This is a genomic window from Kribbella sp. NPDC023972, assembly GCF_040639075.1.
Taxonomy (GTDB): Bacteria; Actinomycetota; Actinomycetes; order Propionibacteriales; family Kribbellaceae; genus Kribbella.
This window is the reverse complement of the sequence record NZ_JBEZZH010000003.1, coordinates 707,979-800,153: the sequence shown is the minus strand read 5'-3', so window position 1 is coordinate 800,153 and position 92,175 is coordinate 707,979. Positions and strand designations below refer to the sequence as shown.

Sequence of the window (92,175 nt, the reverse complement as noted above, 5' to 3'; positions counted from 1 at the left end):
CCGTCGTCCGCTTCGCCCACGAATCACTCGACCGATCCGACCGCACCCCGTACACCACATCGACATCCCCACCCCGCACCGCCTCCAGGAACGCCCCGATCACCTCCGGCGGATCCTGCAAATCAGCATCAATCGTCACCACAAACTCACCCCGCGCCCGCCGGAACCCCGCCGACTGCGCCGCCTGATGACCGCTGTTCCGCAACAGCCGCACCACCCGCAACTGCGGCCAAACCCTGGCCGCCTCCAACAACAACGCCGCCGTCCGATCCCGACTCCCATCGTCGACGACCAACAACTCGTAGCCGATCCCCAACCCATCCAGCAACGGATGCATCCGCTCGAAGAAGATCGGCAGCACCTCCTCCTCGTCGTACATCGGTACGACGACAGAGAGCTCGGGGTCCGTGTCCCGCATGACTGCAGACCTTCCAGTTCAGGTTGTCGAAAGCATTGACCCTACTAACGACGCAGTGGGCCGGTTGGCACGATCACAGTGGCGGCGAGATCGCGACCGCACCGGTACGCCGTGGGTCGCCGACCGCGAGCAGGCCGTCGGCCGGATCCCAGAACGCGGCCGCGACGCCGCCGAAGTACATGGAGTGCGGCGGCATCGGCCGGGTCGGCAACGCGGTCGAGCCGGACACCGGCAGCTCGTCCTCGTAGTCGACCACCACATCCTGCCGGACCCGGACGTGCAGCCGCGGGTGCTCGACCGCCTCGGCCAGGGGCAGCCCGCCATGCGTGTAGAGCGCGTAGACCTGCGCCAGCGCGGTCGGGATCCGGTCCGAACCGGGCGAGCTGATCGCGAGCACCGCGCCGTCACGTTCCCGGCGCGCGACACTCGGCGCCATGTTCGAGGTCAGCCGCGTCCCCGGCGCCAGGCTGTGTGGCCCGCCGTGCAGCAACTCCTGCTCGCCGAGCGCGTTGTTCAGCCAGATCCCCGTGCCCGGGGTCAGCACACCCGAGCCGTAGCCGGACGACACCGTGATCGCGCACGCGTCGCCCTCGTCGTCCACCACCGAGACCGTCGCCGTACTCGGTGAGGTCAACGCGCGCAGATCACCGGACGCCGCGAGATCGAGCAGCTTCTTGGCCTCCAGCTGCCGCACGTCCTCCTCGTCCAGCTCGGCCAGCCGCGCTCCGAGGACGGCGTGCTGCACGTCGATCAGGCGCTCGAGCTCGGACTGCGTCCAGCTGCCGTCCGCCGGTACGCCGTCCAGCAGTGCGAGCATCGCGGCCACCGCGACTCCCCCGACCGCGGGCGGCGGGTTGGTCGCCAGGCGCCAGCCGTTCTGCCGGACGATCAGCGCCGGGCGTACGACGGCCTCGTACGCGGCGAGGTCCGCCGCGGTGAGGATGCCGTCGTTCTCGGCCATGTCGCGGATGAGCAGCTGGGCGAGCTCACCGGTGTACATCGTCTCGGCGCCGTCGCGGGCGATCAACTCGAGCGCCTCGGCCAGCTCGGGGATGACGACCGTACTGCCGGCCTTGATCACCGCGCCGTCGTCCGCGTGCACGACCCGATGACTCGGCTGGTGCCAGCCGAAGATGATCTCGTGGGTGTAGCCGAGGTAGTAGCCCGAAGTCCGGCTCAGCGGGAAGCCCTGCCGGGCGATGTCGATCGCGGGCTGGACGACCTCGTGCCACGGTGCTTTCCCGGACCGGCGGTGCGCCAGGTCGAGCGCCTTCATCCCGCCGGGAGTAGCGACCGACCCGTGGCCGACCGTGGTCGTCGTACCGCCGCCGTAGTCGGTCGTGACGTCCCAGACCCCGCGGCCGAACCGGTCCGCCGACAGGCCCCGGCCGGGCATCTCCACCCAGCCGTCGATGGTGACTGCTTCGCCGCCGGCGACCTGCAGCGTGACGAAGCCGCCCGAGGCCGGCGACACCACGCCGATCTCGTTCACCATCGTCACCAGGGTGGCCGCGATCGCGGCGTCCACCGCATTCCCACCCTCGGCCGCCACCCGGACGCCCGCGTCCGCGGCCGCGGCGTTCGGCGCGGCCACCGCGACTCTCGAGTGTCCCATCAGACCCACCGGTGCAGGGCGCGCGGCGAGGTGGCTCGCCGGTCGTCGCGAGGCGTGTCGCCGCTCGGCAAGCGCACCCCCTTGCCGGTCATGGCGTCAGCCGACCCGTTGGACGGCGCCGAAGCGGTCGACGGCGACCTGGACCGCGGCCTGCCGTACGTCGGCCACCTCGTTCTCCTTCAAGGTGCGGTCGGGCGCCCGGAAGCGGAGCGCGAACGCGAGCGACTTCTTGCCTTCGCCGATCTGCTCGCCGGTGTAGAGGTCGAACAGCCGGATCGACTCCAGCAACTCGCCCGCCCCCTCGACCAGCGCCGCCTCGACCTCCGCCGCCGCCACGTCGGCCGGGACGATCAGGGCCACGTCCTCCTTGGCCACCGGGTACGACGAGAACGGCTGGGCCGCGATCGACGACGGACCGGCCGCGATCAACGCGTCCAGGTCGAGCTCGATCGCGCCGGAACGCGCGGGCAGCCCGAACGCCTGGCACACCTTCGGATGCAGCTCACCGGCGTGGCCGACCACCTTGCCGTCGACCGAGAACTCCGCACACCGGCCCGGGTGCCACGGCGCCAGCTCGACGTTGCGCAGTATCGGCTCGACGCCAACCGCGTTCGCCACCGTCCGGGCGATCTGGACAGCATCCGACCAGGAGGCCGGCTGACCCTTGCCCCACCAGCCGGTCGGCGTCCGCGCGCCGGTCAGCACCGCACCGAGGTGCAGCGGCTGGTCGGGCAGGGCGTCGTACAGCGACTGGATCTCGGCGTCGCTCGGGCGCTGTGCGACGGACGGCAGCGGCGCGGGCTTGGACTCCCGCTTCGGCAGGAAGACCAGGCCGGTCTGGAAGATGGCCAGGTCGGTGTTGCCGCGGCCGACGTTGCGCTCGGCGGTCCGCAGCAGCGTCGCGAGCAGGGTGGTCTGCATCGACGGCTCTTCATCGGACAGCGGGTTGACCAGTTTGACCGTCGTACGGCGTGGGTCGTCGGCGGGCAGGCCCATCGCGTCGAAGTCGGCGACACCGGTGAACGGGTACGAGACGACCTCAGTCAGGCCGGCCCCGACCAGCGCGGTCGCGATCCGGCGGCGACGAGTCTGCGACACGGTCAGGCCCTGACCACCCGGCGCGGGCGGCAGGATCGACGGCACGTTGTCGTAACCGAACAGCCGGATGACCTCTTCGGCGAAGTCGTTGGGGTCCCGCAGATCCGGCCGCCACGACGGCGGCGTCACGCTCAGCAGGTCGTCCCCGGCCAAAGCCGCGACGCCCTGCGCCGTGTGCTCGCCTCCGAGTGCCGCGCCGCCACCAACTCCAGCCGAGCCCGGCTGGGCGGGGCCGCCGGCGCCGGTCGCGCCCGGGCGGGCCTGGACGACGAGGGCCGGCGCGTGAACGCCCGCAGCCAGCGGAGCCGGGGTCGCGCCTGCGGCAGCCGGCTCGACCTTGCAGCCGACCGACTCGAGATGACGAACCGTCTCCTCGATCGAGATCGGCGCACCGGCGACACGCGCCGCGTGGTCGGCCCGGAACGTCACCGGCTCCGGCAGCTTGTGCACATCGACGTACGTCTCGGCCGGCTCGATCGTGCCGCCGGCCAGGTCGCGGAGCAGGTTCGCCACCCGCTGCGCGGCGTACCGCGGCAGACTCGGGTCGACGGTCCGCTCCCAGCGCTTCGAACCCTCGGTGGACAGCTTGTGCCGCCGCGAGGTCCGCGCGATCACGATCGGGTCGAAGTGCGCCGCCTCGATCACCACGTCGCGCGTGGTCGGCGACAGCTCGGTGGTCGCACCGCCCATCACACCGGCCAGGCCGATCGGACCGGACCCGTCGGTGATCAGCAGGTCCTCGGGGTCGAGCTCGCGGGTCTGGTCGTCGAGCGTGACCAGCTTCTCCCCCGGCTGCGCGCGCCGTACCACGATCTCGCCGGACAGCAGGTTCTTGTCGTAGCCGTGGATCGGGTTGCCCAGCTCGAGCATCACGTAGTTGGTGATGTCGACCGCGATCGAGATCGGCCGCATCCCCGAGGCGAGCAGGCGCTTCTGCATCCAGCGCGGCGACGTCGCGTCCGGGTTGATCCCGGTCACGGTCCGGGTGACGAAGACATCGCACCCGTGCTCGTCCTCGATCCGGACCGGGTAACCATCCTTCTGGTCCCCGTCCAGCTCCAGGTCGGCCGGGTCCTTGAGTGGTACGCCGTACGCCGTCGATGCCTCCCGCGCGACCCCACGGATGGACAGGCAGTAGCCACGATCCGGCGTGACCGCGATGTCGAGTACGTCGTCGTGCAGCGCGAGTAACTCGATCGCGTCGTCACCCGGCCGAGCCTCACCCGGCTCCAGTACGACGATGCCGTGCGAGCCGTCGTCGCCGAGACCAAGCTCCGAGCTGGAGCAGATCATCCCGTTGGAGACGTGCCCGTAGGTCTTCCGTGCGGAGATGGCGAACCCACCCGGCAGCACCGCGCCCGGCAGCACGACGACGACCAGGTCGCCGACCTCGAAGTTGTCGGCGCCGCAGACGACCCACTGCGGCTCGTCCTTGCCGATGTCGAGCGAGCACCAGCGGATGGTCTTGCCGTTCTTCTGCGGCTCGTTCTCGTAGGTGAGCACCTTGCCGACCACCAGCGGGCCGGTCAGGTCCGACTCCTCGACGGTCTCCACCTCGAGGCCGGCGCGGATCAGCTTCTCCGCGACGTCGCGACCGGTCACGCCGGCCGGGAGGTCGACGTACTCACGAAGCCATGACAGTGGGACCCGCATCAGATCTCCATCCCGAACTGGCGGCTGAACCGCACGTCACCCTCGACCATGTCCCGCATGTCCTCGACGCCGTTGCGGAACATCAGCGTCCGCTCCAGGCCCATGCCGAAGGCGAAGCCCGAGTACCGGTCGGTGTCGATACCGCAGGCCTGCAGGACGCGCGGGTTCACCACGCCGCAGCCGCCCCACTCGATCCAGCCCTCGCTGCCACAGGTGCGGCACGGACGGTCCGGGTTGCCGACGGACGCGCCGCGGCAGACGAAGCACTTGAGGTCCACCTCGGCCGACGGCTCGGTGAACGGGAAGAAGTTCGGCCGCAGCCGGGCCTCGAGTCCCTCGCCGAACATCGAGACGACGAAGTGGTCGAGGGTGCCCTTCAGGTGCGCGAGCGTGATGCCCTCGTCCACGACCAGGCCCTCGACCTGGTAGAAGACCGGCGTGTGAGTCGCGTCCAGCTCGTCGGTGCGGAACACCCGGCCGGGACAGATCACGTAGATCGGCGGCTTGCGGGTCAGCATCGAGCGAGCCTGCACCGGTGACGTGTGGGTCCGCAGCACGGTGCCGGAACCGGCCGGCTCGACGAAGAAGGTGTCCTGCATCTGCCGGGCCGGGTGGTCCGGCTGGAAGTTCAGGGCGTCGAAGTTCAGCCACTCGGCCTCGATCTCCGGGCCTTCGGCGACGTCCCAGCCGAGTGCGGTGAACACGTCCGCGATCTGCTCGGAGATCAGCGACAGCGGGTGCCGGGCGCCGAGCTCGGGTGTGTGCCACGGCAGCGTCACGTCGACCCGCTCGGTGGCGAGCATCCGCTCCTCGTGCTCGGCCTCGAGCACCGTGAGCCGGGCCGCGAACGCCTCGTTGATCGCCTTGCGGGCCGCGCCGATCCGCTGGCCGGCCTCCTTCCGGCCCTGCGGCGGCAGCGCGCCGATCTCGCGGTTGGCGAGCGCGATCGGCGACTTCTCGCCGAGATGCGCGACCTTGGCCTCCTGCAAGGCGGCCAGATCGGCCGCCTCGGCAAAGGCCTTCAGCGCCTCGTCCCTGGTCCGCTCCACCTCGTCGGCATGCAACGGCGTCACTTCGACCGGGTCGTAATCAGTGTTGGGACCGGACATGGCTCGCTCTCGGGTTTCGGAACTCCTGCGGAAGCAGTCTAGGAACCAGGAGCCCGAGAGCGTGAATCGGCTGTCCACAGCCCCCGCTCCCACCACCCGAACCCACCGGGTAAAGGTCCGAGCGGACAACCCCCGACGCGAGGGGTCAACCCCCGAGCTCGGGGGTTGCCCACTCGGATTCTCAGTGGGCAACCCCCACTCTCAGTGGGCAACCCTCGGCTCAGCGGGTCGCTTCGGGCCCTCGATGCGAGCGCTTCGTCGTCGGGGGTGGCTGGCGGTGGTCCGGTGCGGCGGCAGCCGAGCCGGGCGACCCCGGAGCGGCGGAGGCCGGTCCGGACGACCCGGGGGCGGCTACGCCGGCGACCACGAAGGTCTGGTAGAGCGCCGCCACGTCCCAGCCGGCGGGATCCGCGTCGACCGGCTTGCTCGGCAGTGGGTCAGCGCCCGGATCGGGACCACCCACTCGACGGTCCATCGGGAGCCTCGCGACGACCACGGGCTGCCGCGGCAGTACGGCGCTCTCCTCGTGATGGTGCTGATCGTCATGGCCGGCCAGGTGACCCACCGCGGGCATCGCGGCCGCCGCGATGTCGTCACCCGGGCACACGACGAATGCCGCGGCACGGATCGTGACTCCTGCAGCCTTCAGACCGAGAGCCGTCAGTCTCCTGCCCCGGCCACTCTTCAGTCTGTCGTTCACCCGCTGCTCGGCCCTCCCCAGCCAGCGGGCGACCACACCATGCTCGTGGTCGTGATCGTGATCGTGCCCATGACCATGCCCATGACCGTGCCCGTGGTCCGCCTGCTGCCGATGGTCAGGTCGCTGTCCGTCGATCTCGCTCATCTCCTGCTCCTCCGCGCCTCGAGGCACGCAGACTAACAGGAATGAAAACCGTTTCCATCAACGCCGGCGACTTCTTTCCGGAAGATCACTGCCAGCAGGTGCAAACAATCTTCCGGAAAGACGCGGCGGATCAGGAGTCAGCCGGGGCGTTCGCCGGAGCGCCGGACTCGGCGAGGTCGGCGGCGGGCGTCGTACTGTCCGTCCGGCGACGCGGCAGGGCGACGAGGGCCACCAGGGCACCGGCGACAGCGCCGACCAGGCCGGCCGTCATGGCGATGGACATGGCGTCGGTGAAGGCACTGCGGGCCGCGGCCACGAAGTCCGGACCGAGGGCGAGCGTCTCGGCGATGGAGTTACGAGCAGCCTCCGGCACCGAGTCAGGCAGCGACGAGGAGTACGCCGCCGCCAGCACACTTCCCAGTACGGCGACCGAGAGAGCCGCGCCGGTCTGCTGCACGGTGTCGTTCATCGCTGACCCGACACCGCGATGCTCGGCCGGCACTGACTGCATCAGCAGCGTGTACGCCGCCGGCCCGGCCAGACCACCGCCGACGCCCATCACGAGCAGTCCGACGATCAGCAGTCCGTAGCCGGACGTCGCACCGACCTGAGTAAGGATCCCGAAGCCCGCCGCGATCACCACCAGCCCGGTCGCGATCAGCGTGCGGTCGGCCAGCTTCTTGCCCAGCGTCGCACCGAGACCGTTGAACAGCATCGCCGACGCCGCGTACGGGATCAGCGCCAGCCCAGCCTTCAGCGGCGTGTACCCGAGCACGAACTGCAGGTACTGCGTCAGCGCCAGCAGCAACCCACCAGCGGTGAACGACAGCAGCACGATCGAGAAGCTGGTCCCACTGAAGTTGCGATCGCGGAACAACGCGAGCGGCACCATCGGATGCGCACTCCGCTTCTCCCAGAACGCGAACGCGGTCAGCGCGACCACACCGACGGCCAAGCCGCCAAGCACCTTCGCGGACCCGAACCCGTCAGCCGGAATGGAGATGATCGCCCACACCACCGCGGTCATCCCGACCATCGAGAGCACCGCGCCGCCGGGGTCGACCGCACGCGCAGGACCACGGGACTCCGGGATCATCGCCACCGCTCCGATGATCGCCAGCACCGCGATCGGCACATTCAGCAGGAAGATCGAGCCCCACCAGAAGTGCTCGAGCAGTACGCCGCCGACCGTCGGGCCGCCGACCACGCCGACCATCGCGACCATCGACCAGGCGGCCATCGCCTTGCGCTGCTCCTCCGGCGGGAACACCGTGAACAGCAGCGACAGCGTGCTCGGCATCAGCAGCGATCCGCCGACGCCCATCAGGAACCGGCAGCCGATCAGCTGCCACGGGGTGTCCGCCAGCATGGCCAGCAGCGACGCCAGCCCGAACAGCACCAGCCCGAGGATCAGCATCTTCCGCCGGCCGAACCGGTCGGACAGGCTGCCCGCCGTCAGCAGCAGGCCGGCGAACGCCAGGATGTAGGCGTCGATGATCCACTGCACGTCGGCAGGAGTGGCATCCAGGTCGCGCATCAGCGACGGGATGGCCAGGTTGAGCACGGTGTTGTCGACCACCAGCACCATCAGGCTCAAGCACAGGATCAACAGGATCCACCAGCGTCGCGGATGACCGGTCGCGGTGGACTCGAACGGTGTACTAGTCACTCGCACACTGTACGACAAACCCGTACGGTGTGCGAGTCCCGGCTACGATGGGCTCATGAAGGAATCGATCTGGACCCGGACGCGGGCCGCCGCACCTGCTCGAGAGACGCTGAGCCGGGAGCAGATCGTGCAGGCCGCGATGGAGACCCTGGACGCCGAGGGCGTGGCCGGGCTGAGCATGCGCAAGCTGGCCGCCAAACTCGGCTCCGGCGCGACCAGCCTCTACTGGCACGTCCAGACCAAGGACGACCTCATCGACCTGGTCATCGACGAGACGTACGGCGAGGTCGACGTACCCGAGCCAGAGCTGGCCGGCTGGCGGTCCGGCGCGATGCTGTTCGGGCACAGCCTGCGCGCGATGATCCTGCGGCACCCGTGGCTGCCCGAGGTCGTCTACACCCGGCCGAGCCTCGGCCCGAACGCCACGTCCCTCGGCTCCCGCGGGCTCGTCCTGTTCGGCGCCGCCGGTTTCGCCGAGCGCGACGTCGACTTCGCGATGAGCAGCGTGATGTCGTACGTCTTCGGCACGGCGAACGCGGAGGTCGCCATCCGCACCGCCATCCAGAACTCGGGCCAGACGACGGAGGAATGGGTCAGCGACGTGCTGGAGCAGGCCCGCGTCGCCATCGCCGACGACACCGAGATGCAGAAATCGCTCCGGCGCCGCTCCAACCGGGACCTGGCGACGATGCACAACGAGGCGTTCGTCTTCGGCCTCGACTGCCTCCTCGACGGCCTGGAAACGCGGGTGAAGAAATAAGTCAGCCGGTCCGGCGCTGGGCCCGGGCCGACGCGTAGAGGCAGATCGCGGCGGCGGTGGCCAGGTTGAGCGACTCGGCCCGGCCGTAGATGGGGACCTTCACCGACCTGTCGACGATCGCGTCGAATCCGTCGGGCAGGCCGTGGGCCTCGTTCCCGAAAAGCCAGACCGTGGGCTTCGTGAGCGTGCCGTCGTCGATGCAGGTGTCCAGGTCCGTGGAGCCGTAGCCGTCGGCGGCGAGGACCTGGAGACCTTGGTCGCGCCACGACTTGGCGGCCGCGGGGATGTCCACGTCGACGGTGATCGGCAGGTGGAAGACGCTCCCGACGCTGGCCCGGACCGCCTTCGGGTTGTGCGGGTCGACGGATTCGGACGACAGTACGACGGCATCCGCGCCGGCGGCGTCCGCCGTACGAATGAGGGTCCCGACGTTGCCGGGATCACGGACCTGGACGCCGACCGCGACCAGTTGGGCCGTGCGTCGTACCGACGCGTCCAGCGCGACGTCGACGAGGGAACAGACGGCGACGACGCCCTGGGAGGTGACGGTCTCGCTCAACGCCTCGATGGCGGCGCGGTTGACCTCGAACCACGGTACGCCGGCCGCGCGGGCCAGGTCGCGGAGATCGCGATGACGGGTGGCGACGTCGGGTTCGGCGTACACCTCGAGGACGAGCTCGCGGTGCTCGAGGGCTTCCCGGACGGCCTGCGGGCCCTCGACCAGGAAGCGGCCGGACTTGCGCCGGAACGCACGAGTGGCGAGCCGCCGGGCCTGCTTGATCCGCACGGACTGTGCGGTCAGCAGACCAGGGCTCGCCACTGCGGTGCTGTCTGGGGTGCTGCTCAGGCCGCGGACGCGTCGCTCTTGGGCGCGTTCACGTCGGCCGGCAGCGCCGCCTTGGCGACCTGGACCAGCGCGGAGAACGCCGCCGGGTCGTTGACAGCCAGGTCGGCGAGGATCTTGCGGTCGACCTCGACCTCGGCCAGCCGCAGACCCTGGATGAACCGGTTGTAGGTCAGGTCCTCGGCGCGGACCGCGGCGTTGATCCGCTGGATCCACAGCTTGCGGAAGTCGCCCTTGCGCGCCTTGCGGTCCCGGTAGGCGTAGACGAGCGAGTGGGTGACCTGCTCCTTGGCCTTGCGGTACAGCCGCGAGCGCTGGCCGCGGTAACCGCTGGCCTGCTCGAGTACGACCCGGCGCTTCTTGTGGGCGTTGACTGCCCGCTTCACGCGTGCCATGAGGTGTTACTCCTTGTATTTCTGCGCCGGAGAGATGGTGCCCAGTCGGCGGGGGGTGTTCGGGGAAAGGGGTGCTCAGATGCCGAGAAGCTTCTTGGCCTTCTTGACGTACGACGGCGCGACCTCGACGGTGCCGGACAGGCGCCGCTTGCGCTTGGTCGGCTTCGCCTCGGCGAGGTGGCGCTTACCGGTCTGCTCGCGGCGCAGCTTGCCCGAGCCCGTGACCCGGACGCGCTTCTTCATCCCCGAGTGGGTCTTCATCTTCGGCATGGCTATGTGCTCCTGATTGTCTTTCGTTGACTCGATCTTCGGTGTGACGGTGCTCCGGCGTCGGCATCGAGGCCGGAGCGATGCGTCACTCCGGGTCGAGGTTGTCTGCCGGACCCTTCGGCTTCTTCGTGACGCCGGCGGCGCGCTCGGCCTCGTGGGCCTGAACCTGCTCGGCGCGCTCGGCGCGCTCCGCCTGCTCCTCGGCCTCACGTTCGGCCTTCTTCTTCGCCTTCTCGGCCTCCACGTCCACGCGCGCCTCGGACTTCTTCTTGTGCGGCCCGAGCACCATGATCATGTTCCGGCCGTCCTGCCGCGGCGAGGACTCGACGAAGCCGAGCTCGCTCACGTCCTCGGCCAGCCGCTGCAGCAGCCGGAAGCCGAGCTCCGGCCGGGACTGCTCACGACCGCGGAACATGATGGTGATCTTGACCTTGTCCCCGGCACGCAGGAACCGGACGACGTGACCCTTCTTGGTCTCGTAGTCGTGCGGGTCGATCTTCGGCCGCAGCTTCATCTCTTTGATGACCGTGTTGGTCTGGTTCCGGCGGGACTCGCGCGCCTTCTGCGCGGTCTCGTACTTGTACTTGCCGAAATCCATCAGCTTGCAGACCGGAGGGCGGGCGGTTGCCGCGACCTCGACCAGGTCGAGATCGGCCTCCTGTGCCAGCCGAAGTGCGTCCTCGATCCGGACGATGCCTACCTGCTCACCGTTCGGTCCGACCAGTCGCACCTCGGGAACGCGGATGCGCTCGTTGACGCGCAGTTCAATGGTGATGGGTCCTCCTGGGTTGTACTCGCATGTCGTGCCACCTCGCGATCGCCGCGGACCCCCGGAAACGACGAAGGCCCTCGTGCGATCACACGAAGGCCCAATTTCCCAGATCGACGGCGCCCCCTTGCGGGAGGTACGCCGTACTATCGCCGGAATCACCGGATCGCTCCGGAATCCCGACGTGACCGGGACCCGCCGACTGTGCATCGACTGGGTGGGAGGTGGCCCTCCGCTTAGACCAGAACCACCGGGTTCCCTCGAGTATTCCACTCAGGGGTCACCGCTGGACCAGGTCGGTCGCCGTGCAAGAGTAACAGCATGACCGATCCAGGTGCCACTTCGCAGCCAGACCCCTATTCGATGGTGTCCCGCGACATCGCCGACGTACCCAGCGTCGAGATCATCTCGACGGCGGCGTTGCACCTGATGAGCGCGGCGGCGGTCAACCTCGGCCTGGCCGAGGACCTCCCCGACCACAAGGACCTCGACGAGGCCCGCTCCCTCATCGACGCCCTGGCCGGCCTCCTCGACGCCTCCGCCCCCGCCCTCGGCCACCACCATGCCGCCCCCTTGCGCGACGGCCTCCGCTCCCTCCAACTCGCCTTCAAAGAAGCCTCCACCATCCCCGACGAACCCGGCCAAGGCCCCGGCGAGAAGTACACCGGCGCAGTCCACCCCGCCGCCGCCCGCAGGTAATTCCCCCACGCGCACTCCCGCGGCCACTCCTACGTCGTGGCTTGCTCATACACGAGCCACTGCCGTGGATTGCAAGGCGAGCATGCGTGGGGGCCTGTTGTCAGGCCGAGCGGGTGTCCGGGGCGGGGAGGGAGTTGGCCTCGGCTTCGTCGTCGATCCATTCGAGGAGGTCGCCGGGTTGGCAGTCGAGGACTCGGCACATGGCTTCGAGGGTGCTGAAGCGGACTGCTTTGGCGCGGCCGTTCTTCAGAACCGCGACGTTGGCCGGGGTCAGGCCAACCTTCTCGGCGAACTCTCCGACGCCCATTTTGCGCTTCGCCAGCTCGACGTCGATGCGCACCACGATGGGCATCAGATCACCGCCTCCATATCGGACCGCAGCGTAGTCGCCTGCCGGAGCAGGGCGCGCATGACCACCATGAGCAGCACGAGTACGCCGCCGACCAGCACCATCCCGAACATCAGGATCGGCAGGCCGGGGTCGTTGGCCAGGAAGCCGAGGTAGACGAACACGCCGAGGAACAGCACCCAGCCGGACCCGAGCGCCCAGATGATCGCGTCGACCCAGGCGAAGGCTTCCGCACTGAAGATGCGGTCGCTGGTGACCAGGGTGAGCAGCTTCCAGGTGCAGACGATGACGACCTGGATGCAGAGCAGTTCGATGATCGACCAGATCGTCAGCGGCCAGCGCAGGTACGCCAGGTCGGGCTCTTCCTTGGCCATGTACGCGAACTGCCCCGGCATGCTCATCACCTGCGCCACCACCAGCCCCGCGAACAGCATCACCAGCAGGACCCTCAACGGCACGACCACCCGATGCACCAAGTTCATACATCGACAATCGACCGTCATCTATCGAAAGTCAATAGGCCAGCGATGGTGCCCTCACCCACCGCAGCGAGACCTCGAACAGGTCGCCGGGCCTTCGACCACCGCAGCGGGCCGTGGACAGGTTGCGGGGGCCTGAACACGCCAGGGGGACCTTGAACAGGAAATGCCACGTCCAAAGCCCCCGCGAACTGTCTCAGGCCCCGCCTTCAAGCTCCCGTGCGCACGGGAGGTGTGCCGGGCGCCGTAGTGGCCCGGCGGGCCGCTAACCCTTGACCGCGCCTTCCTCCACGCCCTTGAAGAAGAACCGTTGCAGGGTGGCGAACACGATCACGATCGGGATGAACGCGATCATCGTGCCCGCGGCGATCAGCCGGGGGTTGTTGCTGAAGGTGCCGGACAGGTACTGCAGGCCGACGGTCAGCGTGTACTTGTCCGGGTCGGTCAGCACGATCAACGGCCAGAGGAAGTCGTCCCACGCACCGATGAACGCGAAGATCGCCACCACACTGATCGTCCCCCGCACCGACGGCAGGCCGATGTGGACGAACCGCTGCCACGCGTTCGCCCCGTCCACGATCGCGGCCTGGTCGACCTCGATCGGCAGCGCACGGAACGCGTTGTACATCAGCAGCACGTTCAGCGCCCCGATCATGCCGGGCAGTGCGACGCCGAACAGGGTGTTCGCCAGCCCGAACTCCCGCACCGTCACGTACTGCGAGATGATCGTGACCTCACCCGGCAGCACCAGCGTGGCCAGGAACAGCCCGAGCACGATCCGCCGCCCCTTGAACTGCAGCCGGGACAGCGCGAACCCGGCCAGCGACGCACCGAGGACGTTGCCGCCGACAACCAGTACGGCGACCACCAGCGAGTTCCTGGCGTAGTCCCAGACAGGGATGGTGTCGGCCACCGCGCCGTAGTGCTCCAACGTCGGCTGGGCCGGCAGCAGTCGCGGGATCCGGGTGTAGATGTCCTCCCCGGATCCCTTCAGCGACGTGGACAACTGCCACAGGAACGGCCCGATCGTGATCAGCAGCACGAACACCAGCAGGACGTACCGGACCACCTTCTCGCGCGTCGAGATGGTGTTGAAGCCGAATGATCGGCGCTGCGGTACCGGAGCAGGTTCGGGCACAACGACTTCCGGGACGGCGTCCTTGATCGCGGTCATGGGGCCTCCCGGCCTGGACTGAGGAGCGCAGCGACTGGAGCGACGAGGGAAGGCCGGGAGCCAAGGCCCCATGACCACGCCGGCGCCGGAGGCCCGGCCAAAAGCACGGTCATGCCTCAGCCCCTCTCCGATTGAGCCGCGCCAGGATCAGCATCGGTACGACGGTGACGAAGAACAGCACGATCGACAGCGCCGACGCGTACCCGAGGTTGCCCTCGAAACCCTGGCTGTACTGCTGGATGAGCATCACGACCGAGTTGTCCCGGCCGCCCGGACCGCCCTTGCCGCCGGTCAGGATGAACAGCTCGGAGAAGACCCGCAGCGCCGACACCGAGATCAGGATCGAGATCAGGATCATCGTCCCGCGGACCCCGGGCACGGTGATGTGCACGAACCGCCGGAACGACCCGGCGCCGTCGACCGCGGCCGCCTCGTGCAACTCGCGCCCGACGTTCCCGAGGGCAGCCAGGTAGATGATCATGTAGTACCCGAGTCCCTTCCAGATCGTCAGACTGATTGCGCTCAGCAACAACAGCCACTGGTCGCTGAGGAACGGCAACGGCCCGGAGATGACACCGAGCTTCTCGGCCAGGCCGTTGACCAGACCTCGGTCGTCCAGGATCCACTGCCAGATCAGCGCCACCACCACGGCCGACGCGACCACCGGGGTGTAGAAGGCGGTCCGGAAGAAGGTGATTCCGGGCAACTTCTTCTCCACCAGTACGGCGAGCAGCAGCGGCAGGATGGTCAGGAACGGCAGGCAGACCACCATGTAGATGACGCTGTTCAGCAGCGCCCACCGCAACTGCTCGTCGTGCAGCAGGGTCTCGAAGTTCTTCAACCCGACGAACGTCCCGCCGCCGAGCGGTTTGGCGTTGGTGAACGACAGGATGACCGTGTTGACCGACGGCCAGAGGTTGAACACCAGCAACCAGGTCAGGGCCGGGATCACCAGCACCCACGGCGTGCACCAGCGTTGATGGCGCATTACTGGGTGAGGAGCTGGTTGGCCTTGGCCACCGCGGCGTCGAGGGCTTGCTGGGACGAGATCTTGCCCGCGATCGCCAGCGAGATCTGCTGGCCGATGAAGTCGTTGGTGGCCCCGCTGATCACCGGCGGCTGCAGCACCTTCGCCTTGGACAGCGACTCGAACGCGAGCACCTTCGCGTCACTTTCCGGCGTACCGTCGCTCTTGGAGAAGTACGGGTCGCTCGCGGACGCCTTGGTGGACGGGAAGATGTTCACGATCTTGGCGAACGCGGCCTGGTTCTCCGCGTTGGTGACGAACCGGGCCAGCGCGATCGCGGCCGCCTGGTTCTTCGTCTTCGCCGACACCGACAGGCCCTGCACGTACAGCGGCGGGGTGTCCAGCGCGGGTGACGGGACGACCTTGCCCTTCAGCGACGGGTTGTCCTTGACGAAGTCCTGGATCGCGTTACCACCGCCGGTGGTCCAGGCGACCTTGCCCTGGGTGAAGAGCTTGGAGTTGCCCAGGTACTCCTGGGTCAGGATGTCGCGCGGCAGGTAGCCGGCCTTGTAGGCGTCGCGGTACTTGTCCAGCAGTTCGGCGGCCTCGGGCGTGTTGAAGACGAACTTCGTGCCGTCGTCGGACAGGATCTTGACCCCTGCGTTGGTGAAGTCACCGATCCCCGGCAGCCGGCTCATCAGGAACTCCTTGCCGCCGGTCTTGTCGTGCATCACCTTGGCGGCCGCGAGCAGCTCGTCGAAGGTCTTCGGCGGGTTCTTCACGTCCAGTCCGGCCGCGGCGAACTTGTCCGCGTTCCAGTAGTCGATGTCGGTGTTCAGGTACCACGGGTAGCCGAACGTGCCGTTCATCCCCTGGTACTGGTACGCCTGCACGCCACCCTCGACGTACTCCTCGCTGATCTTCGGGTCGGCGGCGCCGACGTCGAGCAGCATGTTCTGCTTGGCCAGCGAGAGGGCGAAGTCCGGCGGCAGGTTCACCACGTCGGGCAGCGAGCCGGCCGAGGCCTGGCTCAGCACTTTCTTGTCGTAACCGTCTCCCGGCTGGTCCAGCCAGGTCACCTTGGTGCCCGGGTACTTCGCCTCGAACGCCTTGATCACGCCCTCGACGTACGCGGTGAACTTCGGCTTGAGCGCCCAGGTCTGGAAGCTGACCTCGCCGGTCACGGCTGCGTTCGCGTCGACCGTCGGCGTGGCGCCGCTGCCCGAATCCTCGGTTGACCCGAGGCCGCAACCGGCGAGGGTGAGAGCCGCGGCGGCAAGAGCTGCCACCGGTGCCAGACGACGTCTACGCATGGAATCTCCTGGATTTGATAAACCGGTATAGCTCCTGCACTATCCGGGATCGTAGAATCCGCTGTCAAGGGTGAGAGGGTGTCTGGGGACTCTGCGCCGTCGCGAGCAGGTGCTCGGCGGAGTGCAGCGCAAGGCGGAGGACGAGGCACGGAGTGGGTTTCTCCGTGCCTCGTCCTCCAACGCAGCGATGTGCCCGCCGAGCGCCGCGCAGTAGGCGCAGAGTCCCCAGACACCCTCACAAGGGAGGTACGACGTGGCCAGACCGACGATCGCCGACATCGCGAACCGCGCGGGGGTGTCCAAGGGCGCGGTGTCGTTCGCGCTGAACGGGCGGCCCGGCGTGAGTGACGCGACCCGGGAGCGGATTCTGCGGATCGCCGAGCAGATGAGCTGGCGGCCGCACAGCGCCGCCCGGGCCCTCGGCGCGTCCCGGGTCGACTCGGTCGGGATGGTGATCGCCCGGCCGGCCCGCACGCTCGGCGTGGAGCCGTTCTTCGCCCACCTGCTGTCCGGTGTGCAGTCCGGGCTGTCGGCGGAGTCGATCTCGCTGCAACTGCTGATCGTCGAGGACACCGCGGCCGAGATCGAGGTGTACCGGCGCTGGGCCTCGGAGCACCGCGTCGACGGCGTGATCCTGGTCGACCTGACCGTCAAGGACCCGCGGGTCGACGAGCTGACGGCGCTCGAGCTGCCCGCCGTGGTGATCGGCGGCCGCGGTGGCAAGGGCGCGCTGCCCTCGGTCTGGGCCGACGACCGCGAGGCGATGCTGTCGATCGTGGAGTACCTGGCCGCCCTGGGGCACCGCCGGATCGCGCACATCGCCGGTACGCCGAACTTCCAGCACACCCAGCGCCGGATCCGGGCCCTCCGGGACGCCGCTCCCCGGCTAGGCCTGCTCGATGCGCCGTCGCTGACCACCGACTTCAGCGACGCGGAGGGCGCCGCGATCACCCGCAAACTGCTGTCCCAGTCGCAGCGGCCGACCGCGATCGTCTACGACAGCGACGTGATGGCGGTGGCCGGGCTCGGCGTCGCGATGGAGATGGGCGTCGCGGTGCCGGGCGACCTGTCGATCGTGGCGTTCGACGACTCGATCCTGACCCAGCTGATGCACCCGGCCCTGACCGCGCTGTCCCGCGACACCTTCGACTTCGGCCGCCAGGCCGCCGAGGTGCTGCTCGAAACCATCGCCGACCCGGGTCACGTCATCAACCGCCGCACCCCCGACCCGGTCCTCACCGTCCGCGAGTCCACTGCTCCCCCGGCCTGAGTTGCCGCAAGTTCTAAACCGTTTTAGCATCGTCGGCATGCTCTCGGATCCCGTCACGCCGCGGTTCGGCGCGAACTACGTGCCTTCGGCCGGGTGGTTCTACAGCTGGCTCGACTACGACGGCGCCGCGGTACGACGGGACTTCGCCGACCTGGCCGGGCTGGGCCTGGACCACGTCCGGGTGTTCCCGGTCTGGCCGTGGATCCAGCCGAACCGGGCGATCATCCGCGAGCGCGCGATCGAGGACCTGCTGGACACCGTCGACGCCGCCGCCGAGCACGGGCTGACCGTCGCGGTCGACCTGATCCAGGGCCACCTGTCCAGCTTCGACTTCCTGCCGTCGTGGGTGCTCACCTGGCACAAGACCAGCCTGTTCGAGGACTCCACGGTCCGCGACGGCCTGACGAGGTACGTCGACACCGTCGCGCGGGCGGTCGCGGCCAAGCCGAACGTCTTCGCGATCACGCTCGGGAACGAGGTGAACAACCTCTGGCCGGACAGCGCGACCAGCTTCGAGAGCTCGACCGGTTGGGCGCGGGAGTTGCTGACCACGGTCAAGAAGGCGGCGCCCGGCGTACTGGCGCTGCACTCGGTGTTCGACGACGTCTGGTACAAGGCCGACCATCCGTTCCATCCGGCGGACGTGGTGGACCTGGGGGATCTGAGCACTGTCCACTCGTGGGTTTTCAACGGGGTCTCACAGGTGGACGGTCCGCTCGGTCCGGCGACGCTCAGCCACGCCGACTACCTGATCGAGTTGGCCGTGGCGACGTCGCTGGATCCGACGCGGCCCGTGTGGCTGCAGGAGATCGGCGTACCCGGGCCGGACATTCCGGTGGAGCTGCAGGGCGAGTTCACCCGGCGGACGGTCGGGCTGGTGCTCGCGAATCCGGCGTTGTGGGGGGTGACCTGGTGGTCGTCACATGACGTCGACCGGCGACTGCTGGACTTCCCGGACCGCGAGTACGACCTGGGCTTGTTCACCGTGGATCACCAGCGGAAGCCGGCCGCGCAAGCCCTGGCGGACCTGATCGCCGAGGTCCGGGCGCACGGCATACAGCACCCGCAGGCGACCAGCCTGACCGCGCCCGTCAACCTGCGCACCGAGCCGCACCGCCGGCCGGAAGTTGCCCCCGGCAGCGAATTCCACCTGCGGTGGGTCGCCGCCCGGGCCGACGGTCCGGTGCGGATCGCCTTACCCGACTAGCTTCTCGATGCCGTCGAGGATGCGGGTGAGGCCGAAGTCCAGGTCGTCGTCGATCTCGTCCTCGTACTCCTGGTTGGTGTAGAGCGCGGCCACCAGGTCAAATCCTGCGTGCTGCAGTCTCGGCACCAGGAACTCCCCGACGGCGGGAGCCTGCACCGGCACATCGGCATTGGCGGTCAACTCGCGCACCATGGCCGAGTAGCTGCGCGCGTACCCGGACAGCAGCACCGCGCATCCGAGCGCGTCGTGCTGACTGAGGGACGTCTCCGCCAGCACCCGGAGCAGCACCTCCAGCCAGTGCAGCTGATTCGGCGTCGCCGGCGCACCCCGGATGGGTACGTCGATCAGCCAGGGACGCTCGGCGTACCGGTCGACAGCCGCACGGACCCATGAGTCAGCGCCGGACCGCCAGCCATCGGCGGCAAGAATCGAGTCCGGCGCGCGGCCGAACGCCTTGTCCTGGGCGAGGACGATCAGCTCGTCCTTGGAGCGGACGTAGCGGTACATCGCGTTCGTGGTGACGCCGAGGTGGGCCGCGATCTTCTGCAGCGAGATCGCCTCGAACCCGTACCGATCACCGAACTCGATCCCGGTGTCGACGATCTGCGCCACCGACAGCCCCGGCTTGGGCCCACGCCGCTGCGCGGGCTGCACCCCCCAGGACAGCGCAAGCCCCGGCGGCAGCTCCCCGCGGTCCTCGGTCATGGCTCCCATCCTCGCGTACGGCGAGCCCGAGCGCTCAGCTCATCGACCGGGGTGAGCTTCCGGAGGCGCTCTGTGGCAGTTATGTTCCGGAAACCGGGGGTTCGATCCAGGCGTAGCTGCCGTCTTCCAGTCGGATCACCTGGAGGCCGGCGGCCAGGCGCCGTACGTCGTCGGTCTCGATGACACCGGCGGCGGGACCGGCCACGTCGAGGACGATCGCGGCCGCGCCTTCCTGGACCGCGGCGGTCGCGACGACCTGTGACTGCGCGGGCATCGGGCGGGCGTCCGGGCTCCAGCGGGCCAAGGTCTCGGTGCTGGTGAAGGCGAGCAGGGCGTGGCGGCCGTCCTGGCCCTGGAGCAGCGCGACCGCCATGTCCGAGGTCTTGTCGTGCGCCAGGCCGTTCTCGTCGTACTCGACCTCGCCGAGCATCGCCACCACCGGCACCAGCAGCCGGGCCTTGGTCAGCGCCGCCAGCAGCGCTCCGTGATCACCCTCCGCGAGCGCCTTCGCCAGCGCGGGGTCAGCCGACCCGTCGTCGTTGTCGAACCCGGTGAAGGCCAGCCGCCGCTCTGGTTGCATACGCATGATTCTGCCTCCGCCCCTCCGCCGCTCGGGAACCGCCCTCGGCCGAAGCGGACCGCCAGCACTCCACAATCGCGGCGGCCGGCCGTCCGTCACGCTCCGGCCGGGGCTCAGCCGCCAAATGTGATGGCCTGGCGGTCCGCATTGCCCGGAGCGGTCTTTCAGGGGTGCGTCAGGGCTGTTCCCGGCTTGGTTCCTCCGGCGACTGTGCGAGCCTGGGTATGTGCCTGACTTCAACGATCTGACGCTGCTGCCGTTCTGTGTGGGCCTCACGCTGCTCGGCCTGATCGGCTCGTGGGCCGCCTGGCGGCGCCGCGGGGCGGCGGCCGGCACCCGTGGCGTGGCCTGGTCCCTGTTGCCGGTCTCGCTGTACCTGACCGGCCTGCTCGAGCTGGTCTGGGATGTGGTGCGCTCGGCCGTCAGTTGGGTCACCCACCTGATCTTCTCCCCCACCGTGTGGGCCGGGGTCGCGCTGTTCGGCGTCTCGGTCGTGCTGTACGTCGTCTCGGGTGTGGCCCGGGGCCGCGGTGGGAACCGGGCACCGAAGAGCAAGGACCAGTCCACGCCCGCCTCGCCCGCGGGTGAGCTGACCGCGACGGGTCCCGCACCCGCGTCGGCCGCTCCCGCCAAAGCTGCCAAGCCCGCCAAGGGGTCGAAGGGTAAGCAGCAGGAATCGTCGGAGTTCGACGAGATCGAGGACATCCTGAAGCGCCATGGAATCAACTGAGACAGAACACCTTGCCCCGCTGACCATCGACTCCTTGCTGGACCACGTCCAGGCCGCCCCGCCCCGGCTCGGCAAGACCCGGCTGATCGGCATCGACGGACCGGCCGGGTCCGGCAAGTCCACCCTCGCGGCGAGCTTCGCGGCCCGCGCCGAGGCGCGCGAGCTCAATACCCGCGTCATCCACATGGACGACCTGTACGACGGCTGGACCGGCGCCGAACGGGGATTCGGCCTGTTGCGCGACCATGTCCTGCAACGGATCGCGGACGGCCGCGAAGGACGGTACCGGCGCTACGACTGGCACGTCGGCGCGTACGCCGAGCTGCACGTCGTACCCGTGACCGTGGAACTGCTGATCGTCGAAGGTGTCACCGCCTGCGACCGCGACGCGGACCACTGGCAGTCGCTGCGGCTCTGGATCGAGACCTCGAACGAGGTACGCCTCGATCGTGGCATCGCCCGCGACGGCGAGGCGCTGCGCGATCACTGGCTCGAGTGGATGCGCTGGGAACGCGACCACTTCGCTGACCAGGCGACCCGCTCCCGGGCTCACGTCATCGTCGACGGCAACCCTTCGGTCCCGCACGACCCCATCCTCGAACTCGTCACGAAGTCGGTGGCGCTGCCACCGCACGACTCAGCGGCTTCCTGACCACGATCAGCCGCGCTCGCGGATGGTGGGTCCACTCCCCCTCGGGTGCGAGTTTCAGGTACTTCTCCCTGAGTTGCGCGATGAAGGCGTCGCCGCGGGCAAGCGCCAGCGCGCGCATCGACCCGGCATGGTTGGCGGCGTCGAAGTACGTCGCGGCGTCGGGGTGGGTCATCGGGTAGGACACCAGTTCGTCGCGCTCGATCTCGGCATCGTCGAGTACGACGACCAACCGGTCCTCCCACGAGTGGTCGCTGCCTTCACCGATCACCTTCGCCACCAGGGCGAACGGGCCGTCATCCTCGGTGACCTCAGGCCAGTAGACGACGGACAGGATCCCGCCCGGCCGTAGGGCATCGAACCACGACCTGATGGCGGTTTCGGGATCGGGCAACTGCTGGAGGCCGAGGACCGACACGACCGCGGCGCAGGCTCCGGACCACCGCGGGTCGAGTGTGCTGGCATCGCCCTGCACCACCTCGACACCAGGACGTGCCGAGCGGGCGGCTCGCTCACGGGCCCGGCGTACCATCCCGGCCGACAGATCGATCCCGGTGATCTCCCGATCCGGGAACCGCTCGACCAGCAGGTCCAACTCGGGAAAGGTCCCGCAACACGGCACCAGCACCGGCCCTTCCGGTATCTCGCCGATCGCCTCCACAGCGGCACTCACCCAGGGCGCGAACCGGGGCACGAAGTACGCGTCATAGCCCTCGGCGGCTTCGTCCCACCCACGCGCGACCCTGGCCAACCGCTCGTCGCCGGTCATCTTGGCATCGGTCATGGCTGTGTCTCCTCGGCGCTGGGCTTGTCGATGAACTCGCTGCGCTCGTCCACTTCGGCAAGCCGGCGGCGCAGGTGGTTTCGTTCTGGTTCGGAGCCGGCCAGGGCCAGGGCTTCCTGGTACGCCGCTGTTGCCTCAGGCAACCGTCCGAGGCGCTGCAGGAGGTCGGCGCGGGCCAGCCGGTAGGGGTGGTAGTCGCGCAGTCGTGGCTCGGCGGACAGCTCGTCGAGCAGCGCCAGGCCCGGCTCGGGCCCGTCGCGCATCGCGATCGCGGCCGCCCGGTTGAGGGCAACCACCGGCGACGGGTCCATCGCGATCAGGACCTCGTACAAGGCAACGATCTGCGGCCAGTCGGTGCCGGCCACGTCGGCCGCCTCGTCGTGCAGCGCGGCGATCGCGGCCTGGACGCCGTACGGTCCGGCCGCGCCGCCGGTCAACGAGGCGACGACCAGGTCGCTGCCCTCGGCGATCATCTCGCGGTCCCAGCGGCTGCGGTCCTGGTCGTCGAGCAGGACCAGTTCGCCGTCCGGCCCGGTGCGGGCGTCGCGCCGGGCGTGGATCAGCAGCATCAGGGCGAGCAGGCCGGCCACCTCGCGTTCGTCCGGGAGCAGCCGGCGCAGGATGCGGGCCAGCCGGATCGCCTCCTCGGCGAGGTCGAGCCGCTGCAGGAACGGTCCCGAGCTGGCCGCGTACCCCTCGGTGAAGACCGAGTAGATCACCTGCAGCACGCCGGGCAGCCGCTCCGGCAACTCGTCCGCGCCCGGCACGCGGAACGGGATCCGGGCCTCCCTGATCTTCTTCTTCGCCCGGACGATCCGCTTCGCCATCGTCGCGACCGGGACGAGGAACGCCCGGGCGACCTCCGGTGTGGTCAGCCCGGCCAGGCACCGCAGCGTCAGCGCGCCGCGGTCCTCGGCCGCGAGGGCCGGATGAGCGCAGGTGAAGAACAGCTGCAACCGCTCATCCGGCAACTCGTCCCCCGAGGTGGGCGGCGCGGCCCGGTCGGCGTCGACCTGCAGGACGGCGAGTTTGGCGGCGTACACCTGGTCGCGCCGCAACCGGTCGACCGCCTTGCGCCGTGCCGTGGTCATCAGCCAGGCGCCCGGGTTGGGCGGTACGCCGTCGACCGGCCAGCGCACCAGCGCCGTCTCGATCGCCTCCGAGGTGACCTCCTCGGCCAGGTCGAGGTCACCGAACCGCCGGGCGAGCGCGGCCAGCAACCGCCCGCGCTCCTCCCGGAACACCGCCTCGACCTCGGCGTGCATGGTGGCTCAGGCCGCTGGGAACTCGGCGACGGGGCGCACGACGACGGATCCGCCGGCCCGCGAGCCCGGGCACTTGGCGGCCCAGTCCAGCGCGACGTCCAGATCCGGTACGTCGATCACGTAGAACCCGCCGAGCACCTCGCGGGTCTCCGCGAACGGCCCGTCGGTCACGGTCCGCTTCCCGTCGTTGGCGACCTGGACCCGGGTCGCGGTGACCAGGTCGGCCAGCGACTCGGACGCGACCACGACCCCGGAGTCCTGGATCTCCTTGTCGAACCGCATCCAGTCCTCCGGCTCACATCCGGCCGCTCCGCCGCTCAGGTCGACGTCACCGGCGTTGATCAGCAGCATGTACTTCATCTGGGAACCTCCTGTTGGCGTGTTTACAGCATCACTACGAACGGGTCAGGCCCCGATGGACAGCATCCTTCAGGAAATTTGTGAGGATGGTGGCATGAGCGAGCGGAGCGAGTTCACAATCAAGCACAGCGCGCCTCGTGTCTCATCCGCGCCCGGAGCGAAGCGAGGACGTGGATGAGCACAAAGGTTCTGCCTTCCGGGGAGCAGTGGGCACTGGCGGCCGACGGGTACGCCGGCACGGTGGTGAGCGTCGGCGGTGGACTGCGGGGGCTCACGTACGACGGGCGTGAGGTGCTGCTCGGGTACGGCGAGGACGAGCCGGCGCAGGCCGGGATCGGGCAGCACATGTTCCCGTGGCCGAACCGGATCACCGACGGGAAGTACACGTTCGAGGGTGTCGACGAGCAGCTGTACCTGACCGAGCCGGCCCGGCAGAACGCCATCCACGGTCTGACCCGCTGGGCGAACTGGGAACGCCTCGACGACGGCAATGACCCGGCTGTCGTCGAGGTCGGCCATCGGCTGCACGGTCAGCCGGGATACTCGCATCAGCTCGACCTGCGACTGGCCTACCAACTGAGCTCCGACGGGCTCACGGTGACCGCCACCGCGACCAACGTCGGTGCGAGTGATGCGCCGTACGGGTATGGAACGCACCCCTACCTGAGTGTCGGCCGGTCGATCGACGAGTGCGTGCTGGAGTTCCGCGCGGCCGAGTGGCTGGAGGTGTCACCGGAGCGGATGACGCCGATCGGGCTGTCACCGATCCATGACACGCCGTTCGACTTCAGCGGGGGCCGGTTGATCGGCGACCTCGAGATCGACAACGCGTTCACCGGGCTCGGCGGCGGCTCGTGGTCGGTCACGCTGACGGATCCGGACACCGGCAACAAGTCGGTGCTGACCAGTGACACGGCCTGGTTGCAGCTCTACACCGGTGGCGCGATCGGGCGTACAGCGCTCGCCGTCGAGCCGATGACCTGTCCGCCGAACGCCTTCATCACCGGGCAGAACCTGGTGGTCCTGAAACCCGGCGACTCCCACACGACTAGTTTCCGGGTGTCTGTCTAGGACCGGCTCCCCGTGACCGGGCGACCGCGGCCAGCTCCTTGGCGGCGCGGCTCGCCCGGGCACCCTCGGCGGCCTGGACCGCGAGGATGCCCAGCCGGTTGCCGTCGGCATCGAACAGCTGGAGCCACGCGTCACCCGGCTTGAACCGCAGCGCGGTCACGTCGGCCCAGTTCAGCGTGTAGGTCTTGAAGACGTTCCGCACGTGGAGGCGGTCCGGATACGCCGACACCCGCAGCGTGGTCATCCGGTAGAGGATCCACAGCACCGCGCCGAAGAAGGCCAGCAACGTCAGCCGCTGGAACCAGGTGAACGTGTCCCGGGAGTCCTCCGACAGCCGGAACCAGATCACCCCGAAGACCGCGATCAGCGACGACCCCATCCCACCGGCCATCAGCGCGATGATCCGCGGATGGAAGGTGAAGAGCCGGCCGTCGGCGACCATGTCGGATCCCCGGTCAGATCCGGCAGGCGTGGATGTCCGTGGTGAGGATGGCACGCGCGCCCACCTCCCAGAGCTGGTCCATGATCCGCTGCGCGTCGGCCCGCTGCACCATCACCCGGACCGCGACCCAGCCCTGCCGGTGCAGCGGCGACACCGTCGGCGACTCCAGGCCCGGGGCGACCGCGGTAGCCGCGTCGACCTGTTCGGCCCGGATGTCGTAGTCCATCATCACGTAGTTCCGCGCGATCAGGACGCCCTCGAGCCGGCGGACCAGCTGCTGTATTCCGTTCGGCGGGGTCTCCACGCCGTGCCGCTTGATCAGCACCGCCTCGGACTTGAGGATCGGGTCGCCGAACACCTCCAGTCCGGCCTGGCGCAACGTCGTACCGGTCTCGACGACGTCCGCGATCACGTCCGCGACGCCCAGCTGGACGGCCGTCTCGACAGCGCCGTCGAGGCGGACCACCGAGGCCTCGACGCCGTGCTCGGCCAGGTGGTCGCTCAGCACCCCGGCGTACGAGGTGGCGATCCGCTTGCCGGCCAGGTCCTTGATCGAGTTCGCGGCCCCGGGCGGACCGGCGAACCGGAAGGTGGACCCGCCGAAGCCGAGCTCCATGATCACCTCGGCGTCGGCGTGCGAGTCGAGCACCAGGTCACGGCCGGAGATCCCCACGTCGAGCGTGCCCTCGCCGACGTACACGGCGATGTCGCGGGGGCGCAGGTAGTAGAACTCGACCTCGTTCGCGGCGTCGGTGAGCGCGAGGTCCTTGGTGGTCCGGCGCTGTTTGTAGCCGGCCTCGGTGAGGATTTCGGTGGCGGCCTCGCTCAGCGAGCCCTTGTTGGGTACTGCGACGCGCAGCATGACACTGCCCTTTCCGAAGAAGTGAACGAACTGGTCCGCGGCTCGATCACAGATGTCGGTACACGTCGTCGAGGTCCAGGCCGAGCGCGTGCATCATCACCTGCGCGTGGTAGAGCAGCTGGGACAGCTCCTCCGCGGCCCGCTCCCTGCTCTCGTGCTCGGCGGCCATCCAGGACTCGGCGGCCTCCTCGACCAGCTTCTTGCCGATCGCGTGCACGCCGGCATCCAGCGCCGCCACGGTCCCGGATCCCTCCGGCCGCGTCAGCGCCTTCTCACCCAGCTCGGCAAACAGTTCCTCAAAGGTCTTCATCGCGCGCCCAGCCTAGATGCCCGGCGCGCATCCCCCGCCGCCAGGTCCGCTAACCGGACTCCGCCAGGGCCTCCGAGCGACGGCGCGGTGGCGAGTGAGCGTCGATGTACCAGGAGTGACGTTCGGCCAGCAGTCGCTTGACCAAGGCGTGGTCGATGGTGTCGCCGTGCGCGCGGAGATGGTACGGCGGCGGGTAGAAGCAGTCGCCGAGGAGGATGACACGTGAGTCCGGCACGGTGACGACGAGCGAGTCGGGCGCGTGGTTGCCGCCGACGTGATGCAGTACGACGCCAGGTGGGAGCGTGATCGTGTCGGTGAAGGTCTGCTCCGGCACCCTGATCCGGAAGCCGGTCCAGTCGGGTACGGCGAGGGCCCGGGCCCGGAAACTGGGTCCGAGCTTCGGAATCGCCTCGACCTGGTCGTGGAGGTAACGATGGCTCCACGGGCGCTCGGCCTCGGCCGCCAGGAGGGGTACGGCGGAAGCGTGCGCGACAACCGTGAGGTCATCCCAGGCACAAGCGCCCCACGTGTGATCCCAGTGGTGATGTGTGTACACGAGCCACTTCGGCGCCGGCAGCCCCGCCTCGGTGATTGCGTGTTGTACGGCGTACGCGTGCTCGGGCCCGTTGCCGGCGTCGACCAGCACGCTCCCCCGGTCGTCGGCGATCAGCGCGACCGACGGGCGGATGGCGTCCGGGTCCGGATCATGTGGATAGATCCACACCCGGCCGGCGATGTGCTGCAACTGGGCGCCCACCTGCCTGACGATAGCTTGCATGCAGATTCCACGGAGAGCCCGCGAACTCGGCGTCATCGTCGGCACCCTTCCGACCGGCCCGCTCAACGCGATCACCGACGTACCAGGGGTGCGCGTCGGGCAGGCCACGATCTCCTCGGGGGACCTGCACACCGGGGTGACGGCGATCGTGCCGGACGGGTTTGCCGATGGTCTTCCGGCCGCGGTTGCGGTGGGCAACGGGTACGGGAAGCTCGTCGGCTCCACCCAGGTGGACGAGCTGGGTGTGATCGAGACCCCGGTGCTGCTGACCGGCACGCTGAGCGTCTTCCGGGTCGCCGACGCGCTCCTCACCTGGCTGCTCGACCGTGACGCTCGGGCGACCAGCCTGAACCCGATCGTCGGCGAGACCAACGACGGTCACCTCTCGGACATCCGCCGCCGCCCGATCACGCCTGAGCACGTCCACGCCGCGCTCGGCTCGGCCTCCTCCGAGCTGCCCCTGGAAGGCTGCGCCGGCGCCGGAACCGGGACCACCGCCCTCGGTTTCAAGGCCGGCATCGGTACGGCGTCCCGCACGACCGGCTCGGGCCTGGTCGGCTCGGGCACGATCGACTCGGGCGGGGTCGACTCGGGCACGGGCGGCTCGGGGGTGGTCGGCGTACTGGTGCAAGCCAACTTCTCCGGCACGCTGACTGTGCTCGGCACTCCAATCCCGGCGCCACCGCTCGACGCCGACGGCAACTCCTGCATGATCGTCGTCGCCACCGACCTCCCCCTCGACGCCCGTCAACTCGGCCGGGTCGCCCGCCGGGCCGTGTTCGCGATGGGCCGCGTCGGCTCGGACTTCTCCCCCGGCAGCGGCGACTACGCCATCGCCTTCAGCACCAACCGAACCCCGGCCTTCACCGACCGAGACCTCAAGCCCGTCTTTCAAGCCACCACCGAGTCAGTGGAAGAAGCCCTGCTCAACTCGTTGACCACGGCAACAACCACCACGGGTTTCCAGGGCCGGACCGCGCACGCCGTCCCGCACGACCTGATCCGGCTGAGATAGTCGTCCGATGCATCACCGATCTCGCGCGTGGGTACAGCGGCGGCTGCGCTCACTCGCGCTGCTGGAACTGCTGAACATCCCGCTGCAGTTCCTGATCTGGTTCCGCCTGCTCGACTTCCCGGCGACGGCCGCGAACCTGGTCGGCTTCGGGCTGTTCGCGATCCTGCTCGTCGAGGGAGCGTCGTACTGGATCGCCAAGCTCCGGCAGCCGGCCGGCGCACCGCTTCCCGCCGCCGGCGTGTTCGCGGCGGCCCGGCGGGGCAACCTCGTGATGCTCACCGCCGGCCTGCTGTTCGTCCTGTGGGCCGTCCTGCGTGACCCAGGAGCCGGCAACCTGCTCGGGCTGGGGTTCGTCCTGATGGCGGTGCTGGAGCAGGTGAACTACTTCCACGTCCAGCTCATGTACGACACCCCCGAAGACCTGCGCCACCTACGCACCCACGGCCTCCGCCGCTCCCACCTCTCCCGCGACCTCGCCCGCCAATAGGGCCACGGAATCAGCCCCGTACGGGCGCTGGGCTGGTGCGGGTTCGGTAAGTGAGGGCGGTGGTCAGAGTGGCAAAGGCCAGGAGGGCGGCGGTCGTGCGGATCGTGTGGGCCAGTTGCCAGCGGTCGCGCACGGTTGACCAGTCCGCGGGTGGGTTCTGCGCCGACCAGTCGGCCTGGTCGGCGTTGATCGGCAGGTTGATCGCGAGCGAGATCGCGAACACCAGCACCAGCAATGCGGCCGCCACCAGCACGCGACGCCGGTCGTTACCCCGGGCCCGGATCGCGAGCACGACAGTCGCCAGGATCGCCGGGATCAAGGTGACCGACGCCAGCGTGTCCAGCGAATCCAGCTCGACCTGCCGCACCTGGGTGTAGACCGAGGCGCCGTAACCGCGCAGCGAGTTCTCCAGCACGAGTACGCCGACCAGGAACCCGGCGAACACCCCGGTGAACAGCAAGCTGGCCCACCGCACAAACCTGGTCATGTGGTCCCCTGAAGGATCAGGATCATGAGTTGGTCCTCTCAGTACGCGATGCCGGCGGGCTGGTGGATTGTCGCCGGATCGTCGATCGCGGCGAGCATCGAATGCGCGACATCGGCGCGGGAGATCGTGTAACCGCGAGACACGGTGCCGCCTACGGCCGTGCGGTACCGCCCGGTCAGCGAGCCGTTGGTGAGCTTCGGGGGACGGACGATCGTCCAGTCGGTGTCGCTGCCCTCGATGTCCGCCTCCATCACCCGGAGGTCGGCGTACACGTCGGCCGCGAAGGCGTTGATCAGCGGCAGCAGGATGCGCCGGTTGAGGAAGCTCTCATCCAGGGCGGCCGGCCCGAGGGGCGCCGCGCTCACCGCGACGAACCGCCGTACGCCGGTCTTCGTCATCGCGGCGAGGATCGAACGGGTGCTGCCGGAAGCAACGGGCCCGTCCTTGCGACCGCGCGGCCCGACACCGGAGATCACCGCGTCGACCCCATCCACTGCCTCGACCAGCGGCTCGGTCGCCGACAGCCCGGGCACGCGCAACACCTCGAGCGCGGGATGTGCCACCTCGTACGACGACGAGGTGCGAACGACCGCGGTCACCTTGTGCCCCGCAGCCAGGGCCTGCTGTACGACGTGACCGCCGATCCCTCCGGTGGCCCCGAAAACCGTGAGCTTCATCCGTACTCCTCCTGCGTTATCGTGCTCTCGTCATCTGTAACTCATATAGTACGGAACTCATAAGATATGGAACAGACACAACCGGGTGACCCGCGTCACCGGCGGCGACTCAGTAGCGAGATCAAGGCCGCGCTGCGCGACCTGCGGATCCAGCTCGCGCTGCTCAACCACCAGGTCGGCGGCCGGCTGGCGCTGAAGGACGTCGACCTCGACTGCCTGGACGTGCTGGCGCGGAGCGGTCCGTTGACCCCGAGCGCGCTGGCCCGGCAGGCGGGTCTGCACCCGGCCACGCTGACCGGGATCCTGGACCGGCTCGAGCGGGCCGGGTGGATCGTCCGGGACCGCGCTCGGGCCGACCGCCGCAGCGTGACCATCCGGCTGCTGCCTGATCGTGGCGTGGAGGTCTTCCGGCTCTACCAGCCGATGATCGGCGCGATGGACGACGTACTGGCCGAGTACACCCCGGAGGAACTCGACCTGATCGCCGGCTTCCTCCGCCGCAGTGCCGAGGCCGGCCGGACCGCCACCGAGAAGCTGACTCAGGACTCGTAGAGCTCGACCAGGGTGCGGCCGAGGTTCACGAGCTCCGCTCGGAGCTCAGCCGGTTCGAGGATCTCGAGCGCGTTGCCGAACCGGCACAGGGAGGCGGCCGCGTTGCCGATGGACTCGATGGGGATGGTGACGGTCACGGTCCCGTCCTCGGCCGGCTCGGCGGCTGCGACCGCCTTCACCAGGACCGGGAAGGACACGTCGTGCATGCGGGTCGCAAGTTCGGCGGACACGCGGACGACGGCCTGTCCGGTGAAGCGGGTCTGGTCGAAGTCGGCCAGACGTTCCTGCCAGAACCGTGGCAGGTCGAACCCGTCCGGTCGCTCGAACTCCTCGTCGGTCAGAGTGAGCTCGAGGATGCTGGACACGCGGTACGTACGGATGCCGCCGGGTGTCGCGGCGACGACGTACCAGGCACCGTTCTTGAGCACGAGGCCGTACGGTTCGAGTACGCGCTCGACCTCGCGGGGTGCCTCCCAGCGGCGGTACATCACCTTGATCCGGCGGTCGTGCAGCACCGCGTCGGCGACGGCGGACAGGTGCGGCGAGTCCTCGGCATCCTGGTACCACGCGGGCAGATCCAGGTGGAAGCGGTTCTTCAGCCGGCCGGCGCGATCGCGTTGGTCCGGGGCGAGCGCCGCCAGCAGCTTGAGCTCGGCCGCACTCGTCTCCGCGGTGAGCCCGAGTGCGGCCGCCGCTCCCGGCATGCCGACAAGGAAGAGCGCGGCCGCCTCCTGCTCGGTCAGTCCGGTCAGGCGAGTGCGGTACCCCTCGACCAGGCGGTATCCACCGGCTCGGCCTTGGTCGGCGTACACCGGGACACCGGCCGCCGCGAGTGCCTCGACGTCGCGGTAGATCGTCCGGAGCGAGACCTCGAGCTCGTCGGCGAGCTCCCGCGCCGTCAGCTGCCGGCGGGTCTGCAGCAACAGCAGGATCGACAGGAGCCGGCTCGAACGCATGGTTCGAGGTTAGCTGCGAACACTGCCACTTGGTGTCAGGTATAGAGCTGATGCTGGCGGTATGACGACATGGACCAAGGTGACCGGCGACTTCGACTTCCTCAACGGGTACTTCGACGTCCGGCACCGAACCCTGAAGGAAACCTTCGTGGGTTGTGACGAGTGGACGGAGTACGACGGGACGACGACAGCGCGGACGCATTTCGACGGGGCGATCAGCCTGGACGAGATGCGGTTCCCGACGAAGTCGTCGTACGGGATGTCGGTGCGGCTGTTCGACCCGGTGGAGAAGGAGTGGAGCATCTGGTGGATCGACAGCCGGACGATGAAGCTGTACCCGCCGGTGCGGGGCCGCTGGACGGAGGACGGTACGTCGTGCCGGATGGTCGGCGAGGACGAGCTGGACGGGCAGCCGATCCTGGTCAGCTACGAGTGGTCCGGCATCACCGAGCGAACGGCGCACTGGGAGCAGTGCTTCTCCAATGACGGCGGGGAAACCTGGGAGCTCAACTGGGTGATGGACTTCACCCGGCGGGACACGCCGCCGCCACCGCTCGACGTACCGAAGCTGACCGGCGACTTCGACTTCCTGGTCGGTCGCTGGCACATGCACAACAGCCGGCGCAAACCCGCGCTGGGGCCGGCGGCCGAGTGGTACGAGGTGGAGTCGGAGATGGAGGCCTTCACGTACTTCGACGGCGCGGTCAGCTTCGACGAGGGCTGGTTCCCGACCGAGGGCTTCCGCGGCGCGACCCTCCGCATCTACAACCCGGACGCGAAGACCTGGTCCATCCACTGGATCAACAGCCTGCGCGGCCAACTCGAAACCCCGGTCATCGGCTCCTTCACCGACGACGGCACCGGCGTCTTCGAAGGCCCCGATGTGTGGGAGGGCCGGCCGATCGACGTCCGCTTCAGCTGGACACCCGGCACCGACAAAGCCTCCTGGGAGCAGTCCTTCTCCACCGACGGCGGCCAGACCTGGATCCCGAACTGGCGGATGCAGCACACCAGGCTCGGTTAGGTGGGCACCTCGTCGTACTGGCGGGCCCTCGCGACGATCAGGTGGAGGCCCAGCGTCAGGGCGAGAACGGCGGCGGCGACGACGAGCAGCCCGGGCGGCGACGAGCCGGCGGCCAAGGTGATGCCGCCGAGGCCACCGCCCAGGGCAACGCCCAGCGAGATGGCGCTGCCGTTCAGCGCCATCACGATGGCGGCCGAATCCGGGGCGAGGGCGGCGAGGCGGGCCTGTTGGGGGACGGCCGCGCCGCCGTTGCCTATGCCGGCGGCGAAGAACCACAGCAGGCCGGTGGCCACCCCCAGGCCGCCGAGCGTGAACACGAGCGCCCCCAGCACCGCGTCCAGCAGCAGCCCGGCCAGTACGACCGTCAGCACTCGGAGCGCTGTGAATCGGTCAGTGAGCCGGCCGGTGACGGCGTTGCCGAGCATGCTGGCCAGGCCGTAGCCGAACATAGCCAGGATCATCATCCACTCGGCCGGGACGGCCGGCCGCAGGATCAGGGTGGCGTAGGTGAAGCAGGTGTAGCTGCTGCAGAGGATGCCGGTCGTGACGAGCAGACCGGCCAGCAGACGTGGCCGGCCGAGCGGGCGCAGCCGGTCGGCCAGTGTTCCGGACGGGAGATGCAGGCGTGGAAGCTTGATCAGGAGGCCGGTCAACGCGATGGTGCCCACCACCGCGACCAGGACCATCGGGAACCGCCAACTCGACTGTCCGATCACCATGCCTACTGGCACTCCGAGCGCGGTCGCGGCCATCCACCCACCGAGTACGAAAGACAACGCCTTGCCGTGGTCCTTGGCCGGCGTCAGTGCGAGCACGTACCCGGTGACGGCGGCGTTGAGCAGGCACGCGCCGAGCGCGGCCACCACCCGCCCGCCGAGTGCGATCGGGTAGTTGGTCGCCAGGCCGACGATCAGGTTCCCGAGCACGAAGACGCCCAGGGACAACGCGATCGTCCTGCGTCGTTCCCAGCGGCTGGTCACCGTACTGAGCAGCGGTGCCGCCAGCGCGGACGTCAACGCGAACGCCGATACCAACTGCCCGGCGGCCGCCTCGACGACGCGCAGGTCATCGGCGATGGCGGGAAGGAGACCTGCCAGCACATAGCCGTCGATCCCGGTCGAGAACGTCGCTACCGCAAGCCAGATCAGCGGTCGGTAGTTCACTGGTGTCTGACGAACGTGAACATGCTTCGTCCCAGCACGAGAGGATCCGGCCGGCCGGTGAAGCGGTGGACGCCGACGCCGAAGCCCGCGTCCGGATCGGACAACCACACCAGGTCGAACTGGCGCTCCTCGAACCAGCGGCAGATCGTCGGCACGAGGTCAGGTTCTTCGCGGTGCCGCGTCCAGATGACGGTGCCGCCGGTCTTGGTCAACCGGCGGCACATGCCGATGGTGCGCTCGATGTCCTCGTCGCTGATGTTGCCGAACACTCCGCACACGAGGACGATGTCGGCCGGCACCAATCCCTGGTAGCGATCAGTCAGAGCCGCATCGCCTTCGACCACTTCGACGTTGGTCAGTCCCGCGACCCGGATAGCCTCGGTGGCAACCGCCGTACTGCGCGGATCCAGCTCGACCAGCCGGGCCCGCACATCATCGCGGCGCGGATGCGTCGGAAGCACCTCCAGCAGGTCGCGGCCCTCGCCCGCGCACAGACTCACGACCGTCAGCGGGCCAGGCGGAGCGGCATCCAGCGCGAGCCGGAGCCGCGCCTGCACAACCTGCAGACGCCGTGCCAGCGACGAACCCGGTACGTCGTAGTCCCTGTGCCAGCTGTGCCAATCCATGCAGCTACAGACTGCGGATGGCCGCGAGGGTCGACAGGGCCGCCTGGGTGGCCTCGTAGCCCTTGTCCTCGCGGCTGTCCGGGAGACCGGCGCGATCCAGCGCCTGCGGGTCGTTGTCACACGTGAGTACGCCGAACCCGATCGGAACGCCCGTGGTCACGCCCACCTGCATCAACCCCTCGGTCGCGGCCTGGCAGACGTACTCGAAATGCGGGGTGTCACCGCGGATCACGACGCCGAGCGCGATCACGGCGTCGTACCCGCTCTTTGCCGCATGCAACGACGCGACCGGGAGCTCGAACGATCCCGGCACCCGGATCACCGTGTAGTCGGTGACACCGGAGTCGTCCAGCGCGCGGATGGCGCCGGCGACCAGCGCGTCGGTCACCTTCGGGTGCCACAGCGCACCGACGATCGCGACGCGCGCACCGTCCACCCGCGGGGTCTCGATGGTGGGGGCTCCACTACCCGACATCAGCCGGCTCCGTTCTCTTCAGCCAGTACGCCGCCAAGCGCCCCGCTCACGGCACCCCCGGGCAGGTGATGGCCCATCCGGTCGCGCTTGGTCCGCAGGTACCGCAGGTTGTGTTCGGTCGGGTCGATCGAGATGCTGCGCCGCTCCACCACGTCGATGCCGTAGCCCTGGACGCCGGCCAGCTTGTCCGGGTTGTTCGTCAGCAACCGCGCCTCCTTGACGCCCAGGTCCGCCAGGATCTGCGCGCCCGTACCGTAGTCGCGGGCGTCGGCCGGCAGCCCGAGGTCCAGGTTCGCGTCGACCGTGTCGCGGCCCGCGTCCTGCAGCTCGTACGCCTGCAGCTTGTGCAACAGCCCGATCCCGCGTCCCTCGTGTCCACGCAGGTACACGACGACACCGCCCTCGGTCGCCACCTGACGCAGCGCCTCGTCAAGCTGCGGACCACAGTCACACCGCAGCGACCCGAACACGTCACCGGTCAGGCACTCCGAGTGCAGCCGCACCAGCGTCGGCCCGTCACCGATCTCACCGCGGACCAGCGCAAGCTGCTCCGACCCGTCCACCGTGTTCCGGTAGCCGTGGGCAACGAAATCGCCGTACCGGGTCGGCAGCGTGGTCGTCGCGACCCGCTGGATCTGGGATTCGGTACGGCGCCGGTACCGGATCAGGTCGTCGATCGACACCAGTACCAGCCCGTGCTCGTCGGCGAACTCACGCAGCTCAGGTCCGCGCTTCATCGTGCCGTCGTCGTTCACCAGCTCCGAGATCACCGCGGCCGGCGTCAATCCGGCCAGCCGGGCCAGGTCGATCGACGCCTCGGTGTGCCCGGGCCGGACCAGTACGCCGCCCTCGCGGCCGCGCAGCGGGAACACGTGTCCCGGCTGGACCACGTCGTACGGCTCGGACGCGGAGTCGGTCAGCACCCGGATCGTCCGGGCCCGGTCCGCGGCCGAGATCCCGGTGCTGATGCCGTCGCGGGCATCGACCGAGATCGTGTACGCCGTCCGCATCCGCTCCCGGTTGTGCGGGGTCATCAGCGGGATGCCGAGCCGGTCGAGCTCGGCGCCCTCCATCGGGACGCAGACCACGCCGGAGCTGTGCCGGATCAGGAACGCCAGCAACTCGGGGGTCGCCTTGGACGCGGCGAAGATCAGGTCGCCCTCGTTCTCCCGGTCCTCGTCGTCGACCACGATCACCGGCCGGCCCGCCCGGATCTCGTCGATCGCGTGCTCGATCGTGTCCAGCTTCAGAATCTCGCCCATGTCAGCCCACCACCACTGGTTCCGGAGTCACGGTCCGCTCGCGGTTCTGGATCCGCCACCAGGAGGCGAAACCGAGCACGCAGAACAATCCGTAGACGACGTACATCGCCGCCGACGGGTAGAACTTGGCCTGTATCAGCAGCGGTACGCCGACCACGTCGACGGCGATCCAGATCAGCCAGAACTCGACGAACCCACGGGCCATCCCGTACGTCGCCAGAATCGAGCCGGTCAGGATCCACGCGTCCCACTGCGGTCCCCACGAGCCGAGCTCGCGCAGGACGAAGTACGAGATGGCGTAGAGGACGACTGCCAGGCCGAGCAGCTCGAGCCGCTCACGCGCGGTCGCCCAGCGCGGCTGCACTGCCTTGTCGGCACCGCCGTGGCGGGTCTGGTACCACCGGTACCAGCCGTAGAGGCTGACCAGCGCGAAGAACACCTGACGGCCGGCCTGGCCCCACAGGTCCTTGTCCTGCGGGGTGTCGAAGATCCCGCCGACGAACACCGTGAACAGCAGCACGTTGCCGACGATGCCGACCGGCCAGGCGGCCACCAGCCGGCGCATGCCGAACACGGCGCTGCCGAGGCCGAAGACGTTGCCGACGATCTCGCGGACGAGCACCGGCGAGCCGGCGATCTCCACCTCCGCGTGCAGCAACCAGTTGATCACTTGGTGCCTCCGTTGGTGAGCAGGCGTTCGACGTACTTGGCGATCACGTCGACCTCGAGGTTGACGGTGTCGCCGACCGCGTTGCGGCCGAGCACGGTGAGTTCGAGAGTGGTCGGGATCAGGCTGACGCCGAAGGTGCCGGTCGCGTCGTCCACGTCGGTGACCGTCAGGGAGACGCCGTCGATGGCGATCGAGCCCTTCTCGGCGACGTACTTGAGGATCTGCGGCGCGGCGGCGATCCGGACGTCCTCCCAGCGCTCGGCCGGCCGGCGGCTGGCGATCGTCCCGACACCGTCGACGTGGCCCTGGACGATGTGACCGCCGAGCCGCGCGTGGGCGGACACCGCGCGCTCCAGGTTGACCTGCGAGCCCTTGGTGGCCTGGCCGAGGCTGGTGCGCTGCAGGGTCTCGCGCATCACGTCGGCGGTGAAGGTGCCGTCGCCGGTCTCGACCACGGTCAGGCAGCAGCCGTTGACCGCGATCGAGTCGCCGTGCTTGGCGTCCTCGGTGACCTTGGGGCCGCGGATGGTGAGCCGGGCGGCGTCACCTTCGAGCAGGTCGAGCGCTTCGACGGTGCCGAGCTCCTCGACGATTCCGGTGAACATTCAGTGCGTCCTTTGCGGTTCGAGCGGCGTCAGGATCAGCCGGACGTCGTCGCCGAGGCGGGTGACGTCCGCTAGCTTGAACCGCCGCAGGTGGTCGATCGATTCCGCGCCCAGGTCACCGATCGCGGCGTACCCCGAGCCGAGCACGGCCGGGGCGACGTACGCGACGATCTGGTCGACCAGCTGCGCCCGGAGGAAGGCGGCGGCCAGCGTCGGGCCGCCTTCGAGCCAGAGGTGCCGGATGTGGTGGTCGTCGAGCTGCCGGAGCACCTCGGCGGGGTCGTGCGTCGGCAGGATCAGCGTCTGCGCGCGGTTGTTGCGGACCCGCGCGGTCAGCGGGATCTCGCGATCACCGACTACGACGCGCAACGGCTGGCGGGCGGCCGGTACGTCGTTGTCGTCCCGGACCGTGAGCTCGGGGTCGTCGACCAGCACGGTCTGGGTGCCGACCGCGATCGCGTCGCACTCGGCCCGCTTCCGGTGTACGTCGGCGCGCGCGATCGGACCGGTGATCCACTTGCTGCTCCGGTCCGGCGCCGCCGAGCGCCCGTCGAGGGTGGTGGCGAACTTCCAGGTGACGAACGGGCGACCCATCCGGACGCTGTGCAGCCACACGTGGTTGACCGCCTCGGCCTCCACCTGCAGGACGCCCTCGGTCACCTCGATGTTCTTGTTCTTGAGCTTCTCGGCACCGCCGGCCGCCTGCTTGTTGGGGTCCGGAACGGCGTACACGACCCGGGCGACCCCGGCTTCGATCAAGGCGTCGGCACACGGACCGGTCCGTCCGGTGTGATTACACGGCTCCAGCGTCACGTACGCCGTACCGCCCCGGGCCCGGTCACCGGCCATGGTCAGCGCCTCGACCTCGGCGTGAGGGCCACCGGCAACGGCATGGAAGCCCTCACCGACCGGATGCCCGTCCCGGCCGGTGACCACACAGCCGACCACCGGATTGGGGTGGGTGCTGCCGATGCCCTTCGCGGCCAGCTCGATGGCCCGCCGCATCCAGGCGACGTCGATCGGCGAAGCGTTGTTCACTCACGGTCCCTCGTCGTCACGGACGCACTCCGGGGCTCGTGACGACCGGCGTACACGCGCTGCCGTCCAGCTCTTCCGCGGACCTTTCGGCCCGCGTCTGTGCGGGCCTTTGGGGACCCGCGTCACCGGACGCCAGAGCGCACCCGCCGATCGCGTGCGCCTCCCATCCGGACTTTCACCGTCGGTCCCGGAATTCCACCAGGTCAACCGGCCGCTCAACCGCTGCGGCCGGGTCGCGGACTTTCACCGCCGGCTCGGAATTACACCGACCCCGGAGCACGCGAGTGGGTTCACTCGTACCCCAAGTGTGCCACTCCCGCACCACCCCACCCCCACCCAGGCCACATCCCGGTCACCCCGAGCCCTCCGGACGGCCCCGGCCCCGGGTCCACCGACTTCACCGGATCACTGCCCTCAGCGCGCCCACCGCGTCCACCGCGGTCACCTCGCTCACCGGGCTCGGTGAGCTCGCTGGGTTCGCCGGGTGAGCGCCAGCGCGGCCGCGGCGGTCACGCAGGCGGCTGCGACCGTCAGGATGAGCGGCCGGTAGCCGACCGCCTCGGCGAGCGCCGCACCGCCAAGCGGCCCGACCGCCTTGGCGATGGTGACCGGCGTGGCCAGCATCCCGGAGATCGTCCCGAACCCGTCGGCGCCGTACCGGTCCAGCAAGATCGCCGGCGTCGCGATCGACGACACCCCGAACCCAAGCCCGAACAATGTCAGGGAGAGCACCGCCCCCACGACCTCCCGGCCGACCACCGGAAGCAACGAGATCGCGACCCCCTGTACCGCCAGCACCAGCGCCGTGACGGTGGCCATCGGCAACCACCGCACCGACAAACTGGTCACAAGCCGCCCGGTCACGGACAACAACCCCAGCAACCCGGCCAACGTCGCCGCGGTCGCCGGTCGATGCCCGAGGCTGATCAGGTACAGCACCAGATGAATCGAGATCACCGCCAGCGCCGCACTGTGCATTACGAACGCCCCGGCGAGCAGCCAGAACCCAGGATCCTTGAGCACCCGCCGCGGCGATCCTTCCTTCTGCCGCCCCGGCTCGGGCTGCCGGATGGTCCGCCGTACCACCAGAGCATGCAGCGGGATCGTGATGACGGCGGTAACTACGGAGAGGATGACCAGGGTGTTCCGCCAGCCGTACGCCTGCACAAGGTGACCAGTCAGCGGAATGAAGATCGAACTGGCGAGCCCGCCGACCAGCGTGATCGTCAGAATCGCCTTCGTCCGCGACTCCGGCGCCGCGGCCGCGACCACCACCGCGAACGCCGGCGGGTAGAGCACCATCGCCGACGCGACCCCGATCGCCACGAAGACGCCGTACAACTGGAACACATCCCGCACCTGCGACCACCCCAGTACGGCGACCGCCGCCAGCACCGACCCGCCGGTCATCAACCCGCGCCCACCCCTGGCGTCCAACCACCGCCCCACCGGAATCGACATCAACCCACTCACCAGCACAGCCACCGTCGACGCCCCCACCGCAGCCGTCGCGGAAACCCCCAACTCCCGACTCATCGGCCCAACCAACACGCTGAACGCGTAAGTCAGCACCCCGTACCCCACCGTCGTGGTCACCGCCAGGCCCGCAGCAACCCTCCACACGCGCCCACCCACCCGCGCTGCCACCCCCTCCGCATTCACCACCGCACCATTCCACCGCACCCCAGCAACCCCTCCCCAGCGCCACACCAACCCCGCTCGCAACGCCTACCCCGGCACATCCCTCACGTTCCCACCCCTGCCCGCAACCACCGGCCGTCCCACACCCACCCCAGTCCTTCCACACCCGCCCTGCGACGCGTCCCGGCCGTCACTCCTCAGCCCATCCACCACACTCGCCGCCCAGGCCGACCACCGCCCCCGGACAAGGTCGAAGCACCCAAACCCCGCACCGCTTCACCCCCTCACAGACCCCCTCAGCCCACGCACTACCCCGGCGGCCCAGACCGACCCACCACCCCATCGCCGCCACCGACACCTCCCGTCCGACCGCGTCGAGGCACCCAGCCCCCGCACCACCTCAGCCACCACGCACCGTCGCCCGCACCCACACCTCCCCTCCGACCGCCCACGTCGAAGCTCCCAACCCCGCACCACCTCAGCCACCACCAGCCCACACCGGCCACCCACACCGACCCCCACCCCGTCACCCCCACCTCCCCTCCGACCGCCCACGCCGAGGCACCCAACCCCGCCCCACCTCAGCACCACCAGCCCACCCCGCCACCCACACCGACCCCCACCTCGTCTCCGCCACCACGCACCGCTGCCCCCGACCCACCCAGGTCGAAGCACCCCCGGCGGGACCAGACCTGCGCCACCGCGTGCCCCGCTCCCAAACGTGGTGCTCGCCCGTCACGGCGCCGAGCGCCTGTCGGGCGTGGTGCGTTTGCCAGGGACGGGCTGGTGGGGCGGTAGGTTTTTGCCGGTGGAGGCGTTTGCTGGGCGGTATCGGCTGATCGACCTGATCGGGACCGGTGGGATGGGCTCGGTCTGGCGGGCGTGGGACCTGCGGCGTTCGGCGTACGTGGCGGCGAAGGTGCTCGGACAGCACGATGCCGCGACGCTCTTGCGGTTCGTCCGGGAGCAGTCGTTGCGGATCGACCATCCGCATGTCGTGGCACCGCACGGCTGGGCAGCGGATGACGACAAGGTCGTGTTCGCGATGGACCTGGTCCGCGGCGGTTCCGTCGCGACGTTGCTCGGCGATCACGGCCCGCTGCCCACGTCGTACGTCGCCGTACTGCTCGACCAACTCCTGCACGGTCTCTCGGCAGTGCATGCGGCCGGCGTCGTACACCGCGACCTGAAGCCCGCCAACCTTCTGCTCGACGTCACAGGCAAGGGCCGCCCGCACCTCCGCCTGTCCGACTTCGGCGTCGCCGGCCTCCTCGACGAGCCCCGGATGACCCGCCACAGCACCGTCCTCGGCACGCCCGGCTACATCGCCCCCGAGCAGTTGGCCGGAGCCGACCCCGACCCACGCCAAGACCTCTACACCGTTGGAGCCGTCGCTGCCGAACTCCTCACCGGCGAACGCCCCGGCCCGGACGGCAAACTCCCACCCGTCGAAGGCCCACTGGCCGAGTTCATCCAGCGCTGTACGTCGACCGACCCGTCCCAGCGCCCCGACTCCGCCCACAACGCCGGCCGCCTACTCGCCGAGTCCGGCGCCCTCCCGCCTGCACCAGCCACCCCTTGGTCCACCCAACCCGACTCCCCCGAAGTCTTCGACCAACTCCCACCCCTCCCCTACCCCTGGACCCCCACCGGCCCCACCGCACCCCCAGGCGCGGCCCCCACCACGCACACCGCGGCCCCACCACCCCACACCACTCACACGCCCGCAGCACCACCCGACACCCCACACCCAGCACCCGCCCACTCGACCCATGCCCACCCGCCGGCACCCACCAGCTGGTCGCACCCCGAACCGGCAGCCGCGGCCCACCCGACTCCACACAACCCGCCCGGCCAGGCTCAACTGACGGCAACGTCCGCTCCTGCGCCATCCAGCCACACGGCACCCCGCACCCCAGGAACCAACAAGTCGGCCGCAGCCGCTCCCAAGCCGACAACCCCTACCCCCAGCCGCAGCCGCGCACTCAAGTGGCTTGCCGCCCTGAGCTTCACCGGCGCCATCGCGCTCTTCGCCACCGCTGCCTGGCTGCTCCTCACCTGACAGCACAGAGGCCCCTGACCTGTGTACTCGGCGGTGCCTCGCCCCGGCCCAGTGCGGGACGGGCGCCTGCGGCGGGGGGTGTGGCGGCTCGGTACGCCGCGGCACCCGGCTTCACCGTTTGGTCAGGTTCGCTCGCCGGCGCCTGCTTTCGGCCGGAAGCCGCTGGCGGCGTGTTTGACCGCTGGCGTGTTGCAACCCGCCAGCGATCAAACAACCCGTCATCGGTCGACCAGCACGCGCCGGTATGGGCGGCGTGGCAGCGGGGTGGGCTGTGACTCGCCAGGTTGGTGTGGTGTTCGGCTGGCGGTGAGTGCCAGTTGTACGGCGGTTGGCCGAGGGGAGCTTGGCGTGGAGAAGCACGCGGCCAGCCCCCACAGGCCCGGGCGGGCAAAGCTCGGCTGATGGGGCCAAACCCCGTAGCGGTCAATTGCACGGCGATGACCCCGACGCCAAGCCGTGGTGCCGTCGAACTCATCTCGGGCGTGAATGGGGGCCGACCGGATGGGCCGAGACCGGACCGGCGCCCTGGCTCTGGTGCTGTTGGTTGTACGGCGGCTGACGTTAGAACGTGCCGCGCGCGTGGAAGGCCACGGCGAGCCGAAGCGGTCCGGCCAGGCAAGGCTGCGGCTGGTGACCCGGCTGCGCGGGGTCAGTTAGGCGGCGGCTGACGTGCGGGCGTGCCGTGGGGCGGTCGAACTCGTGGCGAGACTGAGACGGGCGGGCTTGAGACGGGCAGAGTCTGGACCGCGTGGCCCGGACTCCGGTGGGGTGAGTCGGACGGCAGGGGACGTGCGGCCGCGCCGACCGCGGGCTGGACTCGTGGCGTGCGGGAAACCAAGCCCGCTGGGCATGGGCAGAGCCCAGACCGCGTGGCCCGGACTCCGGTGCGGTGAGTCGGACGGCAGCGGACTTGCGGCCGCGCCGACCGCGGGCTGGACTCGTGGCGTGCGGGAAACCGAGCCCACTGGGGATGGGCAGAGCCCGGACCGAGGGGTCCGGGCTCTGGGTTTAGTTGTAGGGCGGTTGTGGGGGTTGGGGGCCGGCTTGGTTTGGGCGGTGGGGTGGGTTTTGGTTGGGGTGGTGCTGGGGGCCGGGGTGCCAGCCGGTGGCGCTTGGTTGGACGATGGCGGGCTTTTTGCGGAGGCGAAGGATTGCTAGGAGCCCGACCAGGAGGAGGGCAACGCCGCCGCCGGAGAGGCCTGCGATGAGGGCGACTGGGGTGGTGTCGTTGGAGTTGGGGTTGCTGCCTTGGACTGGGCCGCCGGCTTGGGGGCCGTTGCCGTTTTCGTTCTCGTTGTTGGTGCCGGACTCGGAGGGGTCGGCGGTGGGGGTCGGGGTGACCGAGGTGCCTGCGACGGGGGTGGCGCCGTCGACGTACTCGGGCTTGCCTGTGCCGGGCGTACCGATCACTGCGACCGTCAGGGTCATCGGGATGGCGAACGCCTTGTCGTTGTCCATGCGGGTCATCGAGACCGCGATGTAGTACTCGCCGGGGATCGACGTACCGGTGTCCTGATTGTTCGGGCCCTCGCGGTTCAGGTAGCGGATCTCCTTGGTGGTGTTCGCCTTGAAGGCGCCGTCCTTGGTCACCACACCTCGCTTTCCGGCGCCCTTCGGGACCTCCTTCGCCAGGACGGCGTACGCTTCCTCGCCGATCGGCGAGATCATGCCCATGTCCAGGTAGCGGATGCCGTTCAGCGCCTTCGCGGTCGCGGCACCGAGCTTCGGGACGGTTACCTGCGCCTGGATCCGCTGGCCCCAGTCCGCCTTCACCTTGTAGAGCTGGACCTCGCCGGGCATCAGCGTCGTCTTGTAGCTGCCCGGAGTGATGAGCGGTGCGTCCGGGAAGCTCGACCCCGGAACGATCTCACGCGGGGTCGAGCCCGTCATCGGCGTCCAGGTCGGGTTGTCGGCCTCCGGCGGCAGGTTTGTGGTCGAGTCGACTGATGGTTCCTCGTCGATGCGCAGTTCGTACGGCACACCCTTCATGGCGCGGAAGTCCTTGCCCGCCGAGACAGTGAGCACCAGTTGGTCGGCGGTCGTGCAGTCCTTCGGGTAGTCCCCGGCCCAGCTCGACGCGGCGCCGGTGGCGATGCCTTGCTCTCCCTCGAAGGCGAGCGGGTAGCTCCAGCCGCACTGCTCCCCGCCGATCGTGCTCATCTTCACCTCGGCCTTGACGACGAAGCTCCCGGCCGCCGGGCGCCGGAAGCTCACGCCGGCCCGCAGCGTCGACTTCGCCATCGTCCGCTTGATCAGGTAGTACTTCGCGGTCTCGTCGTTGCCGAAGGTGTCGGAGTAGTGGCCGGGGGCAACCACGGGCGCGCCTTCCTGCTGCGCGCCGCCCTGGATCGGCGTACCGGAGATCCGGAACGGCCGGAAGGCCCGGGTGGACAGCCGATCCAGCCCCGCCTCGAGGTCGATGGTCGAGTCGGCGTCGTAGTAATCACCGCGGCCCTCGCGGGCGACACACTGCAGCTGGGTGCGCGCCTTGCCGCCGACCCGGAAGCCGACCACGTCGATCTTCAGGTCGATGCCCTGCTTGGCGATCGACCGGGCCACCTCGCACGGGTCCGGTGCGCACGTGGCCTCACCATCCGAGACGAGCACGATCGTGCGCTGGCCGACCGGGCCGAGGTCCTTGGCGGCCTGCTGGAGCGCGTAACCGATCGGGGTCTCGCCGTACGGCTTGTACGTCGCGATCGCGGCTTGCAGCTGCGGCCGGTTGTTCGTCCCGATCGGGACGGTCAGCTGAGTGTCTGTACATGCCCCGGGCTGGCTGCGCTTGAAGACAGTCGCGCCGTACACCCGCAGGCCCACCTCGGCGGCCGCCGGCAGCTTGGTCACCACGCTGGACAGGGCCGTGCGCGCGGCGACGATCTTGGTCTGCCCATCGCCGGCCGGCTCTTTCATCGAGCCGGACGAGTCGAGCACCAGGACCAGCTTGCCGCCGGTCGGGGCGGGGTCGGCCTGGGCATTCCCGGTCGCCAGGCCGGCCAGCAGGGCGGTCAGCGTGATGGCGAGGATCGCCCACACCGCGGGGCGGCGGTGTCGCTGCAAAGCCGTCATCGTTTCCTCCAGTGAGATTCGCTGCCGCAAACACTGCCAGTTTGCAATCGCAAATGTCAAGCCATCTCGGACCGCCTGTGGATCCCTGTGCTTGTGGATACCTGGCTGGAAATTTGCGTTCGCTACTGCGAAGATGTTTGCAGTCGCTACCGGGCGGCGGTCGGAGGATCACGCGAATGGATCAGACAGCGCACAACCTGCAGCAGCAGACGGAACTGTACGGCGAGCCGCTGGGCGAGCTTGTACGCCGACTGACCGGGCCGCTCGGTCTGACCCAAGGTGGCGTGGCACAGGTGATCGGGATGTCCGCGCCGATGTTGTCACAGTTGATGAGCGCCCAGCGGGTGAAGATCGGTAATCCCGCGGTCGTGTCGCGTCTCCAGGCACTCGATGAGCTCGCCCACCTGGCGATGATCGGGGAGATCGACCCGGACGACATCCCGGCGGAGCTCGACGCGATCCGCGGCGCCACTGGTGCGTTCACTCGCTCCACTCCCACCACGCAGTTGGCTGGACCGTCGACCGGGCCGCCTGGTCAGGGCCCGAGTACGCCGACACCGTTCGACAGTCCGCCAACCGTGACACCGAGCACTGCACCACCTCGGGCGCGACTACCGGCCGCCGTGCCGGAGGTTTCCGCATCGCCGTCTGCACGGGCCGTCGTACGCGAGATCCAGGATCTGTTCCGCGCTGTCGCCTCCGCTGACGAGATCCAGCGCGCTGCGAGCACGATCGCCGCCGACTCCCCCGCCCTTGCCGAACTCCTCCTCATCTACGGCACCGGCCGCACCGCCGACGCCCTGGCCCACTACGAACAGCACCACGGCTAGGAGGTCCCGCCCGGCCGACTGCTCTGATCTCACGTAGGCGGCGTTCGACTCCGGGATCGGGAGCCGAACCAAGCCGGCAGTTCTTCAATGAGGCGGGCGGTTGCGCTCGTCAGCTTGGCCGGTCTAGGTCCAGTTGAGCTCGCCGGCACGGCCGATGCAGGCACGGCTGCGCTCGCTGGCACGGGCGCTGCAGACACGGCTGAGCTCGTCAGCATGGCAATGCAGGCACGGCTGCGCTCGCTGGCACGGGCGCTGCAGACACGGCTGAGCTCGTCAGCACGGCAATGCAGGCGCGGCTCGGATCGCTAGTTCGGCGGATGCGGGCACTGTTGAGATCGTCACACGTGTCATGTCCGTCACCCCGGGGGGCTTGCAGGACTGGGAGGTGGGAGCACGTGGTTTTGTGTGGGGGTTGGTGATTCGGATCACGCCGGGGGGCGAGCGTGGGGTGCGCGACAGGGCGCGGATTGGCGGGGGATATCACGGGGTGGGTGGACATTTTGGGGGTGTCTCAATGGGTGTCGGGGTGGAATGGCTGCGGTGGGGGTGGTGTTGGGTTCTGGAGGCGGGGCGATTGGGCCCCGCGTCGGTCAACGGTTGTGAGGAGATACTTGTGCGCGCCTTCAGGGGCTTTCGTCGGGTTGTCGCGGTGGGAGCCGCCGTCACGCTGGCTGTCTCGATGGTTGCCTGCGGCAGCGATGGCGAGTCGGCCGCGAGCGGATCGGATCTCGGGCTGATGAAGGCCGGGACGTTGCGGATCGGGACGCTGACCGACGCGCCGCCGAACGTGTACGTGAAGGACGGCAAGTTCACCGGGTTCGACAACGACCTGATCACCGCGGTGGCGGCGAAGCTCAACCTGAAGCCGGAGTTCGTCGGCACCGACTTCTCCGCGCTGCTGTCGCAGGTCAACGGCGGCCAGTTCGACCTCGGCAGCTCGTCCATCACGGTGACCGAGGCGCGGAAGAAAACGGTTGCCTTCAGCAATGGGTATGACTTCGGCTACCTCGGGCTGAACACCACCAAGAACTCCGGCATCACGAAGTTCGACCAGTTGCAGGGCAAGCGCGTGGTGGTTGTCCAGGGCACGGTCCAGGACGACTACGCGACCCAGCACAACCTCAACCCGGTGCGGGTGCCGAACTACAACGCCGCCCTCGGCCAGTTGAAGGCCGGTACGGCGGATGCGTGGGTCTCACCGGCCGAGATCGGCGAGAAGATGGCCAAGGAGCAGGGCGGCGGCACGGTGATCCTGGCCGCGAAGGAGCTCAGTGACGCGCCGATGGCGTTCGCGGTGGCCAAGAACAACGACAAGCTGCGCGAAGCGGTGAACAAGGCGCTCGACGAGGTCATCGCCGACGGCACCTGGACGAAGCTGGTCGAGCAGTACTACCCGGGTCGCGCCGTACCGCCGAACTTCAAGCCGGGTAGCGGCTCGGTGACGTTCACCGCGCCGAAGGCAGCCGGCACGCCGGCGGCCGGCTGATGGCCGCGGTCCACGACTGGACGACTGACTGAGATGGACATCTGGTCCACGCTGAACGACACCTTCCTCGACTGGGGGTCGATGAAGGAAGTCCTGCCCGAGATGCTCAAGGTGGGACTGGTCAACACCCTCATCCTGGCGGCCGCCTCGGTCGTGCTGGGCACTTTGCTCGGCATGATCGTGGCGGTCCTCGCCCTGTCCCGGAAGCGCTGGCTGCGCTGGCCGGCCAAGGTCTACACCGACATCTTCCGCGGCCTGCCGGCGATCCTGACCATCCTGCTGATCGGGCAGGGCCTGTCGCCGATCACCCGGCACTGGTGGGGTCCGAATCCGTACCCGCTCGGCATTCTGGCCCTGTCACTGATCGCGGCCGCGTACATTTGCGAGATCTTCCGCTCCGGCATCCAGAGCGTGGAGAAAGGCCAGCTCGAGGCGGCTCGCGCGCTCGGGTTCACCTACACCGCCGGGATGCGGCTGGTCGTCATTCCGCAAGGAGTACGACGGGTGTTGCCGGCGCTGGTGAATCAGTTCATCGCGCTGGTGAAGGAGTCGAGCCTGGTCTACTTCCTCGGCCTGCTCGCCAGCCAGCGCGAGCTGTTCCGGATCGGGCAGGACGCGGCGGCGACGAACGGCAACCTGTCGCCGTTGCTGCTGGCCGGCATCTTCTACCTGGTGATCACGGTGCCGCTGACCCACCTGGTGAACTACTTCGACAAGCGGCTGCGGGAGGGCCGCCCGACCGACGAGGGCCGGGCGGACGACGTCGTACGGGAGGAGCTTGCTCATGCAGACCACCGTTGAGGCGGCGGCGAGTCTCGACGTCGAAGGGATCGAGTTGGCGTTCGGCAGCAACAAGGTGCTGCGCGGCGTCGATCTCGCCGTACCGGCCGGGCGTACGGCGTGTGTCATCGGACCGTCCGGGTCCGGGAAGTCGACGTTGCTTCGGGCAATCAACCGGCTGCTCGAACCGGACGCCGGGGACATCCGGCTGGCCGGTGAGTCTGTGCTGAAGAGCAATCCGGACGAGCTGCGGCGGCGGATCGGGATGGTGTTCCAGCACTTCAACCTGTTCCCGCACAAGTCCGTGCTGGACAACATCACGCTGCCGCTGCGCAAGATCAAGAAACTCGGGCCGGACGAGGCGCGGGCGGCGGCGCTGGAGCAGCTGGAGCTCGTCGGCCTCGTGAACAAGGCGCCGGCCCGGCCGGGGAACCTGTCCGGCGGGCAGCAGCAACGGGTCGCGATCGCGCGGGCGCTGGCGATGAAGCCCGAGGTGATGCTGTTCGACGAGGCGACGTCGGCCCTCGACCCTGAGCTGGTGAAGGGCGTGCTCGGGTTGATGGCGGAGCTTGCCCAGGCCGGTATGACGATGGTTGTGGTCACCCACGAGATGGGGTTCGCGCGCGAGGTCGCGGACCAGGTCGCGTTCATGGATCACGGTGTCGTGGTGGAGTCCGGCGTACCGGAGCAGGTCTTCACGGCGGCGGAGTCGCCACGGCTGCAGCAGTTCCTCTCCCAGGTGCTCTGAACCTCTCGCGCAAATGGTTGCTGAGGGCCACTATGGAAGACAGGCCCGGCACCGGGTCGACCATGGCTGGGGAATGGTTTGATGAGAGATCTTCGTTTGCCGGCCCGGGCTCCCTGGTCGGGCCGGCTGACCTCGTCAGTGCTTGCCATCGGGTTGAGCGCCGCGCCACCAGGTGCCAACGGGTCGGCGGCCGCGACTTCAGCCGATGCGGTGGATGCGAGCCAAGCCGGAGGTGCGGGCGCGAGCCGAGGTGGATGCGAGCCAAGCGGTGGATGCGAGCCAAGCGATGGGTGCGGAAGCGAGCCAAGCGATGGGTGCGGAAGCGAGCCAAGCGATGGGTGCGGAAGCGAGCGAAGCGATGGGGGCGGACGCTGGCCAAGCGGCGGCGGAGGCGAGCTACGCGGCGGATGGCCGTGCTGTGAAGTGGGTGTACCTGACGTTTGATGACGGCCCCAGTCGGCGGTACACGGCGCAGGTTCTCAAGATTCTTCAGACCTACAAAGTGCGGGCGACCTTCTTCGTGGTCGGGCAGAACGTCAAGCGGCACCCCGCGCTGGTCCGCCGAGCCGACCAGCGCGGCCACAGCGTGCAGAGCCACACCTGGTCGCACCCGAACCTCACCAAGGTCAACTGGTCGACCTTCAAGTATCAGAGCCGGGCCACGGACCGGTACGTCCGTGCGCAAACCGGCTACACCCCGCGCTGCCCGCGGCCGCCGTACGGCGCGACGAACAGGGGCTACGTCTTCTACCCCCTGTGGTGCCGGTAGGGACGCGTCCGGTATCCGTGGATTGTTGACGCGGCAGCGGCGTGGGTCCTCGCTTTGCGGCGGATCGTGCCGATCGTGGACGGGTGAGGAAGTGAGCCCACCACCGCCTTGGGGGACACATGGCTGTGACACGCAGTGGCAACCGCATGGTCGGCCTGGCGATGATGATGGTGGTCAGCGCCGTGATCGGCACAATCGTGGTCGCGGCTGCGCGCACGCCCAGCACGCCGGCGTCAAGCCCGCCGGCCGCGGCAGCGGCAGCAGCACCGGCCCCGCAGCAGGTGGCGCTCCCGGCCAAGTACGTCGTCCTGACCTTCGACGACGGGCCCGATCCGACGTACACCCCACAGATCCTCGACGTGCTCGCGAAGTACGGCGCGAAGGCGACATTCTTCGAGCTCGGCCAGAAGGTGGCGAAGCATCCGGCGCTGACCAAGCGGATCCACGACGCCGGGCACAGCGTGCAGAACCACACCTGGACCCACGCGGATCTCCGGACGCTGTCCGCGCGGTCGTTCAACCAGCAGCTCCAGTCCACGGACCGCTCGATCAGCGCTCAGACCGGCGTGCTCCCGCGCTGCCTCAGACCGCCGTACGGCGCGATGAACAGGGTCGTCACCACGCGAGCGAAGGCCCTCGGCAAGGATCTGGTCGTCTGGGATGTCGACTCGCGCGACTGGACCAAGCCTGGCACCGCGGCGATCGTGAAACGAGTGCTTGCCGGCGTACACAACGGCTCAGTCATCCTGATGCATGACGGCGGCGGCAACCGCAGTCAGACGGTCGCAGCGCTGCCCACGATCCTCAAGACGCTCAAGGCCCGCGGATACGGGTTCCGGACGGTCACCTGCTAGCCGAGCGCCTCGACCAGCGGTACGACGTCCGCGATCGACTCCACGATGCGGGTAGGGCGGTACGGGAAGCGGTCGACCTCGTGCTCGCCGGTGGAGCCGGTCAGGACGAGGACGCTGCGCAGGCCGGCTTCGAGACCGCTGATGATGTCGGTGTCCATCCGGTCGCCGATCATCACCGTGGTCTCGGAGTGCGCCTCGATCCGGTTCAGCGCGCTACGCATCATCAGCGGGTTGGGTTTGCCGACGAAGTACGGCGCGACGCCCGTGGCGCGGGTGATCAGCGCGGCCACCGAACCGGTCGCGGGCAACGGCCCCTCGGCCGATGGCCCGGTCGGGTCCGGGTTGGTGGCGAGGAACCGGGCACCGTCGGAGATCAACCGGATCGCCTTGGTGATCGCCTCGAACGAGTAGGTGCGGGTCTCCCCCAGGACGACGTAGTCCGGCGCCCGCTCGGTGAGCACGTACCCGATCTCGTGCAACGCGGTGGTCAGGCCGGCCTCGCCGATCACGTACGCCGTACCACCCGGGCGCTGGTCGTCGAGGAACTGAGCGGTGGCCAGCGCACTGGTCCAGATCGCGGCCTCGGGGACATCGATGCCACCGGCAAGTAATCGGGCGCGCAGGTCGCGGGGCGTGAAGATCGAGTTGTTGGTCAGCACCAGGAACTTCTTCCCGGATTTCTGCAGCGAGGCGATGAATTCGCCGGCTCCCGGGATGGCGCGTTCCTCGCGCACCAGCACGCCGTCCATGTCCGTCAGCCAGCTGTCCACCGGCTTGTGCTCGGTCATCCACACACTCCTGGCTCGCCGAAGCTGACCGGCCCATCGTAGCGAGCGCTCGAAACTGTCGGTGGCGGGCGTGAGAATGCGGTCCATGGAGCTTTCCGGATACCGCGAGCTGTGGCGCACGCGCGGCGTGATGGCGCTGCTGGCCGCGTCGCTGCTGGCGCGGTTGCCAGTGCTGGCCACGATGGTGCCGATCGCGTTCCTGGCCAAGGACCTCGGCGGGTCGTTCCGTTGGGCCGGAATCGTCGCGGGTGCGTACTCGGTGGGCATGGCGATCGCAGGTCCGCTCTGGGCCCGGACAGCCGATCGCCGCGGCGCCCGTGGGGTGCTGCTGGTCACCGGGATGTCGTGGAGCGTGGCGCTCGCTGTCCTGGCCGCTATCCCATCGGGGCTCTACCGCCTGATGCCCCTACTGACCTTCCTCGCCGGCGCGCTCGTCCCACCGGTGATGCAGACCCTGCGCGCAGCCTGGCCTCGCGTAGTTCACGGGCCTGCGCTGCGGACGGCGTACGCGGTGGATGCGACCGCGCAGGAGTTGCTGTTCATGGTCGGCCCGATGCTCGGGGCAACGGCTGTGAGCGTCGCGAGCCCGCGGCTGGGCGTGCTGCTCGCGGCCGCGATGTCTGCCGCCTTCATCTGGTGGTACGCGCTGCAGCAACCCGGGCCGCTCGACCACGATCACGCGAGTGGGCCGCGACTGACCGCGCGACAACTGCTGTGGCACCGCTATCGCCTGCCGCTGATCCTGTCCTTCGGTCTCTGGGTGATGGCGTTCAACGGCGTCTCGCTGGGCATCGTCGCGTTCGCGGACGAGCATGGTGAGCGGTTGATCGCAGGCATCCTGGAGGCGGTCTGGGCGTTCGGCAGTCTCGTCGGCGGCGCGGTGGCCGGCGCGTTGCCCGGCCGGCGTACGTCGTACCTGTGGCGGCGAGCGGCTCTGGTCACGGCCGGGATGCTGCTGTGTGTCTTCGCGACCTGGTCGCCGGTGGCGCTCGGTGTCGCGCTGGCCGTGTCGGGTTTGACGCTCGCGCCTGCGATCGGTGCCTTGTACGAGCGTCTTGGCGCGCTCACGCCGGACACGGTCCGCACCGAGGTGTTCGGCTGGATGGGGAGCGCCGCGATGGGTGGAGCCGCAATCGGAGCCGCGATATCAGGCGCGATCGTGGAAAGCTTCGGCGTGCGGTACGTCTGGCTGCTGGCCGCCGTACTCGCGGCCGCGTCGCTGGTGCTGCTCGTGCGGATCCCGCCGGAGCAACAGACTGAGCCGTCCCTACCTGCCGGCGGACTGCTCGGCGAGAGTCCGTAGCTGCTCGATCATGGCGTTCGGGTCGTCCGCGGCGTACACGGCAGAGCCGGCGACGAAGACGTCGGCGCCTGCGTCGGCGCAGCGCTCGATGGTGTCGACCGAGACTCCACCGTCGATCTGGACCCAGAGGTCGAGGCCGTGCTTGTCGAGCAACTGGCGGGTTCGGCGGATCTTCGGCACACAGACGTCGAGGAACTTCTGGCCGCCGAAACCCGGCTCGACGGTCATGATCAGGATCATGTCGAGCTCGGGCAGCAGGTCCTCGTACGGCTCGATCGGGGTGGCCGGCCTGAGCGCCATCGCAGCGCGGGCGCCCTTGGCCCGGATCTCCCGGGCGGTACGGATCGGAGCGCGGCACGCCTCGACGTGGAAGGTGACACTCGAGGCGCCGGCCTCGACGTACCCGGGGGCCCAGCGGTCCGCGTCCTCGATCATCAGGTGGCAGTCCAGCGGGGTGTCGGTCGCCTTTGCCAGGGACTCGACCACCGGCATACCGAGAGTGAGGTTCGGCACGAAGTGGTTGTCCATCACGTCGACATGCAGCCAGTCGGCGTTCGACACGGCGGCCGCCTCGTCGGCCAGCCGGGCGAAGTCGGCGGTCAGGATGCTCGGCGCGATCTGAATCCCCATGGGCGTCAATCTACCGGGGGTCCTGATGGGTCTTGAGCCAGGTGAGGACGTCGGTGGTGGTCTGGGCAGTCGTGACGCCTGCCGGAAGTGGAGGGCGTTCGATCAGCACCACCGGAAGGTGCAGCCGGCGGGCGGCCTCGAGTTTGGCCGCGGTCATCGAACCGCCGCTGTTCTTCGTCACGAGTACGTCGATCTGGTGCTGCCGCATCAAGGCCAGCTCACCGGACACGTCGTACGGGCCGCGGTCGAGGATCAGCGTGCACCAGGTGGGCCGAGGGTTTGGTGCGTCGACGCAGCGGGCCAGCATCCACAGCCCGGCGTCCGCGAACGCGTTCAACCCCTGACGACCGGTAGTCAGGAACGCGCGGGTGCCGAGGGTCGGCAGCATTTTCGCAGCCGCCGTCGCGGTGTCGGCCCAATGCCAGTTGTCGCCCGGGACCGGGGTCCAGCCGGGGCGGCGGAGGACCAGGAGCGGGATGTCGAGCCCACCAGCAGCGGCGACGGCGTGCTCGGTCATCGTGGCCGCGAACGGATGAGTTGCGTCGACAACCGCGTCGACCGAGTTGTCCCGCAGCCAGTCGGCCAAGCCCTCAGCGCCACCGAAGCCACCCTGACGTACCTCCCCGACGGGCAGACGAGCGTCGGTCGTCCGGCCGGCTAGCGACGACACCACCTCAAACCCGGCCGCCACCAACGTCCGGGCGAGCGAGCGTGCCTCGCCGGTACCGCCGAGCAGGAGGATCTTCATCGGGCCCGCGTGGTCGAGTACAGATGGCTGTCGCGGAAGGCGGTCGCCGAGAGCACCTTGCCGACGATGATGACCGCCGTACGGCGGATGTCCGCGGCCCGCACCCGGTCGGCGACATCGGCGAGCGTGCCACGCAGGACCACCTCGTCGTCGCGGGACGCCCGCGCGACCACGGCCACCGGGCAATCGGCACCGTAGGCAGGCGTGAGCTCCTCGACCACCCGGTCGATCACCTGGACGGCGAGGTGCAGCACCATCGTGGCCCGACTCGCGCCGAGGGTCGCCAGGTCCTCGCCGGGCGGCATCGCGGACGCCCGTCCCGCGATCCGGGTGAGGATGACCGTCTGGCCGACCTCGGGGACGGTCAACTCCCGACCGAGGGTGGCGGCGGCCGCGGCGTACGCGGGGACGCCGGGTGTCACGTCGTACGGGATGCCGAGGTCGTCGAGGCGGCGCATCTGCTCGGCCATCGCGCTGAACACCGAGGGGTCGCCGGAGTGCAGCCGGGCGACATCGAGACCTTCGGCGTGGGCGGCGGCGAGTTCGGCGATGATCTCGTCAAGGTCGAGGGACGCGGTGTCGACCGTGCGGGCGCCGGGTGGGCAGTGGTCGAGGAGCTCGACGGGGACGAGTGCGCCGGCGTACAGGCAGACCGGCGAGGCCGCGATCAGGTCGCGGCCGCGGACGGTGATCAGGTCGGCGGCGCCCGGGCCTGCTCCGATGAAATGCACGGTCACGGGGCCTCCCGGTCTGGACTGAGGAGCGAAGCGACGAGGGAAGACCGGGAGCCAAAGCCCCGTGACTGGCCGCGCGGCAGCGCGGCATTCAATACCGTCACGGGGCCTCCCGGTCTGGACTGAGGAGCGAAGCGACGAGGGAAGACCGGGAGCCAAAGCCCCGTGACCGGCCGCGCGGCAGCGCGGCATGCAATAACGTCACTTCGTCACGCTCCAGATCGTCACGGGCATGGCTGGACGCCAGCCGGTCATGGTGCCGACCGCCGAGGCGCGCTGGACGTCGAGACGGATGAGGTCGCCGCCGAGGTCGCCGTACCAGCGAGCGATCAGGGCCTCCGTCTCCAGCGTCACGCCGTTCAGCACCAGTCGGCCGCCGGGGGCCAGGGCGTTCCAGCAGGTCTCGACCATGCCGGGAGCCGTCGCTCCCCCGCCGATGAAGACCGCATCCGGGGTCTCGAGGCCGTCCAGCGCGGCAGGAGCCTTGCCCAGGATGGTCCTTACGGTCACCCCCAGGGCAGACGCGTTGCGGTCGAGGCGCTTGGACCGGTCTGGGTCGCGCTCGATGGCGATGGCCCGGCAGGTGGGGTGGTGGCGTGACCACTCGATCGCGATACTGCCGGCACCACCGCCGACGTCCCACAGCAGCTGGCCTGGCACCGGTGCGAGCCGCGAGAGAGTCACCGCCCGCACCTCGCGCTTGGTGAGCTGCCCGTCGTTCTCGTACGCGTCATCCGGCAGCCCTGGAACAGTGGGGAGCAGAGGAGCGTCGTCCTGGCACAGCACACCTATCACGTTGAGCGCGTCGACTTCGCCGGACCACGACGCGGCTGACGCAGTCCGCACGCGCTCCGATGGTCCGCCAAGCTGCTCGAGTACGGTCACCACGCTAGCGCCGTAGCCTCGCGCCACGAGCAGCTCGGCAACCTCAGCGGGCGTGTGTGCGCCCCAGCTCAACACCAGGAGCCGACGCCCCGGCTGGACGTGCGGGTGCACCAACTCCACCTGCCGCCCGACCAGACTGACCACCTGCACCTCGTCCTGCGGCCACCCCAGCCGTGCACAGGCCAGCGACACACTCGACGGGTGTGGAATGACCCGTACGGCGTCCGCGCCGAGCAAGCGCGTCAGCGTTGTACCGATGCCGTGGAAGGTCGGGTCACCACTGGCCAGCACGCACACCCGTCGTCCACGGTGCTCGTTCAGCAAGCCGGGCAATGCTTCTGACAGTGGAGAGGGCCAGGCAACCTGCTTGGCGTCTCCAGGGGGTACTAGCGCCAACTGCCTCGTGCTGCCCATCAGCACCTCTGCTGCCGAGACAGCACTCCGCGCAGCAGGTGAGAGCCCGTCCCACCCGTCTGCACCGATCCCCACGACCGTCACTGGCTCAGGCATTGCCGAGCACCTTCGTCACGGTGATCTCGATGACCACTCGCCGGGGATTGGCTCGCGGCTCCCTGTAGCGCTTGGCATACCGCCGTACGGCGTCCTGTACGCGCTCTGGGTCGTCGCTGACCACTGCACGACCCTCCAGCGTCGACCACCGTCGCCCGTCGACCTGTGTCACCGCCACCGCGGCAGACCCGGCCTTACGGATCGTCCGCGCCTTGTGCGACGTACTCGAGCAGATCACCCGCGCGATACCCGCCTCGGCATCCCAGGTCGCCCCGACCGGCGTCGCGTGCACTGTCCCGTCCGCACGGACGGTGCTCAGCACACACAGATGCCGCTCGGTCCAGAACTCCACCAGTCCATCACTCCAAGGCACCCCGCGATGGTAGACAGAGCGGCCCGCCTGGTGGTCGAGCGGGCCGCCGGGAACCCTCAGCCGACGAGGACTGCCATAGACTTTCAGAAGATTGTGAATCTTACTAAGCCACAGAGGGAGGTGGTCAGGCGGTGAGTGCAGATCGCGACGACGATGCCGTCAAGCAGTACGCCGAACAGTTCGGCAACCTGCTGGCGGACACGGGCTGGCCGCGGATGGCCGCCCGGGTGTTCGCCGCCATCCTGTCCAGCGAAGAAGGGCGGATGACCGCGGCCGAGTTGTCCGACCAACTGCAGGCAAGCCCGGCCGCGGTCTCGGGCGCGGTCAACTACCTGGTCCAACTGCGCCTGGCCAACCGGGAGCGCGAACCGGGCAGCCGCCGGGACGTGTACGTGGTCCAGGACGACGCCTGGTACCAAACCATGATGAGCGAGGACCAGGCGATGGTCCGCTGGTCCGCATCGCTGCGCAAATTGCTCGACGCAGCCGGCGAAGGCACCGCCACCCACCGCCGCATCCGCGTCTCCCTCGCCTTCATCGACTTCATCAGCGGAGAACTCCAAGGCCTTAGCGACCGCTGGATCAAACGCAAAGCCGAACTGGACGCCCAACTGAACACCGAATACGGCAACTAGCGCCGTACCTCAGGAATCGGGGGGTTGGCCAGGCTGCTGGGGGCTTACACAGGTTATTTCCTGTTCAAGGCCCCGGGTTGGGGTGCACGGTCCCGAGAGCTGGTTGTCCACAGGCGCCGAATCGAGGTCCCATTTGGTGCAGGTACGACGGCATGTTGCCGGTATGAACCCGAAGTTGAGTGTGCTGACCGCCGCCCGGCGCGGGTGGTTCACCCGGGCGGACGCGAGGGAGGCCGGCTACAGCGACAGCGAGCTCCGGCGGCGGCTGCGGGACGGCCAGTGGTCGCGCCTGACCCGTGACGTGTACGTCGAACCGGCCGGTTGGCCGATCGGCGAATCCTCGTGGGACCGGACCCGACGACTGCACCTGCTGAAAACTCGCGCGGTGGTCGATCGCATGGGCAGCGGTGTGGTGGTCAGCCATCAATCCGCGACCGTGCTGCACGGTCTTCCGACCTGGGGGTTGGATCTGAGCAGGGTCCACGTGAGCAGAGTCCACGGCAGACAACGAGCCGATGGCATCGCGGACGTCCACCCCGCGCGGTTCCAGCCTGGGGAGATCACTGTGGTCGACGGCCTCCGGACTGTCTCGCCCGCGCGCGCGATCACCGAGGCAGCCTGTGTTTCGTCGTACGAGGTGGGCGTGGTCCTGGCGGATGCGGCTCTGCATCAGCGGCTCGTCACAGCGGACGCGTTGGTGACCACTGCGGATCGGCACAGGTTTTGGAGCGGATCGCCTGCGGCGCGGGCTGCGGTGCGGTTCGCCGACGGGCTGAGCGAGTCGGTCGGCGAGTCCCGGCTGCGGGTGCTGATGGCCAACCACGGTCTGCCGACGCCGACGCTTCAGGCGGAGATCCGCGATCAGGCTGGACGATTGATCGGCCGGGTCGACTTCCTCCTGCCAGGCCGGCTGATCGTCGAGTTCGACGGGGCGCTGAAGTACGGCGACACCGGCGACGCCGTACTCGCAGAGAAACGGCGCGAGGACCGGCTGCGCGCCTGCGGTTACCGGGTCCCTCGGACAAGCTGGGCCGACCTCGATCACCCACGGGCCACCGCGGACCGCATCCGCGAAGCAGCCTGAGCCGCAAAACCAGCCCAACCACAAGCCAGCCAGGGCCCGGGGACGGCCGGGTCTGGATCCGCCAGGACTAGGCGGTGCATCACCGCGTGGTGGCTGTGCACAGGTTATTTCTTGTCCACAGCAACCACGTCCTGTTCACGCCCCCCGCCAAAAAGCGCACATGACCAAGACCTGCAGCTGACATGCCGAGGGCCCGGCGGAAGGCTTCACGTCCGCCGGGCCCTTGGTCAGCGTGGTGTTACCGGAGGGTGCCGGCTGCCACTGTGTCGAGTGCTCGTTGGAGGAGGGGGTTGAGCTTGTGGTCGGTGGACTTGGAGTTGGGGAGGTGTACGGCGTTGCCGTCGACTGGGCCGTTCACCGGGTAGACGGAGAGCTCGGCGGGCAGGGGTGAGGTGCCGCAGACCTGGTCCTTGCCGGGGAGTTCGCCGGTGAAGACGTAGGTGTCTCCGATGGCTTCGGCACAGGACGAGGCGGAGCCGACGTACTGGCCGTGCTGGCCCTCGTCGTCGATGGCGACGAAGCGGGTCGCCCGCGCGGTGTCCTTGTGGGTGCGCAGCGCACCCTCGTACGCCGTGGCCGGGTCGAGCTCACCCTGGATCATCAGGATCCGCGGCGAGCCCTTCAGGTCGAGCTTGCGGTCCTGCGGCTGGTACGGCCAGAAGGCACAGAACGGTACGCCGTTCATGTAGCCGAAGAAGTCGTACTTCGCGGCCATCCGGTCCGCCTCGCGCAGGTAGAACCGCGGGTCGCTGTTCCATTTGGTGTCGTTGCAGCGGACCGTCGTACCGATCGGGCCGAGGTTGACCACGGCGTCACTTGACGACTTGGCCGCGGACTTGCGGGCGTCGGCCAGGATCGACCGGGTCGAGTCGACCCGGAGCGCCGCCGCGGTGACGGCGGCGGCCGGCGTCACGCCGTACCGGGCCCGCATCGCGGCGAGGGTGTCGAATGCCTGCAGCTCCGGCGAGATCCGGGCCCAGGCGCGGTCGACGTGCCGCAGCTCGATCTCGCCCGACGTGGACGGGTCCTTCAGGTACTCGTCGTGGACCAGGATGTCGAGCGTCGCCCGGATGAAGCGGACGTTGCCGTACTGGGTGCTGTAGATGATGCCGTCCAGGTCGTCACCACGCACCGACGACGTACCGGCCTTGACCCGCTCGACCAGGCCGGCGCGGACCGCGTTGTACTTCGACCGCACCTGGGTGAAAGTGCTGCCCAGGCCGGAGATCTGGTCGGCGTGCCGGGCGATCCACGGGAACAGCTGGGTGTCGCGACGGCGCTGGCCGGAGAACGGGTCGAAGTTCACGTTCTCCCACTGGGTGTGGGTCCAGTCCATGTTCGAGTCGATCACGAACCGGCCGACCTTCGACGGGTAGGTGTCGGCGTACCAGCCGCCGAGCCAGGTGCCGTAGCTGTAGCCGATCAGGTTCAGCTGCCGCGCCTTGAACAGCGCCCGCAGGAACTCCATGTCGTAGACGGTCTGGTGGCTGCTGACGAACTGGCTGAACTCGGTCGACGAGCAGGCCTCGGCGTACAGCTTTGCCTCAGCCACCTCGACCTGGTGGGTCAGCCGGGTGCGCTCCTTGAAGTCCGGGGTGGACGGCAGGGCGTTCAGCTTCTCGGTCGTCGTGAGGCACTGCAACGGCGTGCTCTGGCCGAACCCACGCGGGTCGAAGCCGAGCAGGTCGAAGTCACTGAACAGCTGGGGCTTCTCCACGGCCAGCGAGGCTGACAGGGTCAGGCCGGCGCCACCCGGTCCGCCCGGGTTGGTCGTCATCAGGCCCTTCGAAGTACCAGTGGCCTTGCTGTACGCGATGGCGACCTCGACGTCAGGGTGCGCGTCCGGGTGGGCCCAGTCCATCGGGACCTTCACCTTCGCGCAGTTGGTGGTCGGCGCCTGGGGGTAGAGCCGCTTGACCGCGGCGTCGAACGAGCAGACCGACCACGTGATCGGCTGGTCGAGGTACTTCTGCGGTATGGACGGGACCGGCGGATCCACCGGACCTCTGGCCTGCGGTGCTGCCGAGGCCGAGCCGATGGCCACCTGGGGCACGACGAGTGCCACAGCCACGGCCAGAGCGATCTTGGGAAGTCTGATCACTGCCAACTCCTGTGTGTCCGGGCGGGTTCACGAGAGCAGCAACCTAGTCCGGAACGGCCACCGGGAACACCCACCAAAGCAAGGTCAAGGGCAATCCCTAAAGTTCGTAGACCGTGAAGATCGTGCAGTACACCGGTGGCGACTCCAGTCCGGGGTAATACAGCCGCCCGGCCTCATCGGTGATTTTGAAGTACGCCGTCGACGCGCCGACCTGGGACGGCGCCTGAAACGTCATCGACACCGACACGATCTCCCCCGGTACGGCGTCCGGCAGCGGAGCGCGATGCGGTGACCGCAGCCACCCCGGCGTCCCGGCCGCGCCCTGCCGGGTGAGCCAACGGTCGCGCCAGGGCCGTTCACCGCTGTTACGGATCTCCCACGTCTTCTCGAACTCCTCGTCCCGGCGCACCCGCGTCCCGTCCGGCACGCTCTCCCCCACCAGCTCGGCCCGGTCGTCGGGGTGGTGGTCGACCGGCACGGAGCCGCCGAGCAGCACCGGCTGGATGTGCCTGCGCCCGTCCCGGAGCGACACGTCCCGGCCGGCCCGTACGGCGGCGTCCAGCTCCATCAACTGGTTGACCAACGCCTGGCCGGCGCCGAACGAGGCGTCGTACCACTCGATCAGCTCACGGCTGGGCTTGGTGTGACCGCGCTCGACCCGGGACAGATGACCCTTGTCCCAGCCGGACTGGGCGGCGGCGCGCGACAGTGGTACGCCGGCCGCTTCCCGGAGCTCGCGCATCCGGCAGCCGATCACAAAACGAGCCTGTGCTGGCCTCACGGGCGCACTCCCGAATCGATCGTTGCCCACTGCGACAACACGGTAACCCTCTGATTCTCTGAAAGTCAGTACCAGTTCGCCACTGAATGAGCGAAAAGGACCAACATCATGCGTACCGCCCTCCTGCGCATCACCGCCCGACTCACCGCCGTCACCCTGCTCGGGGCCGGCGCCCTGTTCGGCGCCGGCACCCTGCCCGCCCACGCCGCCACCGGCACCGTCGTCACCGACAGCGGGACCGGCGTGACCATCCGCTCCGGCAACGCGACCAGCTTCGGCGCGGTCGGCACCCAGCCGAACGGCCCGGTCCAGATCGACTGCCAGATCTACGGCGAGCCGGTCACCGGCAAGTTCGGCCGCAGCCTGATCTGGGACCACATCCCCGGCAAGGGCTACATCTCCGACGCGTACGTCGACACCGGCAGCTCCGGCCTGGTCGCGCCGCTGTGCACCAGCAACCCACGGGCCGACAAGGCCATCGCCTGGTACTCCGCCCGCAACGGCTCGACGGCGTTCCAGGGGTACTGCGAGATGGCCGCCGAGAACTCCTACGGCAAGACCGGGATCTACGCCTCGGCCAAGGCCAACTGGAACGACGCCGTCGCCCGCGGCGCCGCCCACCGCGGCGACCTGAACCCGCCGAAGGGCGCCCTGGTCTTCTGGGATCTCGCCGCACCGTACGGCCACGTCGGCGTGGCCCGCGGTGACGGCTACTTCTGGGCCACCAGCGTCAACGGCCGGATCGGCCTGGCCAAACTCCCCTACTACTCCAACTACCTCGGCTGGGCCTGGCCCAACTTCTGAGCCCACCGAGTTCGAAGCACCCGGACGCGCCTCCCGCCCCTCACGCGTCCGGGTGCTCGATTCTGTCCAGCCAGTCGGCAACCAAGGCTCGGTACAGGCCGCAGGACCGGACCGGCAGCTCATGACCTTCTAGGTCGAGCACCACATAGGTGGCCCGGGGGTAGTCGTCGAGGATCAACCAGGCGTCGGCGTAGCCGGTCATGGTGTCTTGGCGGCCGGTCACGATGAGCGTTGGCCCGTCGAAGCGCGCGGCCGGGTCCTCGCGCAGGGCATAGGTGGAGACATCGCCCTGGATCCGGCTGAGGAAGGCGAGATCCGCCTGCGCCTCGGCGACGTCGTAGTACTGGCGTTGCTTGGCATGCCAGGCGGGTGACTTGGTCAGCTCGTCCGTGGGCAACGTCCGCTGAGCGCGGTCGACGATGATGCCGGGGACTCTGAGCAGCAGGCCGAGGATGCGAGACGGGTCGCGTCTGACGATGCCGCGGGAGTGCAAGGCGCCGGCCGACGTACCGGCGAGGGCGAACCGCTCGGAACCGGCGACCTCGTCGATCAACGAGGCGATCGCCGCGAGCATCCCGTCCTGGTCGGTGATCCCGGGCACCGCGGGAGACTTGCCCGTCCCCGGCGGGTCGACGTAGATCCGCCGCCAGCCATCGCGTCCCTCGAACACCGGCTCGTGGATGTCGCGGCCCTCGCCCGCGTCCCCGCCCCAGCCAGGCAGGAAGACGATCGGCCGCCCGTGACCGAAAGACTCGTAGTGCACCGAACGACCATAACCACGGCCGGGACGGCTCAGTGTGCGTTTCTCTTACGGGCAGAATCCAGGGGCCGCTCACCCGAGCCGCGCTTGATCAGTGCGCACGGCAACATGATCCGCTGCGGCGGGCGCGTGTCGGCGCCCGACGCCCGGTCGAGCAGCAACCGCGCCGCGTTGCGACCCAACTCGGCGATGTCGGACGAAACGACCGTCACCGGCGTCGGCAGCATGTCGGCGAGCCGGAAGTCGTCGAACCCGACCACCGCCGGCTCCGCGCCGAGCTCCTGCAGGGCGCGCAGCACACCCTCGGTGAGGAAGTTCGTCGAGGCGAACACCGCGGTCGGCGGATCGGGCCGCAGCATCAACTCGAGCGTCGCCTTCCCGGCCGCCTCCGCGGTGCCCTCCGGCAACTGCACGACGAGCGACTCGTCGACCTCGATCCCCGCCGATCGATAGGCCCGGCGGTACCCGCGCAGCCGGCGGCCGGTCGTGTAGTACGACGGCGCCAGCAGGATCGCGATCCGTCGATGACCCTGGTCCAGCAGGTGCCCGGTGGCGAGCCGCCCACCGCCCTCGTTGTCGACCATCACGATGTCGGCCTCGATCCCGTGCGCCGGCCGGTCGACGAACACCACCGGTACGCCGGCGCCGGCCAGGAACGAGTGGTCGCCCTGGTCCGGCACGATCATCAATCCGGCCACCTGCCGGCTGACCAGCTCCTGGATCGCCCGCTTCTCCCCCTCCGGATCCTCGTCGACACTTCCCAGTACGACGGCGAACCCGGACTGCCCGGCGACCTCGAGCGAGGCCTTCGCGATCGTCGCGTAGAACGGGTTGGTCAGGTCGCCCAGCACCAGCGCGAGACTCGACGACTTCTTGCCCGGCCGCAGCGCCCGGGCCACCTCGTTGCGCTGGAAGCCGAGCTCCGCGATCGCGGTCCGGACCCGCTGCGCGGTCTCCTCCCGGACACCGTGGCCGCCGTTCACCACCCGCGACACCGTGCCCAGCCCGACACCGGCGCGGCGGGCGACGTCGATCATCGTCGGCCGGCTGGCTTCCGGGACGGTTGGAAACGTTTCTGACACGGGGTTGACTTCCTTTTCGCGACACGGCATCGTCACCCCACAGTAAATCCTTGGAAACGTTACCGTCCAGGAGGCCGGATGAGTCCTTCGGCGAGCGGAGCGAGCGAAGCATGAGCAGAGCGTCTCGCGGCGGTGTGAATCGGGCCCGTCGTGACGGCCTGGCCCGGCGGCGTCGCAGCCGGGGCGGGATGGGCAACAACGCCGGGTCCGACGTAAAGGCGGCGTACCTGTTCATCGCTCCGGCGATCATCGGGTTCACCGTGTTCGTGGTGTATCCGCTGATCCGTTCCTTCTACCTGTCCCTGACCCGGTACAACGGGCTGAGCGACCCCGTGTTCGTTGGCCTGGGCAACTTTCGCCGGCTGTTCACGGTGGATCCGGCGTTCTGGCCGTCGCTGCGGGCGACGGCGTACCTGGTCGTCCTCTACGTCCCCTTGTCGCTGATCCTCGGGCTGGCGCTGGCGATGTTCTGCAACCAGCGGTTCGCCGGGGTGCGGCTGGTCCGCACGCTCGCCTACCTGCCCGTCGTCCTGCCGGTGGTCGCGACGATCACGCTCTGGAAGTTCATCCTCAACCCGCAGGTCGGCCTGCTGAACACGGTGCTGGACCGGCTCGGCCTGCCGACCAGCCTGTGGCTGCAGAGCCCGACGATGGCGATGCCGTCGATCGTGCTGGTGATGCTGTGGGGTGTCGGCGGGACGATGATCATCTTCCTCGCCGCCCTGCAGGCGGTGCCGACCGAGTTGTACGAAGCGGCCCGGGTCGACGGCGCCGGCGCGAGGTCGATGTTCGTCCGGATCACCTTGCCGATGATCAGCCCGATCATGTTGCTGCAGGTGATCCTGCAGACCACGGCCGCGCTGCAGACGTTCAACCAGCCGAAGATCCTCACCAACGGCGGGCCCGGCTTCAGTACCAACGTGCTGATGCTGGCGATCTACAACAACGGCTTCTCCAACCTCGGCCGGGTCCCGCAACTGGGGTACGCGTCCGCCCAGGTCTGGGTGCTGTTCGTCGTGATCATCGCCGTGATCGCCCTGACCGCGAAGTTCTCCTCGCTCTGGACCTACAGTGACAACACTCCCGACTGAAGCCGCCGCCCCGGTCGTCCCGGCGACGGAACCGCCGGCACAGGGACGACCGGGGCCCCCGAAGAAACCTCGCCTGCTGGGTACGACGGCGTGGCACGTCACCGCGTTGCTCATCTGCTCGGTGATGATCGTCCCGCTGCTGTGGATGATCACCATCGGCCTGAAGAGCAGGACGGCGGTGTTCGACGTACCGCCGAAACTGCTGCCGACCGAATGGAACTGGAGCAACTTCGTCAACGGCCCGGAGGCGATCCACTTCCCGCGGTTGTTGCTGAACTCCACCATCATCACCGCGCTCAGTGTGTTCGGCGGGGTGATGACCTCGATGATGGCCGGGTACGCGCTGGCCCGATTGCGATTCCCGGGCCGCAAGCTGTGGTTCTACCTGTTCGTCGGCAGCATGCTGCTGCCCGGCGTGGTCGGCCTGATCCCGTTGTTCCAGCTCTACAAGAGCATCGGGTGGTACGACACCTGGCTCCCACTGATCGCGCCGGCCTTCTTCGGCGGCAACCCGCTGTTCATCTTCCTGGCCCGGCAGTACTTCCTGGCGATCCCCTACTCCATCGACGAAGCGGCCAAGATCGACGGCGCCGGGCACTTCCGGATCTTCACCAGCGTGATGCTGCCGTTGACCCGGCCGGCCTGGATCACGATGGCGATCCTCGCGTTCCAGGCGTCCTGGAACGACTTCCTCAACCCGCTGGTCTACCTGTACTCCGCGGAGAAGTGGCCGCTGTCGGTCGGGATGGCGTCGTTCATCTCCTCCTTCGCCGGTCAGACGCCGGACTGGAGCTACTACATGGCCACCAACCTGCTCTACATGCTGCCGCCGCTGATCATCTTCTTCGCCGCGCAGCGCTACTTCATCCAGGGTCTCGGCGCTCTCGGCAGCACGAACCAGAAATAGAGGGGATCCTCCTGTGAAACGCACCTACTTCGTTACAACGTTGGCGTGTGCCGGTCTGCTGACGGCAACGGCCTGCGGCGGCTCGGACTCCGGCGGTACGGCGGACGGCCCGGTCACGGTGACCGTGATGACCTGGGAGTCCGTGCAGACGAACGCCGCGATCAAGAAGGCCCTGGCCGAGTTCAAGGACGACAACATCAAGGTCGAGCTGCTCGAGACGCCGAGCGGAAACTACGGCGACAAGCTGGCGTCGCTGACCCAGGCGAAGAAACTGCCGGACCTGTTCTGGTGCGGCAACGACACCGAGCAGCAGTACACGACGCAGGGCCTGCTGGTCGACTGGACGGACAAGATCACCAACGGCGACGGCGACTTCAAGGCCGACAAGTTCGTACCGTCCGCGATGGAGAACTGGAAGACCGCCGACGGCCAGATGGGCGGCCTGCCGTCGCTGATGAACGTCTCCGGCGTCTGGTACAACGCGGACGCGTTCAAGGCCGCGGGCCTGCCGGAGCCGAAGGCCGGCTGGACCTGGGACGAGATGTACGCCGCCGCCGCGAAACTGACCGGCAAGAACGGAGCGAAGTACGGCCTGGTGGCGGACCCGCTCACCGCGTTGGACGGCCCGTTCACGATGAGCACGTACTCCGTCTCGGCCGGGGGCGCACCGTTCACCGACAACGTGAACCACCCGACCAAGGCGGAGGCCGACGGCAAGTTCACCGAAGGCGTGCAGAAGCTGGCCGACGCGGTCAAGGCCGGCACTGTCGCGCCACCCGGGTACGACGTCTCCAACGTGCAGGGACTGTTCGCGGCCGGGAAGGTGCCGATGATGTTCGGCGGACAGTGGCTGGCGGCCGGGTTCCAGACCGACAAGCCGAAGGTGAAGTACGGGTTCGCTCCCCTTCCGCAGGTCGACACCCCGGCGACCGTGTACGACGCGGTCGGCATCTGCACGCCGTCGTACACGAAGAACCAGGACGCGACCTTCAAGGTGTTGCAGTACCTCAACACCGACGTGTGGAACGCCGTACTGCCCGCCTCGCCGGTGGCGCCACCGGCGTACACCCCGGCGCAGGCGAGCTACTTCGACGCGCTGACCAAGGCACAGCAGCCGAGCGTGGTGGAGACCGTGAAGGCGGGTCTCGGCGCGGAGAAGACGGTCGGCGTGCGGTACACCACCCAATGGGCCCAGCAGGTCGCCGACCTGACCACGGCGTACTACCAGCCGATCCTGACCGGCAAGAAGCCGATCTCCGAACTGCAGACGTACGTCGGCAAGGTCAACGACCTGATCAAACAAGGCGGCTGATCCGCATTTGGCTGGTTGACCAGCGAGCTGGTGGGTTTGCCACCCGTAATCAAGGTGGCAAACCCACAACGTGATGGGTCAGCCAGCCAAATGGGGTCACACGGCTTGCCAGAGGGAGAGGGCGAAGCGGGCTTCGGCGTCGGTCCACCAGGCCGCGTCGGTGAAGCCCGCTCTGTTCAGCTCGGCCTGGACGGTGTGGTGCTGGAACTTGGCGGAGATCTCGGTGCTGAGCTCCTCACCTTCGGCGAAGTCGATCTCGAGGTGGATCTCGGGGATCAGGACCCGCATCGCCCGGTCGGCGCGCAGGTGCATCTCGATCCACTCGTTCTCGGCGTCCCAGACCGCGACGTGACTGAACGCGTCGACGTCGAAGTCCGCACCCAGTTGCCGGTTGATCACCCGCAGCACGTTCCGGTTGAATTCCGCGGTCACGCCCGCGCTGTCGTCGTACGCCGCGACCAGGGTCTCGGGGTCCTTGACCAGGTCGGTTCCGAGCAGGAGCCATTCGCCCGGTTCGAGGACGTCGCGGACCGAGGCGTAGAAGGTCGCGCGTTCGGCCGGCAGCAGGTTCCCGATGGTGCCGCCGAGGAACGCGACGATCCGTGGCGGCTCGCCCGGGAGCTTGTCGAGATGCGCGGTGAAGTCGCCGACGACACCGTGCACGTCGAGCGTCGGGTAGTCGACGTTGATCGCGTCGGCCGCCTCCCGCAGCGCGGACTCCGATACGTCCAGCGGGACGAAGCTCGTCAGCGTGCCGTGGTCACGCAGCCCGTCGAGCAGTAGCCGTGTCTTCTCGGACGAACCCGATCCGAGCTCGACCAGCGTGTGTGCCTTGGTGATCGCCGCGATCTCACCCGCGCGGGTCTGCAGGATCTCCCGCTCGGCGCGGGTCGGGTAGTACTCCGGCAGGCGGGTGATCTGCTCGAACAGCTCACTGCCGCGGGCATCGTAGAACCACTTCGGCGGCAGCCACTTCGGGTCGGCGGTCAACCCCGCTCGGACATCCTCTCGCAGGCTGCGGGCGGCGTAGTCCGGAGTCAGATGGACGTCGATCTGGGTCACTGTGGTCCTGGTCCTTCCATCGGCGTGATACGCAGCGTCGTGGCGGTGGCCACGAGCAACGAGTAGTCAGGTACTTCGGTCCAGCCGTCTGAATCAAACGGCTCCGAGCTGACGGTGATCGAGTCAGTGGCCTGCCGCACCCACAAGGAATGCGTCCAGGTGGTCGCGACGAGTTGCTCCCCATCGGTCAGCAACACATTCAGCCGCGACCCCGGCGCTGCGGCTTCCACCTCTTGTACGACTGACGCGACCGCGTCAGCCGGTGGCGTTCCGTCGTACAGGCGCTGCTGGATGAGCGCCCACAGCAACGCTGAATCCGTCGGCGCATCGAGGCGGAGCAGCTCGGCGACCGGGAGTCGCTCGGCCAACTTGAGCGTGGCGTCCGGCCAGCCGGTGATCATGCCGTTGTGGCTGAAGAACCAGCTCCCCGCCTGGAACGGGGCGACCGCGGACTCTCCGAGCTGCATGCCGACCGTGCCGTTGCGTACGGTGGCGAGCACCGCGCCGGACCGGATGGAGCCGGCCAGACCTGGAAGGTTGTCGTCTGCCCAGATCGGCACGTTCCGGCGATAGCGTACCGGCTGGTCGGCGTACCAGCCGATGCCGAAACCGTCGGCGTTGACGGAGCCGCCGCCGCGCATGTCGTCCGGCGCCCAGCTCTGTTCGTACAGGGAGTGCGAGGGCTCCAGCACGATGGAGGCGAGGGTGACGGGCGGGCCCAGGTAGGCCAGGTGCCGGCACACTAGGCGAGCTCCTCAGGGCGTGGGTCGCGGGCGCAGCGGAAGCCGGCGAAAATCTGGCGGCGGATCGGGTAGTCCCAGTTCCGGAAGGTGCCTCGGGCAACGACCTCGTCGGTGCCGAACGAGCCGCCGCGCAGCACCTTGTAGTCGGTGCCGAAGAAGACCAGCGAGTACTCGTCGTACGGGAACGCCCGGAAGCCCGGGTACGGCCGGAAGTCGCTCGACGTCCACTCCCACACATCGCCGATCAACTGCTCCACACCGAGCGGCGACGCACCCGCCGGATACGCGCCGACCGGGGCCGGGCGCAGATGCCGTTGGCCGAGGTTCGCGTGCTGCGGGCCCGGGTTCTCGTCACCCCACGGGAAGCGCCGCGTCCGCCCGCTCGCCGGGTCGAACCGCGCCGCGAACTCCCACTCCTCCTCGGTCGGCAGCCGCTTTCCGGCCCACTTCGCGTACGCCTCGGCCTCGTAGAAGCAGACGTGCATCACCGGCTCGTCCAACGGCAACAGCTCCCGATGCCCGAACCGAACCCGCCACCACACACCGTCCGCGAGCTCCCAGAACCGCGGCGCGGTCAGCGACGCCTTCCGCACATGGGCCCACCCGTCCTCGGACCACCATTGCGGATCGTCGTACCCGCCGCCGAGCACGAACCGCAGGTAGTCCCCGTTGCTCACCGGCGCGGCGTCGATCACATACGGCGCGACGTGTACGGCGTGAGCCGGTCGCTCGTTGTCCAGCGCCCACGGCTCGACCGACGTACCCATCTCGAAGACTCCGCCAGGCACCAGCACCTCACCAGCGGCGAGCCGACGTCCGGCCGGTGGCGGCGGCGCGTCGAGCACCGGCACACCGGCGCGCAGCTGGTGCGTCGCGAGCATGGTCTCGTCGTGCTGCTGCTCGTGCTGCGCGATCATCCCGAACGCGAACGCGTTGTCCACCAACTCGCGCCCGCCGTCGAAGTTCACGTGGTCGAGGACGTCGAGCACCTTGTCCCGCACCTCGACGACGTACGACCGCGTCTCCGCCGGGCCGAGCAGCGGCAGTGACGGCCGATCCGCGCGCGGGTGCATGAACGCGTCGTACAACTCGTCGATGTCCTGCCGGAGCGGCTCGCGGCCGCCGACGTCGCGGACGAGCCAGAGCTCCTCCTGGTTGCCGACGTGCGCGTAGTCCCAGATCAGCGGGGACATCAGCTTGGAGTGCTGCTTGACCAGGTCGTCAGTGTCGACCGCGTCGGTCAGCTGCACGGTCCGCGCCCGCGACCGCTCGAGCTGCTCGGCGACGTACGCGCGCAGCCCTTCGGCGGACAGTTCAGACAGGTCGTGGGTCATGAGGCTCGCCTTCTTTGGGTGTCGTCGACGATGCGATGCAGCCGGGTTGCGACTTGATCGCTGAGTACTTGGTCCACGCCGGTCCGGTCGAGTGCGCGGGTGCCCAGTTCGACCACGGCCCGGGCGGCGTCGAGGACCGACTTGTCCTCGAGCCCTTCGCGAGCCGCAGGAAACCAGCGTCCGGCCGCGGGCTCCGCCGCGGCGAGCACCTGATCGATGGGCACCGCGTCGGACATCAGCGCGGTGAGCAGAAGAGTCGGGGCGATCCAGCCGTCGCCGGTCTGCGCGTCGAGGTAGCGCACCTCGAGATACCCGCGGGGGCGCACCGGCGGGAACAGCGTGGACAGGTGGTATTCGAGATCGTCGTACGTCGGTCTGTCGCCGGGCAACTCGCCATCCGCCCAGGCGCCGAACGTCAGCCCGGCGGGTGCGTCCCAGGTATCGCCGCGGCGGAAGCACAGCACGGGTGCTTCCATCGCCATCCGCGCCCACGCGGCGGCGGGATCACCGTCGAGCGGCGGCGGCTCGGTGAACGGAGCACAGGTGCCGAAGGTCGCCTCGGTCCGCGCAGACGCCCAGCCCGTGTCCGCGCCGGCGCGGCGCCGGGAGTTCGCGAACAGTCCGACCAAGGCCGGGCCGAGGTCGTGCAGGGCGCGCCAGCGCAGAGCGGTCTGATCCGCTTCACCGGCGTCGAGGCAGATCTGCAAGCCGGCCGTGCTGCACATCATCCGGGGACCGTGCGGGCCGAGGCGCTGGAACGCGGCCTCCATGGCGGCGTAGCGCGGCACGGTCAGGATGCGGCGGGGTTCGCGGAAGGCGTCCAGGCCGTGATCGCCCGGGACTAGGTCCGCGTCGAGAAGAAGAGAGGTCAGTTCGGCTGCGTCGGCGGCGGTGTCGTCGATCAGCCGGGGAATCGAGGCGGAGGCGGGACCGGAGAGTTCCACCTGGCCACCCGGCTCCACCGTGACCAGCGCACCCCGCCCGAGCGGCTCCTGTGGGCTGCCCCGGACCAGGGTGGCGGGCGCATGCACGCCCAGGGCCTTGCGCAGTCGATCGGCGTCGAGGGGCCGGTGCGGGTCGTCCGCATGATGCACCGTCCACTCGAGCTCGACGCCGTGCAGTTGCGGAGGACCATGCTTGAAACAGATCATCGCGACGAATCCCTCCGCCTCGGCCCGCGAGCCGATCGGAGTCGTCACCGGAGCACCACCGGACGAGGTCATGGGGCCTCCCGGCCTGGACTGAGGAGCGCAGGGAGCCCGGTCATGGGGCCTCCCGGCCTGGACTGAGGAGCGCAGGGAGCGAAGCGACTGGAGTGACGAGGGAAGGGCGGGAGCCAAAGCCCCATGACCCGCCGCGCGGCAGCGTGGCCAAAAGCACAGCGACTGGAGAGACGAGGGAAGGCCGGGAGTCACAGCCCCATGACCCGCCGCGCGGCAGCGCGGCCATATGCACAGTCACGCTTGCGAACCTAACCCCGGACCATCGGCCGGACAACCGACGGCGGGTTACCCGTCGGTGACGCCGAACACGGTGAAAAAGTCATGCCGACGATCGTCCCCGGCCCCACCGACAGTTTTTGGCGTCAGCGAAATCGAGGGCAGGTCGAGCAGGCGTTGACGTTCGGCAACGCGTAGACGTAGCAACACGAGGTGCGAAGTTTCTGGTCCAGCGACACCTCGAAGGCGGCCGCGGCCTGCTCGGCGTGCGGCGCCTCCTCAGGCAGCCGGATCGCCTGCCGCACCTCGTCCTTGACCGCGCCGAGGCGCTGCAACGAACCGATCTTCACACCTGGGCGGTAGGAGTTGAGGAACGCCGCCGCATGCTTGTCGAGCTGCGCGGCCGCCTCGGCCACCGGTACGACGGTCGAGGTCAGCAGTGCGACCTCGACCGGGTAGTGCGCGGTCGGGTGTCGTCGGAAGGCCAGTGACCCCGGCGACACATCCGGTGACATCCCGGTCACCGCTGCCGTCACTCCAGCCACCAGCGAGGGCACTTGCAGGTACCACATGAGCGTGAACATCGCCGCCACCTGCACCGGCGGCTCGATGGCGTACTCACGCGCGTAGTCGTCCTCCAGCGCCTTCCGCCACCCGTAGGTCGGGTCGCCGCCGGCCTGCTGTTCCGCGAGCAGTCCCGCGCACGACACCCACTCCGGTCCGGGCACGGAGTCCGCCGTACGCACGGACAACCAGGACACGGAGTCGGCCAGGATGTCCGCGAGCCTGCTGACGGAGTACGTCACCCGGCCAGCCTACGGTCGGGTACGACGACCGGCGCTCCCCCGACCTCCACCACGGTGGCCTTCAGCCCGAACACGTCGTCCAGGAGTTCCTCGGTGAGTACGTCAACCGGCCGCCCCTGGGCCGCGATCTTGCCCTCCCCCATCACCACGATGTGGTCGGCGTACTGAGCAGCCAGAGTCAGGTCGTGCAGCACGGCCACCACGGTCCGGCCGGACTGAGCAGCCACGTGGACCACGTTCATCACGTCGACAGCGTGGGCGAGGTCCAGGTACGTCGTCGGCTCGTCGAGCAGCAGGTGCTGCGTGCCCTGGGCCAGGACCATCGCGATCCACACCCGCTGCCGCTGGCCGCCGGACAGCTGGTCGACCGGCCGCTCCCGCAGGTCGGTCAGCTCGACCGCGGCCAGCGCCTCGTCGATCGCCGCGTCGTCCTCGGCAGTGAGTCGTCCGAACAACCCGCGGTGTGGATGCCGACCACGCGACACCAACTCGGCCGCCGTGATCCCCTCCGGCGTGACCGGACCCTGCGGCAGTACACCGAGCTTCCTGGCCAGCTCGCGAGCGGGCAGCTTGTGAATGTCCTTCCCGTCCAGCAGCACCTCACCGCTCTGCGGAGTCAGTAGCCGGCTCATCCCGCGCAGGAGCGTCGACTTGCCGGACCCGTTCGGCCCCACCACTGTGGTCAGCTGTCCGGCCGGCACCTCCAGCGTCAACCCGGACACCACCGGCGCATCAGCGCCGTACGCGAGGGTGATGTTCTCGACGTGCACTTGTCAGCGTCCTCTCTGCTGGCGGCCGATGAGATGGAGCAGGTACGGCGCTCCGGCCGCGGCCGTGATCACACCGACGGGCAGCTCGTACGGTCCGACCTGTAGCCACTGCAACCCGTTCCGGGCCAGGAGATCCGCCAGTACGACGAACAGCGCACCGAGCAGGGCGGTCGTCAACAGCGGTGGCCGTTCCATCCGGGTCAGCCGCTGCGCGATCTGCGGCGCGACCAGCGCGACGAACGCGATCGGCCCGGCCCCGGCGGTCGCCATCGCGGCGAGTACGGTCGCGATGACCAGCAGCGCGAGCCGGATGCGCGCCACCCGCACACCCAGCGACGACGCGACGTCGTCACCGAGCACCAGCGCGGACAGGTCCCGGTTGAATATCATCGCCACCGGGACCAACAACAGCACCGCCAGGCCGACCGGTACGGCGTCACTCCAGGCGCGCGCGTTGAGCGAACCAGCCAGCCACGCGGCGGCCCGGCCCGCGTCGTTGACGTCACCGATCACCAGCAGCCACGCAACCAGCGAGTTGGCGGCGGCCGCGACACCGACGCCGATCAGCACCACCCGGCCGGCGTCGACCACGCCACGCTGGATCGACAACGCGCCGACGATCAGGGTCGCGACGAGTCCACCGAGTACGGCCGCCAGCGGGATGCCGACCTTGGCCGCGACGCCGGAGATGTTCCCGCCGCCGGTGCCGGCCAGGACGATCACGGCCACCGCACCGGCGGACGCACCAGAGTTCACCCCGACGATGTCCGGACTGGCCAACGCGTTGCGCGACAAGGTCTGCAGCAGCGCACCGGACACGGCGAAAGCGATGCCGACGAGCAGGCCGGTCGCAACGCGGGGCAGGCGGAGCTCGATGACGACGAGCCGGGTGCCGCGGCGACCGCCGCCGAGCAGGACCTCGACCACATCCGCGACCGGGAGTTTCGTCGTACCGACGCTCAAGGAGATCAACGCGACCACGATCGCCAGGACCGCGAACAGCACGCTGAGGACGACAATGCGCGAGCTGACAGAGCGAGGGCGCTGCTGAAGCATCACAGCGCCACCGCCCGGCGTCGTACGACGATCACGAACAGCGGCGCCCCGACGATGCCGAGAACGACGCCGGCCTGGACCTCACCGGCTCCGCCGACCAGGCGACCGGCCAGGTCCGCCAGCACGAGCGACGTCGCGCCGATCAGGCCAGCCGCCGGGATCAGCCAACTGTTGCGGGCGCCGAACAGCCGTCGCGCGACATGACCGGCCAGCAGCCCGAGGAAGCCGATCGGACCGCACGCCGCGACGCCGGCAGCGGTCAGCAGCCCGATCGCCCCCAGCCCGACCAGCCGCGCCCTCCGGATCGACAACCCAAGGCCCGCGGCAACATCGTCACCGAGAGCTAGCAGGTCCAGGTCCCGGGCATTGACCAAGGCAAGAAGGAGGCCGACGACAGCGAACGGCAGCACCTGCCCGGCGACGTCCAGTCCGCGACCGGCCACCGAGCCGACCGCCCAGAAGCGGTAGCTGTCCAGCGTGTCCGCGTCGAGCAGCACGATCGCCGAGGTCAGCGCGCCCAGCATGGCGGCCACCGCGGCCCCCGTCAGTGCCAGGCCGACCGGCGTGGCGCCACTCCCCCGCGAAGCGAGCCGTTGCACTCCGAAGGTGGCGAGCAGCGCACCTGCCAGAGCGACCCAGACCGTCGACGACACCGACTCGACCACGCCGACCTGCAGGCCGAGGACGACGGCGAAAGCCGCGCCCGAGCTCACGCCGAAGATCCCCGGCTCGGCCAGCGCGTTCCTGGTGTGACCCTGCATCAGCGCGCCCGCGATGCCGAGGCAGAGCCCGATCAGCACCGCCACCACGGTGCGGGGGAACCGCAGGTTGCGGACGATCACGTCCGCGTCGGAGCCGGTGTTCGCGGTGAGCGCGTGCCAGAGCGCGCCGGGACCCAGCCACCGCGAGCCGAGCGCGAGGCTTGCCGCGAAGGCCAGCACCAGGATGGCGACCAGAGCCAGCAGCGCGGCGGTACGCCGTACCACCGGAACCGCAGGACGGGCCGGTGGATGTCCGGCGACCGGACGTGCGGAAGGGGCGGCGGTGCGCATATGGTTAGGTTTGCCTTACTTCGCAGAGGTGTCGAGTCACCTTAACCTGCGCCCGCCCGACCAGGAGAACACCCGTGCGCCTGACCCGCCTGACCGCTCTGTTCGCTGTGACCGTCCTGGCCTTGGCCGGGTGCGGAGGCTCGTCCGACGACGAGTCACCGGCCGCCGCCGGCTCGACGGCGGATGCGGGCTTCCCGCGGACCGTCGAGCACGCGATGGGCAAGACCGAGATCCCGGCCAAGCCGAAGCGGGTGGTCGCCCTCGACGCGAGTTTCGTCGACGCCACCCTGATCCTCGACACCCCGGTCTTCGGTTACACCGACTACCGCAGTATCAACGGGAAGCTGCCGGACTACCTCGGCGAGGACCGGACGACGTACGCCTCCGAGGCGCAGGCGGTCGGCACGCTGGCCGAGCCGAACCTGGAGAAGATCGCCGCCCTCGACCCGGACCTGATCATCACCGCGAAGGTCCGGCACGAGAAGCTCTACGACCAGCTGTCCGCGATCGCGCCGACGGTGATGTCGGAGACCACCGGGCCGACCTGGAAGGACAACATCCGGCTGGAGGCGAAGGCACTCGGCCAGGAGGAGCTGGCGGAGAAGGAGATCTCGGCGTACGAGAAGGCCGCCAAGACCGTCGGTGACGCGATCAACGCCAAGGCGGGCACCCCGGCGATCTCGATCGTCCGGTTCGTCGACGGCCCGACCCGGCTGTACCAGAAGAAGAGCTTCTCCGGCATCGTGCTGAAGGACGCCGGCCTGGCCCGGCCGAAGCCGCAGGACGTCGAGGACTTCGCCCTGGAGATCAGCCCGGAGCGGATCAAGGACGCCGACGGTGACGCGATCTTCGTCACCGAGTTCGCCGACGAGAAGGGCGTGAGCGCAAAGACCGCGGCCCAGTTCAAGGCCAACCCGCTGTGGAAGCCGCTGGCGCCGAAGGTCCACGAGGTCCCCGACCTGACCTGGATGACCGCCGTCGGCCTGCAAGGCGCCTGGGTCATCCTCACCGATCTGGCCAAAGCCTTCGACGTCCCCGCGCCGGTCAAGGCCTGACCTACTCGCTAGGGTCGATGCGTGACGGCTCTGGCTCGGTGGCATGTTGGCCCGTGGACCACTCGGGGGACACTGCCGGGCCAGCCGTTCGAGCCAGGCCGGAAGCGCACGCCCGACGAGCTTCACTTCGATGTCGTCGGGCTGGCGCGGATCCTTGGGCGGCGGTTGTCGGGGCGGGAGGAGCTTCAGGTTCGGCTGTGGCAGAACGAGCTGCGGCCGACTCACACCCGCCAGTGCGGCGTACACACGCTCGCGGACCCCGACAACGCCCAGCTCCTGCGCGAGACGGCTGAGGAGGCCCTCGCCTGGCTGGCCGAGCGCGCCCCTGCCGGCTACGAGTTCGTCCTCACCGACGCCGTCGAACTACGCCCGCTCCTCGACCTGACCGCCGACGTAGTCGCAGTCGACGCCGTCATCCGGTTGGCCGGCGCCGACCTCCCAGCCGCACGCCTGGCCTCAGCTCACGTACGACGCTCAGCCACAGGCGACTGGTACGCGGGTGACGCGGTGTGCAACTGGTCAGGCCCTCACAAAACCGCCGACGCCGCACTGGCCGTCGTACAGGCTGCCCGTACAGAGCTTGTCGCCCAACTGCGAGCGGCTGGCCGCGATGACCTGGCCGACACCGCGGACCGCTGGCCGCCCGTTCCTAGCTGAACGCCGCAACGAAGTAGCCGACGCCGTAGGGGGCGGCGTGGTAGGTGAGATTGCCGGTCAGGTCTGGCTGCAGCGCACTGGCGAAGACCTGCCAGGGTGCGCGGCCGACGGCCTGCAACTCGCTCGCGAGATCAGGGTCGAGGGCCGCCAGTACGGCGGTATCCGCGCGATCCAAAGCCTCGGCGACGGTGGTGTCGAAGATCTCGGCTCGCGGGTGCAGGTGGACGGGTGAGTGTTCGCTGCGGCGGGCCGAGCCGTCGCCCATCACCAGCAGACCGATCCGATCGTTGCCCCCGGCAATCTCCCGGCCCAGCTCGAGGCAGCGCGCCGGTGGGGTGTCCGCGGACACGGCCAGGTACGAGCGGGGCAGGCCGGTGACCTTGGTCTGCTCGATGAGCCACGCACCCATCGCCAAGGAGAGCGGCAACACCGGGTCACCGCTCCCGACCCGCACTCCGGGTGCGCCGTACGCGCCGAAGGACCCACCGGCCGGCCCGTCGTAGGAAGCGGGGCCAGTCGACCCGGAGCCCACCACCAGCAGGCGATCTGCGGCGGACAGGTGCTCGATCGCGGCCAGGCAGGCAGCGCGGAGATCGTCCAGCTCAGGCGCAGCGCCGGAGGCGATCTCGGGGACGAGCAGGGGCGGGTGCGGGCAGACCGCGGCGCGCACGACGGGCACGCCTACGACTCCCGCAGGTAGCGAAGGAACACGTAGCCGTCGTCCGCTGTCAGCAGGGACTCGAGCTTCATCCGGCGCGTCAACGTCGTCTCCAGGCCGGCCGTGATCCGCCCGGCGCCCGGACCGGCCAGCATCGGGGCCAGCGTCAGGCACAGCTCGTCGACAAGATCGACCTCGGTCAGTGACCCGAGCAGGTGCGGACCGCCCTCGCACAGGATCTGCGGCATCCCACGCTCGGCCAACTCCTTCACGACGGCCGTCAGATCGACCTCAGCCGCCCCGAGGACGAGCACCTCGGCGACCTCGCCGAGCGCCTCGCGCCGATCCGGCGGTGACGCGGCGTGCGTGACCAGGATCGGGCGCACCGCCGACTGGAAGATCGGGTTCACCGGGCTCAGCTCCAGCCGCGACGAGACGACCACCAGGGTCGGGTTCTCCGCCAGTCCGGACGCCCGCCGCCACTCCCGGCTGGCCGCCGACAGCCGCAGCGGGTTGTAGCCCTCGTCCCGGATCGTCCCGGCGCCGACCATCACCACGTCGGCGAGCATCCGCATCCGGCTGAACAACCGGCTGTCCGAGTCACTCGTCAACGCCTTGGACTGGCCGTCGATCTCGACCGCGCCGTCCAGGCTGCTGACGAAGTTCGCGCGCAGGTGCGGTACCGAGCGGTCGGCCGGCTCGTAGGCGGCGGCCAGCTCGGCATCGGACAGGTCTTCGAGGCGACGCATCGGGTGAGGCTCCAATCCCATCAGGCCAGGCTTCTTCGGGTTCCGGCGGGCTGCGCGGTGCCACGCAGTACGGCGATCAGGTCGAGCGCCTGGCGAGCCGCCGGTACGTCGTGGACGCGGAAGACCCGGGCGCCGAGCCAGGCGGACACGCTGAGCGCCGCCAACGTCCCGTTACCCCGTTGCCCCGGCGGCAACTCCAGGGTCTCGCCGATGAAGTCCTTGTTCGACACCGCGACCAGGACCGGCCAGCCGGTCGCGGCCAGTTCGTCCAGCCGGCGGGTGAGCTCCAGCGACTGCAGGGTGTTCTTGCCGAAGTCGTGGGTCGGGTCGATCAGGATCCCGTCCGGCCGGACCCCGGCGGCGACCGCTCGATCGGCCAGGGCGGTCGTCGTACGGATCACGTCGGCGACCACGTCGTCGTACGCCATCCGGTGCGGATCGGTCCGCGGCGAGAGGCCGCCGACGTGGCTGCAGACCAGTCCGGCGCCGAACTCGGCGGCCACGGTGGCAACCTCCGGGTCGGCGCCCGCCCAGGTGTCGTTGATCAGGTTGGCGCCGGCCTCGGCCACGCGTCGGGCGACGCCGCTGCGGTAGGTGTCGACGCTGATCACCAGGTCCGGGTGCCGACTGCGGATGCCGGCGACGAAGTCCACCGTCCGACGCAGCTCCTCGTCCTCGCTGACGGGCTCGCCGTACCCGGCCTTGACGCCGCCGATGTCGACCAGGTCGGCACCGTCGGCGACCGCCTTGGCGATCGCGTCGTACGCCGCCTCGGTCGCGTAGGTCGCGCCGCGGTCGAAGAACGAGTCCGGGGTCCGGTTGACGATCGCCATCAGGGCGAACTCACCCGCGCCGAACGACCGGCTGCCCAGCCGCAGGGTCCCGCGCTCCGCCATGGGTCGACTGTAACGGGCGGACCCCCAGGCCATCACAGACGGCGCCGCGGCGCTGCCTCAGGCGCACGCGGCGCCGACGGGACCGATGGTGATGGCCTGGGGATCCGGCCCCAGCACTGCCCAAGTCGCCACATATCCTATAGGATTCACCCCGACAGTCCGTCGACAGCTGCAGATCGGGTCCTGATGCCACGATTCACCGAGTTAGAGACCTACGACGTCCGTTTCCCCACGTCGCTGGACCTGGACGGCTCCGACGCGATGAACACCGATCCGGACTACTCCGCCGCGTACCTGATCCTGCGCACCGACACCGGCGACGGGCTGGAGGGGCACGGGTTCGCCTTCACCATCGGTCGCGGCAACGACGTTCAGACCGCGGCGATCGAGGCGCTCCGCGACCACGTCATCGGGCTCGACGTCGACGCGACGCTGAAGGACCTCGGCGGGTTCTGGCGGTCGCTGGTGCACGACTCGCAGCTGCGCTGGCTCGGCCCGGAGAAGGGCGTCATGCACATGGCGATCGGCGCGGTCGTCAACGCGGTCTGGGACCTCGCGGCGAAGCGGGCCGGCGTACCGCTGTGGAAGCTGCTGTCGGACATGTCGCCGGAGCAGATCGTCGAGCTGATCGACTTCCGCTACCTCACTGACGCGCTCACACCGTCCGAGGCGCTGGAAATCCTGCGCTCCGCCGAGGCCGGGCGTGCCGAGCGGGAGGCGTTGCTGCGTGCGCGCGGCTACCCGGCGTACACGACGACGCCCGGCTGGCTCGGGTACGACGACGCCAAACTGATCCGGCTCTGTCACGAGGCGGTGGCCGAGGGGTTCACCCAGATCAAGCTGAAGGTCGGCGCCAACCTCGACGACGACGTACGGCGGATGCGACTGGCCCGCGAGGCGGTCGGCCCGGACATCCGGATCGCGATCGACGCCAACCAGCGCTGGGACGTGGCCGACGCGATCCCCTGGGTCAAGGCGCTGGCGCCGTACGACGTCTGGTGGGTCGAGGAACCGACCAGCCCGGACGACATCCTCGGGCACGCGGCCATCGCGGCCGGTATCGCGCCGATCCGGGTCGCGACCGGTGAGCACGTGCAGAACCGCGTGGTCTTCAAGCAGATGTTGCAGGCCGGGTCGCTGTCGGTGCTGCAACTCGACTCCGCCCGGGTGGCCGGGGTGAACGAGAACATCGCGATCCTGTTGCTGGCGGCCAAGTTCGGCGTACCCGTGTGTCCGCATGCCGGTGGGGTCGGGTTGTGCGAGCTCGTCCAGCACCTGTCGATGTTCGACTACGTCGCGGTGAGCGGATCGGTGGACGACCGCGTGATCGAGTACGTCGACCACCTGCACGAGCACTTCCTGGACCCGGTGGTGATCAAGGACGGGCACTACGTCGCGCCACTGAAGCCCGGGTTCGGGGCCGAGATGGATGCTGAGACGCTGGGTGACTACCGGTACTCGAGTGGCAAGATCTGGACCGACCTGACCAAGGAGAATCAGTGACCGACTTTGCCGGCCTGAAGGCCGTGGTGACCGGAGGCGCTTCGGGTATCGGGCTGGCGGCGGCCTCGCTGCTGGCTTCCCGGGGTGCACAGGTGGTCGTGTTCGACCTCAAGCCTGACGTCGCCGAGCCGCTGACCGGGATCGCCACGGACGTCACCGACGACACTTCGGTCCGCGACGCGGTCGCCGCGGCCGCGCTGCAGCTCGGCGGCATCGACATCGTGGTGAACAACGCCGGTATCGGCGCCCAGGGCACGGTCGCGGCCAACGACGACGAGGAGTGGCACCGCGTCTTCGACGTCAACGTCGTCGGTATCGCCCGGGTGACGCGGGCCGCGCTGCCGCATCTGCGCACGTCGTCGGCCGCCGCGATCGTCAACACCTGCTCGATCGCCGCCACCGCCGGGCTGCCGAATCGGGCGCTCTACTCCGCGAGCAAGGGCGCCGTACAGGCTCTGACCATGGCGATGGCCGCCGACCACGTCCGCGAAGGCATCCGGGTGAACTGCGTGAACCCTGGTACGGCGGACACGCCGTGGGTGGGCCGTTTGCTCGACGCCGCCGACGACCCGGCGGCGGAGCGGGCCGCTCTGGAGGCGCGCCAGCCGATGGGCCGGCTGGTCTCCGCCGACGAGGTGGCGCACGCGATCGCCTATCTGGCCAGCCCGTTGTCCGGATCCACCACCGGTACGGCGCTTGCCGTCGACGGCGGGATGCAGAACCTCCGGCTCCCGGCGGCCCGGTCATGAAACTCTTCCCCGACAGCCAACCGGTCGGCCTCGGCGGTGCGCCGCTGGGCAACCTGCTCGGCGAGGTCCCGGAGAAGGACGCGATCGAGACCGTGGACGCGGCCTGGGCGGAAGGCTGGCGGTACTTCGACACGGCGCCGCACTACGGCCTCGGGCTCGGGGAGGAACGTCTCGGCGCCGGGCTCCGGTCGCGACCGCGGGACGAGTACGTGCTGTCGAGCAAGGTCGGCCGGATCATCTACGAGGCCGCCGACGCCGCGACCGATGACGAGGGCTTCGAGATCAGCACCACCCGGCGGCGCCGCTGGGACTTCAGCCGGGACGGCGTACTGCGCAGCATCGAGGACTCGCTGCGCCGGATCGGCACCGACCGCCTCGACGTCGTCTTCGTCCACGACCCCGACGACCACTACGACGAGGCCGTCGCCACCGCCTTCCCGACGCTGATCGAGCTCCGCGACCAGGGCGTGATCGGCGCCATCGGCTCCGGGATGAACCAGACCGCGATGCTGACCCGCTTCGTCCGCGAGATCGACATCGACGTCATCATGCTGGCCGGCCGCTACACCCTGATCGACCCCGACGGCCTCGACGACGTCCTCCCCGCCTGCCTGGCCGACAACGTCCAGGTAGTTGCGGTAGGCATCTTCAACTCCGGCCTGCTGTGCCAGCCCCGGCCCGCCCCCGGCGCCACCTTCAACTACGCACCAGCCGACCCCTCACTGGTGAACAAGGCCAACAAACTGGCCGACGTCTGCGAGTCACATGGCGTCACCCTCCCCGCCGCCGCCCTCGCCTTCCCGCTGGCCCACCCCGCCGTAACCGGCATCGCCGTAGGCTGCCGCACCCCCGCCGAAGTCCACACCAACGCCGCCCTCGCCCGCACCGAAATCCCGGTGGGTTTGTGGTCCGACCTGAAGTCCACCGGCCTCCTCCGCGAAGACGCCCCCACCCCGGGATAAGCCCCAGACCCACCAACCTCACCGGTCCGCGTTCGGCCGCCGGCGAAACAAGGTTCGACAGCCGGTATCGGCGTCCGGTGCGGGGCCGGACGCCGATACCGGTCAGGTCTGGTCAGGCCGGCGACGTGCCGGCCGGGGCGAGATGCCGGACCAGGAACTCCTGGTCGAGCCCGATCCAGCGGATGGTGCGATGGTCGCCCGGGTTGGCGTGCAACGTCTTCTCCGTGCTGGCGAAGGCGTCGAACAATGCCAGAGCGGACTGCCGATCGACGTGTTCGTCGTCCCACGGGAGCAGGAACTGGATCGGGACGGTGATCCGTCTCGCTGCCTCGAGTTGCGCCTCGTACACGAAGAACCCGCCGCCGAAGATGGCGGCGGTGATCCTTGGTTCGATCGCCGTCAGCGGCACGCCGATCGCGGTGCCCAGCGATACGCCGCCGCCGTACCCGATCGGCGCTTCGGTGCCGATCTCGGGCAGTTCCTGGAGTGCGTCCAGGGTTGCCTGCCACTCCGGTACGGCGCGCTCCGCCAGGGAGCTGCCGTAGCGGACGCTGATCGACTTGAACCGCTCTTTGTCGCCTGCCGTCAGAGCCTGCCGGAAGTCGGCACGGGTCTGCTCGTCCTCCGCGGAAAGCGGGCGGTCGCCGTGTCCTGGCGCGTCGATGGCGACGACACTGAAGCCCCAGCGGGTGACCAGGTCGTGGGCGCGGGCCACTTGCGCCGGCGTCTTCTTGTGTAAACCGCCGCCGTGCCCCATCAGCACAAGCGGCGCATGATCGGGGCCTGCTACGGGCGACCAGAGTACGCCGGGGACCTCACCCACGACGAAGTCTCGTTCGACGAGACCGTTCGACGATGTCTCAGTGGTGAAACGTAGAGAATGCACAGGTTGATGCCTTTCGGGAGTGCCAAGTGGTCGAGGCGCTCCCGGCGACACCTACGTCAATCGCCCGACCGTGGCGACCAGGGGGAGCACCCACGTGCGTGCAGCTGTCATGGGTCTCACCTCCTCGCGTGATGTCACGGTCCTCCGCAAAGCTACCAGCCCGAACCTCATCCGTCCTCGCCGACCGAATGCCACTCCACGCGCAGGCCATCCCGTCGGCCGATCTGCTCCACCCGCTCTGCCACGCGATCGCTCACCTCGCGCAACTGACCAGCATCGGCGGCCTCCACCCTGAGCACCAGCCGATCCTGCTCGGCGACGATCCGCCAGGTCGCCGGACCAAGATCGATGAGCAATTCACCCGGCGCCTCCGCGAGCAGCCGCATCCCACCAGGCTGATGGGCGAAGTGACTACTCAACTGCTCGACATACCGCGCCGCCCGCGCGGTACCGACATACGCCTCCAGAACCGGCATTCCATCACTCCCTTTCACTACACAGTGTCCCGGGTTCACGCGGTCGGGTGAGAGGTTGAGGCGACGGATGACGGGGCCGGCGCTACAACGGATCGATCCCGGTCAGGGCCTCCGGTGTCAGTTCGACCCAGCGGGTGATGCCGATGTCTCGGAGGAACGGCAGGTCGTGGCTGGCGATGATCAGTGCACCGCTGTACGACGCCAGTGCGTCTTTCAGTTGCGCGACGCTGGCGAGGTCGAGGTTGTTGGTCGGCTCGTCGAGCATCAGCAACTGCGGCGGCGGCTCGGCCAGCAGCAACGCGGCCAGTGTCGCCCGGAAGCGTTCGCCACCGGACAGCGTGCTGACCAGCTGATCGGCCGCGCGCCCACGGAAGAGAAAGCGCGCCAGCCGCGACCGGCGGTCCTGGTTCTCCGTACTCGGTGCCAGCAATGCGAGATTGTCGACGATCGACAGGTCGTCCCGGAGCAGATCCAGCCGCTGCGGCAGATACCGGAACGGCACCACCGGCAGCCCACCACTGACGATCGACTGCAGCAGCGTCGTCTTGCCCGCGCCGTTCGGCCCGGTCAGCGCGATCCGCTCCGGACCGCGGATCTCCAGGTCGACGTGCGCACCGGTCCGCAGCACGTGATCCTCGAGCCGCAGCACGATCCGCCCCGGCGGTACGGCGGTCTTCGGCAGGTCGACGCGGATCGTGTCGTCGTCGTGGACCAGAGCCTCCGCCTCGGCCAGCGCCTCCTGCGCCGAGTCGAGTCGCTCGCTCTGCATCCCGAGATGCTTCCCGGCCGACACCTGCGCCGACCGCTTCAGCCCGCCCGCGACGATCTTCGGGATCCCGCCCTGCTCGAACGCACGCTGCCCGGCGGCACGCCGCCGATCCATCTTCATCCGCGCCTCGATCAGGTCGCGCTTCTGCTTGCGTACGTCGGCCTCCGCCGAGCGCACCATCCGCTCGGCCGCCTCCTGCTCGACCGCCACCGCTTCCTCGTAGGCCGTCAGGTTGCCGCCGTACCAGGTGAGGTCGCCCTTGCGCAGGTCGCCGATCTGGTCGACCCGGTCCAGCAGCTCGCGGTCGTGGCTGACGATCAGCAACGCACCGCGGAACTGATCGACGGCGTCGTACAACTGCCGTCGCGCCCGCAGGTCGAGGTTGTTGGTCGGCTCGTCCAGCAGCAGTACGTCGGGACGCCGCAACAACTCGGCGGCCAGCCCGAGCAGGATCGTCTCGCCGCCGGACAGCTCGCCCACGTTGCGGTCCAGCCCGATCGCGCCGAGGCCCAGCTTGCCCAGCAGCGCCTCGGCCCGCTCGTCGACGTCCCACTCGTCACCGATGACGGCGAAGTTCTCCTCCGAGGCGTCGCCGGACTCGATCGCCGTGATCGCGCGGCGGATCGCGTCGATGCCGAGCGCCTGGTCGACGCGCAGCGTGGTGTCGAGGGTGAGGTCCTGCGGGAGATACCCGAGCTCACCGCTCACCCGGATCGCGCCACGCTGCGGCCTGAGCCGGCCCGCGATCAGCCGCAGCAGCGTGGACTTGCCGGCCCCGTTGCGGCCGACCAGCCCGGACCGCACCGGTCCGGCGACGAAGCTGAGCCCGTCGAACAGCACCTCGCCGTCGGGCCAGGCGAAGAAGAGGTCCGTACAAGACAGGGAATGACTCATATGCGTGTACTCCAGAAGAGGTCTCGGACGAGACCGCGCACCTCGACGGGTGGCGATCACCGGCTGAAAGAAAAGACCTCGGAGTTACAACGCGGACCCCTGACGTCGGGAATGGGACGCGACCAAGATTACGGGCCGTGGTTGGCGGGTTCAACCACTTTTCTGATACTTGCGCCAGGCAACGATCACCAGGTCGACGAACGCGACCACCGCCAGCACGACGCAGGCGATCACCCACCCGGCCGGAACGTCGTACGTCGCGAACAGGACCGCGGCCGTCACCCACAGCGCCACACCGAAGCAGGCCAGGACCAGACGAAGTGTCAGCGCGCTACGTGGTGGCGGCGGTTCGAAGGCCATACCCGGCCGGTACCCCTAAGTGGCTTTGCGCAGCCAGGTCTCGACGCCGGCGATGTGGGCGGTCATCCAGGCGCGGGCCGCTTCGGCGTCACCGATCTCGATCGCGTCCAGGATGGCGGCATGCTCCGACAGGGTCCGCTCGACCGCGCCGGCCTGGGTGACGCCGCGCCAGATCCGGGCCCTCTGGGTCGCGCCGGAGATGCCGTCGAGAAGCGAACAGACGACCTGGTTGCCGGTCGCCTCCGCGATGGCGCGGTGGAACCTCAGGTCGTTGGCCACCAGCTCCTCCACCGGCGAATCCGGTGTCAGGTCGCTGCACAGCAGCCGTAGCGCGCTCACCTGCTCCTTGGTGATCCGTACGGCGGCCAGCGCGGCCACCCCCGGCTCGAGCAATCGCCGTACCTCGAAGAACTGCAGCACCGAGTCGTCGCGATGCAGGTCGACCATGAAGTTCAGCGCGTCGAGCAGATGCGCCGAGTCCAGGCTGGTCACGTAGGTGCCGTCGCCGTGCCGGACGTCCAGGACGTTCACCAGCGTCAGTGCCTTGACCGCTTCCCGCAGCGAGTTCCGCGACAGGCCGAGGCGGGCCGCGAGATCTGCTTCCTTGGGCAGCCGGTCGCCCGGCCCCAGCTCCCCCGAGGTGATCATCTCCTTGATCTTGACGATCGCCTCATCCGTCAACGCCATGCAGTCAGTATGGCGCCAGAGGCGCCTAAGGACAGGAGGTAGTGCCGACCTGGCCGGTGGCCGCCTGAACCGCCCGGCGCGGCAAACGATCCATGTGACTACCTCCTGTCCGTCGGCACCTGTCCCACGGCATCCACTTCGAAGCTCATGTCCGGGAGGGCGAGGGCGGCGACGCCGAGGAGGGTCTGAACGGGCGGCTTGCCGGGCCAGCGGCGGGCGACGGCCGCGCCGACGACGGCGAGCTTGTCCGGCGAGTGGTCGACGATGTACGTGCGGAGCTGGAACACGTCGGCGTAGTCGAGACCGGCCGAGCGCAGCGCGATCCCGAGGTTGTCGAACGACAGCTCGACCTGGTCGGCGAATCCGGCGACCGGAACCGCGCCATCGGGCCCGGACGCGTACTGGCCGGCCACGAAGACGAGGTCCCCAACCCTCGCCACGTGGCTGTAGCCGAAGCCAGCCGGGTCGTGCAGTTGTGCCGGGTTGGTGATCATCGGGCGATCCTCTCATAGTTCTGGATGTCTAATATCCAGATATTACCTCCGCCTAGGACCGTGAGCCCAGTCGGGGGTAACTGGACTGATCCAGAGCGTGAGGTTCACCACATTTCTGCGCGCTCCTGATCGCCACCGACCGCGAGCGGGCAGTTGCATACAGTGGCCAGTCGCGCTCAAACGCTTCACCCAGAGTCACCGCGACGGGAGCCGGAAACCCTCTGCTGCAAGGAGTCCCGCAGTCTGTCCGGCCTTCCCTCAGGTCCCTCACACCACGACCGCCGGCCGGAGAGCTGAAACACCTGCCTGCACAGTGTTCCAGGCCTCGATCGATCAAGTCGGCGAGGCCCGACCACTCGATGCACTGGTCCGGTGATCCCGGGCTGTGGAAGTGGTCCGCGTGCTATTAGCCTTGCTCTGGGGATGCACCCATAACATCAGCATTAACCACCGCGGTACCGGACCGATCGGAAGAGGCGAACTGCCAAGTGGCCACCGAGCCATCAGACACAAATCCACTAGCAGCCTTCGGTGCGAACGAATGGCTGGTCGACGAGCTGTACGAGAAGTACCTGCAGGACCCCAAGTCAGTGGATCCGGCGTGGCTCGCCATTTTCGAGGGCGACAGCTTCAAGGACTACAAGCCAGGTGACGCGAAACCGGTGACCACCACCCCGGCCGACGCTCCCCGGCCCGACGCGGTGTCGGACAACAAGACTCCCGAGGCGCAGAGCCGCGGCACGTCCGCATCCGCCCCAGCCTCGAGCCAGCCCGCGGCAGCCGCCGCGGCCGCTGCCCCTGCCGCCGCGGCCCCGGCCCCGGCGGTCGCAACGCCGCCGGCCGATGCGCAGGCCGCCGTACCGGACCAGCCCGCAGCGCAGAGCCAACCAGCAGCGAAGACGGCGCCGGCCACCACCAGCGCCGCCCCGACCGGAGGCACGGTGAACCAGCCCCCCAGCGCCAAGCCGAAGCCCGCTCCCGCGACCAGCACGGACGCCGAGCGGCAGATCCTGCGCGGCGCGCCCGCGCGGACGGCGCAGAACATGGAGACCAGCCTCTCCGTGCCGACCGCGACCAGCGTTCGGCAAGTTCCGGTCAAGCTGCTGATCGACAACCGCATCGTCATCAACAACCACCTCAAGCGCGCCCGCGGCGGCAAGATCTCCTTCACCCACCTGATCGGCTGGGCGCTGGTGAAGGCGCTCAAGACGCTGCCCGAGATGAACGCGTCGTACGCCGAGACCGACGGCAAGCCGACCCTGGTCCAGCCGGCCCACATCAACCTGGGCCTGGCCATCGACATGCAGAAGCCGGACGGCACCCGGCAACTGCTGGTGCCGTCGATCAAGGCCGCCGAGACGATGACGTTCGCCGAGTTCTGGATGGCCTACGAGGACATCGTCCGGCGGGCCCGGGACAACAAGCTGGCACTGCCCGACTTCCAGGGCACCACGATCAGCCTGACCAACCCCGGCACCATCGGCACCCAGCACTCGGTGCCCCGGCTGATGACCGGCCAGGGCTGCATCATCGGCGTCGGCGCGATGGAGTACCCGCCGGAGTACCAGGGCGCGGCCGAGGAGACGATGGCCAAGCTCGCGGTCAGCAAGGTGATGACGCTGACCTCGACCTACGACCACCGGATCATCCAGGGCGCCCAGTCGGGTGAGTTCCTGCGCCGGCTGCACCAGCTGCTGCTCGGCCAGGAGGGCTTCTACGACGAGATCTTCCAGTCGCTGCGGATCCCGTACGAGCCGATCCGCTGGGCCGCCGACCTCCCGCACAGCCACGAGGAGGACATCAGCAAGCAGGCCCGGATCCTGGAGCTGATCCACGCCTTCCGGGTGCGCGGCCACATCATGGCCGACACCGACCCGCTGGAGTACAAGCAGCGCAGCCACCCGGACCTGGACGTGGCCACCCACGGCCTGACCCTGTGGGACCTGGACCGCGAGTTCGCCACCGGCTCGTTCGGCGGCGCCGACCGCAAGTTCATGAAGCTGCGCGAGATCCTCGGCATCCTGCGCGACTCGTACTGCCGGACCACCGGTATCGAGTACATGCACATCCAGGACCCCGAGCAGCGCAAGTGGATCCAGGAGCGGGTCGAGCGGCCGCACACCAAGCCGCCGCGCGAGGAGCAGCTGCGGATCCTGGCGAAGCTGAACGAGGCCGAGGCGTTCGAGACCTTCCTGCAGACCAAGTACGTCGGCCAGAAGCGGTTCTCGCTGGAAGGCGGCGAGACCACCATCCCGCTGCTCGACGAGCTGTGCGAGGAGGCGGCCGGCGCCGGGCTGGACGAGGTCGTCATCGGGATGGCGCACCGCGGCCGGCTGAACGTGCTGGCCAACATCGTCGGCAAGTCGTACGGCCAGATCTTCCGCGAGTTCGACGGCAACATCGACCCGCGGACCGTGCAGGGCTCCGGTGACGTCAAGTACCACCTGGGCGCCGAGGGCGAGTTCGTCTCCGAGTTCGGCGACAAGATCAAGGTCTCGGTGGCGGCGAACCCGTCCCACCTGGAGACCGTCGACCCGGTGCTCGAGGGCATCGTCCGGGCCAAGCAGGACATCCTCGACCGCGGTGCCGCGTTCCCGGTGCTGCCGGTGCTGGTGCACGGTGACGCGGCCTTCGCCGGCCAGGGCGTGGTTGCGGAGACGCTGAACCTGTCCCAGCTGCGCGGCTACCGCACCGGCGGCACGATCCACGTGATCGTGAACAACCAGGTCGGCTTCACCACCTCGCCGGCCTCGTCCCGGTCGTCGATGTACTGCACCGACGTGGCCCGGATGGTGCAGGCGCCGATCTTCCACGTGAACGGCGACGACCCCGAGGCCTGTGTCCGGGTCGCCGACCTGGCCTTCGAGTACCGGCAGGCGTTCAACAAGGACGTCGTCATCGACCTGGTCTGCTACCGCCGCCGTGGTCACAACGAGGGTGACGACCCGAGCTTCACCCAGCCGCTGATGTACGACCTGATCGAGCAGAAGCGGTCCGTCCGCAAGCTCTACACCGAGGCCCTGATCGGCCGCGGCGACATCACGGTCGAAGAGGCCGAGCAGGCGATGCGGGACTTCCAGCAGCGGCTGGAGCGGGTCTTCACCGAGGTCCGCGAGGCGAAGAGCCAGCCGGACACGCCGGCGCCGTACGTGACCGTGCCGGTGTACCCGGACAAGCCGGAGGGCCCGGACGCGACCGCGACCACCCCCGAGGTGCTGAAGAAGATCGCCGACGCGTACACCACGCTGCCGGAGGGCTTCACCGTGCACCCGAAGGTGCTGCCCCAGCTGCAGCGCCGGGCGACCGCGATCACTCAGGGCCCGATCGACTGGGCCAGCGCGGAGATCACCGCGTTCGGCTCGCTGCTGCTGGCCGGACGGCCGGTCCGGCTCGCCGGTCAGGACAGCCGCCGGGGCACGTTCGTGCAGCGGTTCGCCGCGATCATCGACCGGGTCGACGGCCAGGACTGGGTGCCGCTGCAGCACCTGGACGAGGGCCAGGCGAACTTCCACGTCTACGACTCGCTGCTCAGCGAGTACGCCGCCCTCGGCTTCGAGTACGGCTACTCGGTGGCCCGGCCGGACGCGCTGGTGCTGTGGGAGGCCCAGTTCGGCGACTTCGTCAACGGCGCCCAGTCGATCATCGACGAGTACGTCTCGTCCGGTGAGGCGAAGTGGGGCCAGAAGTCGGGTGTCGTGCTGCTGCTGCCGCACGGCTACGAGGGCCAGGGCCCGGACCACTCCTCGGCCCGGATCGAGCGGTTCCTCCAGCTCTGCGCCGAGAACGCGATGACGGTGGCGCAGCCGTCGACGCCGGCGTCGTACTTCCACCTGCTCCGCCGGCACACGCTCGGCGAGGAGCACAACCCGATGATCGTCTTCACGCCGAAGCAGCTGCTGCGGCGCAAGGAGGCGGTGTCGCAGCCGGAGGAGCTGACCCACGGCACCTTCCGGCCGGTACTCGGCGACGCCGTGGCCGAGGAGACCGCGGGCACGATCGAGCGGGTCATCCTGGCCTCCGGCCGGATCGTGTACGACCTGCTGGCCGAGCGGAAGAAGGCCGAGCCGGACAAGCTCAGCACCGCGGTGATCCGGGTCGAGCAGCTCTACCCGCTGCCCGCCGAGGAGATCGTCGCCGAGCTGGCCAAGTACCCGAACGCGACCGAGGTCCGCTGGGTCCAGGACGAGCCCGCGAACCAGGGCCCGTGGCCGTTCATGGCGCTGAACCTGACCGAGCACCTCGGCGGCAAGCCGTTCTACCGGGTGTCCCGGCCGGCCATGTCGGCACCGTCGGTCGGCTCGATGGGTGTGCACCAGGCCGAGCAGGCGACGCTGCTGAAGCAGGCATTCAGCTGACGTGTACTTCACCGATCGAGGGATCGAGGAGCTCGAGAGCCGGCGTGGCGAGGAGGATGTCACGCTGGCCTGGGTGGCCGAGCGGCTGCGCGAGTTCGTCGACCTGAACCCCGAGTTCGAGACACCGATCGAGCGGTTCGCCACCTGGCTGGCCCGCCTCGACGACGAGGACGACTGATCCGGTAGTCCTCTAGCCTGGGCGGATGCCGTTCGCCGACCATCCGGTACGTCGGGTGGCCGCCGCGGACGGGGTTCGCCCAGGTCCGCGGTGGCCGCACACCATCCCGGCCGTCCGTCAGCTCCTCACCGACGGCCTCGACCTGAACCCCGGCGTCACCTTCCTGGTCGGCGAGAACGGCGCCGGCAAGTCCACCCTGGTCGAGGCGATCGCGGTCGCCTACGGGATGTCTTCCGAAGGCGGCTCCACCGGCGCCAGGCTCACCACCCGCGCCAGCGAGTCGCCGCTGGCGGACGAGTTGGTGCTGACCCGCGGCGTCGGCGCCAGGAAGTCCGGCTTCTTCCTG

At 69.1% G+C, this 92,175-nt stretch carries 96 protein-coding genes and 1 riboswitch (1 of these 97 cut by a window edge); of the genes, 33 read left to right on the top strand and 63 right to left on the bottom strand.

Features of this window, described 5'->3' with window-relative positions:
* The 6 genes from AB0F43_RS17000 to AB0F43_RS16975 all read right to left on the bottom strand — a co-directional run.
* A partial coding sequence (locus AB0F43_RS17000; protein WP_360476769.1) for a glycosyltransferase family 2 protein occupies positions 1-418 on the bottom strand: 418 nt, incomplete at its 3' end.
* Between the two features lie 73 nt (positions 419-491).
* A complete protein-coding gene (locus AB0F43_RS16995; protein ID WP_360476766.1) occupies positions 492-2,033 on the bottom strand; it encodes a gamma-glutamyltransferase in 1,542 nt (513 codons plus the stop codon).
* A gap of 96 nt (positions 2,034-2,129) precedes the next feature.
* Positions 2,130-4,784: a phenylalanine--tRNA ligase subunit beta gene (locus AB0F43_RS16990; protein ID WP_360476763.1), complete on the bottom strand. Its 2,655-nt coding sequence runs from the start codon at positions 4,782-4,784 to the stop codon at positions 2,130-2,132.
* Positions 4,784-5,893 (bottom strand): phenylalanine--tRNA ligase subunit alpha, encoded by a 1,110-nt coding sequence (pheS, locus tag AB0F43_RS16985; RefSeq protein WP_360476762.1) that lies wholly within the window; start codon positions 5,891-5,893, stop codon positions 4,784-4,786. The genes AB0F43_RS16990 and pheS overlap by 1 nt, the downstream gene beginning before the upstream one ends.
* A gap of 220 nt (positions 5,894-6,113) precedes the next feature.
* Entirely contained in the window at positions 6,114-6,737 is a 624-nt protein-coding gene (locus tag AB0F43_RS16980) for a hypothetical protein (protein WP_360476759.1), read from the bottom strand.
* A 130-nt stretch (positions 6,738-6,867) separates the two neighbouring features.
* On the bottom strand, positions 6,868-8,406 hold the full coding sequence (locus AB0F43_RS16975) for an MFS transporter (protein WP_360476756.1): 1,539 nt from the start codon (positions 8,404-8,406) through the stop codon (positions 6,868-6,870).
* Positions 8,407-8,461: 55 nt separating this feature from the next.
* Here AB0F43_RS16975 and AB0F43_RS16970 point away from each other — a divergent pair, with 55 nt between their 5' ends.
* On the top strand, positions 8,462-9,166 hold the full coding sequence (locus tag AB0F43_RS16970; RefSeq protein ID WP_360476753.1) for a TetR/AcrR family transcriptional regulator C-terminal domain-containing protein: 705 nt from the start codon (positions 8,462-8,464) through the stop codon (positions 9,164-9,166).
* A gap of 1 nt (position 9,167) precedes the next feature.
* Here AB0F43_RS16970 and AB0F43_RS16965 read toward each other — a convergent pair whose 3' ends face one another.
* The 4 genes from AB0F43_RS16965 to infC form a co-directional block, all read right to left on the bottom strand.
* Positions 9,168-9,986, bottom strand: coding sequence for an RNA methyltransferase (locus AB0F43_RS16965; RefSeq protein ID WP_360476750.1), 819 nt, complete (start codon positions 9,984-9,986; stop codon positions 9,168-9,170).
* Between the two features lie 23 nt (positions 9,987-10,009).
* The gene (gene rplT / locus AB0F43_RS16960) at positions 10,010-10,405 is read right to left on the bottom strand and encodes a 50S ribosomal protein L20 (protein WP_337011588.1); all 396 of its coding nucleotides are present in this window, start codon (positions 10,403-10,405) and stop codon (positions 10,010-10,012) included.
* 75 nt (positions 10,406-10,480) lie between these two features.
* Positions 10,481-10,675, bottom strand: coding sequence for a 50S ribosomal protein L35 (gene rpmI / locus AB0F43_RS16955; RefSeq protein ID WP_360476747.1), 195 nt, complete (start codon positions 10,673-10,675; stop codon positions 10,481-10,483).
* Positions 10,676-10,760: 85 nt separating this feature from the next.
* Positions 10,761-11,450, bottom strand: a complete 690-nt coding sequence (infC, locus tag AB0F43_RS16950) for a translation initiation factor IF-3 (protein ID WP_360476819.1) — start codon at positions 11,448-11,450, stop codon at positions 10,761-10,763.
* Positions 11,451-11,765: 315 nt separating this feature from the next.
* On the opposite strand from infC, the gene AB0F43_RS16945 reads away from it, so the two are divergent.
* Entirely contained in the window at positions 11,766-12,143 is a 378-nt protein-coding gene (locus AB0F43_RS16945) for a DUF1844 domain-containing protein (protein WP_360476743.1), read from the top strand.
* 100 nt (positions 12,144-12,243) lie between these two features.
* On the opposite strand, the gene AB0F43_RS16940 is transcribed toward AB0F43_RS16945, so the two are convergent.
* The 5 genes from AB0F43_RS16940 to AB0F43_RS16920 all read right to left on the bottom strand — a co-directional run bounded on the left by AB0F43_RS16940 (position 12,244) and on the right by AB0F43_RS16920 (position 16,425).
* The gene (locus AB0F43_RS16940) at positions 12,244-12,495 is read right to left on the bottom strand and encodes a helix-turn-helix transcriptional regulator (protein ID WP_360476741.1); all 252 of its coding nucleotides are present in this window, start codon (positions 12,493-12,495) and stop codon (positions 12,244-12,246) included.
* Complete coding sequence (locus tag AB0F43_RS16935) at positions 12,495-12,974, bottom strand: DUF2975 domain-containing protein (RefSeq protein WP_360476738.1); 480 nt, start codon at positions 12,972-12,974, stop codon at positions 12,495-12,497. Before AB0F43_RS16935 ends, AB0F43_RS16940 begins: the two co-directional genes overlap by 1 nt.
* A 262-nt stretch (positions 12,975-13,236) precedes the next feature.
* Complete coding sequence (locus AB0F43_RS16930) at positions 13,237-14,145, bottom strand: carbohydrate ABC transporter permease (protein WP_360476734.1); 909 nt, start codon at positions 14,143-14,145, stop codon at positions 13,237-13,239.
* Positions 14,146-14,254: 109 nt separating this feature from the next.
* Positions 14,255-15,133 (bottom strand): sugar ABC transporter permease, encoded by an 879-nt coding sequence (locus AB0F43_RS16925; protein ID WP_360476731.1) that lies wholly within the window; start codon positions 15,131-15,133, stop codon positions 14,255-14,257.
* Positions 15,133-16,425: a sugar ABC transporter substrate-binding protein gene (locus tag AB0F43_RS16920; RefSeq protein WP_360476728.1), complete on the bottom strand. Its 1,293-nt coding sequence runs from the start codon at positions 16,423-16,425 to the stop codon at positions 15,133-15,135. Before AB0F43_RS16920 ends, AB0F43_RS16925 begins: the two co-directional genes overlap by 1 nt.
* Positions 16,426-16,678: 253 nt before the next feature.
* On the opposite strand from AB0F43_RS16920, the gene AB0F43_RS16915 reads away from it, so the two are divergent.
* Together AB0F43_RS16915 and AB0F43_RS16910 are read left to right on the top strand one after the other, a co-directional pair.
* Positions 16,679-17,695 (top strand): LacI family DNA-binding transcriptional regulator, encoded by a 1,017-nt coding sequence (locus AB0F43_RS16915; RefSeq protein ID WP_360476725.1) that lies wholly within the window; start codon positions 16,679-16,681, stop codon positions 17,693-17,695.
* 37 nt (positions 17,696-17,732) lie between these two features.
* Positions 17,733-18,902 (top strand): glycosyl hydrolase, encoded by a 1,170-nt coding sequence (locus tag AB0F43_RS16910; protein WP_360476722.1) that lies wholly within the window; start codon positions 17,733-17,735, stop codon positions 18,900-18,902.
* Here AB0F43_RS16910 and AB0F43_RS16905 read toward each other — a convergent pair.
* Together AB0F43_RS16905 and AB0F43_RS16900 are read right to left on the bottom strand one after the other, a co-directional pair.
* The gene (locus AB0F43_RS16905) at positions 18,891-19,607 is read right to left on the bottom strand and encodes a TetR/AcrR family transcriptional regulator (RefSeq protein ID WP_360476719.1); all 717 of its coding nucleotides are present in this window, start codon (positions 19,605-19,607) and stop codon (positions 18,891-18,893) included. The two genes, AB0F43_RS16910 and AB0F43_RS16905, sit on opposite strands and share 12 nt — an antisense overlap.
* Positions 19,608-19,686: 79 nt before the next feature.
* The gene (locus AB0F43_RS16900) at positions 19,687-20,193 is read right to left on the bottom strand and encodes an SseB family protein (protein ID WP_360476717.1); all 507 of its coding nucleotides are present in this window, start codon (positions 20,191-20,193) and stop codon (positions 19,687-19,689) included.
* A gap of 220 nt (positions 20,194-20,413) precedes the next feature.
* Here AB0F43_RS16900 and AB0F43_RS16895 point away from each other — a divergent pair, with 220 nt between their 5' ends.
* A complete protein-coding gene (locus AB0F43_RS16895) occupies positions 20,414-20,917 on the top strand; it encodes a hypothetical protein (protein ID WP_360476714.1) in 504 nt (167 codons plus the stop codon).
* Positions 20,904-21,569 (top strand): hypothetical protein, encoded by a 666-nt coding sequence (locus AB0F43_RS16890; protein ID WP_360476711.1) that lies wholly within the window; start codon positions 20,904-20,906, stop codon positions 21,567-21,569. The genes AB0F43_RS16895 and AB0F43_RS16890 overlap by 14 nt, the downstream gene beginning before the upstream one ends.
* Here the strand turns inward: AB0F43_RS16890 and AB0F43_RS16885 are convergent.
* From AB0F43_RS16885 to AB0F43_RS16875, 3 genes are read right to left on the bottom strand one after another with little or no spacing between them, the layout of a single operon-like run.
* Positions 21,523-22,350, bottom strand: coding sequence for a class I SAM-dependent methyltransferase (locus AB0F43_RS16885; RefSeq protein WP_360476708.1), 828 nt, complete (start codon positions 22,348-22,350; stop codon positions 21,523-21,525). The two genes, AB0F43_RS16890 and AB0F43_RS16885, sit on opposite strands and share 47 nt — an antisense overlap.
* Complete coding sequence (locus AB0F43_RS16880) at positions 22,347-23,615, bottom strand: RNA polymerase sigma factor (protein ID WP_360476705.1); 1,269 nt, start codon at positions 23,613-23,615, stop codon at positions 22,347-22,349. The genes AB0F43_RS16885 and AB0F43_RS16880 overlap by 4 nt, the downstream gene beginning before the upstream one ends.
* 6 nt (positions 23,616-23,621) lie before the next feature.
* Positions 23,622-23,975 (bottom strand): YciI family protein, encoded by a 354-nt coding sequence (locus AB0F43_RS16875; RefSeq protein WP_360476702.1) that lies wholly within the window; start codon positions 23,973-23,975, stop codon positions 23,622-23,624.
* A gap of 174 nt (positions 23,976-24,149) precedes the next feature.
* On the opposite strand from AB0F43_RS16875, the gene AB0F43_RS16870 reads away from it, so the two are divergent.
* The gene (locus AB0F43_RS16870) at positions 24,150-25,046 is read left to right on the top strand and encodes an aldose 1-epimerase family protein (RefSeq protein WP_360476699.1); all 897 of its coding nucleotides are present in this window, start codon (positions 24,150-24,152) and stop codon (positions 25,044-25,046) included.
* Here AB0F43_RS16870 and AB0F43_RS16865 read toward each other — a convergent pair.
* Genes AB0F43_RS16865 through AB0F43_RS16850 form a run of 4 tightly spaced genes read right to left on the bottom strand, consistent with a single transcriptional unit; the run spans position 25,024 to position 27,417 of the window.
* Positions 25,024-25,488, bottom strand: coding sequence for a PH domain-containing protein (locus AB0F43_RS16865; protein WP_360476696.1), 465 nt, complete (start codon positions 25,486-25,488; stop codon positions 25,024-25,026). The genes AB0F43_RS16870 and AB0F43_RS16865 overlap by 23 nt on opposite strands.
* Positions 25,489-25,501: 13 nt before the next feature.
* Positions 25,502-26,350, bottom strand: a complete 849-nt coding sequence (gene hisG, locus AB0F43_RS16860; RefSeq protein WP_360476693.1) for an ATP phosphoribosyltransferase — start codon at positions 26,348-26,350, stop codon at positions 25,502-25,504.
* Between the two features lie 46 nt (positions 26,351-26,396).
* Positions 26,397-26,660, bottom strand: coding sequence for a phosphoribosyl-ATP diphosphatase (locus AB0F43_RS16855; protein ID WP_360476690.1), 264 nt, complete (start codon positions 26,658-26,660; stop codon positions 26,397-26,399).
* A 49-nt stretch (positions 26,661-26,709) separates the two neighbouring features.
* Complete coding sequence (locus AB0F43_RS16850) at positions 26,710-27,417, bottom strand: MBL fold metallo-hydrolase (protein WP_360476687.1); 708 nt, start codon at positions 27,415-27,417, stop codon at positions 26,710-26,712.
* Positions 27,418-27,436: 19 nt separating this feature from the next.
* Between AB0F43_RS16850 and AB0F43_RS16845 the strand changes: the two genes are divergently transcribed.
* Positions 27,437-28,453 carry a P1 family peptidase gene (locus AB0F43_RS16845; RefSeq protein WP_360476684.1) on the top strand — a complete coding sequence of 339 codons (1,017 nt, stop codon included), beginning with the start codon at positions 27,437-27,439 and terminating at the stop codon, positions 28,451-28,453.
* Positions 28,454-28,460: 7 nt separating this feature from the next.
* On the top strand, positions 28,461-28,940 hold the full coding sequence (locus AB0F43_RS16840) for a hypothetical protein (protein ID WP_360476681.1): 480 nt from the start codon (positions 28,461-28,463) through the stop codon (positions 28,938-28,940).
* Positions 28,941-28,950: 10 nt separating this feature from the next.
* On the opposite strand, the gene AB0F43_RS16835 is transcribed toward AB0F43_RS16840, so the two are convergent.
* Positions 28,951-29,427, bottom strand: coding sequence for an anthrone oxygenase family protein (locus tag AB0F43_RS16835; protein ID WP_360476678.1), 477 nt, complete (start codon positions 29,425-29,427; stop codon positions 28,951-28,953).
* 38 nt (positions 29,428-29,465) lie between these two features.
* Entirely contained in the window at positions 29,466-30,104 is a 639-nt protein-coding gene (locus tag AB0F43_RS16830) for an NAD(P)H-binding protein (protein WP_360476675.1), read from the bottom strand.
* Positions 30,105-30,170: 66 nt separating this feature from the next.
* On the opposite strand from AB0F43_RS16830, the gene AB0F43_RS16825 reads away from it, so the two are divergent.
* Positions 30,171-30,656 (top strand): MarR family transcriptional regulator, encoded by a 486-nt coding sequence (locus AB0F43_RS16825; RefSeq protein ID WP_360476672.1) that lies wholly within the window; start codon positions 30,171-30,173, stop codon positions 30,654-30,656.
* On the opposite strand, the gene AB0F43_RS16820 is transcribed toward AB0F43_RS16825, so the two are convergent.
* On the bottom strand, positions 30,644-31,612 hold the full coding sequence (locus tag AB0F43_RS16820; protein ID WP_360476669.1) for a transcriptional regulator: 969 nt from the start codon (positions 31,610-31,612) through the stop codon (positions 30,644-30,646). The genes AB0F43_RS16825 and AB0F43_RS16820 overlap by 13 nt on opposite strands.
* A 61-nt stretch (positions 31,613-31,673) precedes the next feature.
* Between AB0F43_RS16820 and AB0F43_RS16815 the strand changes: the two genes are divergently transcribed.
* Positions 31,674-32,636, top strand: a complete 963-nt coding sequence (locus AB0F43_RS16815; RefSeq protein ID WP_360476666.1) for a hypothetical protein — start codon at positions 31,674-31,676, stop codon at positions 32,634-32,636.
* On the opposite strand, the gene AB0F43_RS16810 is transcribed toward AB0F43_RS16815, so the two are convergent.
* The 8 genes from AB0F43_RS16810 to AB0F43_RS16775 all read right to left on the bottom strand — a co-directional run bounded on the left by AB0F43_RS16810 (position 32,633) and on the right by AB0F43_RS16775 (position 40,047).
* Complete coding sequence (locus AB0F43_RS16810) at positions 32,633-33,799, bottom strand: MFS transporter (RefSeq protein ID WP_360476663.1); 1,167 nt, start codon at positions 33,797-33,799, stop codon at positions 32,633-32,635. The genes AB0F43_RS16815 and AB0F43_RS16810 overlap by 4 nt on opposite strands.
* On the bottom strand, positions 33,796-34,425 hold the full coding sequence (locus AB0F43_RS16805; protein WP_360476660.1) for a class I SAM-dependent methyltransferase: 630 nt from the start codon (positions 34,423-34,425) through the stop codon (positions 33,796-33,798). Before AB0F43_RS16805 ends, AB0F43_RS16810 begins: the two co-directional genes overlap by 4 nt.
* Before the next feature lie 4 nt (positions 34,426-34,429).
* Positions 34,430-34,900 carry a 6,7-dimethyl-8-ribityllumazine synthase gene (ribH, locus tag AB0F43_RS16800; protein WP_360476657.1) on the bottom strand — a complete coding sequence of 157 codons (471 nt, stop codon included), beginning with the start codon at positions 34,898-34,900 and terminating at the stop codon, positions 34,430-34,432.
* The gene (locus tag AB0F43_RS16795; protein ID WP_360476654.1) at positions 34,900-36,162 is read right to left on the bottom strand and encodes a bifunctional 3,4-dihydroxy-2-butanone-4-phosphate synthase/GTP cyclohydrolase II; all 1,263 of its coding nucleotides are present in this window, start codon (positions 36,160-36,162) and stop codon (positions 34,900-34,902) included. The genes ribH and AB0F43_RS16795 overlap by 1 nt, the downstream gene beginning before the upstream one ends.
* A gap of 1 nt (position 36,163) precedes the next feature.
* Positions 36,164-36,832 carry a nicotinamide riboside transporter PnuC gene (gene pnuC / locus AB0F43_RS16790; RefSeq protein ID WP_360476651.1) on the bottom strand — a complete coding sequence of 223 codons (669 nt, stop codon included), beginning with the start codon at positions 36,830-36,832 and terminating at the stop codon, positions 36,164-36,166.
* On the bottom strand, positions 36,829-37,437 hold the full coding sequence (locus AB0F43_RS16785; protein WP_360476648.1) for a riboflavin synthase: 609 nt from the start codon (positions 37,435-37,437) through the stop codon (positions 36,829-36,831). The genes pnuC and AB0F43_RS16785 overlap by 4 nt, the downstream gene beginning before the upstream one ends.
* Entirely contained in the window at positions 37,438-38,475 is a 1,038-nt protein-coding gene (ribD, locus tag AB0F43_RS16780) for a bifunctional diaminohydroxyphosphoribosylaminopyrimidine deaminase/5-amino-6-(5-phosphoribosylamino)uracil reductase RibD (RefSeq protein ID WP_360476645.1), read from the bottom strand.
* Between the two features lie 150 nt (positions 38,476-38,625).
* Positions 38,626-38,759: riboswitch (FMN riboswitch) on the bottom strand.
* Between the two features lie 166 nt (positions 38,760-38,925).
* Positions 38,926-40,047 carry an MFS transporter gene (locus tag AB0F43_RS16775; protein WP_360476816.1) on the bottom strand — a complete coding sequence of 374 codons (1,122 nt, stop codon included), beginning with the start codon at positions 40,045-40,047 and terminating at the stop codon, positions 38,926-38,928.
* An 877-nt stretch (positions 40,048-40,924) separates the two neighbouring features.
* On the opposite strand from AB0F43_RS16775, the gene AB0F43_RS16770 reads away from it, so the two are divergent.
* A complete protein-coding gene (locus AB0F43_RS16770) occupies positions 40,925-42,178 on the top strand; it encodes a protein kinase (protein ID WP_360476642.1) in 1,254 nt (417 codons plus the stop codon).
* A 1,008-nt stretch (positions 42,179-43,186) separates the two neighbouring features.
* On the opposite strand, the gene AB0F43_RS16765 is transcribed toward AB0F43_RS16770, so the two are convergent.
* Positions 43,187-45,244, bottom strand: coding sequence for a VWA domain-containing protein (locus tag AB0F43_RS16765; RefSeq protein ID WP_360476639.1), 2,058 nt, complete (start codon positions 45,242-45,244; stop codon positions 43,187-43,189).
* A 176-nt stretch (positions 45,245-45,420) separates the two neighbouring features.
* Here AB0F43_RS16765 and AB0F43_RS16760 point away from each other — a divergent pair, with 176 nt between their 5' ends.
* From AB0F43_RS16760 to AB0F43_RS16735, 6 genes are all read left to right on the top strand, one after another.
* On the top strand, positions 45,421-46,074 hold the full coding sequence (locus tag AB0F43_RS16760) for a DNA-binding protein (protein ID WP_360476636.1): 654 nt from the start codon (positions 45,421-45,423) through the stop codon (positions 46,072-46,074).
* A gap of 613 nt (positions 46,075-46,687) precedes the next feature.
* Complete coding sequence (locus tag AB0F43_RS16755; RefSeq protein WP_360476633.1) at positions 46,688-47,560, top strand: ABC transporter substrate-binding protein; 873 nt, start codon at positions 46,688-46,690, stop codon at positions 47,558-47,560.
* A 33-nt stretch (positions 47,561-47,593) separates the two neighbouring features.
* A complete protein-coding gene (locus AB0F43_RS16750; RefSeq protein ID WP_360476630.1) occupies positions 47,594-48,361 on the top strand; it encodes an amino acid ABC transporter permease in 768 nt (255 codons plus the stop codon).
* Complete coding sequence (locus AB0F43_RS16745; protein WP_360476627.1) at positions 48,345-49,088, top strand: amino acid ABC transporter ATP-binding protein; 744 nt, start codon at positions 48,345-48,347, stop codon at positions 49,086-49,088. Before AB0F43_RS16750 ends, AB0F43_RS16745 begins: the two co-directional genes overlap by 17 nt.
* A gap of 205 nt (positions 49,089-49,293) precedes the next feature.
* Complete coding sequence (locus tag AB0F43_RS16740; protein ID WP_360476624.1) at positions 49,294-49,857, top strand: polysaccharide deacetylase family protein; 564 nt, start codon at positions 49,294-49,296, stop codon at positions 49,855-49,857.
* A gap of 119 nt (positions 49,858-49,976) precedes the next feature.
* Positions 49,977-50,711 carry a polysaccharide deacetylase family protein gene (locus tag AB0F43_RS16735; RefSeq protein WP_360476621.1) on the top strand — a complete coding sequence of 245 codons (735 nt, stop codon included), beginning with the start codon at positions 49,977-49,979 and terminating at the stop codon, positions 50,709-50,711.
* Here the strand turns inward: AB0F43_RS16735 and AB0F43_RS16730 are convergent.
* Entirely contained in the window at positions 50,708-51,499 is a 792-nt protein-coding gene (locus AB0F43_RS16730; RefSeq protein WP_360476618.1) for an HAD-IIA family hydrolase, read from the bottom strand. The two genes, AB0F43_RS16735 and AB0F43_RS16730, sit on opposite strands and share 4 nt — an antisense overlap.
* 85 nt (positions 51,500-51,584) lie before the next feature.
* Here AB0F43_RS16730 and AB0F43_RS16725 point away from each other — a divergent pair, with 85 nt between their 5' ends.
* Positions 51,585-52,802 (top strand): MFS transporter, encoded by a 1,218-nt coding sequence (locus AB0F43_RS16725; RefSeq protein WP_360476615.1) that lies wholly within the window; start codon positions 51,585-51,587, stop codon positions 52,800-52,802.
* On the opposite strand, the gene rpe is transcribed toward AB0F43_RS16725, so the two are convergent.
* The 5 genes from rpe to AB0F43_RS16700 all read right to left on the bottom strand — a co-directional run bounded on the left by rpe (position 52,767) and on the right by AB0F43_RS16700 (position 56,682).
* A complete protein-coding gene (gene rpe / locus AB0F43_RS16720; protein ID WP_360476612.1) occupies positions 52,767-53,432 on the bottom strand; it encodes a ribulose-phosphate 3-epimerase in 666 nt (221 codons plus the stop codon). The two genes, AB0F43_RS16725 and rpe, sit on opposite strands and share 36 nt — an antisense overlap.
* Before the next feature lie 10 nt (positions 53,433-53,442).
* Entirely contained in the window at positions 53,443-54,180 is a 738-nt protein-coding gene (locus tag AB0F43_RS16715) for a cobalt-precorrin-6A reductase (protein ID WP_360476609.1), read from the bottom strand.
* Positions 54,177-54,917 (bottom strand): precorrin-4 C(11)-methyltransferase, encoded by a 741-nt coding sequence (cobM, locus tag AB0F43_RS16710; protein ID WP_360476607.1) that lies wholly within the window; start codon positions 54,915-54,917, stop codon positions 54,177-54,179. Before cobM ends, AB0F43_RS16715 begins: the two co-directional genes overlap by 4 nt.
* A 198-nt stretch (positions 54,918-55,115) precedes the next feature.
* A complete protein-coding gene (gene cbiE / locus AB0F43_RS16705; RefSeq protein ID WP_360476603.1) occupies positions 55,116-56,309 on the bottom strand; it encodes a precorrin-6y C5,15-methyltransferase (decarboxylating) subunit CbiE in 1,194 nt (397 codons plus the stop codon).
* Complete coding sequence (locus tag AB0F43_RS16700; protein WP_360476600.1) at positions 56,302-56,682, bottom strand: TIGR03618 family F420-dependent PPOX class oxidoreductase; 381 nt, start codon at positions 56,680-56,682, stop codon at positions 56,302-56,304. Before AB0F43_RS16700 ends, cbiE begins: the two co-directional genes overlap by 8 nt.
* Before the next feature lie 131 nt (positions 56,683-56,813).
* Between AB0F43_RS16700 and AB0F43_RS16695 the strand changes: the two genes are divergently transcribed.
* Both AB0F43_RS16695 and AB0F43_RS16690 read left to right on the top strand, forming a co-directional pair.
* Positions 56,814-57,317 (top strand): MarR family transcriptional regulator, encoded by a 504-nt coding sequence (locus tag AB0F43_RS16695; protein WP_360476597.1) that lies wholly within the window; start codon positions 56,814-56,816, stop codon positions 57,315-57,317.
* Between the two features lie 163 nt (positions 57,318-57,480).
* Positions 57,481-58,401: a type IV toxin-antitoxin system AbiEi family antitoxin domain-containing protein gene (locus AB0F43_RS16690; protein ID WP_360476594.1), complete on the top strand. Its 921-nt coding sequence runs from the start codon at positions 57,481-57,483 to the stop codon at positions 58,399-58,401.
* A gap of 238 nt (positions 58,402-58,639) precedes the next feature.
* Here AB0F43_RS16690 and AB0F43_RS16685 read toward each other — a convergent pair whose 3' ends face one another.
* Positions 58,640-60,502 carry an alpha/beta hydrolase gene (locus AB0F43_RS16685; protein WP_360476591.1) on the bottom strand — a complete coding sequence of 621 codons (1,863 nt, stop codon included), beginning with the start codon at positions 60,500-60,502 and terminating at the stop codon, positions 58,640-58,642.
* A gap of 97 nt (positions 60,503-60,599) precedes the next feature.
* The gene (locus AB0F43_RS16680; protein ID WP_360476588.1) at positions 60,600-61,283 is read right to left on the bottom strand and encodes an NBR1-Ig-like domain-containing protein; all 684 of its coding nucleotides are present in this window, start codon (positions 61,281-61,283) and stop codon (positions 60,600-60,602) included.
* A gap of 108 nt (positions 61,284-61,391) precedes the next feature.
* Between AB0F43_RS16680 and AB0F43_RS16675 the strand changes: the two genes are divergently transcribed.
* Positions 61,392-62,087 (top strand): CHAP domain-containing protein, encoded by a 696-nt coding sequence (locus AB0F43_RS16675; protein ID WP_360476585.1) that lies wholly within the window; start codon positions 61,392-61,394, stop codon positions 62,085-62,087.
* A 40-nt stretch (positions 62,088-62,127) separates the two neighbouring features.
* Here AB0F43_RS16675 and AB0F43_RS16670 read toward each other — a convergent pair whose 3' ends face one another.
* Positions 62,128-62,850, bottom strand: a complete 723-nt coding sequence (locus AB0F43_RS16670) for an alpha/beta hydrolase (protein WP_360476582.1) — start codon at positions 62,848-62,850, stop codon at positions 62,128-62,130.
* Positions 62,851-62,879: 29 nt separating this feature from the next.
* A complete protein-coding gene (locus AB0F43_RS16665) occupies positions 62,880-63,929 on the bottom strand; it encodes a LacI family DNA-binding transcriptional regulator (RefSeq protein WP_360476579.1) in 1,050 nt (349 codons plus the stop codon).
* Positions 63,930-64,039: 110 nt separating this feature from the next.
* On the opposite strand from AB0F43_RS16665, the gene AB0F43_RS16660 reads away from it, so the two are divergent.
* The 3 genes from AB0F43_RS16660 to AB0F43_RS16650 are packed head-to-tail and all read left to right on the top strand — an operon-like array spanning position 64,040 to position 67,239.
* Entirely contained in the window at positions 64,040-65,020 is a 981-nt protein-coding gene (locus AB0F43_RS16660; protein ID WP_360476576.1) for a sugar ABC transporter permease, read from the top strand.
* Entirely contained in the window at positions 65,001-65,927 is a 927-nt protein-coding gene (locus AB0F43_RS16655; RefSeq protein WP_360476573.1) for a carbohydrate ABC transporter permease, read from the top strand. The genes AB0F43_RS16660 and AB0F43_RS16655 overlap by 20 nt, the downstream gene beginning before the upstream one ends.
* A gap of 13 nt (positions 65,928-65,940) precedes the next feature.
* Positions 65,941-67,239: a sugar ABC transporter substrate-binding protein gene (locus tag AB0F43_RS16650; RefSeq protein ID WP_360476570.1), complete on the top strand. Its 1,299-nt coding sequence runs from the start codon at positions 65,941-65,943 to the stop codon at positions 67,237-67,239.
* Between the two features lie 96 nt (positions 67,240-67,335).
* Here AB0F43_RS16650 and egtD read toward each other — a convergent pair whose 3' ends face one another.
* The 8 genes from egtD to AB0F43_RS16610 all read right to left on the bottom strand — a co-directional run bounded on the left by egtD (position 67,336) and on the right by AB0F43_RS16610 (position 75,501).
* Entirely contained in the window at positions 67,336-68,301 is a 966-nt protein-coding gene (egtD, locus tag AB0F43_RS16645) for an L-histidine N(alpha)-methyltransferase (protein ID WP_360476567.1), read from the bottom strand.
* Entirely contained in the window at positions 68,298-69,044 is a 747-nt protein-coding gene (gene egtC / locus AB0F43_RS16640) for an ergothioneine biosynthesis protein EgtC (RefSeq protein ID WP_360476564.1), read from the bottom strand. The genes egtD and egtC overlap by 4 nt, the downstream gene beginning before the upstream one ends.
* Positions 69,044-70,378, bottom strand: a complete 1,335-nt coding sequence (gene egtB / locus AB0F43_RS16635) for an ergothioneine biosynthesis protein EgtB (RefSeq protein ID WP_360476562.1) — start codon at positions 70,376-70,378, stop codon at positions 69,044-69,046. The genes egtC and egtB overlap by 1 nt, the downstream gene beginning before the upstream one ends.
* Positions 70,375-71,601: a glutamate-cysteine ligase family protein gene (locus tag AB0F43_RS16630; protein WP_360476559.1), complete on the bottom strand. Its 1,227-nt coding sequence runs from the start codon at positions 71,599-71,601 to the stop codon at positions 70,375-70,377. The genes egtB and AB0F43_RS16630 overlap by 4 nt, the downstream gene beginning before the upstream one ends.
* A 362-nt stretch (positions 71,602-71,963) precedes the next feature.
* On the bottom strand, positions 71,964-72,623 hold the full coding sequence (locus AB0F43_RS16625) for a (2Fe-2S)-binding protein (RefSeq protein WP_360476556.1): 660 nt from the start codon (positions 72,621-72,623) through the stop codon (positions 71,964-71,966).
* Positions 72,620-73,393: an ABC transporter ATP-binding protein gene (locus AB0F43_RS16620; RefSeq protein WP_360476553.1), complete on the bottom strand. Its 774-nt coding sequence runs from the start codon at positions 73,391-73,393 to the stop codon at positions 72,620-72,622. The genes AB0F43_RS16625 and AB0F43_RS16620 overlap by 4 nt, the downstream gene beginning before the upstream one ends.
* 3 nt (positions 73,394-73,396) lie before the next feature.
* The gene (locus tag AB0F43_RS16615) at positions 73,397-74,398 is read right to left on the bottom strand and encodes an iron chelate uptake ABC transporter family permease subunit (RefSeq protein ID WP_360476550.1); all 1,002 of its coding nucleotides are present in this window, start codon (positions 74,396-74,398) and stop codon (positions 73,397-73,399) included.
* 50 nt (positions 74,399-74,448) lie between these two features.
* Positions 74,449-75,501 (bottom strand): iron ABC transporter permease, encoded by a 1,053-nt coding sequence (locus AB0F43_RS16610; protein ID WP_360476547.1) that lies wholly within the window; start codon positions 75,499-75,501, stop codon positions 74,449-74,451.
* Positions 75,502-75,575: 74 nt separating this feature from the next.
* Here AB0F43_RS16610 and AB0F43_RS16605 point away from each other — a divergent pair, with 74 nt between their 5' ends.
* Both AB0F43_RS16605 and AB0F43_RS16600 read left to right on the top strand, forming a co-directional pair.
* Positions 75,576-76,556 (top strand): iron-siderophore ABC transporter substrate-binding protein, encoded by a 981-nt coding sequence (locus AB0F43_RS16605; protein WP_360476544.1) that lies wholly within the window; start codon positions 75,576-75,578, stop codon positions 76,554-76,556.
* A 21-nt stretch (positions 76,557-76,577) separates the two neighbouring features.
* Positions 76,578-77,213: a hypothetical protein gene (locus AB0F43_RS16600; protein ID WP_360476541.1), complete on the top strand. Its 636-nt coding sequence runs from the start codon at positions 76,578-76,580 to the stop codon at positions 77,211-77,213.
* Here the strand turns inward: AB0F43_RS16600 and AB0F43_RS16595 are convergent.
* From AB0F43_RS16595 to folP, 3 genes are read right to left on the bottom strand one after another with little or no spacing between them, the layout of a single operon-like run.
* Positions 77,206-77,892 (bottom strand): class III extradiol dioxygenase subunit B-like domain-containing protein, encoded by a 687-nt coding sequence (locus AB0F43_RS16595; RefSeq protein WP_360476538.1) that lies wholly within the window; start codon positions 77,890-77,892, stop codon positions 77,206-77,208. The genes AB0F43_RS16600 and AB0F43_RS16595 overlap by 8 nt on opposite strands.
* Before the next feature lie 2 nt (positions 77,893-77,894).
* Positions 77,895-78,641 carry a pyrimidine reductase family protein gene (locus AB0F43_RS16590; RefSeq protein WP_360476535.1) on the bottom strand — a complete coding sequence of 249 codons (747 nt, stop codon included), beginning with the start codon at positions 78,639-78,641 and terminating at the stop codon, positions 77,895-77,897.
* Entirely contained in the window at positions 78,641-79,516 is an 876-nt protein-coding gene (gene folP / locus AB0F43_RS16585; protein ID WP_360476532.1) for a dihydropteroate synthase, read from the bottom strand. Before folP ends, AB0F43_RS16590 begins: the two co-directional genes overlap by 1 nt.
* Before the next feature lie 186 nt (positions 79,517-79,702).
* Between folP and AB0F43_RS16580 the strand changes: the two genes are divergently transcribed.
* Genes AB0F43_RS16580 through AB0F43_RS16570 form a run of 3 tightly spaced genes read left to right on the top strand, consistent with a single transcriptional unit; the run spans position 79,703 to position 82,730 of the window.
* Positions 79,703-81,019 carry an L-fuconate dehydratase gene (locus tag AB0F43_RS16580; protein WP_360476530.1) on the top strand — a complete coding sequence of 439 codons (1,317 nt, stop codon included), beginning with the start codon at positions 79,703-79,705 and terminating at the stop codon, positions 81,017-81,019.
* Entirely contained in the window at positions 81,016-81,768 is a 753-nt protein-coding gene (locus AB0F43_RS16575) for an SDR family oxidoreductase (protein ID WP_360476527.1), read from the top strand. Before AB0F43_RS16580 ends, AB0F43_RS16575 begins: the two co-directional genes overlap by 4 nt.
* Positions 81,765-82,730: an aldo/keto reductase gene (locus AB0F43_RS16570; protein WP_360476525.1), complete on the top strand. Its 966-nt coding sequence runs from the start codon at positions 81,765-81,767 to the stop codon at positions 82,728-82,730. Before AB0F43_RS16575 ends, AB0F43_RS16570 begins: the two co-directional genes overlap by 4 nt.
* A gap of 112 nt (positions 82,731-82,842) precedes the next feature.
* Here the strand turns inward: AB0F43_RS16570 and AB0F43_RS16565 are convergent, their stop codons facing one another.
* The 6 genes from AB0F43_RS16565 to AB0F43_RS16540 form a co-directional block, all read right to left on the bottom strand.
* Positions 82,843-83,616: an alpha/beta hydrolase gene (locus tag AB0F43_RS16565; protein WP_360476522.1), complete on the bottom strand. Its 774-nt coding sequence runs from the start codon at positions 83,614-83,616 to the stop codon at positions 82,843-82,845.
* Positions 83,617-83,783: 167 nt separating this feature from the next.
* Entirely contained in the window at positions 83,784-84,092 is a 309-nt protein-coding gene (locus AB0F43_RS16560; RefSeq protein WP_360476519.1) for a DUF2218 domain-containing protein, read from the bottom strand.
* Between the two features lie 82 nt (positions 84,093-84,174).
* Entirely contained in the window at positions 84,175-85,755 is a 1,581-nt protein-coding gene (locus AB0F43_RS16555; protein ID WP_360476516.1) for an ATP-binding cassette domain-containing protein, read from the bottom strand.
* 150 nt (positions 85,756-85,905) lie between these two features.
* Positions 85,906-86,115: a DUF6343 family protein gene (locus tag AB0F43_RS16550; protein ID WP_360476513.1), complete on the bottom strand. Its 210-nt coding sequence runs from the start codon at positions 86,113-86,115 to the stop codon at positions 85,906-85,908.
* 15 nt (positions 86,116-86,130) lie between these two features.
* Positions 86,131-86,802: a FadR/GntR family transcriptional regulator gene (locus AB0F43_RS16545; RefSeq protein WP_360476510.1), complete on the bottom strand. Its 672-nt coding sequence runs from the start codon at positions 86,800-86,802 to the stop codon at positions 86,131-86,133.
* 98 nt (positions 86,803-86,900) lie between these two features.
* Positions 86,901-87,296, bottom strand: a complete 396-nt coding sequence (locus tag AB0F43_RS16540) for a RidA family protein (RefSeq protein WP_360476507.1) — start codon at positions 87,294-87,296, stop codon at positions 86,901-86,903.
* A 488-nt stretch (positions 87,297-87,784) separates the two neighbouring features.
* Between AB0F43_RS16540 and AB0F43_RS16535 the strand changes: the two genes are divergently transcribed.
* The 3 genes in view from AB0F43_RS16535 to AB0F43_RS16525 are tightly spaced (at most 25 nt apart) and all read left to right on the top strand, a layout consistent with a single transcriptional unit that may run on beyond the window.
* Complete coding sequence (locus AB0F43_RS16535) at positions 87,785-91,651, top strand: multifunctional oxoglutarate decarboxylase/oxoglutarate dehydrogenase thiamine pyrophosphate-binding subunit/dihydrolipoyllysine-residue succinyltransferase subunit (RefSeq protein WP_360476504.1); 3,867 nt, start codon at positions 87,785-87,787, stop codon at positions 91,649-91,651.
* Between the two features lies 1 nt (position 91,652).
* Positions 91,653-91,829 (top strand): DUF6104 family protein, encoded by a 177-nt coding sequence (locus AB0F43_RS16530; protein ID WP_360476501.1) that lies wholly within the window; start codon positions 91,653-91,655, stop codon positions 91,827-91,829.
* 25 nt (positions 91,830-91,854) lie between these two features.
* On the top strand, positions 91,855-92,175 hold the 5' portion of the coding sequence (locus AB0F43_RS16525) for an AAA family ATPase (protein WP_360476499.1). It continues 399 nt past the right edge of the window; the window shows 321 of its 720 coding nt (coding positions 1-321); the start codon lies at positions 91,855-91,857; its stop codon lies off the right edge, out of view.

Bases quoted from the DNA above. Each gene is read 5' to 3' on its own strand.
- AB0F43_RS16830 (WP_360476675.1), bottom strand. From the start codon at position 30,104: ATGAAGCTCACGGTTTTCGGGGCCACCGGAGGGATCGGCGGTCACGTC.
- AB0F43_RS16935 (WP_360476738.1), bottom strand. From the start codon at position 12,974: ATGAACTTGGTGCATCGGGTGGTCGTGCCGTTGAGGGTCCTGCTGGTG.
- AB0F43_RS16910 (WP_360476722.1), top strand. From the start codon at position 17,733: ATGCTCTCGGATCCCGTCACGCCGCGGTTCGGCGCGAACTACGTGCCT.
- AB0F43_RS16805 (WP_360476660.1), bottom strand. From the start codon at position 34,425: ATGGATTGGCACAGCTGGCACAGGGACTACGACGTACCGGGTTCGTCG.
- AB0F43_RS16735 (WP_360476621.1), top strand. From the start codon at position 49,977: ATGGCTGTGACACGCAGTGGCAACCGCATGGTCGGCCTGGCGATGATG.
- pheS (WP_360476762.1), bottom strand. From the start codon at position 5,893: ATGTCCGGTCCCAACACTGATTACGACCCGGTCGAAGTGACGCCGTTG.
- AB0F43_RS16890 (WP_360476711.1), top strand. From the start codon at position 20,904: ATGGAATCAACTGAGACAGAACACCTTGCCCCGCTGACCATCGACTCC.
- AB0F43_RS16660 (WP_360476576.1), top strand. From the start codon at position 64,040: ATGAGCAGAGCGTCTCGCGGCGGTGTGAATCGGGCCCGTCGTGACGGC.
- AB0F43_RS16835 (WP_360476678.1), bottom strand. From the start codon at position 29,427: ATGACCAGGTTTGTGCGGTGGGCCAGCTTGCTGTTCACCGGGGTGTTC.
- AB0F43_RS16940 (WP_360476741.1), bottom strand. From the start codon at position 12,495: ATGCCCATCGTGGTGCGCATCGACGTCGAGCTGGCGAAGCGCAAAATG.
- AB0F43_RS16825 (WP_360476672.1), top strand. From the start codon at position 30,171: ATGGAACAGACACAACCGGGTGACCCGCGTCACCGGCGGCGACTCAGT.
- AB0F43_RS16560 (WP_360476519.1), bottom strand. From the start codon at position 84,092: ATGCCGGTTCTGGAGGCGTATGTCGGTACCGCGCGGGCGGCGCGGTAT.
- AB0F43_RS16990 (WP_360476763.1), bottom strand. From the start codon at position 4,784: ATGCGGGTCCCACTGTCATGGCTTCGTGAGTACGTCGACCTCCCGGCC.
- AB0F43_RS16760 (WP_360476636.1), top strand. From the start codon at position 45,421: ATGGATCAGACAGCGCACAACCTGCAGCAGCAGACGGAACTGTACGGC.
- AB0F43_RS16885 (WP_360476708.1), bottom strand. From the start codon at position 22,350: ATGACCGATGCCAAGATGACCGGCGACGAGCGGTTGGCCAGGGTCGCG.
- AB0F43_RS16745 (WP_360476627.1), top strand. From the start codon at position 48,345: ATGCAGACCACCGTTGAGGCGGCGGCGAGTCTCGACGTCGAAGGGATC.
- AB0F43_RS16930 (WP_360476734.1), bottom strand. From the start codon at position 14,145: ATGACCGCGATCAAGGACGCCGTCCCGGAAGTCGTTGTGCCCGAACCT.
- AB0F43_RS16970 (WP_360476753.1), top strand. From the start codon at position 8,462: ATGAAGGAATCGATCTGGACCCGGACGCGGGCCGCCGCACCTGCTCGA.
- AB0F43_RS16610 (WP_360476547.1), bottom strand. From the start codon at position 75,501: ATGCGCACCGCCGCCCCTTCCGCACGTCCGGTCGCCGGACATCCACCG.
- AB0F43_RS16840 (WP_360476681.1), top strand. From the start codon at position 28,461: ATGCATCACCGATCTCGCGCGTGGGTACAGCGGCGGCTGCGCTCACTC.
- hisG (WP_360476693.1), bottom strand. From the start codon at position 26,350: ATGCTGCGCGTCGCAGTACCCAACAAGGGCTCGCTGAGCGAGGCCGCC.
- AB0F43_RS16945 (WP_360476743.1), top strand. From the start codon at position 11,766: ATGACCGATCCAGGTGCCACTTCGCAGCCAGACCCCTATTCGATGGTG.
- egtB (WP_360476562.1), bottom strand. From the start codon at position 70,378: ATGACCCACGACCTGTCTGAACTGTCCGCCGAAGGGCTGCGCGCGTAC.
- AB0F43_RS16900 (WP_360476717.1), bottom strand. From the start codon at position 20,193: ATGCGTATGCAACCAGAGCGGCGGCTGGCCTTCACCGGGTTCGACAAC.
- folP (WP_360476532.1), bottom strand. From the start codon at position 79,516: ATGGCGGAGCGCGGGACCCTGCGGCTGGGCAGCCGGTCGTTCGGCGCG.
- AB0F43_RS16870 (WP_360476699.1), top strand. From the start codon at position 24,150: ATGAGCACAAAGGTTCTGCCTTCCGGGGAGCAGTGGGCACTGGCGGCC.
- AB0F43_RS16855 (WP_360476690.1), bottom strand. From the start codon at position 26,660: ATGAAGACCTTTGAGGAACTGTTTGCCGAGCTGGGTGAGAAGGCGCTG.
- AB0F43_RS16690 (WP_360476594.1), top strand. From the start codon at position 57,481: ATGAACCCGAAGTTGAGTGTGCTGACCGCCGCCCGGCGCGGGTGGTTC.
- AB0F43_RS16540 (WP_360476507.1), bottom strand. From the start codon at position 87,296: ATGATCACCAACCCGGCACAACTGCACGACCCGGCTGGCTTCGGCTAC.
- cbiE (WP_360476603.1), bottom strand. From the start codon at position 56,309: ATGCCTGAGCCAGTGACGGTCGTGGGGATCGGTGCAGACGGGTGGGAC.
- AB0F43_RS16995 (WP_360476766.1), bottom strand. From the start codon at position 2,033: ATGGGACACTCGAGAGTCGCGGTGGCCGCGCCGAACGCCGCGGCCGCG.
- AB0F43_RS16765 (WP_360476639.1), bottom strand. From the start codon at position 45,244: ATGACGGCTTTGCAGCGACACCGCCGCCCCGCGGTGTGGGCGATCCTC.
- AB0F43_RS16880 (WP_360476705.1), bottom strand. From the start codon at position 23,615: ATGCACGCCGAGGTCGAGGCGGTGTTCCGGGAGGAGCGCGGGCGGTTG.
- AB0F43_RS16590 (WP_360476535.1), bottom strand. From the start codon at position 78,641: ATGGGATTGGAGCCTCACCCGATGCGTCGCCTCGAAGACCTGTCCGAT.
- AB0F43_RS16545 (WP_360476510.1), bottom strand. From the start codon at position 86,802: ATGGCGTTGACGGATGAGGCGATCGTCAAGATCAAGGAGATGATCACC.
- AB0F43_RS16715 (WP_360476609.1), bottom strand. From the start codon at position 54,180: ATGAAGATCCTCCTGCTCGGCGGTACCGGCGAGGCACGCTCGCTCGCC.
- AB0F43_RS16675 (WP_360476585.1), top strand. From the start codon at position 61,392: ATGCGTACCGCCCTCCTGCGCATCACCGCCCGACTCACCGCCGTCACC.
- AB0F43_RS16905 (WP_360476719.1), bottom strand. From the start codon at position 19,607: ATGACCGAGGACCGCGGGGAGCTGCCGCCGGGGCTTGCGCTGTCCTGG.
- rpe (WP_360476612.1), bottom strand. From the start codon at position 53,432: ATGGGGATTCAGATCGCGCCGAGCATCCTGACCGCCGACTTCGCCCGG.
- AB0F43_RS16875 (WP_360476702.1), bottom strand. From the start codon at position 23,975: ATGAAGTACATGCTGCTGATCAACGCCGGTGACGTCGACCTGAGCGGC.
- AB0F43_RS16570 (WP_360476525.1), top strand. From the start codon at position 81,765: ATGAAACTCTTCCCCGACAGCCAACCGGTCGGCCTCGGCGGTGCGCCG.
- AB0F43_RS16725 (WP_360476615.1), top strand. From the start codon at position 51,585: ATGGAGCTTTCCGGATACCGCGAGCTGTGGCGCACGCGCGGCGTGATG.
- AB0F43_RS16820 (WP_360476669.1), bottom strand. From the start codon at position 31,612: ATGCGTTCGAGCCGGCTCCTGTCGATCCTGCTGTTGCTGCAGACCCGC.
- AB0F43_RS16555 (WP_360476516.1), bottom strand. From the start codon at position 85,755: ATGAGTCATTCCCTGTCTTGTACGGACCTCTTCTTCGCCTGGCCCGAC.
- AB0F43_RS16845 (WP_360476684.1), top strand. From the start codon at position 27,437: ATGCAGATTCCACGGAGAGCCCGCGAACTCGGCGTCATCGTCGGCACC.
- AB0F43_RS16815 (WP_360476666.1), top strand. From the start codon at position 31,674: ATGACGACATGGACCAAGGTGACCGGCGACTTCGACTTCCTCAACGGG.
- AB0F43_RS16980 (WP_360476759.1), bottom strand. From the start codon at position 6,737: ATGAGCGAGATCGACGGACAGCGACCTGACCATCGGCAGCAGGCGGAC.
- AB0F43_RS16920 (WP_360476728.1), bottom strand. From the start codon at position 16,425: ATGCGTAGACGTCGTCTGGCACCGGTGGCAGCTCTTGCCGCCGCGGCT.
- AB0F43_RS16750 (WP_360476630.1), top strand. From the start codon at position 47,594: ATGGACATCTGGTCCACGCTGAACGACACCTTCCTCGACTGGGGGTCG.
- ribH (WP_360476657.1), bottom strand. From the start codon at position 34,900: ATGTCGGGTAGTGGAGCCCCCACCATCGAGACCCCGCGGGTGGACGGT.
- AB0F43_RS16865 (WP_360476696.1), bottom strand. From the start codon at position 25,488: ATGGTCGCCGACGGCCGGCTCTTCACCTTCCATCCGCGGATCATCGCG.
- rplT (WP_337011588.1), bottom strand. From the start codon at position 10,405: ATGGCACGCGTGAAGCGGGCAGTCAACGCCCACAAGAAGCGCCGGGTC.
- AB0F43_RS16580 (WP_360476530.1), top strand. From the start codon at position 79,703: ATGCCACGATTCACCGAGTTAGAGACCTACGACGTCCGTTTCCCCACG.
- AB0F43_RS16795 (WP_360476654.1), bottom strand. From the start codon at position 36,162: ATGGGCGAGATTCTGAAGCTGGACACGATCGAGCACGCGATCGACGAG.
- AB0F43_RS16550 (WP_360476513.1), bottom strand. From the start codon at position 86,115: ATGGCCTTCGAACCGCCGCCACCACGTAGCGCGCTGACACTTCGTCTG.
- rpmI (WP_360476747.1), bottom strand. From the start codon at position 10,675: ATGCCGAAGATGAAGACCCACTCGGGGATGAAGAAGCGCGTCCGGGTC.
- AB0F43_RS16740 (WP_360476624.1), top strand. From the start codon at position 49,294: ATGCGGTGGATGCGAGCCAAGCCGGAGGTGCGGGCGCGAGCCGAGGTG.
- AB0F43_RS16630 (WP_360476559.1), bottom strand. From the start codon at position 71,601: ATGACCTCGTCCGGTGGTGCTCCGGTGACGACTCCGATCGGCTCGCGG.
- AB0F43_RS16925 (WP_360476731.1), bottom strand. From the start codon at position 15,133: ATGCGCCATCAACGCTGGTGCACGCCGTGGGTGCTGGTGATCCCGGCC.
- AB0F43_RS16730 (WP_360476618.1), bottom strand. From the start codon at position 51,499: ATGACCGAGCACAAGCCGGTGGACAGCTGGCTGACGGACATGGACGGC.
- AB0F43_RS16785 (WP_360476648.1), bottom strand. From the start codon at position 37,437: ATGTTCACCGGAATCGTCGAGGAGCTCGGCACCGTCGAAGCGCTCGAC.